Origin of the sequence: Thauera sp. 27 (assembly GCF_000310125.2) — a bacterium.
Lineage (GTDB): Bacteria > Pseudomonadota > Gammaproteobacteria > Burkholderiales > Rhodocyclaceae > Thauera > Thauera mechernichensis.
Genome location: NZ_AMXB01000016.1, coordinates 1 through 97195 on the forward strand (window position 1 = coordinate 1; position 97195 = coordinate 97195).

Here is a 97195-nt window from a genome sequence, read left to right on the forward strand (position 1 = left end):
CGCCGGTTGCCGCGCCGGTGCAGGCGGTGACGCCGCCGCCGGCCGCTCCCGCCGCCTCGGCCGCGGGTGCTGCAAGCCCGGCCGCGCGCAAGATCCTCGATGAGAAGGGCATCGCCGCCGGCGACGTCGCGGGCTCCGGCCGTGGCGGTCGCGTCACCAAGGAAGACGCCGTCGCCGCCCAGCCCAAGGCTGCCGCTGCTGCTGCCCCGGCGGTGATCGCCGCCGTCGGTGATCGCCCCGAAGAGCGTGTGCCGATGACGCGCCTGCGCGCCCGCATCGCCGAGCGCCTGATCCAGTCGAAGAACGAAAACGCCATCCTGACCACGTTCAACGAGGTCAACATGGCGCCGGTGATGGCGCTGCGCAAGCAATATGGCGACAAGTTCGAGAAGGCCCATGGCGTACGCCTGGGCTTCATGGGCTTCTTCGTCAAGGCCGCGGTGGCCGCGCTGAAGAAGTTCCCGATCCTGAACGCCTCGGTCGATGGCAGCGACATCGTCTACCACGGCTATATCGACATCGGCATCGCGGTCGGTTCGCCGCGCGGCCTGGTGGTGCCGATCCTGCGCAACGCCGAGTCCATGTCGATCGCCGAGATCGAGCTCAAGATCGCCGAGTTCGGCCAGAAGGCCAAGGACGGCAAGCTGTCGCTCGACGACCTGTCGGGTGGCACCTTCTCGATCTCCAACGGTGGCGTGTTCGGCTCGATGATGTCGACCCCGATCATCAACCCGCCGCAGTCGGCCATCCTCGGCATCCATGCCACCAAGGATCGCGCCGTGGTCGAGAACGGCCAGGTCGTCGTGCGTCCGATCAACTACCTGGCGATGTCCTACGACCACCGTATCATCGACGGTCGTGAGGCCGTGCTTGGCCTGGTGACGATGAAGGAAGCGCTGGAAGATCCGGCTCGCCTGATCCTCGACGTCTGATCACAACGCACAGGGGCGCGTCACGCCGCCAGGCTGCTTGCCTGTGCGGCGGGGCAGCGCCCCGTTTTCCTGAAGGGAGAGATGAATGTCCAAAGAATTCGACGTCCTCGTCATCGGCGGCGGTCCCGGCGGCTATGTGGCGGCCATTCGCGCTGCACAGCTCGGTTTCAAGACCGCGTGCTGCGAGTCCAACCCCTATGCGGATCCCAAGGGCGAGCCGCGCCTGGGCGGTACCTGCCTGAACGTGGGTTGCATCCCGTCCAAGGCGCTGCTGCACACCTCGCACCTGTTCGAGGAAGCGGGTCACAGCTTCGAGAGCCAGGGCATCAGCGTCGGCACGCCGAAGATTGACGTCGCCAAGATGATCGCGCGCAAGAGCGGCATCGTCGACCAGCTCACCGGCGGCATCAAGGGTCTGTTCAAGAAGAACAAGGTCACGCTGCTGAACGGTCACGGCGCTTTCGTCGGCAAGGGTGACGCCGGTTGGCACGTCAAGGTCGGCGAAGAGCTCGTCGTCGCCAAGCAGGTCATCGTCGCCACCGGTTCGGCGCCGCGCCACCTGCCCGGCATTCCGGTCGACAACAAGATCGTCTGCGACAACGTCGGCGCCCTCGACATCGACGCGGTGCCCAAGAAGCTCGCGGTGATCGGTGCCGGTGTGATCGGGCTCGAAATGGGTTCGGTGTGGCGCCGCGTGGGCGCGGATGTCACCGTGCTCGAAGCCATGCCCGATTTCCTTGCCGCTGCCGATCAGGATGTGGCCAAGGAGGCACTCAAGGTCTTCACCAAGCAAGGCCTCAAGATCAACCTCGGTGTTCAGATCGGCGAGGTGAAGGTCGGCAAGAAGGGCGTCACGATCGCCTACAAGGACAAGGACGGTGCAGAGCAGAAGCTCGAAGCCGACCGCCTGATCGTGTCGGTTGGCCGCGTCCCCAATACTGCCGGCCTCAACCCGGAAGCCGTCGGCCTCAAGATCACCGAGCGCGGCATGATCGAGGTCGATGACCACTGCCGGACGAATCTGCCCGGCGTGTGGGCGGTTGGCGATGTGGTGCGCGGTCCGATGCTGGCACACAAGGCAATGGAAGAGGCCGTGATGGTCGCCGAGCTGATGGCAGGCCAGGCGGGTCACTGCAACTTCGACACCGTGCCCTGGGTCATCTACACCAGCCCTGAGATTGCCTGGGTCGGCAAGACCGAGCAGCAGCTCAAGGCCGCTGGCGTGGCCTACAAGGTCGGCAAGATTCCCTTCCTGGCCAATGGTCGCGCGCTCGGCATGGGCGATCCCACCGGCTTCGTCAAGATGCTGGCCGATGCCAACACCGATCGTATCCTCGGCGTGCACATCATCGGCGCCAACGCGTCGGAGCTGATCTCCGAGGCCGTGGTAGCGATGGAGTTCGCCGGTTGCTCGGAAGACCTGGCGCGTATCTGCCATGCCCACCCGACACTGTCCGAGGTGGTGCACGAGGCCGCGCTGGCCTGCGACAAGCGGCCGCTGCACTTCTAAGCCGCGCCTGCGGTAACGGGGGGTGGGTGCGAGTCCTGCTCGCGCCCACCCCTTCTTGCGTTAACCTGCTGCCCCCAGCACAGCTGAACATCGACCCAAAATGCCTCATCGCATCCTGAACGTTCCCCAGCACGGGATGATCGACGCCTATGAAGCCCAGCTGAAGGCGCGTGGATTCCAGTCCGACCCGGCCCAGCGTGCTGCCGCCCAGCGCCTGCAAGGACTGTACACCGAACTCGTCGGCTTCAAGGCTGCCCGCCAGGGCAGCAGGATCAAGCAGTTCTTCAACAAGCCCCAGATGCCTCGCAGCGTATACTTCTGGGGGGGTGTCGGGCGTGGCAAGAGCTTTCTGATGGACTGCTTTTTCGATGCCGTGCCCTACAAGCGCAAGCGCCGGGTGCACTTCCATGCCTTCATGCAGGAAGTGCAGAACGACCTCAAGAATCACAATCACGAGCCCGACCCGCTGCAGAAGGTAGCGGACCGCATCGCGGGCGCAACCCGGCTGCTGTGCTTCGACGAGTTCCACGTATCGGATATCGCCGACGCGATGATCCTCGGTCGCCTGCTTGACGCCCTGTTTGCGCGCGGTGTCATCTTCGTCATGACCTCGAACTATCCGCCGGATGGCTTGTATCCCAACGGACTGATGCGCATCAATTTCCTGCCCACGATCGAGATGATCAAGCGCCGCTTCGATGTGGTCGAGGTCGACGACGGCACGGACTACCGCTTGCGCACGCTCGAGAAAATGGAGATCTACCTCGTGCCCCACGACGCTGCGGCAGAGGCCAAGATGGGAGAGGACTTCCGCCGTCTCGCGGCCAGCCCGGGCGAGGGCGGCGACATCGAGATCCTCGGACGCAGCTTAGCGGTCGTACGCCAGGCGCCAGGCGTGATCTGGTTTGATTTTGCGACCTTGTGCGGCGGACCACGGTCGCAGAACGACTACCTCGAAATTGCGCGCGAGCACCACACGCTGATCCTGTCCGCCGTACCGAAGATGCTCGTCGGCAATGCGTCCGAGGCGCGCCGCTTCACCTGGCTCATCGACGTGCTCTACGACCACCGCGTCAAGCTCATCATGAGCGCAGAGGTCGAGGCTTACGAGCTTTACACCGAAGGCCACAACGCACACGAGTTCGTACGCACCGTGAGCCGGCTCATGGAAATGCGCACCCGCGACTACCTGGCCGAAGCGCACCGCACTGAATGACAGTCCGTCGCGCCGGGGCCACGTAGGAACGGCGCAAGCCGCGAGCTTTTCGGTTGTTTCGCCTTCAACCCCTCGCGGCTTGCGCCACTCCCACGGCAGCCCCCAGTTGCGGCGGGGCCACGCAGGAGCGGCGCAAGCCGCGAGCTTTTCCGCTGGTCAGAGACCGATCACGCCGCCGTCGTTGCGGGTGATGATCACCGTGGCGCAGCGCGGACGCGGGCCCGACGGGTCGACCGTCGTGTAAGGCTGCGGACGATCGGGCCAGTTGCTGGTGAAGTTGCCCGGCGTCGAGCGGTCCCCGGGGTGCTGGTTGTTCACGAACATGGTCTTCCCATCAGGTGTCGTGATGACGCCAGTCACCTCCTGCTCCCTCGGCCCGACATAGAAGCGGCGGATCTCGCCCGTTGCCGGTTCGGCGGCCAGCATCTGGTTCTCACCGAATGGGCCCGAACCCTGCTGCGAGCCGCTCATGTCGGTCTGGATCCACAGGATACCGTTCGGGTCGATCCAAAGGCCGTCCGGGCTGGCATGGATGGCATCCTCGCCCAGCGGTTGAGTGGCGTCGCCGAGTTTGCCGCTGTCGGTCAGCGTGCCGGAAAGCACGAAGATATCCCACTCGAAACTCAGTGCCGCAGCGTCGTTGCCGGTTTCGCGCCAGCGCACGATATGGCCATAGGGGTTGGGCGCACGCGGGTTGGCCGCGTCGGCAACGGTACGGCTGCTGTTGTTGGTGAGCGTGAAGTACACCTCGCCGGTATGCGGGTGCACCGCGCCCCATTCCGGCCGGTCCATCGGTGTCGCGTCAACCGTGGCCGCGGCGAGGCGGGTGTTCAGCAGCACATCGCCCTGGTCGCTGAAGCTGACGCCCTTGGCCAGGCAGGCAGCCAGGAAGTCGGCGTTGTTGAAGTCGAGCGCGAGCCAGCGACCGCTGCCGTCGGCATCGAAGCGGGCCACGTAGAGCGTGCCGTCGTCCAGCATGCTGCCGTTGGCGGTGGCAGCCGAGTAGTTGGCGCGGGTCACGAACTTGTAGATGTACTCGTTCTGCGAGTCATCGCCCATGTAGAAGACGACGGGGCGGCCTTCGACCACCGGCGCATACACACAGCCCTCGTGCGCGAAGCGGCCGAGCGCGGTGCGCTTGATCGGGGTCGAGTCAGGGTCGAAGGGGTCGATCTCGACCACCCAGCCGAAGCCGTTGACCTCGTTGCGATAGTCCTCGCTGGCGGACGCGGCCTTGACGCTGACGTCGAAGCGCTCGTACTCGTCACCGGCCACGGTCTCCCAGCGGTAACGGCCGCTCGAGGTGGCAACGCCGTATCGGCTGTGTTCGCGCGGACGGCCGGTCTTGTTGACGAAGTAACCGGCCCAGTTCTCCTCGCAGGTGAGGTAGGTGTTCCAGGGCGTGTAGCCGTGGGCGCAGTTGTTGAGCGTGCCGCGCGTGCGGGTGCCATCCGGACTGTACTTGGTGCGCACCTTCTCGTGGCCGCGCACCGGACCACGGATAGCCATCGGGGTGGCGCCGGTGATGCGGCGGTTGTAGGCACCGCGTACGATTTCCCACTGGCCATGGGCGGTGCTGCGAATCTCCACCACCGCGACGCCGTGTGCGGCGATCTCCTTGCGAACCTCGTCGGGCACGGTGCGGATGCCGCCCACCGTCGTCGCGCCATTGGCATGCAGCACGGGCTGCACGATGTACTCGTGGTTCATCACCAGCAAGCCATGAGTCGAACTGCCGCCGATCGGGAAGAAGTGCATGCCGTCATGGCACATCCCCATCTGCTGTTCCTGCTCGGCGCCGGTGTTGGTGCCGTCGGGCTTGTACTCGGGGTAGGTGCCGCAGATCGGCGTGCCGAGCGGCAGGAAGGGCGTGGCCGTGTAGCCGGCGGGCACGGTCGTGGTGTCGGCACGCGTCACTGCGACAGCCTGGAAGCCAAGCTTGGGCTCGCTGAAGCCGGGTGCGGCGGGCGTCTCGACTGCCGGGGTGTCATTGTCGCTGTCCGACACGCAGGCCGTCAGCGTGGTCCCGAACAGGGTGGCGGTGGCCGCAGCCATGCTCCCCTTCATCAATTGCCGGCGCGACATGCGCACGGCAAGGACCTCGTTGAAATGGGGGGAGGGGCAGTCCTCGCGCAGCGGTTCGTCGAGGTAGGCCTTGGTCGGGGAATTGCTCATTGGTGTAAGGCTCCGTGGCCGTGGTTGAGAAACCGACAACTTAGGGGCTTAGCGATACAAAAAAATTATGAATTTCTTGCAGTTTGATTAAAGGCTCCCGTGCCGCCACTGAACTTGTAGCGTGCCGTCGGCCTGACGCTGCATCACGTCACCGGTCAGGGCGCCGAGTTGCTTGACTAGCTCGGGGTCGCCACCGATGCGGATGTCGCCACTGCTTCTGTGTGTGGCGTGCACCACCATGCTGGCGCTTGCCTGCAGCCGGTTGTCGCTTGGGCTGACCACGACGATCGATAAGGTGCGCTCTTCAAGTCCGAGCTGTAGCCCGAAGCGACCGAGCGATGGCCCTGGCAACACGCTGGTCGCAAGGGCGGACAGCTCCAGTGCCATCGCGCCCCTACACCTCATGCGCCAGTTGCATGCGCCTTCGCCTGCAGGCACTGAGGCACGTGCATGCCAACCGAGGCGGGCGGCAGGATGCGTGAGCGTGCGGATCAGTGGTGCGATATCGACCGGGTGGACCTGCCAGCGCAGTTCCAGGCCGCTCTGGCTGGCTGTGACGTTCAGTACTGGCTGGTCGTCGAACTCGACATCCAGTATCGGCCTCCCATGAATGAGCCCGAAGGGGGCAATCTGCCAAGCCACGGTCAGCCAGCGTATATGACCCTGCGGGGTGTGTTCGGCGAGTACGCCCCGGCCTCTCCAGAGCGTTCCCGAGCGCTCGAGCAGGCGGATGTGATGTCCGCTATGGGTAGCCAATGCGGTATCGATGAGCGCCGCCGGGGCCTGGGTGACGATGAAGGCAAGCAGGAGGAATGCCGCTAGGAGCCACTGGCGGGATGTTGGTTGGAGGCTGCTCGTCATCAACGTACGAGCGCTGTGGGGTCGAGACGGATCAGGAAGCGACCGTTGCCGGCATCGAAGTCGAGTTCGCTCACGCGCAAGCGGTGCCGGGAATGCAGTTCAGCCAGCCACGGCAGCAAGCGTTCCAGGGAGCTCGAACCGGAAACGATGACTGCTGCCTCCTCGACCCGGATGTCGGTGACGAGGCCGTGCGCCATGGCCGACGCTGCCAGTTCTGCGGGGCCGGCTGGTGATGTGGGTGATGGGCTGCGGCGCAGGTGGGCGAGTTCTGCTGCGTCTCGCTCCATCATCTGGACGCTGAGGATGAGGGCGGGAAGCTGGCGGTCGAGCCGCGTGCGTTCGGCGATCATCCAGTCGCCGATCATCCATGCCAGCGCACACGGCACGAAAAGGCAGGCGATGCGTAGCGCCCATCGTTCGCGTGGTGCGAGGTTGGCGAACTGCGTACTCAGGGCGGAGGCGAGGCGTTTCATCATGACGGGGCGTATGGGGGCGTATGGGGCGTATGGGGCGCGTTCGGAGGGCGGAGAAGCGGGAGACAGTAGCGGTCTCAAGGCTGCGGCTGGAGGTGGATGCGATGGCCCTCCAGCCTGGCGCTCAGACCACGGTGGGCGAGCGGCGCAGTAGCCGGCAGCGGAGACGCGAGCTCCGCCTCGAGCCGCGGCGTGCGGTAGGCCATCTGCAGTGGCAGGGAGCTGTTCGCCTCGATGAGCGCCTGGAGCAGGGCCAACAGGTCGCCCGCGCTGAGCAGGCCGTGATCGCGTCGTGCTTCATCGAGGGCTCGACGCAACTGTAGCTGCGGCGCAATCGCAGGCGTGGCCGGCAAGGCATCGGCGAAGATCGCACGCTCGCGGCCTTCCAGCTCAGCGACCGTGTTGCGGTCGACCGCGATGCCCACCGCAAGCGCGATACCGGCGATGAGGGTGGCGGTGCCGGCTAGAGCGGCCGGCAGGCGCAGGGCGCCCCATATGCCTGTGCCCGCAGATGCTGCGGGGGCGAACGGACCGTGCAGCAGGTTGGCGGCAAGCAGGCTTCGCCCCCACAGCCCATCCAGCGAGCATTGGCTGATCTCCATCGCGCACTGTCGCGACAGCAGTGTCATTTCGGCATCGGTGAGCGGCGTGGCGGTGGTGAAGACGAGTTCGGCCGGCTGCTGTGCCGGTTCGGCCGTGGTTGCCAGTGTCAGTGCGCAGGCCAGGGTGTCCCCGCGGGCAGGGGCGGCCGTGGTCGATGGTGTGTGCGGTGGCATGTCGACGGTGATCGCCCCGTCGGGACCCGCGCGCAGGCTGAGGCTGCCCGTTCCGGCATCGATCGCCTGCCAGCACGTGGTGGTCGCAGGCAGGCAGTCGACAAGGGCCACCGCGCGCCCGAGCGGACGGCGAAGGGCTTCGAACTGTGCGCAGATCTGGCGCAGGCGGGCGTGGGCAATCACCACCGCAAGCAGCCGCCGCCCCCCGGGCTGCTCCTCATCGGCGCGCTCGCTCGTGATCGTCACATGCTCATGGTCGATGTCACGCGCCAGACGTGCCTCGAGGGCGTAGCGAATCAGAGGCAGGCGGTCGCGTCGCTTGCTTGGCGGGACGCGGAGGGCGGCGAGCAGGCAGTCCGCGCCGTCGATGAGCGCGACGTGCTCGCCTGCGTTCGGCCAGTGCGACGGTGCGCTGCGGCCATGTTCGACGATGCGGCCGTCGCGGTCGAGCAGCGCCCACTCGCAGTCGGGTTGATCTGGCCAGCGTTCGGGGATGATGAGGGCGAGTCGGGTGTTCATTCGATGCGATACCAGATGATGTCCACGCTGGTCTGGCGACGGTCGAGCAAGGCTTGCAGGCGCGTGATGGCCTCACCGTAGCCGGCGTGGATGTGGGCAATGAAGAAGCGGCTGTGTACGTCGAGTGCGCTGGCTGCGGGCAGGTCGAGGCCCGGTCCCAGCAGCGCAGCGATATCGCCGCGGTTGCGGAACCAGGCGTGCGTGCGTGCAGCGACCATGGTCCGGGCCGCAGACAGGTCGAGCCCATCGATGGTGGCGGCAAGGACCTCGGCGCTCGCCATGTTGGCGTTGATCGGGGCTCGGGCCGGCAAGGTGGCGACATGCGGCGTGAGTTGCGCGATTGCCTCCGGCGTGAAGGCGGGGATCGCGATCAGCTCGCCGACCTCGGTGAGCTCGAAGGCCTGCTTGCCGGACTCGGTGCCGGTGGCCGGCTGCAGGTGCGCTTCGAGCGCGTCCGCGAGCAGTCGTGCGCGCACGGCGTCACCGAGCACGAGCGCGAACAGACGCTCGGCTTGCCTGCGTGCGCTGGTGTGCGCGGGATTGCCCGGATGCAGGGCGTTGAGGTCGAAGCGGCCGGACAGCTCGTTGATGCGGCCGCCAACCGTGCCTGCCTTGGGGTCGCGGTCGATGGGTGTGGGCGGGATCTCGATTGCCCACGGCTCGCCGGCGTGGTCGGCTGCACTGGTGCGGCGGTCGTCTGCAAGGACGTTGCGTGTCCAGTCCACGGCGGCGATCGCGAGTTGCCGCGACTGCGCCTGTTCGAAGCGGCCCTCGTGCACTTCGATGCCGAGGCTCAGATCGGCGAGCGCTGCCGCGGCGAGCACGGCCGCGAGGCCGACGGTCAGCAGGGCGAGCACGATCGCGGCACCGCGCTGGCGTGCGTGGCTTTTAGCGCAGCGCGAACACACGGCGAATCGTTCCCACATCCGACAGTTCCATTTCGAAGGCGATTGCAGCAGGTAGACCGGCGTCCTGTGGCTGCTCGGGCGGCCACGCTGCGACCCAGCGGTCACCATGCAGGAACCGCCAGTGCAGCGCGTTCACTCGGTCCAGAAGGCGCACGCGGCTGGGTTCCGCGGCTGCATCGGGACCGTCCCAGATCCACCACTCGAGGCGATCGCCCACGAGCAGCAAGGCGGCGTCCTGCACCGGCCCGCCATCGGCCGCAGGCGAGGCAAAGCGCAGCATCACCTGGGCCGGGCCGGTGCCGACCGCTTCGGGTTGCCGGCTGGGGGGCGGCCCGTGGGCTAGGCGGCCGGTGCCGGGCAACGCCTGTAGCAACTCTTCGTCCACGCGTGCGACGGCGGTCGTGATCGCACGCCAGCGCTCGAGTTCGGCACCGACATGCTGGCGCGTGGTGATCAGGCTGTCGGTCGCTCGCCAGGTGAGCAGGCCGAGCAGCGCGAAGAGCGCGAGCGCAATCATGAGTTCGATGAGGGTCATGCCGCGCGCGTGGTCAATGCGCAGGCTCATCGCGGCGGCCTCGCGACGTACCCGCTCATGCGTCCGAGCGGGCGTTTGTCGTCAGCCGCGCTCACCTCGACGTCGATACGGCGGAACAGGTTGTTCGGCGTCGCACTGATGCGTTCGGTCCACACATAGCTGCCGCCTGCCATGTCGACCCGACCCTGGCGTTGGCCGAGTGCGGGCCACTGACGGTGGGCGCGCATCTCCGCCAGCCGGTTCTGCGCCACCCAGCTTGCAACGGCGTGTTCGCGCAGGCCCGCCGCGGCATGGATCGTGCTCCCCAGCGCCCGTGTTGCAGAGAGCAGAGCGATCGCCACGATCGATAGCGCCACCAGCATCTCGAGCAAGGTGAAGCCCGCTGCGCGCCTGGCGTTCATCGTCCGGCTCCGGGATGCTCGAGGCGATGGAGCACGCTACCGGCGCGGCTGCCGTCCAGGACGTGCAGTACCCCTTCGTGCGCGAGCGCCAGCCGGTACTGTGGCGGTCTCGTACCAAACTCGATGCGGCGGTGAGCCGGCGAGGCGGTGGTGCCCGCCTGTCGGCTGCTCGTGGCCAGACTGTGCCAGGCCAAGGCTGCTGGCAGGCGCCTGGGCTGCAGGGCAGGATCCGCATCGATGCGCTGCCATTGGCCGTGCCGATCCAGGCTGGTGAAGCGGTAGCCGTCGGCCTGGAACTCGATTGCCAGGCGCTGGCCGCGGATGCTGGCACGGTAGGCGGCGGTCTCGAGCGCCTTGCGTAGCTGCTCTACAGCCACAGCCGGGTCGCGCTCACGGTCGGCAGTCACGGCGAGACTCATCGCCCCGGCCGCGATACCGAGCACGAGCAGGGTGACCAGGACTTCGACGAGCGAGAAGCCGCGGGCGGGGCGCATGGCCTGGTGGCTGGCAGGGAAGCGGGCGGTGCCGGACTGGGCCTGCGCTCAGGGCTGCCAGGAGCCGATGTCGGCATCGAAGCCGTCGCCGCCGCTGCGGCCGTCGGCACCATAGCTCATCACATCGACCTCGCCATTGATACCGGGGTTCAGATACTGGTACGGGTTGCCCCAGGGGTCGCGCGGCAGGCGCTCGACATAGACTTTCCAGTTGGGCGGCAGCGGGGCCAGCGTCGGCCTGCTCACCAGGGCCTCGAGGCCTTGCTGGGTCGTCGGGTAGCTGCGGTTGTCGAGTTTGTACAGTCTGAGCGCCTGCATCAGCGAAGCGATGTCCTGGCGGGCGGCGACCACGCGTGCTTCATCCGGACGGCTCATCACCCGTGGTACGACGAGCGCGGCGAGCACGCCGAGGATGACGATGACGATCATCACTTCGATGAGGGTGAAACCGCGCGCGCACGGCGCCTTGTGGAGCAGCAGTCTGGACATGTGGATTATCTCATCAGGGTGTTGATCTCGATGATCGGCTGCATGACGGCAAGCACGATCAGCAGTACGAAGGCGCCCATCAGCAACAGCAGGGCGGGTTCGAGCAGGCTGGTGAGGGTAGCGCTGCGGCTCTCGAGCTCGAGTTGCTGCAGGCGGGCGGCCTTGTCGAGCAGCGCTGCGATCTGCCCGGTTGCCTCGCCGTTGGCGACCATGTGCAGCAGCAGCGGTGGAAAGCTGCGGGTGGCCGCAAGGGCGCGCGACAAGGCCATGCCTTCGCGCACGCGCTCGGTAGCGCTCGTCACCGCCTCGCGCACCGGAAGACGTTGCACCACGCGGCCACCGGCATCGAGCGCGCGCAGCAAGGGCACGCCGCTGCCGACCAGGATGGACAGGGTGCTCGCGAAGCGGGTGGCGTCGAGGGTGCGCAGGTGGCGGCCAATCAAGGGCAGGCCAAGCAACAGCAGGTCGACCCGGCGCCGAAAGGCCGTGTCGCGCAGCGCCGCAACGAACGCAAGGCCGAGGGCGCTGGCAGCAATCAGCATCACCAGGCCCCACGCCTGGATGAACTCGGACAGCCCGATCGTGATGCGGGTGAGTGGCGGCAGGCTCTGCCTCGACTGGGCAAATACGCCCACCACTTGCGGCACCACCCAGACCATCAGTGCGACGACGATGACGAGCGCGACGCAGGCAACCAGGCATGGGTAGATCAGTGCCTGTTCGGTCTTGCGGCGAAGGATGTCGTTCTGCTCAAGATGGTCGGCCAGTTGCAGCATCACGCGTGCAAGCTCGCCCGATTGCTCGCCAGCCGCGACCGACGCCCGATACAGGGTGGGGAACTGGGCCGGGAAGCGCTCCAGCGCGGCGGCAAGGCTCAGCCCTCCGACGATTTCGCTACGCACTCCGGCGAGCACGCGGCGCAACGGCTCGGTGTCGGCCTGTTCGATCAGCGCCGCCAACGATTGCTCTACCGTCAGCCCGGAGGCAAGCAGGGTGGCCCACTGCCGGGACATCAGGGTAAGCACGCTCGCCGGCAGGCGCGCACGCAGGGCAGTGTTCGCGTGCTGGCGGCCGATGCCGCTGACCTCGAGCGGTGCGAGGCCACGTTCGCGCAGCGCGCTGCGGGCCGCGCGCGCGCTGTCGGCCTCGATCACGCCGCGTTGTTCGCGTCCGCCGGCGTCGAGCGCTCGGTACTGGAATGCCGCCATGGTGTTCGCCGCCTCAGTCGCGCATCACACGCTGAAGCTCTTCGAGCGTGGTCGTGCCGTTAGCGACGTGGCGCATGCCGTCGTCGTAGAGGCTGCGACTGCCCGTCGCGCGCGCGCGCTGACGCAGCTCGGCTTCCTGGCAGCCGTCGTGGATCAGGCGCGACAGCGTCTCATCCACCGCAATCAGCTCATGGATGCCGAGGCGCCCGGCGTAGCCGGTGTTGCCGCAACTCGGACAGCCGACCGCGCGCCAGCGGCCCTCGCTGCTTTCGGTATCAGCGGGTTGCCGGCATGCGGTACACAGCTTGCGCACCAGGCGCTGGGCAAGCACCCCGCGCAGGGTGGATGCGAGCAGGAAGGGCTCGACCCCCATGTCGATCAGGCGGGTGACGGCTGCCGCGCTGTCGTTGGTGTGCAGGGTTGCCAGTACGAGGTGTCCGGTCAGGCTGGCCTGGACGGCGATGCGGGCGGTCTCGAGATCGCGGATCTCGCCGATCATGATCACGTCCGGGTCCTGGCGCAGGATGGCTCGCAGTGCGCGCGCAAAGTCGAGATCGATGCGCGCATTGACCTGGATCTGACCGACGCCGGGGAGGTCGAACTCGACCGGATCCTCGACCGTGATGATGTTCATCCGGGTCGCGTCGAGCGTGCGCAGCGCGGCGTAGAGGGTGGTGCTCTTGCCTGAACCGGTGGGACCGGTGACGAGGATGATGCCGTGCGGTTGGGACAACAGAGCCTGGAACTGCCTTACGCTGTCCGGCGCCATGCCGAGGGCGTCGAGCCCGAGCTGCCCCGCGCTCTTGTCGAGCAGGCGCAGCACCAGGCGTTCACCGTGGCTGGTTGGCAGGGTGGAGACGCGCACGTCGATCTGGCGTCCGGCCAGGCGCAGGCTGATGCGGCCGTCCTGCGGGAGGCGTTTCTCGGCGATGTCGAGGTTGGCCATCACCTTGATGCGCGAAGCCATCGCGGCGTGCAGGGCGCGGTGGGGGCGGGCGATGTCCTGCAGCACGCCGTCGCGGCGCAGTCGTACCACGGAGGACTGCTCGTAGGGCTCGATGTGCACGTCCGAGGCACGGTCGCGTACCGCTTGGGCGAGCAGCGCGTTGATCATGCGGATGATGGGGGCGTCGTCCTGGCGCTCGAGGAGGTCCTCGACCGCGGGGAGCTCGGTCATGAGCTGGGCGAGGTCGATCTCCTGGCCGACGTCCGCAACCACCTCTGCCGCATTGCGCTCGCCATCTCCATAGGCCTGCGCCAGCGCAAGCTCGAATGCGCCCGGCGTAGCGGTCTCGATGCGTAGCGGGCGGCGCAGGAAGCGTCTGGCCTCGTTGACCGCGCCGAGTGCGGCACCACTGCGTACGAGCAGTTCGGCTTGCGCTTCGTCGCCGCCGCGCAACAGCACGCCTTGGCTGCGTGCGAACGCATAGGGCAGGGAGGGCTGGCTCATCGCGACACCTCGTCCGCAGGCGGGCGGATCAGCAACTCGGCAACCGGTACGATGCGGGCATCGACAATCGGCGGTAGTTCGGGGGCGGAGTCCTCGCCGCGCATCAGCTGCCTGGGCAGGGTGCTGGCGCGCTGCTGGCCGATCACATACTCATAGCGAGACTGGGTCATCTCGGCGTAGCTGTCGCGGTCGCGCAGGATCACCGGGCGCAGGAACACCACCAGATTGGTCTTGCTGCGCTTGCGCGTGTTGTAGCGAAACAGGCTGCCGGCGACCGGCAGGTCGCCGAGCATGGGCACCTTCTCCTCGCCGCCCGCATAGCTGTCTTCGACCAGGCCGCCGAGGGCGATGATGGCCCCGTCGTCTACCAGCACCATGGACTCGATCGAGCGCTTGGTGGTAACCGGGCCGGTTGCTGCATCGACGTTGCCGACGACCGCCGAGGCTTCCTGGTAGATCTGCAGGCGAATGGCGCCGCCTTCGGAGATCTGCGGCCGCACCTGCAGGGTCAGGCCGACATCGCGGCGCTCGATGGTCTGGAACGGGTTGGCCGGCGTGGTGCCGCCGCCGGTGTTGGTGTACTGGCCAGTGACGAAGGGCAGGTTGCGGCCGACGACGATCTTGGCCTCCTCGTTGTCGAGGGTGACGATGTTGGGCGTCGACAGGATGTTGGCGCGTACCTCGTTTTCCAGAAAGCGGGCCAGGACGCCCAGGCTCAGTACCTCGCCGATCCCCGGGATGTTGACTCGACCGCCACCGATCGCCAGGTTGAGCCCGTTCCCGGGCAGGCTCGGATTGCCGCTGGCGGTGCTGGCGATGAGCTGCAGCAGGTTGTTGCCGCCGTTGCCGAAGCTGCTTCCGCCGATGATGCCGGTTGCGCCCGAACCGCCACCGACCGAACCTGCCCCGACCCACTGCAGGCCGAACTCGGCCGCGCGCTCGGTGGAGATCTCGGCGATGAGGGCTTCGATATAGACCTGGGCGCGGCGGCGATCCAGTTGATCGATCACCTGGCGCAGGTTGCGGTAGATGGCGTCCGGTGCGGTGATGATGAGGGCGTTGTTGACTACGTCTGCCTGGACGCTCGCGTTCGGGTTCGCGCTGCCGCTGGCAAGCGGGATGTCGGTGCTCGGGCGTCCGCCGCCGTCGCCGCCGTCGGCTGCAGTGTTCGCGAAGCCGCGCGCTGTGGTGGCCGCTGCGGCCGGAGTCGCAGTGCCGCTCAGGGCGCTGTTGAGCGTCGCGGCAACATGGCGTGCTTCGGCGTTGCGCAGGTACACGACGTGGATGTTGCCGCCTGCGCCTGGGCGGTCGAGCGAAGCGACGAGCTGACGGATTGCAGTGAGCCGGCTGGGGTTGTCGGCACGTACGAGGAGGGCGTTGCTTCGGGGTTCGGCCATGACCTGGGGCGCCGTGGTGCCGGGTTGGCCAGCGCCGCCCTGCTCGGCCAGCAGGCGAGCGAGGACTGGGGCCAGGTCGGCGGCGGCGGCATGCTGGAGTTCGAGCACGGCGACGTCGGTCTGGCTGATGTCGATGGCGGCGATGACTGCCGCGATCTGCTCGATGTTGGATGCGTAGTCGGTGACGACCAGGGTGTTGTTCGACGGAAACGCGGTGACTGTGTTGTTCGGCGAGACAAGCGGTCTGACGACGCCGAGCATCTGTGTGGCCGACTCGAAGCGCAGGGCGAAGACCTGGGTCACCAGGCGGTCTCCGCGTGCGCTGACCTGGCGGGTGCCGACAGGTGCCGCATGCTGCTTGGCATCGGCCTCGGGAACGATCTTGACCACGCCTTCGCCTTCCACCGCGGTAAACCCCTGCAGGCGCAGCGCGGACAGCAGGATCTGGTAGCTGAGGGCACGCGGCACCGGGGTGTTGGTGACGATGTTGAGCTTGCCCTTGACGCGCGGATCGATGAGGAAGTTCTGCCCGGTGATCTCGCCCACGGCATGGATAACCGCGTCGATCTCGGCATTCTGGAAATTGAGCGAGATGGTCTCTTCACGCTGCTGGGCGCTGGCAGGCATGCTCAACGCGAGCAGAACGGCAACACAACTCGCACGCAGGCACATTGGCAGCAGGGGGAGGATCGACTCTCGGATCGCCTTGCAGATCGATGTTGTGAAGCGGGCTGAAGGCGAAGGTCGGGGAATTGAGGCGACCGGATTGGGCTCAGCGTTGATGCGCACTGCTAGGGGCATTTTCTTGGGCTGCAGATCGGGAAATGGAAGGGGGATGGGGCGGATGCTCGGACTGGTCAGGGGATTGCGCCGATGGGGTGACTGGCCGCGGACGTGGGGAGGGGGTTACTCCCCTTGTTCGGCGGTGAGGTGCTGGCGTGCAGCCAGATCAAGCCTCACCGAAGCACCCTCGCGCTCGAGGATGACGTGGTCGGGGTGGATGGACGCCAGTCGCCAGCCGTCGCTGCTGGTGCCTCCGGCCCCGATTGTCTTCACGCTGCCGTCAGCGGTCTTGAACAAGGCGAATCCACCTGCGTCGCCAAAGCCGGTGGCCAGGCCGTGGAGGGACAACGGCGGCCGGGCCGTGGCGCTGCTTGCGCTGCCAGGCCCGGGCTTGCCGCCGGTGCCGGCGATACGCAGGATGCCTTCGGCAGCGCTGACCGGATCGGTTTCATGGAACGCCAGCGCCGCAGCTTGCGGTGTCGCGTGGAAGGACCAGTACGCCGCAGCCGCCAGCCAGCTGGTGAAGCTCAGGGCCAGAATCCAGGCCAGCGGCGCAATCCACCGCATCGCCAGCATTGCGGCTCGCCTCTGTGCCTCCCCCCTCAATGACATGCTTACTCCGGCTGACCGTTACAAATTCGTTGCGGATGATGCATGGCTTGTGTGACGCGAGTGTTATCTGCCCCGGCGCAGTGCTTTGGAGGCCGGCTGTGGAACTGCCAGGGTCGCTGGCGGGTCTTTACGGGCCGGACATGAAGGAGTTCCGTTTTGGCACGTAAGCTCATTCCCTTGTTTGCCCTGATCGTCCTGCTTGCGCTCGCAGGCCTGTTCTCCGCAGCGACGCTGGCTGCCGCAGCCGCCCCCGTGGATCCGACTCAGCCGCCACATCAACGTCTGGCTGACCTGCTCGAGGATGACGCCACCCGCAGCGTGCTGATCGAACAGCTACGCAGCCTGGGCGAGGAGGGTGCCGCGCGTGCGCTTGAACCCGAGGCGCCCGTCGAGTCGATGGCGGGGCGCGTTGCCGCGCTGACGCAGAGCCTCGCGCAGGGAACGGTCAGCGAGTTCGGTGCCGCTCTGTCTGCGCTCGGTGAGGCGACCGGGCAGCTTGCCGATGCCCGGCTCGATTCCGTGCTGTGGCAGCTTGGCGAATTTGCCGTACTGGTCGTCGTCACCCTGGTCGTCTTCCGCGCGCTGGCGGCGGCCGCCGGCGGGTTGTTCGCCGCGCTCGATCGGCAGGCCGGCGCGGCCGATGGGCCGCGCGCACTGGTCTGGGGGCGACGGCTCCTGGCGACGGCCGGCGCAGGACTCATCGACCTGCTCACCATTGCATTCGCCTGGCTTGCCGGGTATGGCGTGGCGCTGTTCGTGATCGGCGAGTCCGGGGCGATACGCGTGCACGAGTCCCTGTTTCTGAACGCCTTTCTGATGGTCGAGGCCGTTCGGGCGGGGCTCCGTATCCTGTTGTCCCGGCATGGCGACACGTTGCGTGTGCTTCCCGTGACGGACGAAGAGGGCGCCTACTGGTACCTGTGGGCATCGCGCATGGTGTTCTTCGTCGGCTATGGCCTGATGCTGCTGGTCCCGGTGATCGGCCACTATCTCAGTCCAGCGCTAAGCCGTGCGGTGGCCATCGTGATCATGCTCTCCGCCCTCCTCAAGGCGGCCGTGATCGTGATGCAGAACCGACAGCGCGTGCGTGCTGCCATCGAGGCGCTGGCCGAGCGCATGCAGTCTTCCTTTGCTCGCATCAGCATCACGATCGGCGCGCGTACCTGGCACATCGTGGCCATTGCCTACCTGGGCGCAATCCTGGTCACCGCCATTCTCTATCCGCAGGATGCGCTGCCGTTCATGGTCGCTGCAACGGCGCAGACCGTGCTGGCAGTTGCCTTGGGCATCGGCCTGGCGGCATTGCTGACGCAGGTGATCCTGCGCCGGATCCGGCTCAGCGAGGCGCTGCAGCAGAAGTTTCCGTTGCTCGAAGCGCGTCTTAACGCCTATGTGCCGACGGTGTTGAAGATCGCCCGCTTCGCGATCCTCGCCGTGGTCGTGGCGGCAATCGTGGACGCGTGGACGCCATTCGACCTCGGCGCCTGGCTGGTCTCCGACGCCGGCACGCGTCTGCTCGGCAAGCTGGTGTCGATCGCGCTCATCGTGGCGCTCGCCTTGCTGCTGTGGCTCATCGTTGCGAGCTGGATCGAGTTCCGCCTGAACGCCGAGGCGGGCGGCGAGCCCAATGCCCGTGCGCGCACCCTGCTGACGATCTTCCGCAATGCGGTGGCGATCGCGCTGGTGGTAGTGACCACGATGTTGGTGCTGGCGGAGATCGGCCTCAACATCGCGCCGCTGCTCGCCGGCGCAGGCGTGCTCGGGCTTGCGATTGGCTTCGGCGCCCAGAAGCTGGTTCAGGACGTGATCACGGGCGTCTTCATCCAGCTCGAGCGCGCGATCAACGTTGGTGACGTGGTCACCGCCGCCGGGGTTACCGGCACGGTGGAGAAGATGACCATCCGCTCGCTGGGCATGCGTGATCTCTCCGGCACCTATCACCTGTTGCCGTTCTCATCGGTCACCACCGTGGCCAACTACAACCGCGACTTCGGCTACCACGTTGGCGAGTACGGCATCGGTTACCGCGAAGACAGCGACGAGGCCATCGTCCAGCTGCGCGCGGCCTTCGATGAACTGCGCCAGGACCCCGCTTTCGCAGGGTTGATCCTGAGCTCCGAGCTCGAGGTGCACGGGGTGACGGCGCTGGCCGACAGTTCGGTGAACATCCGCGTCCGCATCAAGACGGTGGCGGGTTCACAGTTCCCGGTTGGTCGCGCCTACAACCGCCTGGTCAAGCGTCACTTCGACGCTGCCGGCATCGAGATCCCATTCCCGCACATGACGCTCTACTTTGGCGAGGACAAGCAGGGCAAGGCGCCGCCTGCGCGCATCAGCATGCTGGGGGCGGGGCCCGCGCCGGGTGGGGTGGGGCGATCTGCCGGATAATGACAAACGGGTGCAGTCGCGAAGGCGGATAGGGCCGGCAAGCGCTATACTCGCGGGTCTGCCCAGAACCCGCCGTGCCCATGTCCGACCCGACCCCGCTTTTCGCCGACGATGGCCCGCTCGCAGCTGCGATTCCTGGCTTTCGAGCCCGTCCGCAGCAGATCGAGATGGCACGGAAGATCGCCGAGGCGCTGCGCGAGAGCCGTGTGCTGGTGGCCGAGGCCGGAACCGGTACCGGCAAGACCTTCGCCTATCTCGTACCGGCGCTGATGGCGGGCGGCAAGGTCCTCATCTCCACCGGCACCAAGACCCTTCAGGACCAGCTCTTCAACCGCGACCTGCCGACCGTGCGTGCCGCGCTCAAGGTCCCGGTGAGCATCGCGCTGCTAAAGGGCAGGGCGAACTACGTCTGCCACTACCACCTCGAGCGTAATGCGCGCGATGGCCGCTTCCTCACCGCGCAGGACGCCGCCGACCTGCGCGCAATCGGCCGTTTCGCCCAGGTCACGCAGACGGGCGACAAGGCCGAATGCACGGACGTGCGCGAAGACTCGCTGGCCTGGATCGCCGCAACCTCGACGCGTGACAATTGCCTCGGCCAGGACTGCCCGCACAAGGACGAGTGCTTCGTGATGCAGGCGCGGCGTAATGCGATGGACGCCGACGTCGTGGTGGTCAATCACCATCTGTTCTTCGCCGACGTGATGCTGCGCGACGAGGGCATGGGCGAGCTGCTGCCAGCCTGCAATGCCGTGATCTTCGACGAGGCTCACCAGTTGCCGGAGACCGCGAGCCTGTTCTTCGGCGACAGCGTGTCCACGGCCCAGGTGCTGGAGTTGGCGCGTGACACTCGCTCCGAAACGGTGGCCGCAGCGCGCGACTGCGTGGCGATGATCGACCAGACGCGCAACCTCGAGAAGGCCGCGCGCGACCTGCGCCTGGTGTTCGGTACCGAGACTGCGCGCATCTCGGCTGCGCAGGCGGCCGAGCGGGAGAACTTCGATGCCATGGTCGAGGCGCTGGAGAAGTCGCTGACCGAGTTCCAGACCGTGCTCGACACCCAGGCCGAGCGCTCCGAAGGGCTCGCAAACTGCCTGCGCCGCACCGAGGAGATGGCTGCGCGCCTGGCCAGCTGGCGCAGCCCCGAGGACAAGGACCTCATCCGCTGGGTCGAGGTGTTTGCCCAGTCGCTGGCGCTCAATGCCACTCCGCTGCATGTATCGGACGTCTTCAAGCGCCAGCTCGAGGGCCACCCGCGGGCGTGGATCTTCACCTCTGCGACGCTGGCGGTGGGCAAGGCGGACTTCGGCCACTACTGCCGCGAGATGGGCCTGGCCTGGATGGATCCGCCGCCGCTCACCGCGGTGTGGGGTAGCCCCTTCGATTATGCCGAGCAGGCCTTGCTGTATGCCCCCGCCGGCATGCCCGAACCGAACTCGTCCGAATACACCGAGCGTGTCGCCCAGGTGGCGCTGCCGCTGATCCGCGCCGCGCGAGGGCGTGCCTTCGTGCTGTGCACCTCGCTGCGCGCGATGCGCCGCATCCACGAGCTGATCCTCGACGGCCTGCAGCATAGTGGGGACGAGTTGCCGGTGCTGCTTCAGGGCGAGGGTTCGCGTACCGAACTGCTGGAGCGCTTCCGCCGTCTTGGCAACGCAGTGCTGGTGGCGAGCCAGAGCTTCTGGGAGGGCGTGGACGTGCCCGGCGATGCGCTGTCGCTGGTAGTGATCGACAAGCTTCCTTTCGCTCCGCCGGACGACCCTGTGCTGGCCGCGCGCGTCGAGCACATGCAGAAGCAGGGCTTGAGTCCCTTCGTGCATCATCAGTTGCCCAAGACCGTGATCAATATGAAGCAGGGCGCCGGGCGGCTCATCCGTACCGAGCGCGACCGTGGTGTGCTGTGCATCTGCGATCCGCGCATGATCGAGAAGTCCTATGGCAAGGTGGTGTGGCGCAGTCTGCCGCCGATGCGGCGCACGCGGGCCGAGACCGACGCGGTTGCCTTCCTGGCTTCGTTGCCGCCGCCTCGTGCCAGCGCACGCAGCCCCGCGCAGGGGAGCGGCTGAGAGCGGTCTGTTGTATCCTTCAAGGCTATCTCACGATGCCTGCGGGCAATGCTCCGATGAAAGTCTTCGGTTTTGGCGGTTGGTCGGGCTCAGGCAAGACGACGCTGGTGGAGAAGCTGATCCCCGAGTTCACCGCGCGTGGTCTGCGCGTGTCGGTCATCAAGCATGCACACCATGGTTTCGATCTGGACAAGCCGGGTAAGGACTCCTGGCGCCACCGCGAGGCCGGCGCCACACAGGTGCTGATGCTGTCCAACGACCGCTGGGTGCTGATGCATGAGCTGCGCGGCGCGCCTGAGCCCAGCCTGGAAGAGCAGCTGCGCTTGCTCGAGCCCTGCGATCTGGTGCTGATCGAAGGCTACAAGGCAGCGGCCGTGCCCAAGATCGAGATCCATCGGCCCGCCTTGGGCAAGCCGCCGCTGTGGCCGGATAATCTCCATGTGGTGGCGGTGGCGAGCGACCTTGCCATCGATTGCCCGCTGCCTCTGCTTCCGCTCAATGAACCGGCGCGGGTCGCCAGTTTCATTCTCGACCATCTGAAGATTCAATGAACGGCACCATGCTCTCTTTTGACGAAGCCTACGAAAAGCTGCTCGGGTTCGCGCGTCCGGTACGCGAGATCGAGCAGGTGGACACGATGTTCGCCGCCGGACGGGTGCTCGCGGTCGCCCAGTTCTCAACGATCGACCAGCCGCCGATGGACAACTCGGGGATGGATGGCTACGCGCTGCGTGCCGCCGACGTTCCCGTTGCCGGTACGCGCCTGCCGGTCAGTCAGCGCATTCCGGCGGGCAGTGTCGGCCACGAGCTTGCGCCGGGCACCGCGGCGCGCATATTCACTGGCGCCCCCTTGCCGCAAGGCGCAGATGCCGTGGTGATGCAGGAGTTGTGCGAGCACGATGGCGCCGAAGTCATCATCAACACCGTGCCACGTTCCGGCGAGGCGGTACGAAGGATGGGCGAGGACATCGCGCGCGGTGAACTGATCCTGCCCGCAGGCGAGAGGCTTACGCCGCAGGCCGTCGCGCTGGCGGCGTCGGTGGGCCTGGCTCAGCTGCCCGTGCTGAGGCGGGTGAAGGTGGCGATGTTCTCCACCGGCTCCGAGTTGGTGATGCCGGGCGAGCCTCTGCCGCCCGGGGGTATCTACAACTCCAATCGCTACATGCTGCGCAGCCTGCTTGTCGGCCTGGGGTGCGAGGTGGAGGATTTCGGCATCGTCCCCGACCGTCTCGATGCTACCCGCGAAGTCCTTCGCCGCGCCGCGCAGGGCCATGATCTCATCCTTACCAGCGGCGGGGTGTCGGTCGGCGAGGAGGACCATGTCAAGCCTGCGGTCGAGGCCGAGGGTAGTCTGGATATGTGGAAGATCGCGATGAAGCCGGGCAAGCCCTTGGCGTATGGCCATGTGGCAGGGGCTGCATTCATCGGCCTGCCAGGCAATCCGGTGTCGAGCTTCGTCACCTTCCTGATGATGGTGCGTCCCTTCCTGCTGGCCACGCAGGGCGTGCGCGAGGTGGCGCCGGCGGCGCTGGCCTTGCGTGCCGATTTCGATTGGCCGCGGCCCGATCGCCGACGCGAGTTCCTGCGTGCGCGCATGAATTCGCAGGGTGGGGTGGAGCTGTTCGACAACCAGGGTTCGGCGGCGCTCAACTCGACGGTATGGGCAAACGGGCTGGTGGATATTCCTGCGGCCACATCCGTCAGGCGCGGCGAGAGCGTCCGCTTTCTGCCCTACGGCGATCTGCTGCACTGAATGAGTACATTGACGGGACAGGACATGACGAGCAAGGTGAAGGTTCTTTATTTCGCCAGCCTGCGCGAAGCGGTTGGGACGCCTGGCGAGGAGTTGGCGTTGCCGGCCAATGTGGGTACCGTCGGTGCGCTGCGGGAGCATCTCGCTGCACGGGGCGACGCGTGGGGGGCGATGGCGGCAGGCCGTAACGTGCGCAGTGCGGTTAACCAGCGCATGGTTGGTGCCGACGCGCCGGTGGCGGCGGGGGACGAGGTCGCTTTCTTTCCGCCTGTGACCGGGGGCTGAGCATGGGGCGCTACAAAGTCTGCGTTCAGGAAGACGACTTCGACGTCGGCGCGGAGATTGCCGCGCTCAGTCAGGAGCGTGCCGATGTGGGGGCGGTCGCCAGCTTCGTCGGCCTGGTCCGTGACGTCAACGACGGTAGCGGCGTATCGGCGATGACGCTCGAGCACTATCCCGGGATGACCGAGCGTGCCCTCGAAGAGATCGTGATCGAGGCGCGTGCACGCTGGTCGGTACTGGATGCGTGCGTCATCCATCGCCATGGTCGACTCATGCCTGCGGAGCGCATCGTATTCGTCGGCGTAGCCAGCGCACATCGCGGCGATGCATTCGCCGCCTGCGAATTCATCATGGACTACCTGAAGACACGAGCTCCGTTCTGGAAACGTGAAGAGACCCCGGATGGCGGGCGCTGGGTGGATGCGCGCGAGGCGGACGATTCGGCGGCTGCGCGCTGGAGTGCCACGCCGGCCGACGATGTCTCGATAGACGACAGCTGGGACGAGATCGAGCAGCGTCGTTGAGCGTGCTGCAGCCCCGCAAGGCATAACGGCGCCCGAGGGCGCCGTTATGCCTGCCTGCGCGGGACTCCGGCGGGCAGCTTACTTGCGGCCCTTGCCGCCCTGCTGGGTGAAAGCCTGGAAGGCCTCCGTCGAGGCACGGGTCATCTGCTCGAAGGCCGCGCGCGTGGTGTCCATCGCCGTCTGCATGGCACCGAGGGCGTTCTGGTCGGCGATCGGCATGCCCTTGAACATCTTCTGCATGGCGTCGAACATGTCGGTGCTGCCGGTGCTCAACTGCTCACCGACGAGCTTGCCGAACTCGGCCTGAGTGCGTGCCGTGATCTCGGCGATTTCGCGCGCACATGCGAGCATCTGCTCGGTGGTGCTCTGCGCGTAGTGGGCGCGCAGCTCCATCATGCCCTTGGGGTCCTTGGTGCTCGACAGTGCCTTGGCATTCTCGACGCCTTCCTCGAACAGGCGCTTGGCTGCGCCGACCTGGATTTCCATGATGCGCTGGGAGTTCTCGATCGACATCTGCGCCAGACGCATGGCCGCTTCGAGATTCTTCTTCTGAAGTTCGTTGAACTGATCCTGTTTGGTAGCCATAAGCACTCTCCACTCCCGCCATGCGGCGCTGATTTATATGTCGTGAGGCGTCCCTCGGCACGATTGCAGATCGATATCCCTGTTCGGGTATGCAAGCTCGTGCTCCCTCGCCTCAGCCGCACAATAGCACAGCGCGGGTGTGCGTTAGCGGGCAATCGCCTGTTGCTGAGCCCGAATCAGGCAGTGCGCCGTGCATGCCGGGGTGTGTTTCTTGTTCTTCCTCAAGGCGACGGCCTTTGCGGCCAAATACGATTTCCAGGCTGCGAATCCGGCCGCAGGACAAGTCCGGTATCCCAACGATGGAAGACACCACGATGTTCCAGAACGACGTTCACCCCTTCGACGCGCGCGGCGTCGCCAAGCGCTTCCGCCATGCTGCCATCTTCGGTGCCCTCGAATCGCTCGAAGACGGCGAGGTGATGCGGTTTGTCAATGACCACGACCCGCTGCCGCTGCTTGGCCAGATCCAGCAGCGCTACGGCAACCAGGTGGGTATCACCTATGTCGCGCGTGACCCGGGCAATATCGTCATCGACTTCAAGATCCAGCTTGGTGCGCCGGCCAGCGCGGGTGCGCCTGCCGCTGCGGCGGCAGCCACAGGCGGCGGATGCGGCGGCGGCGGCGGACACGGCTGCTGCTCCGGCCACTAAGGCTTGCCGTACTTGCGATAGACGGCGCGTGCGTCGGCGGCCGCGCGCTCCGGCGTACAGATCGACGGATCGTCGTCGTGACCGCTGAAGAAGTCGTCCGCCTGGGCGGCCATCACCAGTTTGATGGCCGCCTTTTCGCTTTGCTCGTAGCGTTCGTAGAGCAGGGTAGCCACTTCGTCCAGGTGCTGTTCGTAGGTCATGGGCATGGGGAGGCTCCGTTTCAGCGCAGGGTCACGAACTCTTCGGCGCTGGTAGGGTGGATGGCAATGGTGTCGTCGAAATCACGCTTGCGGGCGCCCATCTTCACCGCCACGGCAAAACCCTGCAGCATTTCGTCGGCACCCTCGCCGATGACGTGGGCACCGACGATGCGCTCGTCTGCGCCGGCGCAGATCAACTTCATCGATGTTCTTGGTCTGTGCTCGGTCAGGGCGTGGTACATCCCGGTGAAGCGGGTGCCATAGACCTTTACCTGCTCATGGCATGCGCGCGCCTCCTCTTCGGTCAGGCCTACCGTGCCAATCGGGGGGTGGCTGAAGACGACGGTGGGTATGGTGTCGTAGTCGAGTTTACTGTCCTTCTGGCCGAGGAACAGGCGGGCGGCGAGTCTTCTCCCTGCCGCGATTGCGACCGGGGTGAGTTCCGCGCGACCGGTGATGTCGCCGATGGCGTAGATGCCGTCGACGTCCGTATTCTGGAACGCGTCGGTCGTGACCATGCCGCGTGCGTCTGCACTCAGGCCTGCCGCTTCGAGTCGAAGGCGGTCGGTATTCGCCCGGCGGCCGGTCGCCCACACCAGGGCGTCGACTTCGAGCACGCCGCCGCTATCGCAAGCAACGCGCAGGCTGCCGTCCGTCTGCCGTGTCACTGCCTCCACGCGAGTGCCGAAGCGCAGGTCTACGCCGTCTTCGCGCATCTGGGCGCCGAGTTCGTCGCGCAGCATGGCGTCGAAGGGGCGCAACAGATGCGGTCCGCGCACCAGCATGTGTACAGCGCTGCCAAGGGCGTTGAGGACGCCAGCCAACTCCACCGCGATGTAACCCGCACCGACCACCGCCACCCGACGCGGCTGGGTCTCGAGTGCAAAGAAACCGTCTGAGTCGATGCCGAACGCTGCGCCGGGAGTATCGGGGACCTCGGGTCGGCCGCCCGTGGCGATCACGATGTGAGGCGCGCTGAAGCGTTCTCCGTCGACCTCGATGGTGTGTGCATCGACAAATCGTGCAAAACCCCTAACGACATCCACGCCTGCCTTGTCGAGCATGCTGGCGTAGATACCGTTGAGGCGCAGCACATAGGCATCGCGCCGGGCCTTGAGCGTTGGCCAGTCAAAGTGGGTGGAGCCGACCGTGAAGCCATAGCCGGGTGCGTCGCGCATCGCCTGGGCGAGGTTTGCGGCGTACCACATGACCTTCTTCGGCACGCAGCCGACATTCACGCAGGTGCCGCCGAGACGCGCGGCCTCCACGACGAGGGCGCGGGCACCGTATTCCGCCGCGCGGCGGGCGCTGGCAACACCTCCGCTGCCGCCACCGATGGCGATGAAGTCATAGTTGCGCATGTGCGGGCTCCATTGTGTGCTGGGGCGGCGGTCATCGCCGCCGGGTAAGGAATGGGCGACATTTTCGCTGCTTGGCCCGCGTTTGTGGACTTGCCGGACGCGATATCGCTGCTTTGCCCAAGCTCGGGATGTAGATCTGTCTGGAGATATAAAAAGATAACTTTATATTCTTTTGAGATCTTTGACCGATCCGGTAAGGTGCGAGTCTTCATTTTGCACTGCACCACTCCGCCATGCTCATTCCTGACAGCGCGCATGCACTGATCGTCGGCATCGTCCTGATCGGGCTGTTCATCACTTTCGTGCGCGAATGGGTCAAGGCCGACGTTGCAGTGATCTGCGCCGTTGCCCTGCTTCTTGCGCTGGGACTGCTCACGCCTGCGAAGGTATTGAGCGTGTTCAGCAACAGCGCACCCATCACCATCATCTGCCTGTTCATCATCAGCGGGGCGCTCGGTCGTACGGGCTGTGTTGACAGGCTCGGGGAGTGGATCGGCAACGTGGCGGGACATAGCGAGCGCCGCCTGCTGCTCGCGATGCTGCTCGTCGGTGTAGCCGTGTCGCCCTTCATCAACAACACACCGGTTGTCATGGTCATGATTCCGGCAGTGATTGCGATGGCTGGGCGATTCTCGATTGCCCCCTCGCGTCTGCTCATTCCTCTGTCCTACGCAACGATCCTGGGCGGCCTTATCACCATGGTGGGGACCTCGACCAACATTCTGGTCGATGGTGTCGCTCGTGACATGGGGTTGGCGCCGTTTACGATGTTCGAGATCAGTGCGCCGGCGATAGTCATGGCACTGATCGGCTGCACGTTCATGCTGTTCTTTGCGCAGCGCTTCCTGCCGGCACGCGAGACACTCACCCAGCAGTTCTCGGGCAGCAGCGACCGTTTGTTCATGACCGAGCTTTTCGTACCCGAGAACTCGCGTCTGGCAGGTCGTACGCTGAAGGAAGCGCGTCTGTCGAATGGCGTGATCAAGGTTCTCAAGCTCTTCCGCGGCGAGGATGAGTGGTCTGCGCCGGCTCCCGATACACGTCTCGAGGTTGGCGACCGGCTGGTCGTGCATACCCGCAGCAGCGCAATGGTCGATCTGCGCAGCACCGATCTCGTCGGTTTGCGCGCGCAGACGCCGCCTGCGGCCGACCCTCAGGACCTGGAGACCCTGCGCAGACGCGATGTCGTGATCGTTGAGGCTCTGGTAGGACAGACCTCGCGTTACGTGCAACGTCCGATCCGCGACCTCGATCTGGCCGCTCGCTACGGCATCCATCTGATCGCCGTACATCGGCGCAATGCCTCCATCCCGGACGTGGGGGACGACTTCCAGCTCCAGTTCGGTGACGTGCTGCTGGTCGAGGGCACACCGACCCAGATCAAGCGCTTCTGCGATAACGGCGATCTGTTTGCCATCACCGATGGCAAGGTGTCGGCGACCCGAAGCACCAAGGCGCCGATCGCACTCGCGACCATTGCGGGGGTGATGCTGCTTGCCGCATTCAACGTGATGCCGATCGAGGGCCTGGCGATCATCGGGGCGGCGGTCGTGCTGATCACTGGCTGCATTCGTCCCGACGAGGCCTACAAGTCCGTCGAATGGCCCATCATCGTGCTCATTTTCGGCATGCTCGCAATCAGCATCGCGATGCGGGATTCGGGTCTGGCAGCGATGCTGGCGGGTAGCCTGGTGACGGTGGGAGAGGGCTTGTCGCCGTGGATGATGCTTGCGCTGGTGATCCTGATCACTTCGATCGCCACCGAGTTCATCAGCAACAATGCGGTGGCGGTCCTGTTCACGCCGGTCGTCATCGGCGTCGCCCAGCATCTGGGCGTTGATCCGCGCCCCTTCGTGGTCGGGGTGATGTTTGCCGCGAGTGCAAGCTTTGCCACGCCTATCGGCTACCAGACCAACACGCTCGTCTATAGCGCGGGCAACTATCGCTTCTCGGACTTCGCCCGCCTCGGCATCCCGATGAACCTCATCGTGTGGCTGACGGCAAGCCTGTTGATCCCGCTGTTCTGGCCACTGAACCCGCTCTGAACGGCAATTGCCGAGTACGTCGCGCTCAGAGGACGCGCTCGATCGCTTTCAGCACCTCGGGGGCGTCAGGTTTCACGCGGCTTGGAAAGGCAGCAACGACTCGACCGTTGCGGTCGATGACGTACTTGTGAAAGTTCCAAGTCGGTGCAGAGGACTGGCGGGCGATCTCGCGAAACAGCGGGTGGGCCGCCTCGCCCGTCACCGTGATCGGCGCATACATGTCGAATGTGACGCCGAAGTTCTGGAAGCACACTTCGGCCGTCTTGGCTTCGTCGTCTGCCTCCTGGCGAAAGTCGTCCGAAGGGAAGCCGGCAACTTTCAGGCCACGGTCCTTGTATGTCTGGTGCACCACCTCGAGTTCGCGGAACTGACGGGTGAAGCCGCAGTGGCTCGCGGTGTTCACCACCAGGACCGGCTGGCCTGCGTAACGCTCGGCCAGCCGCACCAGCTCGTCGGCGTGCAGACGCCTCAGTTCGTAACCGCTTCCCTGGCCAAAGATGGGCGCTACCGCAGGCGACTCGTCGGCGAGCGCTGGCGCGCACAGGATCGTCAAGGCAAACGGCAGCAAGCGCCGGCGAAAGGTGTCAAGCGGCATGGCATGGCCTCCGGTCGAATGAGCGAGTACGCGTGTTCGCGAGCGCTCGGTGTGGACCATAGACCGCGGTCGTCGCAGCCAGTTCGTCCGCTCAACGGATGCGAAAGCCGCCTACTGCTTGAGAAAGTTCGCGCGCGGCGCGGTCGAGGGAACCCACTTCGAGCGCCACCTTGCTGGCCGAGGCCTCGGTCTCGTCCGCAAGGTTGGCGACCGATACGACTGCGCCGGCAATACTGCGCGCGGCGGCACTGTGCTCGCCAAGATTGTTTGCGATCGACTCGAAGACCTGCTCGACGCGGCCCGCCTCCTCGGTGATGCGCGCGATCGAAGCGCCTGCCTCCGCGGCCAGAGCCGTACCTGTGCCTACTCGCTCCACTGCCGACTCGATGTTCGCCAGCGCCTGACCCTTGCTGGTCTGGATGTCATTGATCATCGCTACCACTTCTTCGGTCGCCGACGCCGTCCGTTCGGCCAGCTTGCGAACCTCGTCGGCAACCACGGCGAATCCGCGCCCCTGTTCACCAGCCCGTGCGGCCTCGATCGCGGCATTGAGCGCGAGCAAGTTGGTCTGGCCTGCGATGTCCTTGATCAGGCTGACGACTGCAGCGACGCGGTCCGACTGCTTGCCCAGTTCCTCGACACTATCGGCCGAACTTTGAATTGTGCTGGCAATGCTGGCGATCTCGTCAATCGCAGCCTTGACGATACCGGCACCTTTGCGGGCGGATGTACCCGAGTCTTTCGCAAGAGTACGCGCCTGTTCGGCATCGTCGGCGAGCGCGGCGAGGCCTGCTGTCAGGGTGTCCACCGAGGCCGAAATATCATTGGTTGCAGCACGTTGCTGTCGCATGCGCTGGGCGGCAACGTCGGAGTGGTGGTCCAGTGCTTGCGCGCTGCTTGCAACCGACCGTGCTTCCTGGTCGAAACGCTCGAGCATGCCGGCGAGCTTGGTGCGCATGTCCAGCACTGAGCGCAGCAGCTCCGAGTCTTCGCCGCGACTGGTGATACCGCCGCGCAGATCCCCCTCGCCAATGCGGGCGGCGAGTTGTCCGACACGTGCCGATACCACCGCTTCGCGCTCGAGGCGGATCGCCATGTAGATCAGCATGCCCGCCTGCACGACCACATAGGCCGCATGAGCGAGCACGCGCGTGATCGAGGGGCCGGCATCGAACACGTAGAAGCCCCAGTTGAGCGCCTGCAGGTAGTTGAAGGCCACGTGGTGGACGGCAATGAGTGCAGCGGCAAGCAGGATCGGCCGCCAGTCGCGGTAATAAAGCAGGAAGGCAAGCAGCACGAATATGCTGAAGTGCGCCTCGATCACGCCGCCGAACTGCTGGATCGTGAGCGCGGAGAACACCATGAACGCCGCTGCAATCGCCGATCGTGCGAGCAGTGAGCCAGGCCCAGTGGCCACCAGCGCAGCGGGCGCCAGTACGGCGGGCAGCCCCACTGCAATTGCGAGCAACCAGGTGCCGGTATGCGCGGCTATGCCGAGGGTGATCAGCAGATGCGCGCCCAGGAAGGCGAGCATCAGGCGATCTGCCGATGCGCGGAAAGGGCGCAGGACGTCGTTCGATTCTGGGTGGTCGGACATGAACGCCTCCGGGTTCTGGCCGATGCCTGCCTCAGCGTACGAGGCAGGCATCGGCGGGCGGTGCGCTGAGGGCGTGCCAGCCCAGCACAGCACCGCTGTAGGCGATCCACAGAATGAACACGAGCCAGCCCAAGTGGCGACCAAGCCTACCGCCCCGCGGCACTTGCGCACTGCGGGGTTGTTGGGAGTGGTCGGGGGAAAGGCTCTTATCTGCAATCGACATGGCAACTATGGACGGCATGCAAGCCAGAAACTTTAGCCCCTGCAAGCGAACGGCCTCACACGAGTTGTCAGCAGCACGGAGAAAAACGATTCGAAAAACCTGCGTTCAACTCGGGGTTCGCGGCGACTTACAGCAACGGTATGGCGTCCTTCTCGCCACGCTCGTACACGACGTTCGCCCGGCCGACCAGCAGGGGGTCGAGCGGGCCGACACGGTCGATCTCCTTGTTGGAGTAGGGCAGCTTGTGCAGTACGTAACGCAAGGCGTTCAGGCGTGCACGCTTCTTGCAATCGGATTTCACCACCGTCCAGGGAGAGTCGGCGGTGTCGGTGTAGAAGAACATCGCCTCCTTGGCCTTCGTATAGTCGTCCCACTTGTCGAGCGATGCGAGGTCGATCGGCGACAGTTTCCATTGCTTGAGCGGGTGCGATTCGCGCTCGCGGAAACGGCGGCGCTGCTCGTCGCGGCTGACCGAGAACCAGAACTTGATCAGGTGGATGCCGCTGCGCACGAGGTTGCGCTCGAACTCGGGTACCTGGCGCATGAACTCGTTGTATTCGTCGTTGGAGCAGAAGCCCATCACTCGTTCGACGCCGGCGCGGTTGTACCAGGAGCGGTCAAAGAGAACGATTTCGCCGGTCGAGGGCAGGTGCTGGATGTAGCGCTGGAAGTACCACTGTCCGCGCTCGGTCTCGCTCGGCTTCTCGAGTGCCACGACGTGTGCACCACGCGGATTGAGGTGCTCCATGAAACGCTTGATGGTGCCCCCCTTGCCCGCGGCGTCGCGGCCTTCGAACAGGATCACTACGCGTTGGCCGGTCTCCTTGACCCAGGCCTGCAGCTTCAGGAGTTCGACCTGCAGTCTGTACTTCTGCTTTTCGTAGGCCTTGCGCGACATCAGGTTACGGTACGGGTAGCCACCCTGGCGCCAGTCCTCGGCAAGTTCGTCATCGGGGTTGGCTGTGCCGGTCACGATCGGGCTGTCGGCCCGCATCAAGGCCCGGCGCAGCATGTGGACGTCGTCCGGTGAGGCACCGGCGAGGATGGACTCCAGTGCCTTGAGCGCCCGCTTCGGGTCCTGGCGCGACTCGGTCTGAAGAATCTCGGTGACAGCGACGATCTTGGACTCTTCGGCGGCCCCGATGGCCTGTTCGACTTCGAAAGTCTCGATGTCGGCAGGGGTCAGGGAGGGCGCGGTATCGCCTTGCTGCGAGCGCCGCGCGGCCTTCCTTGCTCTCGGTTTGGCGGGAGCGGGCGAGGGCGCGCTCGAGTCGGCTGCGTTCGGGGCACGGTTGTTCTTTTCGATGTCTGTCATATTCAATGTCCTCGCTGTCAACTGTGGAAATTGTAGCGCTGATGGATGGCTTGCAGCGCGCGAAAAGTCGCAATGGCAGCATGGTTTTATCTCCCGGCTGTAGAATCCGCCTTTTCTCGAATAGAAGGGCGCGCCGACGCGCCTCGTTCTGCCTTCCATGCCCCTGACGCCCCACGCTCGCTCCCTTCTCGACATGGCTTACCGTGTCGGTGCCCCCCGCTTTCACGAACTTGGTGAAGCCCAGGCACGTCACTCTTTCGAAAAGCTGCAGTTTGCATTCCGGCCGGAATCACCCGCTGTGGCCTCTACGGTGGATGTACCCATGCCACGGCCCGACGGTAGTGCCTTGCTGGCGCGGCTTTACCGCCCGCTGTCGAGCCACGCTGACGAGCCTTTGGCGCTGCTTATCTACTTTCATGGGGGTGGTTGGTGCGTTGGCGATGTCGCAAGCTACGACGTGCTGTGCCGGGAGCTTGCCAATCTCGCGCGCTGTGCCGTGCTTTCCGTCGACTATCGCCTTGCGCCCGAGCACCCATTCCCGGCTGCGATCAGGGATGCGCGCCTGGCCTTCGAGTGGGCGGTGGAAAATGCTTCTCTGCTTGCCATCGATCCCGCTCGGATTGCCCTCGGCGGTGATAGCGCAGGGGGCAACCTGTCGATCGTGACCGCCCTCGCACTGCGCGATGAACCTGCAAGGCCGAGCTGCCTGGCGCTGGTCTATCCGAGTACCGAGATCGTCAGCACGCGGCCATCACGAGAGCGTTACGCCGAGGGCTTCTTCCTCGATCGCGGGACACTGCAGTGGTTCTTCGAGCGTTACCTTCCGGACGGCAATACGGAGGATTGGCGTGTGTCGCCCATGCGGGCCGAGCGGCTTGCCGGCTTGCCGCCAACGCTCCTTGTCGGGGCGGAGTTCGATCCTCTGGTGGACGATTGCGTCGCCTTTGCGGAGCGGATGAAGGCCGAGGGCTGCACGGTGGACTACGTCGAGATGCCCGGCGTCATCCATGGTTTCCTGACGCTGGGCAAGGTCTTCCCCGAGTCGGCGCAAACACTCGTACTGCTTGCTCGCCACCTGCAAACCTGCCTCGCGCTGCCGCCGGCCTGAAGCGGCGCACGGCCCGGATCAGTCAACCGCACACCGCTGCGAGCATTTCCTGGCGGGTGTCGCGTGCCGTGACAAGGAGGGCGTCGAAAGCCTCCTTGCCGGCCTCACCCAGGCTGGCATCGAGCAGTTCCGGCCGGCGTTGCACGCCAAGCAGGCTCTCGAAGGGGTTGGGCGTCTCGGCTGCCAGTGTGGCAAAGAAGACGATGTCGCCCATGGCTGCGGGAGGCCACTCGGTGTGCGCCACCGGATCGGCTTCGCAGGCGTCGACGATGAGCGCGGGCATCTCGAAGGCGTCGAGCACTGCGCTGCGTACCGGGTCATCCCAGAGCGAGACGATCTCGGCGAAGCGCTTCATGTCGCCTTCGATCGCCGGATAGCGGGCCGCTCGGGCGAGCAGGTAGAACTGACCGACGTTGATCATCAGCCCGGCGAGCAGGGCCGTATCCGGCGTGTGGCGTCCGAGGTGGCGCGAGAACGCGAATGCCCAAGATGCGACGTCGATCGAGTGCATCCACAGTCCGCTCGCCACCAGCCGCATCTGGCGTGAGCGGTGGTCTCGGGCCAGCTGTTCGGCGGCGACCGCGTAGGCAAGGCAGCGCAGCGCCGACAGACCGATGCGCCCGATGGCGTCGCCCACGCTGTTGATCTCGCCGCGATATGGGTTGAGCGCTACCGTATTGGCCATGCGCAGCACCTTTGCCGCAAGCACCGGTTCGGCCCGGACCACTTCGGCAATGTCGGACAAGGAGCTGTCGGGGTCGTCCGCCATCTTCTTGATGCGCAGCGACAGGTCGAACACGGTCGGGAAGCTCAGCACACCGTCGCGCAGTTCTTCCTCGATCTGTTGTGCGAAGGCTTCGGTCTGAGATTCGAATTCTTCCATGGCGGCTAGGCTTCCTGCGGGTGGCGTTGCGACGTGCCTGGATTCAAGAGTGCGGCACTGGGCGCACCGCGGCTGCAAGTCTAACGCCGCTTGGCTTCGGCGTCGCGTGCAGTTGCTGCTCAGCGCGGGAGTCGCATGCGCGCCGGTGTGCGTGCCGTGGCGTCATGGCTGGCTCAGAACCGCACGCCCGTTTTCCAGCGCCTCCACCTGGGCGAGCGTCGACACCGGCACGCCCTCCGCCTCGATTGCGCCGTGGCCCTGCTTGAACCGCTTTTCGACGATGAAGCTTGCGCACAAGACCTCGGCTCCCGCTTCGCGCGCCATCTCGATGAGCGCGACTGCGGTGCGTCCGTTGGACAGGAAGTCGTCGACGATGACGACGCGATCACCCGGCACGATGTAGCGCTGCGAGAGCACCAGCTTGGTTTCGCCGCCCTTGGTCGGCGACGGGATGATGCGCGCGATTGCGGGCGACTCGACCTGCGGGGCGTATTTCTTGGCATAGACCAGCGGTACCCCGAGGGCCTGAGCAACGACAAGGCCGGGGGCGATGCCGCTCGCTTCCGCAGTCAGGATGACGCTGGGCTCGAAGCGGCCGACACGGCGTGCCAGTTCCCGGCCCATCTCGGTGATGAAAGCAGGCTCGATGCGGTGGTTGAGGAAGTGGTCGATCTTCAGGATCTGGTCACCGATCACGGTCGCCTCGGCTTCGATGCGGCGGACCAGAGGCCCATAGGGGGCGGTGAGCGAAGGGGTGTTGAGCGCGGCGGCGTTATTCATACTGCGGATTCCGGTGGTGGGCACCCGGGGGCGAGTGCGGATGCGCCGCATTCTAGCGCAGCCCTCGTCCGGTAGAATCGCGTCTTTCAACCGCGACGGTGGGGCGCCTTGGCTCGTCCTGCAGCGCATTCGACACATGCCGATGAACGACGAAGACTACATGCGTGCGGCGCTCGAGGAAGCGCGCCGCGCGGGGGCCTGCGACGAGGTGCCGGTGGGGGCGGTGGTGGTACTCGACGGCCAGATTGTGGGCCGGGGCTTCAACCAGCCCATCGGCCGCCACGATCCGACCGCGCACGCCGAAGTGATGGCCTTGCGCGATGCCGCCGCGCGTCTGGGCAACTATCGCCTGCCGGGGTGCGAGCTCTATGTGACCCTGGAGCCGTGCGCCATGTGCAGCGGCGCGATCATGCACGCGCGCATCGCCCGCGTCGTGTTCGGGGCGCGGGATCCGAAGACGGGTGTCGCAGGCAGTGTGATGGATCTCTTTGCCGAGTCGCGGCTCAACCATCATGCGCGCGTCGAGGGCGGCGTGCTTGCCGACGAGTGCGGGCGCATGCTGTCGAGCTTTTTTGCCGCGCGGCGCGGCAAGACGCAGGTGGCTTGAGTGCGTATCGAGATCGATCTTGGCTCACAGACGCTCGCCCTTTTTGGGGCGGACGACGCCTGCATCCGGCGCTACAGCGTGTCGACGGCGGCCAGGGGGGCAGGGGAATTGAACGGCAGCCTGTGCACACCGCGCGGGCGCCATCGCATACGCGCCCGGATCGGAGCCGGTGCGCCGGAGGGCGCAGTGTTCCGCGGACGCCGGCCCACCGGGGAGCGCTGGAGCCGCGACTTCGCCGCGGCTCATCCCGGACGCGACTGGGTCCTGACGCGCATCCTTTGGCTGTGTGGCGAGGAGTCCGGGCGCAATCGCGGCGGTGATGTCGACTCGATGCGGCGTTTCATCTACATCCACGGCACTGGCGACGACCAGCCCATGGGGGTCCCGCGTTCGCATGGCTGCATCCGCATGCGCAACCGCGACCTGATCGAACTCTTCGAGCTGGTCGCCGCAGGCACGATTGTGGATATCCACGCATGAGCATGGCCGTCCTGCCCACCGTTTGCGTCCTCGAATGGGCACAGGTGCAAGCCCTGGTTACGCCGCTGCGCACGGCAGTGTTCGTCGAGGAGCAGGGCGTACCGGTCGAGATCGAGCGCGACGTCTTCGACGCGGTGAGCTGGCATGCGCTGGCGCGCTCCGGCGCCGGCGAAGTGATCGGTACCGGGCGTCTGCTGCCCGACGGCCACATCGGTCGCATGGCCGTGGCTTGCCGCTGGCGAGGCAAGGGTGTGGGCGGACTGGTGCTGGCGGCCTTGGTCCAGGAGGCGGTCCGGTTGAACATGGGCGAGGTGGTACTCAACGCGCAGGTGCATGCCGAGGCCTTTTATCTGCGCCATGGCTTCGTCGCCGAGGGCTGCGTGTTCGAGGAGGCCGGCATTCCCCATCGCGTGATGCGTCGACGCCTCGATCAAGGAAGTCGCAGCTGACGCTGTTCAGGTCGTCGGCTGGGTGGCGAAGCGGTGGGTGACGGCGCTGGCCTGTTCGCCATGCGCGTCCCAGGTCCATTCATCGAAGCGGATACGGCCATCGTCGTGCTGCACTACGACGCTCGTGCACCGTGTGCCATAGCCCGGCGCGCGAATGAAGGCGGGCGACAGCCAGCGCTCCCATTCGAGGCTGACGCCGGTGGCCGGCAGGTGCGGGTCGGCCGCCGGTCGAGGGTCGCGCATCAGGGCCAGCAGTCCCTGGCACAGGGCGTGCTCATCGAGCGCGTCCACGCGGCCTTCTGCCTGCCCCGCGCCGAGCAGCTCGGCAAGGCCGGCACGGGTCTTGAGCAGCTTGGGCCACGGGCTGTCGAGCAGGTGGTTCGACAGCCCATAGATGCCGGGCTCGAGTGCCCGAACGGTGCCGTTGGTGCTCTCGAGAACGGCCAGCGTGCTGCCGTCGCCGACGAGGAGATTGAAGCCGGCATAGCGCGAGCACTCGGCCCCCAAACCCTGCAGGACCCGCGTCGCAGGTAGCTCGGCCTCGAGCGCCTCGCGCACCAGCACACCACGCGAGGGCGCACCTTCCACGTGCCGGCTGGGGTCACGGTAGTTGGTGAGTGCGGCGAAGCGTCCGCTGCGGCTCAGCCCCATCCAGGTGCCACCGGCTTCGAGGTCACGGCCCGCGAGCAGGTCAGGCGCGTCGGCCCACCAATGGGCGGGGGAGGACGGCCGCGAGAGGTACTCGTCGCGGTTGGCGGCGACCACGAGCGGGTAGCGTGGATGAGCGCGCCACGCGAAAACGATCAGGCACATCGGATACGGCGGTGTGCGCTCAGCCCAGGGCGTAGGGCAAGGGCAGCAGTTCGAGCGTCGCCCCTTCGCCAGCGCCCAGGCGCAATTGCCCCGCCTCAGCGCTGCTGGACTGGATTACCGCCAACGCTTCGATGCCACCATCTGCGGTCGGCGCCACATTGACCACCTTGCCCGCGGACTGCTCGCCGAAGTCGGGGGCGTGGATGTCCATCCCCGCGACGACCTCGATGCCGGGGGCTGCGGCAACGCGGTACATCCGTTTCTTGAGCTTGCCGAGGTACTGCGTACGCGCGACGATCTCCTGACCAGGGTAGCAGCCCTTGTGGAAGCTCACGCCGCCGATCAACTCGTAGTTGAGCATCTGGGCGACGAATTCTTCCTGCGTCGGCGCGGTAACCAGCGGCAGGCCTGCGCGGATCATGCTGAGCTGCCAGGCCGCAGTGCCCGCCTTGACGGCACCGCCGGCGACGAGGGCGTCGAACACCCCGGCCGCATCGTCCGCAGCCACTGCCAGGAGGTAGCGCTCGGCGTCGATGCGCACGCAGCGCACGCCGTCGGCCGTGAGGGTCTGACGCATGTCGGCCGCCGGCATCTCGATGCCCGCCCCCAGCAATACCGCCGCCGCGTTCTTGCCGCACACGCCGATCAGGGCGAGTGTGTCGCTGGCGTTGGCAAGCTTGACCTTGCTGCGCAGTACGTACATCGACAGCTTCTTGAGGAAGGCGGGCAGGATGTCCGCCGACAGGACGAGGCCATGGCCTTCGTCTTCCGCCCACATCAGGAAACTCGCGATCATCCGGCCCTTGGGCGAGTTGAAGCTGTTCCAGGCGGCGCCGTCGGCAGGGAGCTTGTTGACGTCGTTCGAAACCAGGTTGTGCAGGAAGGCCGCCGAATCCGGCCCCACGGAGCGGATGATGCCCAGATGAAGCAGAGGCACCACGACGGTCGATTCGCTTGCGGCGCGGGCTTCGTCGGTCGCGTCGGCAAAGCGAACGGAGGGCAGCGGGGCGGCGGTAGTTTGGGTCTCGGCCAGGGTGGCACCCAGGCGGGAGAGGTGTTCGGTCCAGACGGTCATGGGGCGGTCAGCGGTAGCAAGGGGGTTGGCAGTAGCAAGGCGGGTTGGCGGTAGCGCACGACCTCGCTCGGAGGTGCTTGCGCGATGAAGTATTATAGGCGCCCGCCGCAAGTCGGTCGCCCCTGCGCCCGACATGGCTTTTTCCGTCGATGCTGTGCTGATGCGTTCCCTTGTGCGCTTCGTTGTATACCTCTTGATTGTGTCCATGCTCGGCGCGATGTTGCTCGTCGGTGCGGGGTGGTGGTACGCGCACGCACCGCTGACGCTGGCGTCCGAAAAGGTCGAATTCACCGTGCCGCGTGGGGCTGGCATGCGCCATGCCGCCGGTGTGATCGAGGATGCGGGCGTGGGTGTCGATGCCCGCTTCCTCACCCTGCTCGCACGTATCGGCGACAAGGCGCACACGATCAAGGCCGGCAGTTACGAAGTGCGCACCGGAGTGACCCCCTGGCAGCTGATCGAGAAGCTGGCGAGCGGGGATGTGACACAGGGCGAACTGCTGCTGGTGGAAGGCTGGACCTTCCGCCAGGTGCGCCAGGCGCTCGAGAGCAATCCTGACCTCGAGCAGGACACGAGTGGCTTGTCGGACGCGGAGCTCTTGCAGCGAATCGGTGCCAGCGAGACACACCCCGAGGGCCTGTTCTTCCCCGACACATACCGGTTCGACAAGCGCTCGAGCGCGCTCGCGGTGCTCAAGCGCGCCTACGACGCCATGCAGCTGCGCCTGGCCGCAACGTGGGAAGCGCGCGACCCGGCGATGCCGCTGGCTTCGCCTTACGAAGCCCTCATCCTGGCCTCGATCATAGAAAAGGAGACCGGCCGTGCGGAGGACCGTGGACTGGTGGCATCGGTATTCGCCAACCGCCTGCGCGTGGGCATGCGGCTGCAGACCGACCCCACGGTGATCTATGGTCTGGGGCCGGAGTTCGATGGGCGCTTGCGCCGTGTCCATCTCGACACCGATCACCCCTGGAACACCTACACGCGCGCCGGTCTGCCGCCGACGCCGATTGCGATGCCGGGCGAAGCGGCGCTGCGTGCGGCCTTGAAGCCGGAGAACAGCGAGTTCTTCTATTTCGTCGCACGTGGGGATGGCAGCAGCGAGTTCTCGCGTACCCTGGCCGAGCACAACCGGGCGGTCAATCGTTTCATCCGCAATGGGGGGGGGCGATGAGTGCAATGCCGCCGCGCCTGCCCGAACCGATCATATCTGCCTCTCCCGCGACGGCCATGGAACGTCTTTCTCACGAGGCCGCAGGGCGCGGCCGCTTCATCACTTTCGAAGGTATCGACGGCGCAGGCAAGAGCACCCAGATCGACGCGGTCGTCAGCTTGCTGCGTGCGCAAGGCAGGGTCGTGGAGCAATCTCGTGAACCCGGCGGTACTGCGCTGGGCGAGCGTTTGCGCGAACTGCTGCTGCATGAGGCCATGCACCTCGAGACAGAGGCGATGCTGATGTTCGCAGCACGTCGCGAACACCTCGCCGCACGGATCGAGCCCGCGCTCGCTGCCGGGCACTGGGTTGTCTGCGACCGCTTCTCCGATGCCACCTTCGCCTATCAGGTTGGCGGGCGGGGGCTCGCACGCGACAAGTTCGAAGCACTCGAGGCCTGGGTTCATCCGGGACTCCAACCTGACCTGACCCTGCTCTTCGATCTTCCACCGGAGATCGCTGCTGCGCGTGTCGCTGCCACTGGTGCCGCGCCCGATCGCTTCGAGCGCGAGCAACGTGACTTCTTCGAGCGTGTACGTGCCGCTTATCTCGAGCGTGCCCGACTGGACCCGGCGCGTTTCTGCATCGTCGACGCCACGCGTTCTCCTGCATCCATCCGCGCCGACATCGAGGACGTCGTGCGCGACCGACTGCAGCCATGATCCATTCCTGGTTGCAGCCCACCTGGACACGACTCGTTGAGCTTGGCGATCGCCTGCCTCACGCCTTGCTGCTGGTTGGTCCGCCTGGCCTGGGCAAGCGCGAGCTTGCCGATGCGCTCGCCGCTCGTCTGCTGTGTGATTCTCCGGCTGACGATGGCCACGCCTGCGGACGCTGTGAGCCTTGCGTCTGGCGGCTGGCCGACAACCATCCCGACCTGCATCGGGTGGTCCCCGCGGCAGCGGCAGAGGCCGCTGCCGCCGAGCGCGGCGAGGGCGAGGGCGGCGATGCCGCTGGCGGGCGCGAGGGGGGCGGCAAGGCGGCGTCGGCGCAGATCGTCATCGAGCAGATCCGGGACCTGCAAGCGGCCTTGAGTGTCACCGGACACCATGGTGCACGCCGTGTTGTCGTACTCGATCCGGCAGAGGCGATGAACCCCTTTACCGCCAACGCCTTGCTCAAGCTGCTCGAGGAGCCGCCAGCGGGCTGCGTGTTCCTGCTCGTATCCTCGGCGTCACGCCGGCTGCTGCCGACGATTCGCAGTCGGTGCCAGCAGTGGCTGTTTGCGCGTCCGGAAGAGCACGCGCTCGCGCACTGGAAAACGCGTACGGACCCCGATGTGCTTGCGCTGCTCGCCCTCGGCGGCGGAATGCCGCTGGCGGCCGAACGCCTCGCGCGTGCGGGCGGTGGGGCCCTGCTTGCACGTTTCGTACGTGATCTGGCCGGCTTGCAGGCCTCCGACGCACTCAAGCTGGCCGCCCAGTGGGAGAGTTGGCTGAAATCGCGCGAGGCCTTGGCCGCTGGTTTCGGCTTGCCAGAACTGTGCGACTGGATGCAGCGCTGGGTCAGTGACCTGGCCAGCGTACGACTAGGTGGCCGTGTACGCTTCTTTCCCGCCCAGCAGGCTGTCCTCTCCACCCTCGCCAGCCGTTGCAGCGTGGCGGCGGCGAGCGCCTGTTACAATGAAATGGCGCAGATTCGCAGGGTGTCGCGGCACCCCTTGAGCTTGCGCCTGGTACTGGAGGATCTGCTGATGCGTTACGTTCGCGCCACTGCTGGAGTTCGTGGATGAGTGATGCGTCTCGAACGACACCGACGCGGCCGAGCGTGCTGTCGCTCAACATCAACAGCAAGTCGGCGCTGTACGCGGCCTATATGCCGTTTCTCGTCAATGGCGGCATCTTTCTGCCTACGCCCAAGAACTACAAGCTGGGCGATGAGGTCTTCCTGCTGCTGCAGTTGATCGACGACCCCACCCGTCACCCGGTGGCCGGCAATGTTGCCTGGATCACCCCTCATGGTGCGCAAGGGGGCAAGACGCAGGGGATCGGGGTGCACTTTTCGGCCGACGAGTCGAGCAAGGTGCTGCGCGGCCGTATCGAGCAGATCCTTGCCGGCCATCTGGGCTCGAGCCGGCCTACGCATACCCTCTGAACCCTGGGCGCTTGCTGCATGCCAGTGCCTCGTACCGGCTCTCGATGCCGACCCATTACACCAACCCGGTCCAATGTTCGTAGATTCTCACTGCCATATCGACTTCCCCGACCTTGCCGCGCGAGAGGACGAGGTGCTTGCCAACATGGCGGCCAATCGGGTCGGCACAGCGCTTTGCATCAGTGTCACGCTCGAAGCCTTTCCCCGCGTGCTCGGGCTGGCCGAACGCCACGCCCAGCTTTGGGCATCGGTCGGCGTCCATCCCGACAACGATGGTTGCGAAGAGCCTGACGTGGCCCGCCTGCTCGCGTTGGCAGACCATCCCAAGGTGGTGGCCATCGGCGAAACCGGGCTCGACTACTACTGGCAGAAGGACGAGCCGGAGTGGCAGCGCGAGCGTTTTCGTACGCACATCCGTGCCGCGCGCCACTGCGGCAAACCGCTGATCATCCATACGCGCAGTGCTGCCGAGGACACGCTCAGGTTGATGCGCGACGAGGGCGCAGGTGAGGCGGGCGGCGTGATGCACTGCTTCACCGAGAGCTGGGAGGTTGCTGAAGCCGCGCTCGAGTTGGGCTTCCACATTTCCTTTTCGGGCATCGTCACCTTCCGCAACGCCAAGGCGCTCAAGGAGGTAGCGTGCCGGGTACCGCTCGAGCGCCTGCTCATCGAAACCGATGCGCCCTATCTTGCTCCGGTTCCGCATCGTGGCAAGATCAACGAACCCGCCTGGGTCGTGCACGTGGCCGAGGAGATCGCTCGCCTGCGTGACGAACCGCTCGAGCATATTGCGCGCGCGACCACCGACAACTTCTTTCGCCTATTCCGCCATGTCACCAGACCAGCCTGACGTCCGTGTCGCGGACACCTCCGCCGCAACGCTGCGCCGCTTCCTCCTTGTTGGGCTGTTGGCCACTGCGAGCCTGATTTCGGCGCCCGCATTTGCCAACAGCTATGAGGCCGCGCTCAGTTCCGCGCGCCTGGGTGACACCCGCCAACTCGTCGGTTTGCTCAATCGTGGCATCGATCCTAATACCGTCGATGCCAATGGCAATACCTTGCTGATCCTGGCCGCACGCGAGGGCCAACTCGCAACCGTTGAGGCGCTGCTGCGTTACCGGGTGCGTATCGATTACCGCAATCTGGCAGGCGATTCAGCGCTGATGCTTGCCGTCCTGCATGGCCATGCGCAGGTGGTCGAAGCGCTGATCAATGCGAGCGCAACACTGGACCACGAGGGTTGGGCACCGGTGCATTACGCCGCGTTCGAGGGCCGGGATGCAATCCTCGACAGGCTCCTCGTCGCCGGAGTCGATGTAAATGCGCGTGCGCCCAACCAGGCAACGGCGCTGATGCTGGCGGCGCGCAATGGCCATGTGGGGGTCGTACGGCGCTTGCTGTCGCTGCCCCAGATCGAGCTCAATGCGCTCAACGAGGCAGGCCTGTCAGCCGATGCATGGGCTGCACAGAACGGGAACACCGATATCGCCGAACTGATCGCTGCCGAGCGCAAGCGCAGGGGATTGGCTGCGCCGGCCATACGGCTGACGATCGACTAGTTGGTAACCGACGGTCGATTCTGTCGGGGACTCAGGAAGCAAGACGGCCGGTATTACCGGCCGTCTTGCTTATGTCCGGGCGTTTTCCATGGCAGGAGCGGATACGCATTCAGCGGGAAATTATGCATTGCACAATTCATTTGACAACGCCAGAGAGACTCATATAATCATCGCCATGTTGCAGCGCAACATGGCGGCCCGGGAACTTGGTCGCACGTGCAGTTGGACGAATCCTCTCACCACCCGTTTTCAAGGATGTTAAAGATGACCAAGATCACCACCCCCGAGCAGCTCCTCGCCGTCAACAAGGCTCAACTCGAGACCCTGCTGTCGCTCGCCAACAGCGCCCTGGCCCGTGCCGAGCGCCTGACCGAGCTCAACCTCAACACCACCCGCTCGGTGCTCGAGGACGGCGTTGCCATCACCCGCAAGCTCGCCGAGGCGAAAACCCCGCAGGAGCTTGCCAGTCTGCAGGCCGAACTCACCCAGCCGATGCTCGACAAGGCCGTCGCTTACGCACGCAACGTTCAGGAACTGGCTGCCGAAGGCCAGCAGGAGACCGCCAAGCTGGTCGAGTCTCAGGTAGCCGAGCTCAACAGCGCGTTCAGCACCGCGCTCGAGCAAGCGGCCAAGACGGCGCCGGCTGGCTCGGAAGCCTTCTTCGCCGCCGTCAAGTCGGCGATGGATACCGCCAATGGCCTGTATGAGAACGTCAGCAGCGCCGCCAAGCTTGCCGAGGCCAAGCTGGCCGCTGCCACCGAGCAGGCCGTCGAGGCAGTGACCGCGAGTGTCAAGAGCGCGACGCCCAAGAAGCGCGCCTAAGCTACCGTACAGGGCAGCCATGCTGCCCTCTGCGCTGGACAGGAAAGGGACCGTGCGGCCGTGAGCCGGACGGTCCCTTTTTGCGTCGTCGTGCCCGCGCTTAGCTGGACAGACGGGACTTCATTGCCTCCGACGGCAACATACCGAAGGTGGATCTGTAGAGTTCCGAGAATCGGCCGAGGTGGGTGAATCCATACTCGAGTGCAACTGCAGTGACGTTGGGCGCCTTGCTCGCGGGATTGGTCAGGGTCGCGTGCACATGCTCGAGTTTTTTCTGGCGGATGAACTGCTTTGGCGTCGTCTTCGCGTTCTTCTCGAACAACAGATAGAGCGAGCGCAGGCTCAGGCGGGAAAAGTGGGAGAGCTGCTCGGCGCTGATGTCCTGCTTGATGTTGTCGTTGATGTACTGCACGAGACGCTCGAAACACGGCGCATGCTCGCAGGGCTCCTCGAGCCCCAGGTTGTGTTCGAGCATGGTCATGAGCTTGGTCGTGACCACGCGGTTGTAATGCTGGAGCATCTGGGGGGTCGTCAACGCAGACTCGGCTTCTTCGCAGATGAGCTGGAGGAGAACGATGAGGCTCTCGAGCTCCTGGAAGCGGTAAGGCACCTGCTTGAAGGTGATGCGTTCGCGCGAGCGGGTCCAGCGATGCTCTGCACAAGCGTCACCGAGCATCGTCGCGGGCAACTTGACGATGAATTTCTCACAGTCCTCGGAGTAGGTGATGTCGAGCGGGTCGTCCGGGTTCAGCAGCAGGAAATGCCCGGCCGACAGGTCAAGCGTGGTGTGGGGCAGGGTGTAGCGACAGTAGCCGCGCAGAATGAACTGGAGGTGGTAGATGTCGGCCAGCCCCTCGGAGATCACGCGCGCACGGGCGCCGTAGCTCAGTCGGCACAGGTCGAGTCCACCGGCCTTGCGATGCGAAAGTGACGCGCTGCCCTGACTGCGCGAACTCAGGCTCAGGCTATGAGACCCCACGTTCGCGCGCACGTAGTCCGACACCTCGAAAGGATTGGCACCATTGAAGATGCTGCTTTTGGCGTTCAGGAAGGCCAGGGGCATGATCAGACCCCGGCGCGTAGAACAGGCGATCGGTCCGATGCGGCCCCCGCAGTTGCAGGCAAGGCCAGGGTAGTCTCTCGTGCGCGCATCATCTCTCTCCCGGTGGGGCTATCTCCCGTCGCCCAGTTCTGCGCTGTGCGTCGAGAATTTTTGGAATCTCGAGTTTATTCTCGATAAGAAATTTTGTCTATGGCCGCATAGTCTGAGCGAACGGTTGCTGGCGTGTAAACGTGGCAAGGCCGCAGCGCAATGATGCGCTGCGGCCTTGCCAGGGACGTGGCCGAGGGTGATCAGCCCTGGTCGCCACCTCCGACCGGGATGACGGTGCCGGTGATGTAGGCCGAGTCGTCGGAGGCGAGGAACAGGATCGGATCGGCCTGCTCGTCCAGCGTACCGTAGCGCTTCATCAGGCTGCTGTCGATCGACTGGCTGTAGATCTGCTTGTACCAGCGCTTCTCCTCCTCGCTCTGCTTTTCCGCGTTACGCGGTACCAGACGCGGCGGAGCCTCGGTGGCACCGGGGGCGGTCGCATTGACGCGGATACCGCGCTCTGCGGTCTCGAAGGCCAGGCAGGCGGTAAGTGCATTTACGCCACCCTTGGCCGCCCCATAGGGGACGCGGTTGACGCCGCGGGTGGCGATTGATGACACATTCACGATCGAACCCTTGCCCTTGTCCAGCATGTGGGGCAGGGCTGCGCGGCAGCACCACAGGGTGGGGAACAGCGAGCGTCGCACCTCGGCCTCGATCTGATCCTCCTGATAGTGCTCGAAGGGCTTGGTCCAGATCGTGCCGCCGACGTTGTTGATCAGGATGTCGATGCAGCCGAACTTCTCCACCGCGGCATCCATGACCCGCTTGCACTCGGAGAACTGCTCGAGGTCGGCCGTGAGGCTCAGCACCTCCACCTTCGTTGACAGTTCCTTGGCCACCTCATGCACGATCTCCGAGCGGTCGACCAGCACCAGGGTGCCCTTTTCCTTGGCCATCTTCTCGGCGACCCGCTTGCCGATGCCTTGTGCGGCACCGGTGATCACGGCCACTTTCTTCTTGAAACGGTTTGCCATTGTCGCTCCTGACGGGATGGGCAGCGCTCAGACGCTGGCGGCGAACTTCTCGTAGTGGAAGCTGTTCGGCTCGACCTTGCGTTCGCGCAGGTCATGGGCCACAGCCTCGACCATCGGCGGGGGGCCGCACAGGTAGATGTCGACATTGCCGTGGTCAAGGTGGGCCGGCTCGATGTGGGCGGTGACGTAGCCCTTCTTCGGCCAGCTGCTGTCATCGGCGACGACGCACACGTCGTAGCTGAAGTTGGGCAGCGCGGCCTTGAAGGCATCCAGGCGCTCGAGCTCGACCACGTCGGCGTCGGTGTTGACGCCGTAAATGAGGTGGATCGGGTGGGCGCTGCCACCGCCGGTGACGAGCTTGTCGAGCATGGCGAGGAAGGGCGCGAGGCCGGTGCCGCCGGCGAGCATCAGCACCGGGCGTGCGACGTCGCGCAGGTAGAAGCTGCCGATCGGGCCGGCGAGCTTGATGGTGTCGCCAGCCTTGGCGGTGCCGGTGAGGTAGCCGCTCATCAGGCCGTTGGGTACGTTGCGGATGAGGAAGCTGACCTTGCTCTCGGCAGGCATCGAGCTAAAGGAGTAGGCGCGCGTCTGCTCGGTGCCGGGCACGGTGAGGTTGGCGTACTGGCCGGGCAGGAAAGCGAGCTTGGCGATGCCTTCACCCTGGAGCACCAGGGAGAGCGTGCTCGGCGACAGCTGGCGCACTTCGGCCACGGTGGCGGTGAGGGTAGCGTGCTTGATCTTGCACACCTCGGACGAGGCGGGCACGTTCACCACGCAGTCGCTCTTGGGGTGCATCTGGCAGGTGAGGACGTAGCCGAGCCTGGCCTCTTCTTCGCTCATCGCGTCGTCGATGTAAAAGCCGAGCTCGTACTGGCCGGATTCGGCCTTGCACTTGCACGCGCCACAGGCGCCGTCACGGCAGTCGATTGGGACGTTGACGCCCTGGCGGTAAGCGGCGTCGGCCACCGTCTCGGTGGCGTTGCAGTCGATGAAGCGGGTGACGCCGTCCTCGAAGTTCAGCGCGATCTTGAATGTCATGGTTGTCTCTCCGGGATGGGGCAGGGTCGCCGCTGTCTGCGCACGCTGGCGCCCCGCCCTCGTTATCAGACGTGGTACACGTCGATGACGTGACGGATGTAGTCGGTCTTCAGAACGACCTTCTTGAACTTGATCACCGGGTTGGCGCCCGATACGTCGAGGGTGTAGAAGCTCGTGCCGCAGAAGTGGTCGGTGTGGTTGTAGCGCACGCTCATGGTGTGCCAGTTGAAGCGCAGCTTGACCGTGTTGCCGTCCTGCGCCAGCACCTCGATGTTGCTGATGTGGTGATTGGTGCGGGTGTCGGGGATGGTCGCGCTCGAACGCTCGGTGCGGATGCGGAATACGCGGTCTTCCAGGCCGGCACGGCGGCCGTACCAGATCAGCGAGATTTCGGACTGGGGGTCTTCGGTCAACTCGCCGTCGTCATCCCAGGCGGGCATCCAGAAGGTGCAGTTCTCGTCGTACATCGCCAGCCAGCTGTCCCAGTCGCGATCGTCCAGGTAACGGGCTTCGCGGTACAGGAAGGCACACAGGTCTTGGTAGCTCAGGCTCATTTTCTCGTCTCCGCTCAGGCTTGTGCTTGTTCGGCCGCTAGGGCCTTCTTCATCTGCTCCAGCCAGTAAGTGTGCTGCGCCACGTACAGGCCTTCGTCCTCGGTCTTGACGCCCGACAGGATGGGCTTGAGGCCGATCTTGTCGGCTTCCTCGTCCGGGCCTTCTACCCAGTGCTCGGCGCCGCGCGCCATGTCGTTCCACTCAAGGGCGCGGCCCATGAAGCCTTCCTGGCAGGCGCGGAACTCCTCGAGGTCGTCCGGGGTGGCCATGCCCGAGGCGTTGAAGAAGTCCTCGTACTGGCGGATGCGGCGAGCGCGCGCCTCGGCCGACTCGCCCTTGGGCGCGATGCAGTAGATGGTGACTTCGGTGCGATTGACGTCGAGCGGGCGGAACACGCGGATCTGCGAGCTGAACTGGTCCATCAGGTACACGTTCGGGTACAGGCACAGGTTGCGCGAGTTGCCGATCATCCAGTCGGCCTTGGCCTCACCGAACTCGGCGACCAGGCGGTCGCGCTGTTCCATCAGCGGACGGTCCTCGGGGTTGTCCCAGCGCGTCCACAACAGCAGGTGGCCGTTCTCGAAGGAGTATGAACCGCCGCCCTTCTTGGCCCAGCCGCCGGCGCTCATCGCCTTGATGTCGTCACCGGCGTCGCGGCTTTTACGCTGCGCCTGGGTGGCGGCGTAGTTCCAGTGCGTGGCGGTGACGTGGTAGCCGTCGGCGCCGTTCTCGGCCTGCAGCTTCCAGTTGCCCTCGTACACATAGGTGGACGAGCCGCGTAGCACCTCAAGACCTTCGGGCGACTGGTCGACGATCATGTCGATGATCGCCTTCGATTCGCCGAGGAAGGCTTCCAGCGGCTGCACGTCGGCATTCAGGCTGCCGAAAAGGAAACCGCGATAGGACTCGAAGCGGGCGATCTTCTTGAGGTCGTGAGAGCCCTCACAGTTGAAGCTCTCCGGATAGCCGGTCTCGGTCGGGTCCTTGATCTTGAGCAGCTTGCCCGAGTTGTTGAAGGTCCAGCCGTGGAAGGGGCAGGTGTAGGTCGCCTTGTTGCCGTGCTTGAAGCGCGCGAGTGTGGCGCCGCGGTGGGCGCAGGCGTTGATGAAGCAGTTGAGCTGGTTGTCCTTGTTGCGGGTGATGAACACCGGCTGGCGGCCAATCTTCGTCGTGTAGTAATCGTTGATCTTCGGCAGTTGGCTCTCGTGTGCGAGATAGACCCAGTTGCCTTCGAAGATGTGCTTCATCTCCAGCTCGAACAGTTCGCGGCTGGTGAACATTTCACGCTTGCAGCGGAACAGGCCTTGAGCCTTGTCCTTCTGGATCAGTGCGTCCAGGTATTCCATTGTGATCATCGCCGAGGTCTCCGATGGTGTTAGTACGGAGTCCGCATCGTAGGTAGGGCGGCGGCGGCGAAATATCCAGTTTCTGCACGATCGCTATCCACTCCCTGCATACGCCGTTGCGTGCACAAAGCGGATAAGCATCGTGCAGAAACTGGATATTGCCGTTCCCCGGCACCGCCTAATCTGCGCTCCACACGAAGCCCGGGCGCCATCGCAAAGCGTTTGCCGGCCAGGACCCGGTGCTGCGTGAATGGCGAGGCCGTCGCGGTGCCCGAGCACGCGGAAGGCCTCCCGCCCCCTGACCACAAGGAGAGAGGAAATGGCGACAAGTGGTGTGATGCGTCCCGGACATATCCAGCTGCGTGTGCTGGACCTGGATGAGAGTGTCAATTTTTACCGGAACGTGCTCGGACTGGTCGAGACGGGCCGTGACGCCGCTGGCCGCGTCTACTTCAAGGCCTGGGACGAGCGTGATCACAACAGCGTGGTCCTGCGCGAAGCCGAGCAGGCAGGCATGGACCTGATGGGTTTCAAGGTCAAGGACAGGGCCACCCTCGAACAGCTCGACAAGGATCTCCAGGCCTACGGCGTGCAGACTGAGCGCATCCCGGCTGGCGAACTGCTGGAGACTGGCGAGCGCGTGCGTTTCACCATTCCGACGGGTCACGTCATGGAGCTTTACGCCGACAAGACCGACGTGGGCAACGGCCAGCCCTACACCAACCCTGATCCGTGGATTCCGGCCGCAGAGCACGGCATCGCGCCGCATCGCTTCGATCACTGCCTGCTCTACGGTCCGAACCTAGAGGACAACCTCAAGCTGTTCACCGAGGTGCTGGGCTTCCACCTCGTCGAGCGCGTGCTGCTCGAGGACGGCAAGTCGCTGCTGGCGACCTTCATTTCCTGTTCGCACAAGGCGCACGACCTCGCTTTCGTCGCCCACCCGGAGCCAGGCAAGCTACACCACCTGTCCTTCCTGCTTGGCAGCTGGGAGCAGGTGCTGCGTGCGGCCGACATCATGTCGATGAACCGTGTATCGATCGATATTGGCCCGACCCGCCACGGCATCACCCGTGGTACCACGATCTACGCCTTCGACCCCTCCGGCAACCGGTTCGAGACCTTCTGCGGCGGCTACGAGACCTACCCTGACCATGCCCCGATCACCTGGACCTTCGACGAGGTCGGCGCGGGCATCTTCTATCACGACCGCAAGCTCAACGAGCGCTTCCTCACCGTCGTGACCTGAGCCTGACCCAAATTCGAAACTGCTCCAAAGGAAGAGACAAATGGACAAGCACTATAAAATCGTTTGCAACCTGGTCCTTGGTGCCGCGCTCGTGACGACCGGCATGGGGTCGGCGCTGGCGCAGGACAAGGTCAAGGTCGGCCTGATGCTGCCCTACACCGGCACCTTCGCGGCACTCGGCAACAACATCACCAATGGCTTCAAGCAGTACGTCGAGGAGAACGGTGGCAAGCTCGCCGGCCGCGAGGTGCAGTACGTTGTTGTGGACGACGAATCCAACCCGGCGCGTGCCACCGAGATCGCCCGTCGCCTGGTGACCCGCGACAAGGTCGACGTGCTGATCGGTTCGGTGCACTCGGGCGTGGCGCTTGCCGCCGCGCGCGTCGCCGCCAACACCAAGACGCTGATGATCGTGCCCAACGCCGGCGCCAACGAGATCACGGGTGCGCAGTGCTCGCCCTATGTGTTCCGTTCGTCCTTTTCGGCCTGGCAGCCGTCCTACGCAATGGGTGAGGCGCTCGCCAAGCGCGGCGTCAAGAACGTCGTCACCCTGGCATGGAAGTACTCCTTCGGCACCGAGTCGGTCGAAGGCTTCACCGAGGGCTTCACCAAGGGTGGCGGCAAGATCGTCAAGGACATGAGCCTGCCCTTCCCGAACGTGGAGTTCCAGCCCTTCCTCACCGAGATCGCCGCGCTCAAGCCCGACGCCGTGTTTGTCTTCTTCGCCGGCGCTGGCGCCGCCAAGTTCGTGAGCGATTACGCTGCAGCAGGCCTCAAGGGCAGCATCCCGCTTTATGGCCCGGGTTTCCTGAGCGAGGATGTTGCGGCCATGGGAGGCGCCGGCGAGGGGCTGCAGACCACGCTGCACTACGCCGACGGCCTCAATACTGAGCGTGACAACGCCTTCCGTACCGCATACGCCGCTGCCTACAAGGCGCAGCCGGACGTCTATGCGGTGCAGGGCTACGATGCGGCGCAGATGTACCACGCCGGTCTCAAGGCTGCCAATGGCGACCCCGCCAAGCTCGACGCCGTGATCGACGGCATCCGCGCAGCCACCATCGACAGCCCGCGCGGCAGCTTCACCCTGTCCAAGGCCCACAACCCGGTGCAGGACATCTACCTGCGCGAGGTCAAGGACGGCAAGAACGCCGTCGTCGAGGTCGTCTCCGCCGGGCTCGAGGACCCTGCCCGCGGCTGCAGCATGTAAGCGTCCCGCTTCCCTTCCCAACTCAACGCATACGTCGTCCCGGCAGGCTTGCGCCTGCCGGGCGGGGGATAGTCATGGATTTTGCGAGCTTCCTGATTCAGGTGCTGAACTCGCTGCAGTACGGCTTGCTGCTTTTTCTGGTGGCAAGCGGGCTGACGCTGGTCTTCGGCATCATGGGCATCATCAACCTGGCGCACGGCAGTTTCTACATGATCGGCGCCTACCTGGCCTTCGTGCTTACGAGTGCGACCGGCAGCCTGGTGCTGGCTATTGCGCTCGGCATTCCGCTGGCACTGATCTTCGGTGCCCTCCTGGAGTGGGCACTGTTTTCCCACCTCTACAAGCGCGACCACCTCGAGCAGGTGCTGCTTACCTACGGCCTCATCCTGATCTTCGAGCAGCTGCGCAGCCTGCTGGTGGGCGATGACGTGCATGGCGTGGCCATCCCGGCCTTCCTCGACGCATCGATCCAGCTCACCGAGGTGATGAGCTATCCGGTGTATCGCCTGGCCATCTCGGTCGTCTGCATCGTGCTCGCGGTGGCGCTCTACTACGTCATTCAGCGTACCCGCCTGGGCATGATGATCCGCGCCGGCAACGACGACCGCAGCATGGTCGAGGCGCTGGGCATCAACATCAACATGATCTATCGCGTGGTGTTCGCGCTCGGGGTGGCCCTGGCTGCGCTCGCCGGCATGCTCGCCGCACCGATCTCCTCGGTGTTCCCGAACATGGGCAGCCATGTGCTGATCATCTCCTTCGTGATCGTCGTCATCGGTGGCATCGGGTCGGTGTGGGGCGCGCTCGTTGCTGCGCTGATCGTCGGCTTCGCCGACACCTTCGGCAAGGTTCTGCTGCCCGAGATCTCCGGAATGATCGTGTACCTGGTCATGGCCGTGGTCCTGCTGTGGCGCCCCGAAGGCATCCTGAAGAAGGGCTGAGATCATGAACGTCAATGCTTCCCTCATCTTCAAGCTCATCGCGGTCGCCGCGATTGCCTGTGTGCCCATGTCGGGCGAGTCGTTCTACGTCGAACTGGTTGCGAAGATGCTGCTCATGGCGATCTTCGCCATGAGCCTGGACCTGCTGGTGGGCTTCACCGGCCTGGTGAGCTTCGGCCATGCGGCCTACTTCGGCATCGCCGCCTACTCGGTGGCCCTGTTTACCGCCAAATTCGGTCAGATGAGCCTGTGGGTGATGCTGCCCGCGGCCATCCTGCTGTCGGCTGCAGCTGCGCTCGTGATCGGCATCTTCGTGATCCGTACCAAGGGCATCTACTTCATCATGGTCACGCTCGCCTTCGCCCAGATGGCGTACTTCGTGTTCCATGACACGCCCCTGGGCGGTGGCTCGGACGGCGTCTATGTGGACGCACGGCCGACCGCGGCGATCGGCAGCTGGGTCCCCTTCGACCTGGATAACGAGCTGCACATGTTCTATTTCGTGCTCGTCATGATGCTGCTGGTGTACCTGTTTCTTCATCGCGTGCTGCAGTCGCCCTTCGGTCGCGTGCTCATGGGCATCAGGAGCAACGAGCACCGCATGCAGTCGCTGGGTTACTTCACCTTCGGCTACAAGCTGGCCGCATTCACCCTGGCGGGCGCGCTGGGCGGGGTCGCCGGCTTCCTTTATGCGGTCCTGTTCGGCTTCGTCACCCCCGAACTGCTGTCGTGGCACGAGTCGGGCAACGTGCTGCTGATGGTGATCCTGGGCGGCATGGGCAACCTTGCGGGTGCGGTACTGGGCGCCTTCGCCTTCGAGGCCATGCGCGAGTTCTTTGCCGATATCACCAAGTACTGGCAGTTGCTGATGGGTGGCGTCATCGTGGCCCTGGTGCTCTTTCTGCCGGGTGGGCTGACCGCAATTCCGGGCCGCATCAAGCGCGCCCTGCAGGGAGGTGGCGCAAAATGAGCCAGACCAGCAAGAACGAAGTGGTGCTCGAGGCGCGCAAGCTCACGCGTCGCTTCGGCGGCCTGGTGGCCAACCAGGACATCGACGTCACCCTCGAGCGCGGCATGATCCACGTGCTGCTCGGCCCCAACGGGGCAGGCAAGTCGACCTGCATCAACATGCTGTCGGGCGACCTGCCGCCCTCCGAAGGCGAGATCCGCTACCTGGGCAAGGACATCACCCGGCTCAGCGCGGCGCAGCGCTCGCAGGAAGGCATCGGGCGCAGCTACCAGCGTACCAATATCTTCCCTCAGTTCACCGTGCTCGAAAACGTGCGCCTTGCCGCGCAGTCGCGCCGCCAGCAGCCGTGGCGCATCTTCAGCAAGGCCATGGAGCAGCAGTGGGCGCTGGAGAAGGCGCGCGCCTGCATCGAGGAGGCCGGCCTCGGCAGGCGCGTAGACTGGGTGTCGGGCGTGCTCAGCCACGGCGAACAGCGCCAGCTCGAGATCGCCATGGTGCTTGCCACCGACGCCCAGGTGCTGCTGCTCGACGAGCCGCTCGCCGGCATGGGCTCGGAAGAGTCCGCGAGCATGGTCGCGGTGCTCAAGCGCCTGCGCCAGACGCGCGGCATCCTGCTCGTCGAGCACGACATGGACGCCGTGTTCGCAGTTGCCGACAGGATCACGGTGATGGTCAATGGCCAGTTGCTGGAGTGCGGTCCGCCCGCACAGATCAAGGCCAGCGTGGCCGTCCAGCAGGCCTATCTGGGTACGGAGGACAGCTTCCATGTCTAACATGCTGCTCGAAGCCAAGGAAGTTCATACCTATTACGGTGCCAGCCACATCCTGCACGGCATCGACTTCAGTATCCGCGAAGGCGAGGGCATCGCGCTCATGGGTCGCAACGGCATGGGCAAGTCGACGCTGATCAAGAGCATGCTCGGCATCGTCAGGCCCAGGCATGGCCGGGTGCTGGTGCGTGGTGACGACTACAGCCGCGCGCGCACCTTCCAGACTGCGCAGCAGGGCATCGCCTACGTGCCCGAAGGCCGTGGCATCTTCAAGAGCCTGACCGTGCGCGAGAACCTGCTGATGTCGGCGCGTGCCGGCATCGACGGTCGCCGCGAATGGACCTTCGACCGCGTCATGGAGACCTTCCCGCGCCTGGGCGAGCGCATCAACAACGGTGGCTGGCAGCTGTCGGGGGGCGAGCAGCAGATGCTCACCATCGGCCGCGCGCTGATGACCAACCCCGACCTGCTGATCCTCGACGAGGCCACCGAGGGCCTGGCGCCGCTGATCGCCATGGAGATCTGGCGCATCGTCAAGGAGATCCGCAGGACCGGGATCGCCACCGTGATCGTGGACAAGAACCACGGCGCAGTCACCAGCATCTGCGACCGCGCGATGATCCTGGTGAAGGGGCAGGTGGTGTTCGACGGCACCAGCGACGAGATCCGCGCCCAGCCCGAACTGATCCAGAAGCACCTCGGCGTCTGAGCCGGACGCGCCACAGCAGGAGAGATACGCCATGACCATCAAGTCACTCGACATCATCCACGACGAGCACCGCGCGCTCGCCGCCATGCTCAGCGGTCTGCGATCGATCGCCTCTGGCATCGAAGCCGGGCGCCTGAAGCCAGACTACGACCTGCTCGAGTCGATGATCGAGTACATCGACAAGGTGCCGGAGAAGGTGCACCACCCGAAAGAGGACCAGTACCTCTTCGCCAAGCTGCGCCAGCGCTGCGCCGAGGCACTGCCGGTGATCGAGCGTCTGGAGACCGAGCATCGCCAGGGCGACGCGCGCATGGCCACCTTGCGCGACGCGCTCGCCAGCTATCGCCAGCAGGGCGAGGCCGGCTTCCAGGGCTACCACGAGGCGCTCAAGACCTACATCGAGCAGGAATGGAAGCACATGAACACCGAAGAGCGCGAGGTGTTCCCCCTTGCCAAGGCGCATCTGACCGCGGAGGATTGGGCCGAGATCGACGCCGCCTTCCTCAGTAACCAGAACCCCTGGGAAGGTGCAGCCGGCGAATACCGGGCGTTGTTCTCGAAGATCGTCAACATCGCGCCCGCACCCGTCGGACTCGGCGGCTGAGCCCCCGCGGGCGGCGCCAACTCTGGAGCATCATGGGCATGACCGAACACGCAGGATTCGACTGGGACGACCGTTACTTGCTGGGCTACAACGCGATGGATGACACCCATCGCGAGTTCGTCAGCCTGGTCGATGCCTTGCTGACCGTCGAGGATGCGCAGCTCGCGGCTGCGCTCGACGCCTTTGCAGCCCATGCCGAGGCCCACTTCGAGCAAGAGAACCGTTGGATGGACGTCGATGGTTTCCCGGCGCGCGACTGCCATGTCGATGAGCACGCCAAGGTGCTCGCTTCGGTACGCGAAGTGCAGCAATTGCTCGCTGAGGGCAAGGTCGAGGTAGTCCGTGAGCTCGCGGTCGCGCTCAAGGACTGGTTCCCGGGGCATGCCGATTACATGGATTCTGCGCTCGCGCTGTGGATGGTGAAGCGCTCGCACGGCGGTGCGCCGCTGGTCTTCCGACGCGAGAGCGCAAAGAGCAGCTGAGCACTTCATACAGTCATCTCCCTCCCCGGAATCACGTTTTTGTCGTGGTTGCTTCCGGCGTCCCCGCCTGGTGGGGCGTCGGGAGGATTTCGGGTTTGGCCCGCCTCGGCGGGCCATTTTTTGGTCGGGCTGCAGCCGGCCCAGACTACCCGCATCCGCGAGATCCGCTCGGCCTACTTCCATCCCGAGCGTCCGCCGGCGGTGACCCTGCTCGGCATCGAGCGTCTCGCCTTCGAAGGTCTGGTGGTCGAGGTGGATGTCGTCGCCGCGCGCTGAAAGCGCACTCCCGGCCCCGGTCTTGCCGCGCCAGCGAGTGTGGGCATGGCCTGGAGCCGCCCATCCTGAGGAGGACGCCAGCCATGTTTCCGTGCTGGGTGCGCGGGTCGTCGGCTTCGTTGTCTCGTGGCTGATGGAGCGGCAGGACTTCGTGGCGCTGGCCAAGTGAGTGGGGCTGCTGCACTTTCACCGGCCTGTGGCGCTGATGCGCCCTAAAACGCTCACCCTGACGCTTGACGCCCTCCTAACCGCCTTCTAGAATGCGGCCTCTTTGCATGGGGGCGGTTAGCTCAGCGGTAGAGCACTGCCTTCACACGGCAGGGGTCACTGGTTCGATCCCAGTACCGCCCACCACGACTGCGGTCGTGGCCCCCGGCAAGACCGATCACGCAGCGATCGGGCGGTTAGCTCAGCGGTAGAGCACTGCCTTCACACGGCAGGGGTCACTGGTTCGATCCCAGTACCGCCCACCAGCACACCACGACAAAGCCGGCGCCCTTCGCGCCGGCTTTGTCGTTCACCGCCCTGCATCGATCGCATGCGCCAGCGAGGGGCTTCCTGCCGGCGCAGGGCGCGCCATCGCGAGTGGAGCCGCAGGACCGGGCGGGGGTATGCTTCGCAACGCTCGCATTTTTCTGCCTCCCACTTCTTCGCCTGCGGAGCACCACGCGCATGCCAACCCCTCATCCTGCGGTCGCCTACCGCATTTGCCCGTCAAACCCCGGCGCCCATCTGTTTGCGGTGAGCTGCATAGTGGCCGACCCCGACCCGAGCGGGCAGGTGTTCCGCCTGCCGGCGTGGATTCCGGGCAGCTACATGATCCGCGACTTCGCGCGCAATATCGTGCGTCTGCGTGCCGAGAGCGCCGGGCGACCGTGCGCGGTCGAGAAGCTCGACAAGCACAGCTGGCGCGTGTCGCGCCCGGTCGCCGGTGAGCCGTTGGTGCTGCACTACGAGGTCTATGCCTGGGATCTGTCGGTACGTTCCGCCCATCTCGACCGTACGCATGGTTTCTTCAATGGCACCAGCGTGTTCCTCGCCGTCGAGGGGCGTACCGACATGCCCTGCGCAGTCACCATCGAGCGCCCGGAAGGCGCCGAATTCGCCGACTGGCGGGTGATCACCAGCCTGCCGCCGGCAGATGGACGCCCGGGCGGAGAGGGCAGCGGCCGCTTCGGGCGCTACCTTGCCGCCGACTACGACGAACTCATCGACCACCCGGTGGAAATGGGTTGCTTCAGCCTGGCCCGCTTCGAGGCCGGGGGTGTCGCCCACGACATTGCGCTGACCGGACGCCACGACTGCGACCTCGAACGCCTGTGCGCCGACCTGGCACGCATCTGCACCTGGCAGATCGATCTGTTCGGTCGCCCGGCGCCAGTGGATTACTACGCCTTCCTGACCATGGTGGTCGGAGATGGCTACGGTGGCCTCGAACATCGTGCCTCGACGGCGCTTCTGTGCGCGCGCGAGGATCTGCCCTGGAAAGGGATGCAGGGCCTGCCCGATGGCTACAAGTCCTTTCTCGGCCTGTGCAGTCACGAGTACTTCCACACCTGGAACGTCAAACGCATCAAGCCCGCCGCCTTTGCCCCCTATGATCTGTCGCGCGAGAACCACACCAGGCTGCTGTGGGCGTTCGAAGGCTTCACGTCCTACTACGACGACCTTGCGCTCGTGCGCAGCGGCGTGATCGATCCGGAGGACTACCTCGGTTTGCTGGGCAAGACGGTGTCGAACGTGATGCGCGGCAGCGGTCGGCTCAAGCAGAGCGTGGCCGAATCATCATTCGATGCGTGGACCAAGTACTACCGCCAGGACGAGAACGCGCCCAACGCCATCGTCAGCTACTACACCAAGGGCGCCCTGATCGCGCTCGCGCTTGATCTGCAGCTGCGCGCCGGCAGTGCGGGCGAACGCAGCCTGGACGATGTGATGCGCCGCCTGTGGGTCGAGCATGGCCAGACCGGTATCGGCGTCGCCGAGGACGGTATTTACCAGGCGGTGCGCGAGGTGGGCGGTGCCGGCCTGGGTGCGCGCCTGGCGCGCTGGCTTGAGCATACGGTCGAGGGTACGGAGGATCTGGCGCTGCAACGCCTGCTCAAGGGGTTCGGGGTGGACCTGGACGCAGAGGCCAGCATCCAGGCCCCCAGCCTGGGCATCAAGCTGGCCGCGGGTGAGGGCGAGGTGCGCGTCGCCAATGTGTTCGATGGCGGCGCGGCCCAGCGTGCCGGCCTGTCGGCGGGCGACGTGCTGATCGCGCTCGATGGTCTCAGGCTGAGCCCCAAGGGCCTGGAGGCGCAACTCAAGCGCAGGCAGGTGGGCGATCGGGTGGAGCTGCACGCCTTCCGTCGTGATGAGCTGATGCGCTTCAGCGTGGAGCTCGACCCGCCGGCAGTTGACAGGTACGTGCTCAGGTTCGCACCGCGCAGTGGCGAGCGCGCACGGCGCTTGCGCAAGGGCTGGCTGGGGCGCTGAGCGCGGCCGACTGGGGGCTGGCGCCGCGGGTGCTCAGCGCCCGGGGTCGAGTTCGCGATGGCGGCGCAGCACGCTGCGCAGCAGCAGGCCGAACAGGACGGAAGCCAGGACCGTCGCCGCCACGCTGGCTTCCCAGAACCCGGCTACCGAGGGCTGCTCGGTGCGTGCGCCGACGTGGTAGGTCAGCCAGTAGCCGCCTGCCAGGCCGATGCCCCAGAAGCACACGGTGTGCAGCAGCATCGGCAGAAGGGTGATCTTGAAGCCGCGCAGTGCGTGGGCGGCGACGGTCTGAATGGCATCGCTGAGCTGGTAGATGCAGATGTAGAAGATGAGCCCGAGCGCAACCGCTCGAACCGCCGGATCGCTGGTGGAGAGGGCAATCACCGGCCCGCGCACCAGCCACAGCGCAATACCGATGGTGACGGCAAATGCGCAGGTGAGCCACAGGCTGACTCTCACCGTGGCACGTGCGCGCGCCCAGTCGCGCGCACCGGCTGCCTGGCCCACCAGCACCAGGGTGGCGATCGACATCGCCAGCGGAAGCATATAGACGAGGGCGGCGAGGTTGGCGACGACGCGGTGGCCCGCCACTGCATCGGCGCCGATGCGGGCGACGAAGAGCGCGATCAGGGTGAATGAGGTGATCTCGATGAAGGTCGACAGCCCCATCGGTACGCCCAGCCTGAGCAGGCTGCCGATTGCGCGTGCACGTGGCGGTTGCCAGCGCTCGAAGATGCGGTAGCGCCGGTAAACCGGCGTTCGCCACAGGTAGGCGAGTGCGCAGGCGAAGCCGAGCCAGCTTACGAGTGCGGTCGAGATGCCGCAGCCCAGGGCGCCGAGTGCGGGCAGTGGCCCGAGGCCATGGGTGAGGAACCACGCCAGCGGGATGTGCGTGCTGGTGGCGATGAAGCTGATCGCCATCAGCACACGTGGCCGGCCGAGGGCGTTGATGAAGGCGTAGAAGGTGCGGTGCAGCAGCACCGCAGGCAGTCCGAAGGCGGTAGCCAGCATGTAGCTGCTCGCCGTGGCGGCAACGTCCGCAGGTACGCCCACGCGCGCGAGCAATGCCTCGGGGTGGGCGAGCAGCAAGGTTCCGGGTACGGCCAGCATCAGGGCCAGCCAGAAGCCCTGGTGCAGGGCGGGGCCGATCTCGTCATGACGGTCGGCGCCGACATGGTGTGCGACCGTGGGCGCCACCGATTGCAGGATGCCGACCAGCAGCATCACCACCGAGATGTATAGCCCGCTACCGACTGCGACGGCGGCCAGGTCCTTGGTGCTGTAGTGGCCGGCGATGAGGGTGTCGGCCACCATCATGCTCATCGACAGCAGTTGCGCGACCAGCACGGGCCAGGCGTGGTGCAGCAGCTGTCTGCCGATGGCGAGCGCCCCCGGTACGCTCGGGGCAACCGGCGAAGGCTGCGCCGAAGGGGCTTTGGATGTGGCGCCGGCTACGGTCAATCTTCGGACGCCGCGTTGGGGATCAGGCGCGGACGCCAGTAGCGCCAGGCGAGAAACGCGAACAAGGCGCCCATGATCAGCCAGAAACCGACGCCTTGCCAGAATGCGATCGGATCGGTGGCGAGCAGGTAGTCGCGTGGTGGGCGGACGAAGTGGATGCGGCCACGCAGCACGGCCTGGATGGCCATCGCCGCTGCAGTGGCGGCGGGAGCGAACCACACGAACAACCCGGCGCCGACGATGAAGCGGTCGAGTGCGGGCGAGGGATGGCGACGCGGCTGGTAGACGCTATCGACGCCGAACCAGACGGCAAGCAGGAAGCCGATGGCGGCAGCGAGCGGTCCGAGGGCCATGGCAGCGCCGAGCAGGGTGGTCGCAGCCATGAAGGTGGGCCCTTCGAGTGTGGCGATTTCGGGCCACAAGCGATCGAGCTCGGAAAAGATCAGCCACGATGCGGGCAGAGCGACCAGGCAAAGGAGCAGGCAGAACAGCGCACGTCTGCGGCTGCGATCGCCTGCCAGCACAGCATCCTGCGCATGATCGGTGGCTCGTGAAGAGGAGGGGGCGGTCGGGGTAGGGCTCGGCTGTTGGGGCTGGGGCATCGTCGGTTGTCGGTTTGTGCTTGCAGGATCCTGGATTGCAGTCGGAAGCACAGAAGATACTGGGTGGAGGGTAAAAAGGGGGAGGGGGCAAAGTGTACTACGCCCGTCCCCGCCACTTGCTATCTCCTGCATGACATCGCCCGTTGTCGCGTTGCTCAGGCGAAATAACCATGCAGGAACCAGCGCCCGGGCGGGTCGAGCGCCTGGAAAATCCAGCACAGGGCTTGGCCCGTGTTGTTTGCGAGGTAGTAGTCGCGGTGCACCGGATGGTCGTCCCACCAGCCGCACTCGATGCGCTCGGCCTCGCTCAGCAGGACGTAGTCTGCGCGCTCGATGGGCTTTGGCTCCGGCAGCAGCCACAGCGGACGGACGTGCAGCCCCTTGTGTTCGCGTGCGAGGGGGGTCGCGTGTGCGCTGCAGGTGTGTTGTGCGGGACTGCCGGCGCAGCTTGCATCGCCCTGGCGCCAGGCCGACTCCGGACGGTGGTCGGGCTGGGAGGCAAGCAGGTGGACGCTGGACTGGCCGAGACGGGCGCGCAGGCGGTCGAGCAGCAGGACGGCCTGCTCGCGCAGGGTGCCGACGTCATCGAACAGCACGCCTGTGCGCGCAATGGCGGCCAGCGGACGATCGGCAATCAGCCTGAGGGCGCCGACGTCCGCCTCGAGTACCAGGCGGGCCAGTTGCTCACGCAGGATCGTCAGCAGGCCAGCGGTATCCCTGCAGGGCTGGCCGAGCACCAGTTCGAGCCTGCTGTGGGGGCGATGTGCATGCTCGAGGATCAGCTGGCAATGGTCGATGGCGGCGTGTCGCGCCTGCAGCCAGCCTTCCAGGCTGGCAAGCAGTCGGCGGGCGGCGAACAGCAAGGCCTCGCTGTGATGGGTGGGTGCCGGCAACTCGAGACCGTGGCTGAACGTATCTGCCGCTTCGAACCAGGGACGCGGGTCGGGCATCTCGCCGCGTGCGCGCGCCAGACAGTGGCGCACTGCCTGGGCGCCGCGGCGCGCCAGCCCGGCTGCAGGCAGGTCGCGGGCCTCGCCGAGGCTGTGCAGGCCAAGGCCGGCGAGCAGGGCCCGGGTGTCGGCGTCGCAAGCGGCTTCGTCCTCGAGAACGGACAGTGGCAGCTGGTCGATGGCCTGCAGCCAGTCCTCACCAGCGGGGCGCCCGCAGCGGGCGAACCAGCGTGCGGCCAGGGGGGTGGGGGCAAGGCCGATGCGTGCATGAAAGCCGAGTGCGGCGAGGCCGCTGGCAACCTGGGTGGTGATGTCATGAGCGCTGCCGAACAAGCGCAGGCAGCTGGCGATCTCGAGCAGTACCGCATCCGGAGAGGACAGGCTTACGCGTGGGGTGAAACGTCCTGCCCAGCTTGCGATCTCGTTCAGCGCCTCGGCTTCGCGTCGTGGCACGCGTGCATGCAGGCGGAGCTCGGGCAACAGTGCGCTTGCGCTTGTTGCGTGCTGCCCGGGACGGATGCCGGCTGCCTGCGCGGATGCGCTGGCGGCGATCAGCGGCGCGCCAGGCTTGTCGGCGGTGATGGCGATGGCCGGTACGTCGCGCAGGCCACGGGTGAAGACCTGGAGCGGCAGGTCGGGCAGCAGGATGGCGAGCCAGAGCATGGCGAAAGGCGGAGCCCGTCAGCGGATCGGCAGCAGGAGCGGGCGTGCCAAGGGCGGGCCGCGACGCTTGAGGATATCGACCCGGAGCTGGCCGGCCGCGGGTGTCAGGCACAGGCGCAGCGCCGCAGGCGAGGACTGGCGGGCGGCAGCGAGGGGACGGAACAGGAACAATGGTGTGGCGCCTGCCTCGGCCGCCAGTTGCAGTCGGCGCAGCGCCGTGTTGTCCGGCATGTGCAGCCAGGCGAGCACGGCTGCACAGCTGCCGGAGGCTGCTGCCTGGCGTGCAGCCCATACGGCATCTCTGGCTTGAGGCGGGCGAACCAGCAACAGCCGCGAGAGGGCGACGCCAGCGTCGGCGAGGGCGGGTGCATAGGGTAGCAAGGGCGGGGAGACCAGGGTGATCCAGCGCTCGGCAGGGGCGCCGCCGAGCAGCGGCAGCAGCAGGGATAACTCGCCCACGCCGGGCTGGTCGAGCAGCAGTTCGATCAGCGCGCCAGCCGGCCAGCCACCCCCGGGCAGTTCACGATCGAGCGCGGCGAAACCGCTCGGATGGCAGGTGTCTGCATGGTCGGCAATCCGGCTGGCCTGCCAGACGCTGCCGGCGGGCAGGGCGTCGAGTACGGCCGCCAGCGGCGCAGCAGAGGGGGCGTGGCGCAGGGATGCAGCCATTGGGAGCGATGCGGGCAGGACGGCACGATGAGACTAAAGCCGCTGGGTGACGGGGGCTCAGTGATCCTTGCGGATCAGGCCGACCATGACCCCTTCGATGACGAGTTCGTCGCGCCGGGTGTCCACCACGATGGGTGTGTAATCCGGGTTGGCGGGCAGCAACTCGACCACTGCGCCCTTGCGCTGCAGGGTCTTGACGGTGACGTCATCCTCGACGCGGGCAACGACGATCTGTCCGTTGCGGGCCTCGCTGCTGCGGTGAACGGCGATCAGGTCGCCGTCGAGGATGCCGGCATCACGCATGCTCATGCCACGCACCCTCAGCAGGTAGTCGGCCTTGGGCGAGAACAGGGAGGCGTCGAGCTGATAGCGGGCCTCGACATGCTCGGCGGCAAGGATGGGGCTGCCTGCAGCCACTCGTCCGACCAGTGGCAGGCCGAGTGCTTCGGCCAGGCGGATGCCGCGGGCGCGACCTTCCTCGAGCAGGATTGCGCCTTTGGCGGCCAGTGCGCGCAGGTGGGTTTCGGCCGCGTTGGGCGAGCGAAAGCCGAACGCGGTGCAGACTTCGGCGCGGGTGGGCGGGCGGCCTTCGGACTCGACGGTGCTGCGGATGAAGTCGAGGATTTCCTGCTGGCGTGCGGTAAGGGTTTCGTTGCGGGCAGACATGTCGGCCTCCATGAGCTGGCTGTAATTTTAAACAGTTGTGTGCCAATGGCAAGCATCACGGTCAACCGTGCGCCGACCCGCATCAATCCTGCGGTGTGCGATGTGCGCTCAGGGCACGAGCACGGCTGCGCCCTGAAGCTCGCCACGCCTGAGCCGTTCGAGCGCCAGGTTGGCATCTTCGAGTGCAAAACGGGTGATCTCGGTACGGACAGGTACGCGCGGGGCAAGCGCCAGGAAGGCGTCGCCATCGCTGCGGGTGAGGTTGGCTACCGACACGATGCGGCGCTCGCCCCACAGGATGTCGTAGGGAAAGGACGGAATGTCGCTCATGTGGATGCCCGCGCACACCACCGTGCCGCCCTTGGCCAGCGCACGCAGGGCGGCGGGTACGAGCTCGCCCGCAGGGGCAAAGATCAGCGCTGCATCGAGAGGGTGGGGCGGCTTGTCGGTAGCGCTACCGGCCCATGTCGCGCCGAGATGGTGCGCGAAGGCCTGGCTGGCGGTGTCGCCGACGCGCGTGAAGGCATACACCTCGCGGCCCTGCCAGCGTGCCACCTGGGCGATGATGTGGGCGGCTGCACCGAAGCCGTACAACCCAATGCGCTGCGCTGCGCCGGCCAGGCCCAGCGCGCGGTAACCGATCAGGCCCGCGCACAGCAGCGGCGCGGCTTCGGCGGCATCGAGCGCATCGTCCAGCGCAAAGCAGTAGCGGGCGTCGGCCACGGTGTATTCGGCATAGCCGCCCTGGATCTGATAGCCGGTGAAACGCGCTTCGTCGCACAGGTTCTCGCGTGCGCTGGTGCAGAAATCGCACCGGCCGCAAGTCCAACCCAGCCAGGGGACGCCGATGCGCTGGCCGGGTGCCAAGCCGCTCACCCCCGTGCCGAGGGCGGCGACTCGTCCGACGATCTCGTGTCCGGGGATCATCGGCAGCAGCGGGTCGGGTAGTTCTCCGTCGACCAGGTGCAGGTCGGTGCGGCAGACTCCGCAGGCTTCGACCCGCAGCAGAACCTGCCCGTGTCCAGGTCGGGGCAGAGCGAGCGCCCGAGCGCGCAGAGGTTCGCCACTGCGCTCGAGCACCATGGCCCGCATGGTTGCGGGCAAGGCGACGAGAGGGCGTGGCGGTGGAGCCTCGGGGGCTGGGTTCTCGGGGTATGTGAATTCGGGCATGGGCCCCCTCTGTAGCCGTGCGGCAGATGATCGATTGCCGGCCCCGCGCCCATGCAATGATGCGCTGCGTCTTGAGCCCGGGCCGGATCTGGGCTATTGCTTCTCCATGGTGTCGGCAGGCGGCACCCCGAAGCGCGACAACAAGCCAGGGAGGAGCTCTCAGTGCTGAACCAATCGCAAGTCAACCTCCACGCCGGTAGTGCTGGCCGGGTGTCTCGGCTAGAATCCCCTCCACATCAGGGAGAACACATGCTGCAGAGCGGAGACATCGCCCCCGCGTTTTCACTGCCGGATGCCGACATGGAAATTTTCGACCTCGCGTCGCAGGTCGGCAAGCAGAATGTGGTGCTCTATTTCTATCCCCGTGACAACACGCCGGGTTGCACGCTCCAGGCCGCCGATTTCAGCGACCATGAGGACGAGTTTGCCCGCTACGACTGCATCGTGGTGGGCGTGAGCCCCGACGATTGTCTGACGCATGCCGAGTTCCGCGACAAGGAAGGCCTGTCGATTCGCCTGTTGTCGGATACGGACACCGAGGCTTGCCGGCTCTACAAGGTCTGGCAGGAGCGGGAAGTCGACGGAGTCAGGAAGATGGGTGTGCGGCGGTCGACCTTCATCATCGACAAGGCAGGCAGGGTCCGCCACGCACTCTACGATGTGATGCCTCGCGGCCATGCCGCCGCGGTTTTTGAATTGGTCAAGGAACTGGAATCCCGCAATGCAAAATGAGATCGTCAAGAACAGCGTCGTGACGCTGCAGTACACCGTGCGCGACCCGGACGGCGCCGTCATCGACGATGGCCAGCACCCGCTGGTCTATCTGCATGGCGGCTACGACGGCATCTTCCCGGTGCTCGAAGAGGCCCTGCACGGCAAGAAGGTTGGCGAAAAGCTGCAGGTCAAACTGCAGCCGGAAGACGCTTTCGGCGACTACGACGAAGAGCTGATCCTGGTCGAGGATGCCAAGCTGTTCCCCGATAACATCGAGATCGGCATGAGCTTCGAGCGTGTGTCCGAGGATGGCGAGGAGGACCTCGTCTATCGCATCACCGACATCGCCGACGGCAAGGTGGTGGTCGATGGCAACCATCCGCTCGCTGGGGTTGCACTCGTGTTCGACGTCACGGTGGCCGAAGTCCGCGCCGCAAGCGCGGAGGAGATCAGCCACGGTCACGTGCATGGGGCCGGTGGTCATCACCACTGAGGATCGTGATCAGAGGGCCGCATCAGCGGCCCTTGTTTCGTGAACTGTCCGTAAGGTCTGCATGAGCCTTTCCGTATCCAGCGCCGCCGTCGCAGGCGCGTGCGCCAGCCACGGCGCGCCCCTGCTCGAGGTGACGGACCTGCGCGTGGCGATCGCGCGCGGCGACGACGAGATCCGCCCCGTCGATGGGGTGAGCTTTTCTATCCGCCAGGGTCAGACTTTCGCCCTGCTGGGCGAGTCGGGTTGCGGCAAGTCGATGACCGCACTGGCGCTGGCGCGCCTGTTGCCGGACACCGGGCAGATCTGCGGCGGCAGCGTACATCTCGCAGGCGAGGACGTGCTGGCCTTGCCCGAGGCCGCGATGCGGCGAGTGCGCGGCGGGCGCATCGGCATGATCTTCCAGGAACCGTCGACGAGCCTCAACCCGGTGATGACCGTCGGCGCACAGATCATGGAGGCGCTCGCCCGTCACTGCCCGCCGGGTGTGGTTTTGGCGGACGAGGCTTGCGGCCTGCTCGAGGCAGTCGGCATCCCTGATCCTGCACGCCGCCTCCGCGATTTCCCCTTCCAGTTTTCGGGCGGCATGAAGCAGCGCGTGATGATCGCCATCGCGCTTGCCGGCCGGCCTCAGCTGCTGATTGCCGACGAGCCGACGACGGCGCTGGATGTCACCATCCAGGCCCAGGTGCTCGATCTGCTGGTCGCGATCCAGCGTGCGCGCGGCATGGGCATGCTGCTCATCACTCATGACCTGGGTGTGGTCGCACGCGTGGCCCACACGGTGGGGGTGATGTACGCGGGCGAGATTGTCGAGACCGGCGCGCGCACGGACTTCTTTGCTGCGCCGCTGCATCCGTATTCGCGCAAGTTGTTTGCCGCCTTGCCGGGCGCCGACCGCCGCGGGGCCGCACTGGAGGCGCCCGAGGGCAGCGTGCCCGGGCTGGACAGGGTGTTCCAGGGCTGCCGCTTCGCCGAGCGTTGCCCGATGGCCTTCGATCGCTGCGACGAGGAGGCGCCGGGTTGGCACAGGCTCGGCGAGCAGGCGGTGCGCTGCCACCTGTACGAGGACGTCAGCGTGCCGCGGCCGTTCGTGCCCGCACAGGCGTTGACCGCGGTCGCCGAGGGCGCGCGCAGCCGGCAGCCGGTGCTGGAGATTCGCGATCTCTCGGTCCATTTCCCCGTGCGCAAGGGGGTGCTCAAGCGCAAGGTCGCCGAACTGAAGGCCGTCGATGGTCTGAGCTTGCGCCTGTATGCCGGCCGTACGCTTGCCCTCGTCGGCGAGTCTGGCTGCGGCAAGACGACCGTCGGCAAGGCCGCCCTGCGGCTGGTCGAGGCCACAGCCGGCGAGTTCCTGCTCGATGGCGAGAACATTACCGCCTTGCCGGAGCAGGCCTTGCACCCTTTGCGCCGCGCAGTGCAGATGGTATTCCAGGACCCCTTTGCCTCTCTCAATCCGCGCATGCGGGTCGGTGACATCATCGAGGAAGGCATGAATGCGCTCGCGCTCGGTGGCGACCCGCGCCAGCGCCGGAAACAGGTGGATGGCCTGCTCGAACGCGTTGGCCTGGATCCCGACATGCGCTGGCGCTACCCGCACGAGTTTTCCGGCGGCCAGCGCCAGCGCATTGCGGTGGCACGTGCGCTGGCGGTGGCGCCCAGGGTGCTGATCTGCGATGAGCCGACCAGCGCGCTCGATGTATCGGTGCAGGCACAGTTGCTGAACCTGATGCGTGAGCTGCAGCGTGAGCACGGCCTGGCCTATCTTTTCATCACTCATAACCTGGCGGTGGTGGAGTACCTCGCCGACGAGGTGGCGGTGATGTACCTCGGTCGTATCGTCGAGGAGGGACCGGTCGAACGCGTGCTGTCGGCGCCCACCCATCCTTACACCCGCAGCCTGATGGCCGCGGTTCCACGCATCGATGCCGAAAGCGTGGAAGACAGCGGCGCTGACACTGCAACGGCAGCGCTCGACCTGCCATCCCCGCTTGCGCCGCCGGCAGGCTGTCATTTCCACCCGCGCTGCGCACATGCCACCGATGTCTGCCGGCTGAGCTATCCCCAGGTGACCGAGATGTCGCAGGGCCACCGCGTGCGCTGCCACTGGCCCCGCTTCGGCGCCTGATCAGCGCGTGCGGCTGCCGGAGCGGGGGGTGGTGCTGGCGCGCGGACGGTTCGGAGTGGACTTGAGTTGTGGCTGACCTGCACCGGCAGGTTTGAGCTTCAAGCCCTGGCGGCTGGGGGCGGCATTGGCAAAAGGCAGCAGCGCGCTGACCTCGAGTGCGCCCTCGGGCTCCACCCCGTCGGGTACGAGAAGGGCATGACCCGGACGTGGGGTGGCACCGGCGGCAAGGCCGTTGAGGCGTCGCAGCTGGGCTGGCGTGAGGCCATGCTGGCGTGCGAGCGCATCGATCGACTCCCCCGCGCGCACGGTGTGCATGCGCCAGCCCTTGCCGCTGCGTTCGAGTTCGGCCAGGCCTTCCTCTAGGCGTTCTGCACGGTCGGTGGGGACGATGAAGGTCTGCCCCGGCGTGGTGATCGCCGGGCGATTGAAACCGGGGTTCAGGGCCAGGAACTCGTCCAGTGGCATGTCGGAGAGGCGGGCGGCGGTAGCCAGGTCCACACCGACGGGGGCGTCGACGGTGACGAAGTGGAGCTCGTTGGCAACGTAAGGCAGCTCGAAATGGAACAGCTCGGGCTCGTTGACGATGTTCTTGATCGCCTGCAGCTTCGGGATGTAGTTGCGCGTTTCCTCAGGCATGCGCAGGTGGGTGTACTCGAGGGGAAGACCGTCTTCGGCGTTGCGCTTGAGTGCGCGTTGTACAGAGCCTTCCCCCCAGTTGTACGAGGCCAGGGCGAGGTGCCAGTCGCCGTGCATCTCGTAGATGCGTTGAAGGTAGTCGAGCGCGGCGTTGGTCGATGCGATCACGTCGCGGCGCTCATCGACCCATTGATCCTGGGTGAGGTTGAAGTAACGCCCCGTGGATGGAATGAACTGCCACAGGCCGGAGGCGTGGGCCGATGAGTAGGCCATCGGGTTGAAGCTGCTCTCGACCATAGGCAGCAGGGCGATCTCGGTCGGCATGCCGCGGCGCTCGAGCTCGTCGACGATGTAGTACAGATAGCGCCCGCCGCGGCCGAAGACCTGCTTGAGAAAGCCCGGTCGGTTCAGGTAGAAGGCTTGCTGGTCCATCACCCGAGGGCTGTCCAGGTCCGGCATGCCGAAGCCGCGCCTGATCCTGTCCCAGATGTCATTGGCGTCGCGGGTGAGGTCGAGCGTCAGCACGCGCTCGACCACGATCTCGTCCTCGATCTGAGCCTCAGCTTCGTCCTGGGCGGCGGGAATGGCCTGAACCGGCGCATCCGTGGGCGGGTGCTGCTGTGCCAGGGGGGCTTGGCAGAAGGCCGCAAGCACGGTGGCCATCAGGATGCGGCGGGTTTGCGCGCCGGGGGCTGCAGGGCACAGGCGAGGGGAACGGGGCATGGGCGTGGCCTGCGGCTCAGAAATTGTCCTTCCATGCCCGCAGTGCCGCCAGGCAGGCGGTGCTGTCCACCGGCCGTTGCCCGCTCTGCGCAGTCACGGCATCGATGACCCCGGCGATATGAGGGCGCAGGAAGGGGTTGATGTCGCGCTCGAGGCCGATGGTCGATGGCAGCGTGGGTTCGCCACGCGCCCTGAGCGTCTCGCAGCGTTGCTGGTAGGCGTCCCTGGCTGGGTTGGAAGGCTCTGCCGCACGCGCAAAGGCGAGGTTGGACAAAGTGTATTCGTGCGTGCAATAGACACGAGTGTCTGCGGGGAGGGCGGCAAAGCGGGCCAGCGCTTCGGCAAGCTGCGCCGGCGAACCTTCGAACAGCCGGCCACAGCCCGCTGAGAACAGCGTATCGCCACAGAACAGCAGCCCGGGCGAGGCCTGATCGGCCAGGAATGCGATGTGTCCGGCCGTGTGGGCCGGGACCTCCATGACGCGCAGGCGGATGCCCGGCTGTGCAAGGCGGACAATGTCGCCTTCGCTTACCGGATGGCTCACGCCGTCGATCGCCTCGTTCGCCGGACCATACGTCGGTACCGGCCAACGGCTGAGCAATGCGGCCAGGCCTCCGATGTGATCGGGGTGGTGGTGGGTGATCAGGATCGCGGACAGCGATAGCTGCAGTCGCTCGAGCGCCTCCACGACCGGCTGGGCATCGCCAGGGTCGACCACTACGGCGTGCCGTTCGTCGTGCAACAACCAGATGTAGTTATCGCGAAAGGCTGGAAGAGGGATAATGTTCATCCCTCTACAGGCCTGAAAGCCTTGTCGTTGTGCGGGCATTGTCTAAGAAACCCCAGTCGTGTCTAAAACTCGCTTGCCGTGCTTGTTGACCACTGCATGTGCCAGCTCTCTAAGCATCGGTTCACCCCACACATTCATCGCGAAATTTACCGCCGCGCAGACGATACGGCAGTTGTCCCGGTGATACCCTTTTGCAGGGTCTATACGATCTACGCTCGGTGCGTAAGGCCTCCGATTGTTGATCTTGTTGAGTCGAAACGGCAACCCGGTCACCGCACAACACCAGCCGTTTTGGTCAGCTAGCGCTTCCACATCTTCAGAGGTAATAGTCACCTCTTTCCAACGGAGAGCGCCTCTCTTCCCCTTGGACGCTAGGCCTGCTGCGAGGGTACGCAAGTGCCGGCGTAGGTCACCCTCGTAGGCGGGGTCTTTAAAAAGTGCGGCGAGTTCGACACCTCTTTGCGAGGCGAGGGCACGGTCGCTCCCGAGGTAGTGCCAACGGTTTTTTCGGACGAAGTAAAACGCCCCGTGCTTTTCATACACACAGGGTGGGAGATCGGCATTAACTTTTCGCGGTCGCATCTCTCTTCCTCCGGAACGCAGGCCCTTCGGCCTCGGTAATTCGGCGGTCGCGCAGGTAGCGTTCGGTCATCTTTCGATCAGTGTGACCCAGCAGCTTTTGGGGATCAACACCCTGGGCCTCAGCCTCTGTGCCAGCCATGGCTCGAAGGTCATGGATGACAACGTCGGGGATGCCGGCCGCCTCGCGCGCCTTCTTGTAGGCCTTCCACACGCCGGAGTAGCCAGGTGGGCGCTTGCCGAACAGGAAGAGCCCAGGCACGTTGCCGTGTAGTGCGAGCGCTCTTTCGACGGCAGCCCGTAGGTCTGCGTTCCAGCGAATCAGCACCCGTGCCTTGGTCTTTTCCTGGGCTACATACAAACCTTCCTCACGCAGGTCGCCGCGGGCGATCTTGAGCACGTCGGAGATTCGCTGTCCGGTCAGATAGCATAGGTCCATTATCGCGGCGAGCTTTCGGGACGCCTGGGCCTTGATGCGCTCGAACTCCTCCGGCTCGACGCGACGGTCGCGCTTGGGCTGGCGCACGGTGGGCACACCGACGCACGGGTTGCGCTCGACCAGCCGATCCTCGAGCGCCTCGTGGAACAGCATGCGAAGGACCGAAATGGTCCGGTTGCACACGGTGGCGTGATCAATCAGGTGCCGCCTCAGCGCAACGACATCGGCCGAGGTCACTTGCTCAGGTGCGAACTCTGCGAAGACCTTTTGAAGGTAGCGGGCGGCCTCGGTGTATTTGCGGACGGTGGCCGGTGCCTTGCCGGCGACGATGCGCGGAAGTAGCGTCTCGATCATCTCGGGCATGCCACCGCGCTTCTGCTCGTGGAGGCGAGCGTATTCTTGCATTGCTGCTGAGAACTCGGCGCCCAGCCGCACCCACTTACCCCTCTTTACGTACCAGTAGGCGCCGTGTTTAAGATAAACACAGCTGGGGAGCTCGCGATTTTTCTTTCGTGGGCGCATGGAGATCCGCTTCGAGGACAACCGGCGTCCCGTCCGGGCGGACCCGGAACGGGATCTTGAGGTGCTGGAGGATACGCCGCTGCGCCGACGGGCGCACGCGGCCGGTGAGCTCCTCCAGCTGGGCGGCGCTGAGAATCATGCTGGACTCTCCGTGAGTCCCGCCTTCTCGATTTCGATCTTGATGCAGGTCTCGTCCAGGTAGGCGCGGGCCTCGCGCAGGGTGAGCGAGCCGGCGAGTGTGCGTAGCACAACCGAGCACGAGCGGACGTCGTCGATGTCCTGCTGGGTGATCTCGTCATCGAGCTCGAGCAGCCGCGCAAAGCGGGTGATCGGCTCGGTGTTGATGGTCCATCCCTTGCGCAGCGCCGCGACCTCATGGAAATCAGCAATGCCGCGGATTGCCTGGGCGCTGTTGTGCCAGTCGTTCGTCCCGGGGTCGTAGAGGACCGGCTCGCCGCCGGAATACTCGGCGGTGCCGTCGAGCTCGAGCTTGGCGAGGATGCGATCGAGCGGCGCCCACACGCCGTGGATGTTCCACGGCAGCAGGCGCAAGGGGAGATCACCGCGCTTGCGCGCGGCGCGAGGAGCGCGAGGAGAACGCCGCATCGCTTTTTCGAACTTGCGACGATCGGCGCGCGAGAGTGATACGGGGCTGTCGTTCATGGTTACACCCGATTCCCATCGATCCGCATGACCGCGCCGTCGCTGTGCCAGGCGCACGGGTCATGCATTGGTTTGGGGCCCGTCGGGTGCCGGCAGTGATCGTTCTGCTCGACGATCGGGCCGCAATGCACCGCCGAGCGCTGCAGATGCCCGCAGGCGGCACACGCGGGCGGGGCGGTGTGGTGCTGGATCACGACGGCCTCCATTCCGCGCCGCGCACCGCCTTGCCGACGGGCACGAGCGCGAATACTTCTCCGCGCCCGCTGCCGTTACGCGCGGCGGCCAGGGCTGCGGCTTGGGCGGACTCGGCCCGGCTGAAGGTGCGCAGCGGACGCTTGGGTGCACGCACCAGGTAGCCGGCTGCGGTGTAGCGATCGTCCCCCGACAGGAGCGAGGCACCGCGCATCGCTTCGCGCTGCAGCTCGTCGATCTGCTCCTGCAGTGCCTGGCGCGCGGTGCGCTCTGCGCCGAGCTGATTGCGCAAATCCACGACCACGCCAGCCTGCTTGAACAGCTCGGCGTCCTGCATGTTGATCTTGTGCTGTAGGTCGGCAACTTCTTCGTCCTTCAGGTCGATGGCGTCAAGGATAGGACCGCAACCACCCGTACCTGAATCAACGTCGAGACGATCGCCGATTGCGCCGAGCGCCGAACATGCCGCGGAAAGCGAGTCTGTTCGAGCCTGAAGGTCGGCGAGCGCCATCTGATACGCGCCGGTCAGCGCGGCCGCGGCTGATTGCAGATCTGCGCCATCGTCGAGGTCCTTAAGGCCCTCCAAGCCAGACCCGCGCAGCACGTGCGCGACCCTGGCGAGGCGGTCGGAAAGCTCGCGGTTTGCGAGGGCTAGCAGCGAGGCGTCGGCGGGCGGCATCTCGTCCGCCGCCTCCGGATTGACGTTCTGGGGGACGGTTTCAGGGGAGGCGGGCGGCAGGCGGGTGTAGCCGTAGGGTCCGCCCGTTGAATGGCGCATGCACTGGCCAGCCTTAACCATGGCCCACAGGGCGCTTTCGATCAGTGCTTTGGCGCAGCCCGTGGCAGTGGCGATCGCGCGAGCGTCGATCGGCTCGGCGCCGTAGAGCGGCAGCACGCGGTAGATCTGCGCGGCGCGTGTTCCATGGCGGACGCCCGGCGGGAGCATGACCTCGCTGATGGTCGCCGGCGCGGGGGGCGGCTCGGGCTCATAGTCATCTGCGGCGACGGCGAGCGGAACAGCAAGCCAGTACACGAGCTCCTTCTTCTTGCCGCGCTGCTCGCACTCGACCTGGCCGTCGGTGCGCATAGCGTTGAGCTCCTTGATGACCATCGAAGGGGTATCGCCCTTGCCGATGGCCTTGGCGATCCCGGCGGCCGTGTCTTCACCGGCTGCGAGGTAATCGGCAATCAGGGTACGCAAGGGGGTGTTGTCGCGGGCGTTCACGATGCGGACTCCTCGGCAGCACCCGGGCGAAGGGCTTCAACCTGCTTTGCTGCCTGCGCCTTGGTGCCGTAGGCGATGCGCAGGAGCATTTGCACCGGGCGCGGGATGTTGCGGCCGGACTCGTAGCGGCTGCCTGCGGACTGGCCGATGCCGACGACTGACCAGAACCTTGACTGATTCAGGCCGGTTTTCTGGCGCATGGCGAGGGCTGCTTCGCCGGTGACGGGGGCGAACTTCGGGGGTTTGGTGGTCATGCTGCCTCCAGGGCTTGCTGGTTGGTGTGGGTCGCAATCAGGGTGCCGCGCTCGATCCAGTGGCTTGCGATGTGCGTCGGCAGGGCCTGGGCGGGCGGTGCGGCCTTCAGCGTGGCGAGAACGATCGCCGTATCGATCTGCCCGGCCTCGGCAACGTCGGAGAGCCAGAACAGCGCATCCTCGCGACCGGTCGCGTCGAGCACGTCCAGGCGGTCCAGAACGACGAGCCGCAGGCCGGAAAGCTGGGCGATGGTCACGGCGAGGAGGGCATCGGCGCGCCAGCGCTCGGACTCGGAAAGAAGCCCGTATAGCCGGCTGCCGACGGTGATGACCATGTCGGCCCCGATGCGCGGCGGCTGCCACTGCGCGAGCGCGGCATGCTCGGCCAGGCGCGCGTTCAGCGGATCGAGCGCTTCGGCGATCATTTCGGCCTGAATTCCGTTCGGGCTGAGTGCGTCGGCAATCGCCGACCACTGCTGCACGTCGGCGTGATGCTCAGCCGCGCTGGCGATCTGCTTTGCGCGGCGCTCGGCAGCGCCGGCGGCCTCCAGATACTTCTGGGCGTCGGCCTGCCAGTCCGTGTGGCGCCGGCGGGCATCGGCCAAGCGCGTTTCGATGTCCAAGATCTTCGGCGCCTCGAGCGGCGCAGCTTTCTCGAGCTCGGCGAGTTCTGCGCCTGCAGCTTCAGCCGCGGCGAGATCCCGGCGGGCGTTCGCGGCGCCGGACTCGGCAACCTGCTGCGCGTGGCGCAGCTCGGCCAGGCGCGCTGTGTCGGCGGGCTCGGCGTTCGGGTCTCCGTGCAGCTTGCGGTACTCGACGAGGTGGGCGCGAGCGCGGTTGGTGAGGTTCGCGTCGATTCCGGCCTCGTCCGCGACCTCGACGAATTCGGCGAGGGTCCCAGCCAGACCGCGCGCAAGGTAACTGCCCGGGGCCTTCGGGTCCTCGCTGCCGGCGAGCTGCGCCTTGCAGTGAGTGACATTCTCCTCGGCGGTGGCCAGCCGGCCCTTGATGCGCTCGACCATGCCAGCCTGATCGCGCAGACGTTCGATGCGTGCCGCTCGTTGTTGAGCGGCCTCACGCGTGGCGCGCGCGGCGCCAAGCTCTTGGTGCAATGCGGCGATATGCTCGCCCAGCGCTTTCACCCGGGCCTGCGCATTCTCAGCCAGGGCTGATGGGTTCCCAGAGACAGGTGTAGCGAGCGGGGGCTCCCAGGCCTCGGCTTTCTTGTCGCCGTAGGTTTCGCCGGTGATGGCCTTCCAAAGAATACGGCTTTCCTTGGCCTTGTCTTTCGCATACTCGAATGCGGCGTTAAAACCCATTTCGCACCTCAGTCTTGTTGGCGTTCACTTTCCAGCGGCCCTTTCTTTGACGGTCGTCCACGTTGTCTTGGTTGGTGCCGAGAAAGAGATGAGCCGGATTCACGCACGGGGGGTTATCGCAACGATGGAGAACGTGGAGTCCGTCAGGTATTGGTCCCACATGCAATTCGTAGGAAGCCCGATGGGCTCCGGTCATCGAGGCGTTGTGCCAGAAGATCCCGTATCCCTTACGGTTGCGTTCCGCAGTCCATTCCCAGCACCCGGTCTGAGTATTGGCTCGGTATTTCTCGCTGAAGCGATCCATCTCAGTTTTCGTCCTTCCGGAGCCGAGCGGATCGCCGTGGAGTCGCAGCCGTCTGTAATGGCCTATGCAGTAGCCGGTAGCGCGAGCGGTTTTGTCGCATCCATCAACGGCGCACGGACCGCCGGCAGGAATCGTCACGCGCCGCAGGTCGGTATCGCCGTTCCGTAAATTTCGCAGGTAGTGTTTTCTGCAAAGCCCGTTGGCCTTCACGGGGAGGTCGCAGCCTGCGGCAGAGCAAGTGGCGTTCGCTGGAAGCTTTGCCGGGCGGCGAGGCGACGTGTCCCCGCCTCGAGCGTGTTCGTAGTGGTGCGGCTTGCAGTAGCGCTTTGAATACAGCGCGCGTTTGCAGCCCTCAATTTCGCACGCGCCCATGTCAGCAGGTTCCACGAAGCAGCGGTGTGACCTCTTCGATCTTGTCTGGGTCGCAGCCGCGCTTTAACAGCCTTTCTGCGATGGCCTTGTGGCTGGTTTCGATGCCCAGCAAGCTGAAAAGCATCGTGCGCCGGTCCGCCTCGGCGAGCTGCGCGAAGCGGGCAGGATCCAGGACGAAAGGCAATGCGGGATGAGGCTCCCGACCGGCCGCATGATCGGTGATCTTGCCAGCCTTGGAGATGGTGACTTCGAAGTCGCGCTCGTCGGTTTGCACGAACACCCGGGCGTTCGTCGCCCCTTCGCTGATGAGCGCCGCGGCTTCGCCCTTCTTCGAGATGCGGCACAGGTCGGCGGTGAGGGCCAGGCTGATGGCGTCCTTAATAGATGATTTTCCCGCGCCGTTCATGCCCGCAACGAGTTGTACCGGCGCGTCAAGCTGCAGATCAACGGCTCTTGCACCAAGGAAGTTGCTTACGTGGACACTATGAATTTTCACAGTCGGCTCCTGTCGATGTGCTTCCACACGTCGCCGCGAGCGATCATGAGGACAAGCGTTTTTGATACGCCAAACTCAGCGCCCAGCTTCCGGCTTGAATCGCCTGCGCGGTGCCGCCGAATGATTGACGCGACTTGTTCTTCGGTTAGTCGGTGATTTCCGTTTGCGGAACCTGGACGTCCGCCTCCGTCGCACCGTCCGCGCCCCTTGTTCCACATGTCGCGCATGTTCGCGAAGTGGTCGCCAAGAAACAGGTGTTCAGGGCGAACGCATGCGGGGTTGTCGCAGCGATGAAGAACGTGCATTCCTTCCGGAATGGGGCCAACGTTGATTTCGTAGGAAGCGCGGTGCGCCTTCATGTGACCGCCGTATTTCCCACCCCGGGCCAGCTGTCCATATCCGCGACGATCTCGGCAGCCAATCCACAGCCAGCAGTCGCTGTCCGACTTCCTGACCTTGCTCCAGAAGCGCCGTTCGAGCGTCTTCATGCTGCCCTCCGTTCGGTTTTGCCTTTGTGGGACGGGCAGCGCCGCGCAATCACATCGAGGCAGGCGCGAGCGATTCCGGTGAGTAACTCGGTGGGCAGAAGCGCGCCGGGGTCCCGCAGGATCTCCGGGGCGCGGCTCCAGGGGATCACGGTGGCGTCGTCGGGGACAGGTTGGACGATGGGCGTCTCGCCGTTGAAGGTGACGAGGAAGCGACCGAGCCGAAGCGCTTCTTCGTCCTGGTCGAGAAGCTGATTCATTGCCACGATCTGTGCATGGCCGGCGAGCGCCGAGGTCATGGCGAAGCAGCGCAGGGCGTGGGCCTTGCTCACCATGTCGCCAGCGGTGGCCGAGTAGGCGCCGGTTTTTCGGATCGCCGGCAGAACTTCCGACGTGACCCACTTGGCGAACTTGCGTGCCTCGGGCTTGCGGCTGCGGAGCACCAGGGCGTACAGGCCGGACTCGGAGATGATGGTCAGCTTCTGCTCGCCGCCAAGGGTGTCACCGCTGGTTACACCCTTTTCATCGTCGTCCAGGTGGTCGCCGACGGCTTTCCGGCTGTTGGCATAGCCAAGGGTGTCGCAAACGTCCTTGGCGACAAACCACGGCTCGCCGTCTTTCAGGACGACGCGGACCTGATGGGATTGGAAGTCGAAAACTGCAGGCGCGGACGCGCCGAGGGCGATGGTGGTCATGTTGGTACGCTCCGGTTCATTGAGAACCGCCTCCCGACGCCAATCGGGGTGGGCGGAACTGAACGGGTTGGCGTACCGGCGGAGCACCGGCGAGCCCGAGGGCTCCCCGTCCAGCCCGCCCATAAAGGACGCACCAGACGCAAAAAAGCCGCTCTGCAGAACGCTGTCGCGGCTCATCGCCGCTCCGGACGGGACGCCAATCCCGGTCGCCGGTTGTTTGCCAGCGACAGGCGAAGCATAGGCCCCATGCGCAGGGAAGGTCAAGATGCGGGCCTTCATGCTGCGAGTACCTCACGAGTGCCGTCCGCCCGCATCGCGGAGACGAGGCCATCGGCCTCCATCTGCTCGATGAGGCGGGCGGCGCGGTTGTAGCCAATGCGCAGGTGGCGCTGGACCAGGGAGATGGAAGGGCGACCCTGTTCGAGCACGACGCGCTTGGCGTCGTGGTAGAGCGGGTCCAGGTCGTTGCCGATGCCGAGGGCCTCGCCATCGACACCAGTGAACGTCACGGTGCCGGCTGCCAATACGTTGTCGATGGCTGGGTTCGCCTGATCGACCAGATCCGGGGCGTCCTTTCTCGCCAGCCCGCCGAGCTCGCCGACCAGAGCCTCCAGCGCGCCCTCGATTTCGGCTGCAGCAAGCGTGAAGTCGGCGTCGAACTTGGCAATGGCGTCGTCGGCTTCGTCCTGACCCGCTGTCACGATGTCGAGCAGCAAGATCCGCTTGAGCTCAAGCCGGTTGGTCACGATGAAGCTGACGCGATCATTGAAGGTCAGTCCGAGCAGCGTTGGCGAGCGGCCAATCGTGAGCTGGTACTGAACGTCTTCGCCGGACAGGTCCCAGTTCGAGTAGCGCACGACGCCCTCATCCTCGGCGACAGACACCAGTTCGCAGTCCGAGTCGATGCTGAAGCGCTCGGGCGCCTCCTGGTCTGCCAGCCAGCGGAGCATCGCCCGGGCGGGGTTCACCTCGGTGTGGAGCTGCGCAACGGGCAGGGTGTCAATCGCGCGCCGCATGTCTTCGAGGACGTCTTCTGCTCGTTTGGCGCTCGTGGCCTCAACGATCAACCATCCGCGCTCCTTGTTGATCCATGCGAGCGCGCGGCGCTTCTTTGTGAATGCCAGCGGGAGCAGTTCGGCGATCACTTGCTCCTTGATCTCCTTGATCTGCTTGCGCCCGAGCTTGTAGCCCTGGTGCTGCTCGATCTCGTCGCGCTTCGCCTCGACGTACTCGTTGACGACGGAGGCGGGCAGGAGCTTCTCTTCGTGCTGGTGGCAGAACAGATAACGACCGGCAATGGCCTCGCACAGCGCTGCGTCGTCGCGAGGCGGCACGAAACCGGCGTGCGCGGTATCCAGCGGGCCGCAGCGCTGGAAGGTGCGCCGAGACAGCAACTCTGCAGTTTCATGGGCGAGATGCGGCCAGCCGTGCGGGAGCGGGTAGGCAACGATGTTTCGGATCATGGGTCAGCCCTCGTCGTCCGCGATGCGCTCAAGGTGCGAGCGCTGCGCGGCGCTGATGTACATGCGCTTGCCGTACTGCTGAAAGCGCGCCTTCATGTCGGCGACGAATTCCTCTTCCCAGTCGTTGGCGGCGTTGCTTTCCGCGTCGTCGAGCAGGGACTCGAAATCGTCTTCGGTGTAGTGGTCTTGAACGGTTTCACCCATGACCTTCTCGTGTGTTGGGTGGGGCTCGGCCGACCTGTAGATCGGACAGGGGAGGGTGGCCGGCTTCGCCCCGTTGATCGGTTACTCGAGGCTCAAACCACCCTGGCCGCGACCTCGGCGGGCGGGCTGCGCCTGAGGTGCGGGGCTCTCGCTCTCCTCGCGCGCCTGCGACAGGTTGGCGATCGCTGCCTCGATCTGCTGCCGTTGCTGTTCGGGGAGAGAGCGGGCGATGTCGCGTGCGAGATCGAAGTCGCCGGCGCGCACCGCGGCGTGAGCGTCGGCGAAGCCTGGGGCGCCGTCGTCCTGTTGCTGAGTGGCGGCCGACTCGCGGATCTCGCCCGTTTCGCGATCGACGTAGGCTGGGGTCTCCGTCTTGGTCTGCGGCGGCGGCACGGTGACCGGCTTCTGCTCGGTGAGAGCGGGCGCCGGCGCTGCGGCCTCGCGCATCGCATCGAGCGTGACCGGGCTGCTGTCCGCCATCGCATATCCGCCACCGGCTTGCAGTTCCATATCGATGACGTCGGCAGACTCTTCGGCTGACGGGAGGCCCATCAACAGTTCAGGCGCGTAGAGCTTTCCGAAGAAGGCAGCGGCGCGGTACCGAAGCATCACCTCATCCATCGTCTGCCACTTGCTGCCGTTCTTCGTGTACCAACCTTCGGCAACGGCCATCCCGATGCTCACCGGCGGCGAGAAGAGCTTCTCTTCGGTGCCCTTCTCGATGACCCAGGCAATGCACTGCTTGTCGTGGATCTTGACCTTCTGGGTTTGTGCCTCTTTCCTGCGCGTCGCATCGTTCCATTGGTACGTCGTGTACTCGACGGTCTTTTCGCCCAGATCCTGGATGCTGAAACGCAAGGGAGAGAATCGCCCGCAGTTGTTGATCTGCGCGATGATCCACTGCGAGGACCACGACGGCCGGCCCTCGACCAGATAGAGGTTCTGCATGACCATCAAAGGGTCGGCATTCATGCGCGACGCCATGTTCAGCGCGATGACGCAGTTCGAGAGCGCGTTCGGGTTCTCCGTGCGGCTGATCTCGTTGCCCTTGTAGTCGGTCTTCACAACAACAGCCCGGTACTGCGCCGGCACCAGCGTGGAGGAGCACAGCAGCTTGGCTTGGCGCTGCATTAGCTCGAAAGACTGCAGAGAGCCGAAGCCGGGCGCCACGGCTGGCATTGAGGCCTCTTGCGGCGAACGAAGGGCATCGAGGCTGGTGGCGCGTGTTGCGGCGGGAGCGTTCATGTTCTGTGACCTCCAGGTCAATCGTGAAATGGGCAGGTCGCATGGCGCGGGCAGTACTTGTCCGAGCACAGAAGCGACTTGGGGTTGGGATAGAAGCGGCCGGTCTTGAACATCTCGGCCGCGAACTCGATGAGGCCCGGGTGTTCGTCGGTACCGACCATCACGCGCTTGCCGTTGCGGATCGTTCCTGTCGCGATCTCGGGCGTGCCCTTGGTCTTGAGTCCGATGATCTCGGCGTCGTCGGTGATGGGTTGGCCCGTCGTGTGCTCGTACAGGAGCTCATAGGTGCCGATCTGGGGGCCGTGGCCCTTGGTGACCGCCGCACCTTTCTGGACGGCAGCGGAGCCGCTCTTGAGGTCAGCGATCCCGACTGCGTCGCCATGTCGGCGGATCCGGGCGCGGTCCATGGTCCCGGTCAAGCGCACGATGACGCCGCCGCCGCAGTCGATATCGAGCGGCTTGGTCTCCATCTCCACAGCGACGAAGTCGTAGCGCGGGGAAACGTCGGTGCAGTACTTCGAGACGAGCGCCAGGCCGACGCGCTCGGCTTCGGGCATGGTCAGGTCATCGCGTGCAGGATCGAACTCGTTCTCGGGGTCGCGCAGCTTGTCGACCATCGCGCCGGCGGCGTCGTCGGCGGTGAGGCCTGCACCATCGAGGCGCGACTGGTCGAACACCGCGGTACCGGCGTGGATCGCCGTCCCGAGGGCTGCGCGCAGGCCGACCACGTTTCGAAGCTTCAAGAGGTGGATGCCCTCCCACCGGTAGGCGCAGTCGAAGAGCCCTGCCCAGGACGACGCGCGGACGGTGAGAGACGGGAGCGTATCCGGAGCGTTCATGGCTGCACCTCGGCGATAACGGCGTGCGGCTCTTCGCACTCGATCCCGTACTGACGGGCTACCTGTGCAACCGCGATCGCTGCTTCCGCATCGGCCTTGGCGATCAGCATCTCGGTGTGCGCGTCGTGCGCCTCAAGCACGCCGTATCCAGCGAAAATCAGGGCGACTCCAAGCCAGGCAGGCCAACGCGGGGCGGGTTTCTTGTTGGGGTTCATGTTTTCTTCCTGGTAACGGTTGATTCCTACACATCGCGCCACCAGCAGCCCGGCGGCGAGCCACATCACTGCAAGCAGCGCGGCGCCCATCACGCGGCCATCCTGTCGGCGACGGCCTCTGCTTCGGCTTGCATGCGTTCCTGCTCGAGCTGTTCGCGCGCCCTCTCGCGGCACCGGGCCTGCAGATACCCATCAACCCGGCCGATGAGCATTGCGCCCAGGTCTGCGGGGCCGGCGGCAAACGCGGCGCCCAGTTCGCCCAGCTCGGCTTCGTCCATCGCGGCGAGCACGTCGCCGATGGCTTCCTCGACGATGTTGCCGGGGATGGGGTGGCCGATCTCACGCGCCCAGATTTCGGCTGCGGCGGCCTCGATCGCCTCGTCCTCGGTAAGCGAGGCGTCCAACTCGGCGTAGTGGGCGCTGAGCGTGCGGCGCTCGTAGGCCTGTTCGAGTGCTGTGTTCATGTGCGTCTCCATTCGAATGACCTGCAGAGAAGAAGGGCCGGGCGCGGTCTTCGCGGAGTCGCCCGGCAATCCAGCCGCGTCTGGCGCTTCTCTCAGGGGAGGTGATCGGTGTTTTTCAGTCCTGCGCCCGCACGAACTCACCGGCATCGTTGACGCGGTAATTGACGTGCGGCTCGATGTCGTTTTCTCCAACATATGCGACAGCGATTCGGTAGCGGGTGCCGTCGTAGTAGGTCAGGGCAATTGCTCCGCCATCTCCTGCCCGCGCGGTTGCGCCGAGGCCGGCTGACACGCAGACGCTGCCGTCGCCCGAGGCGGCGAGCTTGCTGCGGTAGCCCGAGGCGGCGAGCTGGCTGCGGTAGCCCGAGGCGGCGAGCTGGCTGTAGTTGCCCGAGGCGGCGAGCTGGCTGCCGTCGCCCGAGGCGGCGAGCTTGCTGTCGTTGCCCGAGGCGGCGAGCTTGCTGTCGTTGCCCGAGGCGGCGAGCTTGCTGTCGTTGCCCGAGGCGGCGAGCTGGCTGCCGTCGCCCGAGGCGGCGAGCTGGCTGTAGTTGCCCGAGGCGGCGAGCTGGCTGCCGTTGCCCGAGGCGGCGAGCTGGCTGCCGTCGCCCGAGGCGGCGAGCTGGCTGTAGTTGCCCGAGGCGGCGAGCTTGCTGTCGTTGCCCGAGGCGGCGAGCTTGCTGCCGTCGCCCGAGGCGGCGAGCTTGCTGCGGTAGCCCGAGGCTGCCGCGTCAGGCTTCAGCGCAAAAGCGGCCTTGCACAGCCCCATCAGGTACGAGACGCCGTCGCTAATGATCTGCGGGAGGGCGATCTCCGCGCTGATCGTGATGCGTGCAGCCGCGATTTTCGAGTCGTCACTGTGAAGACTCGCTGCGCCACTCAAGTCCACCACCGCATAACGGCTATCGAGCGGGTAGTAGTTCCACACGTCGAGCGGGTTTTCGCATGCGTGGAAGCCGCTTTTGCAGGCAGCGACCTCGCCGTCGTGCTCGTAGGTCTTGCCGACCTCGAACTGGAAGCCGCGGCATTGCAGATTCTGGTCGAACGCCTTGTAGGCGCGGATCGGTGCTGCTGCGGCGGTGGTTTCTGCCGGCGCCGGGGTGGCGTCGTGCTGTTCGGCTTGCGTCATCGTGGGACCCCTGTCGTGGTAGTGCGTTGGGATGGATAGTAGGCGTCGCCTAACTTCATGTCAATAGGCGTCGCCTAACTTTTATGCCACAATCCCTCTACTCGCTCATCCGGGCGGGATCAACTCATAGGAGAGTTCACATGAAGCGCAACGAATGGGCCTTCGACTATGCCGTGTCGGACCTGGCAGCGGCCGCAGTCAAGAAGCGCGCGCATCACGAAGCCCGGCTGGCGTGGTGGGAAGAGAAGAAGGCGGAGGTGATCGAGGAGGTGCGCGCGAGCGGCCTGGAAATCAGCGAGGACATCGCCGCGCTGTACGCGAACACGGCGGCGCTCGGCGGTGCGCGCGTCGTGGTCAAGGACGACTATCAGCGCAAGCTCTCCGAGTGCCACACGAAGATCAAGCAGCACGGCGAGAAAGCCCGCGAGTACGCCGGATGGGAGGCGGTACTGACGTCGAGGCCGGCAACCGAGCGGCGCGAGCTGCAGGCTGATGATTGGCTGTTCTTCTTCGGGGGATGAGGAGATGGACTGCAACGAAATCATGAAAATGGCGCGTGCAGCCGGCATCGAGAATTGGTGGGACAAGGCGAACGCGGATCAGCTCTCATACGAGGCTGCGCTTAAACGCTTTGCAGCCCTCGTTTCCGCAGCAGAACGTGCGGAGTCGAGCATTCCGGATGACGTTTGGCGCGACGCCACGCGTTACCGCTTCGTTCGCGTTGCGGACGGGGTGAGGATCAGCCACGAGGCCGCGCGCGACCCTGCGGCCTACGACGAGGCGATTGACCGCGCCATGCGCGAGCGAGGTTGCGGGGGCTTGCCAAAGCCAAAGGGGATCGGCTCAGACCCCACGCAGGCCGTGCTTGCAGCAGGGGCAGCTAGCCCGGAGGGGGTCGGTCTGTCACGCAGGATTGAAGATACTCAGGCAGTAACTTTCGCAGCGAGATACATGCGCGCCAGGCTCATTCGTGGTCGGGAGGCTGCGGTGCCCGAGAGCTTGCTGACCGAGGCGATGACGCAGGCGTTTGCGCGGGTGTTCGACGTACACAATCAGGCGGGGACGTTCGGGCCTGCGCTTCGTGCGGCGCTCGCTGCTGCCGGGCGCGCACCGATGCAGCAGGACTCGGACCTCGATTCCGGTCCGACGCCCGGCGACTTGCTCGCGTGGGGCTCGCAGGCCGTGCTTGATGTGGCTGCGGAGCGCCGCCGGCAGCTCGAGGCCGAGGGCTGGACGCCGGAGCACGATGACCAGCACAGCGCCGGGCAGCTTGCGGGGGCGGCGGCGTGCTATGCGCGCCACGTAAATTCGCGGGGATGGGTTATCGATACGCCATTCGACAACTACACGACCGACTCGGCGCCAATAGAGTGGCCGTGGGACGACTCGTGGTGGAAACCGACCACTCCGCGCCGCGACCTGGTGAAGGCGGGCGCCCTGATCCTCGCCGAGATTGAGCGGCTGGATCGGCTGGTCGCCAAGAAGCAGGAGGGCGGGTGATGGTGCGCGTTCAGATGGCAGACGCGCGCCGTCGTTGTTCCAGCATGGCCGGCAGCGTGAAGACGTACATCAGGAACAGTTCGGTGAAGTCGCGCAGGTTGCGAGCGAACTCGACCGTTACCGGGTCGGTGTCATGCGCGGCGGTATTGCCGTCGAACCGGATGGCGTGCGCCCACTCGGCCAGGCTCTTGGTGATTTCGTGGCGGGTGGCAAGCAGGTCGATGCGGTGGGCGAGCGTGCCGGTCATGTCCGGCCAGCGGGTCTTGAGCGCAACTTCGAGCGTCTTGCGAAAGACCATTGCGGCGGCGTCGCCGTTTTTGTGGTCGCGAATCAGTGTGTCTGCACCCTGGATGAACAGCGCTTCAACCTGCGCGGGCAGGTGTTCTGGCGCGCGCGCGATGGGCGGCTTGGGGATGATCTCGATGCTCATGCCCGGCTCGGGGCGAATGACTTTGGGCCAGTCGCGCTGGAAACCCCGCTTCTTTGCGTCGTTGAAGATGACGTGCGCGATGGATGCCCGCTCGCAGCTTGGGCAGGCGCAGAACAGATCGAATTCGTTGGGCGAGTCCTTGACGGGACGGGTTGTCGCCACCGTGAACACAACATCCTTGATGCAGTGAGGGCATAGCCCCAGGAGAGCAGACATGGCAATTGGACCCTATTCCGAAACGATCAACCGCATTCTGGACCATGGCGCCGATGGCGTCATGGCATTGTTGATGCAGGCCTATCGAAACGCGGGCAGAAAGGATGAGTTTGTTGCGGCGCTAGCGTTTGAATTGCTGTTGCGCATCCGATCCGCCCAGGACGCAGCGCCGAAGCGGGGTGAAGAGTGAACATCCTGACCCGAGACCGGCGCCGCCAGCTCGAGCGCGAGAACGCGAAGCGCCTGGCGGTGCTCACCGAAGTGCCGCGGGCGCGGTGGCCGGATGCCGGCCAACAGTCGGGTCGCGTGCGCGTCTGGGTGTCGCGCGACTACCTGGTGCAGGAGTTCGCCGTCGCCGACTCGCTGGTGAATGCGCGGCTAAGCATCTGCCGGACGAGCCACAATGGCGAGCGCTGGAATGACGGCATCTCGTGGGACGAGCTGATGCGGATCAAGCGCGAGATCGGCTACGGCGCGCGAGATGCGGTCGAGATCTACCCGGCGGATGCGGATGTGGTGAACGTGGCGAACATGCGGCACCTGTGGCTGGTGGCCGGCGAGCTGTCGTTCAAGTGGAAGAGGCGGTGAGGGGGCGAGTCAGGGCGCACGGTCGATTTCCTTGTGTGTCCCGATCTTGCGCAGTACGGCACAGTCCCCCTCGAGCGCGAAGCTCAGCTTGTGAGAGTGGTTGCGCGTGACGTGGATTGTCCAGTAGTCCGCCGTCTGCTTTTCCAGCCTGTACTTCTTGGGGTGGGGGTCGGCAACGAGATCCTTCACTGCCTGCCTTGCCGCCTCCTGGATCTCGGGCGGGAGCTTTCGGAGCATCTCGCCAAACGCGGTCGTGGCACGAATGCGCTTGATGGGATGCAGTCTGGTCATCGGCCCAAGAGGTCGTCGAACAGCGCGTCTACGTCGGCGGCGGCGTAGATGGGCCCTTTGGGCTGCGGGGCTGCGTCGATGTCGTGCTCGCCGATGTTCCAGCGCAGGGCGTCGATGGCGTTGTGGAGGTCCGCGGCTTGTGCGATCGCCTCAGTGTATGCAGCCTCAATGCCGTCGTCTTCGGTGAGGCGGCGGTCGTCGCGCCCGGCTTGACGCTTGTCGATCAGGATCTCGTACAGCGCCTTGACTTCGCGCTGCGCGTTTTCGAGCGCATCTTGAATGGCGTCGTCCGGGTCGATGGGGCAGGCGGTGGCCCCCAGGTCTGCGTTGGCCGACTCGGCGAACTCAGCATCGGCACGCAGCATGCCTGTCAGCCTGTTGAGCCAAGCCAGTGTGATTTCGATGTCGCGGAGAAGGTCGAGCGAGCGCGCAGCGCCTGCGGTTACGCTGGCGCTGAAGGCCTGCAGCTCGCGGCGCTCTCGGGTAAGCGTGGTCAACGTTTGCTCCTCATGTGCAAAAAGCCGCTTCGGTTGGCGGCTTTTATTCGACAGCCCGACTCTATCACCGTTCCGGCAATCCGGCTGTGGATAAGCTATTGCATCTGGCTATCAGGAGGCTATTGCGATGACGTGCTCGGCAGCCTCGGGTTCGCTAACGGCTGGCAGTACGTCGGTGCCATCCTGTCTCGCCTCTTGCTGCAGCCCGGGGTTGCGATCGTGTCGGAGGCGCACTGGGTGGCGCGCCTGCGCTAAAAGAAAACCCGCCATGGGGGCGGGCGTCCATCATTCAGCCGCGGCGTCCTGCCCTTGTGGTGGGGCTAGGCTGATCAGCGGGATCATCGTTACCGGCAGCCCCATTCGCAGCAGCGTGTTGTGGCAGTACTCTCGCCAGTACGGCCATGTGTGAAGCAACACGTTGTTGCTGGCCCAGTGATGCAGCGTTTCCGCATCGGGGAGGGCGTCGCCGCTAAGGTTGTAGACAGCGGCGATTTCTGCCGTGATTGAGGCGAGTCGGTGTGTCTCGATCTCGTCTTCCTCGTGTTGGGAGCCGTCTTCCTTCGGTCGCACGTACACGAACTGAAACCGTGAAATGAACTGGCACCAGTGCAACGTCTGCTCTGCACCGTCTTCCGCTTGAAGCTGCGTCGTGTTGCAGCTGCACTTGCAGTCTGCATTTCTGAACAAGGGTAGCATCCTAATGCCGGGCAGATTCGGATGGAAGCCCTCGTTCATCTCCATCGCCCCCCCCCGCAGGTAGATCGACTGCAGTGAGAGCATTGGCGTGGGGCCTTCGGTCTTAGCCACGGGCGGCCTCTCTCGGACCTTGATCAATACGTTGCCAGCCCGGAAGCGTTGGGTTAACGGGCCCGGCCGCAGTCAGCGGTTTCACGATGGCGATGTGGTTGCCGTTGATCGCTTTCCATTCACCGTTGCTATGCACCTTGCGCAGGCCGCGAAACTGCGCAAGATCTTCTTCGCGCGAAACGACCTCAAGCCGCTCGCGGCGGAGGTTGACCGCATCCATGATGCCTTCGCTGAAGGGCACGAAGGCCACCTTCAGGTGCACGTCGAAGGCTTCGGAAAGCTTGCGCAGTGTTTTCACCGTCCAGGCGTCGTAGTCGACGTTCTCGAGCGTGCTGATGCGTTCCTGCTTCATTCCCGCGAGTTGGGCCAGCGCTTCCTGAGACAGCCCGCGCTGCTCACGCAGCGCCTTGATCTGAGCGGCGATCACGACGTTGCCGTGATCCTGCATGTAGCCGTGGGCAAACTCCTTGTCGGCAAAATCGTCGACGAGTCGATCAGCGAATGTGCTCATGTTCTTTCCTCCTGTTTGCAGGGTCGGCCTTGACCGCCTGCCTTATGTCGCCCGCGAGCGCATCTGCTTGACGCGGTACGAGCTTGCCGCCGACCTCCTTGGCGCCAAGCAATAGCGTGAACTCTTCGCTCATGTCGATCGGCCCCCTGCACAGCACGGGGCGCAACTGGACATTGCCGCGCACGCGCAACTTCAGGATTCCCGGGGTGTCGGTTCCGGTCAGTACTTCCGGAAGAAGCGCCAGCCCAAGTTGGTGCAACTTGTCCAGCCTGTTGGCCAGCTTGGCTCGATCCCGCGTCTGTAGGTCTCGCGTCCATGCAGCGATCTCGTTCTCACCGTGGGCGTTCACATGGTCATACAGAGCGAAGGGCATCGTATAATAAAATTGTTATAACGTGTGAACTCGTCGATACCGTACCCTAGATTGCCGAGATGTCGAGCAGGGTGCGCACGCGCTTCTGTTGGTCGGTGCTGTCGTCGTAGAACACCGTCTCCGAATACACGATGTGGCAAGGCTTGCCGAAAAACGTGGTGACCTTGGCTTCCAGTTCCTTCGGCGCAATGCCGGTGACCAGGGCGGCGCCCGACAGTGGGCGTATAGCTAGCTTCTGTACCGCATGCAGGAAGGCGCCGAGGTGCATGGCACTGGCGCGGTGGCCAGAATATTCAAAGTAGCCGACCGCTCTCGGGCATCGGTTCTATGCGTTCGACGTACATCAGGCGAGGGTGGCCGTCGCGGTCAGTCTCGTACTTTCCCGTCACCCGGAATGGGCGGCCCAACATGATTCTGGCTTGCTCGGTATGCAGCGCCGGCAGCACGCAACGCACCACGCCTTCGGGCGTTCGAAGGTGAAACCGCGTCTTGTCGAGATCGGCCTCGCGCACTTCGCCTTGTAGCGCGCCCTCGCGCAAACGCCCGGGCAAAGGATGGCGTAACGCTTCCTGCAAGACGACGCGCTCGCGTTGCGACAGGGTGGCGCTGCCGTACTCGCGCGACGAGATGCCCAGCGTGTGGATGCCGCGCTTTCCGGTGGGGGCGAAGGCTAGCAGCGACAAGAGCGCGACGTCGCGCTGCGCCGGGTCGGGCTCCGCTTCGTGCAAGCCGGGGCGCAGCGTTTCGTCGTCGATGAAGCGCGCGAGCATGGGCAGGCGCGCCGCGGTGTCGGCCAAGCGCTCGCCCAACTGGCCATCTGCGGGCAGCAGTGGGGAGTCGGGCAGCATCAGCTTGAGTCCGATCCATATGCTGCCCGGCGCGACGCCGGAGAGACGCAGATCCGCCTCGCGCGAAATGCGCTTGCCGTCGACGCCCATCAGGTCGAGGGTGGATCTGATTAGGGCGCGCATGTTCTTGTTGGCCGTCCCGGTTAGCCAATTGAACGCGGACAGCCATGGTAGCGCGTGCTCGGCCCCCGGCCCCTCGGCGTGCAATACGAGGTCCGAATTCTCCACGACCTGGAATAGCGGGTAGGACTCGCGCGCGATCTTGTCGAGCTGATCAATAACCCCGCCGACCAACTCTGCCGGATCGACAGCCACCCCGTGCTCTTTGGCGAGCAGACCAATGCCGACGCTGTGCTCGAGGAACACGCGCATTGCGTCTTTTGGGGATCCGTCCCAGAGTGGGCGGCGGTCGGTCATGGAACGATCCTGAGAATGCCTTTCGGGTGGGTGCGGGCGAGTTGCAATTCGGCCGCTGCTTTGTCGCCGACGTACTGGAAGAATGCTGCCAGGTCGTTCGGGAGGGCAGGGTGGCGAGGCCATACGTCGACATGATAGTTCGCTTTCAGCGCTGCGCGCTCGATCTGACAGCGCAACATGAAGATTACGGCCTGCTCGAGGGGGGCATGCGGGGCCAGATCGAACACGGCGTCGATGTCTTCCGGGTCTGGCTTGCGCCGCACGAAGCTGCCGTCAACGAGCACGGCCCCCTGCAGGTTCTGCGGTATCCACCATTCGGCCAGCAGTCGCTGCAGCCCGTTCAGCAGTTCTGCGCGCCGCGGCGTCCAGCAGAAGCGCCTCTCGATCTCCGCTGGTGAGGCGTCGTGGATGCCGGGAGGCAACAGTCCGTGTTCGTCGTGGTCAGGGATCATGGGCGAGGGCCAAGGATTCTCAGAATGGCGTCGGCGACGGCGCGGCCTGTGGCTTCGTCGGGCGTGGTCACATACTCCGCCATCAACTCGGCGATCGCGCGCTTGACTGCTTCCGGTTGCGTGGAGATCTCGGCACGCAAGCGCTCCAGCAAGTCTGCGACAGTTGGTTGCGCCGCAGCTGGCGATTGTGCTTCGCCGTCGTCCGCCTTGCTATTAGACGAAGGTAATAGAGCGACACCGCTCTTGTCATGAGCGTGATCGGCGTCACGGTCGTCGGTAAGCCCCGCTGGCCACTCGGACTTCGTCATCCCCCAGTGATCAGGTCCCGCAACATCAGAGAAGTAACGCCATAGCTCAGGCAGTTTGTCTTTTGCGACAGAGCCCTTCTTGACCCAGTCAGCCAGTGATGGCGGCTTCATCCCAAAATGACGCGCGATCTCGGCCTTCGTCTTCGCAGCCCCGGAGTCGAGCTTCAACTGGATCGCGCGCGCAATGGCTGCGCCGAATTCTTTACCTTTAAGCATGGCCTAATGGATCACGCTTGCGAGAGATTAGGCAATTCCTCTTGTCAAAGATTAGGCGCCGCCTTACCATGAGCCCATGGATACCAAAACACCCATCCAACGAGCCTGTGATCACTTTGGATCGATTTCCGCGCTGGCGCGAGCAATCGGCGTTTCTGTTCCGACGGTCCATCAGTGGATAACAGGGGTGCGCCCAATCCCGAGCGAGCGGTGTTCTCAGGTTGAGATCGCGACGGGGCGGGCGGTGATCTGCGAAGAGTTGCGGCCAGATCTTGTCGAGCACTGGGCGTGCCTGCGCCGCAGCGCTCCGCCTGCCACCCAGTCCAGCCAGGAGGCGGCGTGATGCCGATCGACCGACCTGCAGTGGAGCAGGGCGTCAAGCTGGCGTATTGGGTGATGCGGGCTGGTGTAGCCGCCGCTCTAGCTCCGCAATCTGCCCGCGTATTCCCGCGAGCACGCGATGCAGCTGATCGTCTGAAAGAGAAGTGGCGTAGAGCCCGTGTGCGTCGTGCTGCTCGGCAACGCCTTTCAGACAGGCAAGCACTCGATGCTCGTCCCCGACAGCCGCGAGGGCAGCCGTGATGCTCAGGCTTTGCAGCTGCAGCAGAACCTCGATTTTTGCTGCCCTCTCTTCGATTGCCGCGACGCGTTCTTCCAAGTTCATGGCTTCTCCTGTGCGGATGGTGGTTGCGTGAGACCTTCCATTCTATCCGCATTGGGGAAGCCGCTCTTAACCCCCCTGGAGCACCGCTAGTGTCTCTGCTCAATCCCTTCACCTGGTTCGCCAGGAAGCCTGTCGGTGAGGTCGCCGCCGGGGACGATCCGCAGTTCTCGCGCCGCGCGGCCGACTCGTCAGGCGTCGCGATGGACGATGGTTTCTCGCTCCGAATGCCCGCAGAGCTCAAGACGCTCGGTCTGCGCCGTGCGCGGGCATTGGGCTTCTCAACAATGGGCGAGTACGCACGGTTCCTGATCACGGTCGACTGCATGGATGAGGACGATGTCGACATCCTGCCGTCGCGGCTTCGTGAGTTGGTAATGCAAAAGGGTAGGGGCGGGAATGTGGCGCGATGACTTCACCCTCCCGCTGCTGCCCAACGAGCAGATCGTCGATAACTTCGCCGGCGGTGGTGGCACCAGCAGTGGCCTCGAGGCTGCGTTCGGGCGCCCGGTCGATGTCGCGATCAACCACGATCCGGCTGCGCTGGCGATGCACCGCGCCAACCATCCGAACACGCGCCATCTGTGCGAGAGCGTGTGGAACGTGGATCCGCGCGAGATCAAGGGCCCGGTTGGGCTGGTGTGGCTGTCGCCGGACTGCAAGCACTTCTCGAAGGCGAAGGGCGGCACCCCCGTCGAGAAAAGGATCCGCGGCCTTGCCTGGGTGGCGCTGCGCTGGGCTTCGATCAAGCAGCCCCGCGTGATCGCGCTCGAGAACGTCGAAGAGTTCGTCACCTGGGGGCCCGTGGTGCGTCATGAAGACGGCGGCCACAGGCCTTGCCCGCGGCGCAAGGGGCGCGAGTTCAATGCGTTCGTGAATGCGCTGCGCCGGCAGGGCTACGCGGTGGAGTGGCGCGAGCTGCGGGCATGCGACTACGGCGCGCCGACCATCCGCAAGCGCTTCTTCCTGATCGCGCGGCGGGACAAGCTGCCGATCCGCTGGCCGGAGCCGACGCACGGCGACCCGAGCAGCCGCGACGTGCTTTCGGGTCGTCTGCTGCCGTGGCGTACGGCCGCCGAGTGCATCGACTGGTCGCTGCCGTGCCCGAGCATCTTCCTGAGCAAGGAGGAGGGGCGGGCGCTTGGTGTGCGCCGGCCGCTGGCCGATGCCACGCTGCGCCGTGTGGCGAAGGGCGTGATGCGCTATGTCGTCGATGCGGCGGAGCCGTTCATCGTAAAGCCGAACCACACCGCCCCGGGCTATGACTGCTTTCGCGGTCAGGGGCTATTTGAGCCGCTGCAAACCGTAAGTGCGCAAGGTCTCCACTTCGGCGAAGTGCGCGCCTTCCTGGTGAAGTACTACGGCAGCGACCAGGATCCGCGCCTGCTCGATCCGCTGCACACCGTCACGACCCGCGACCGCTTCGCGCTGGTCACCGTCGCCGGCGAGCAGTACGCCATCGCCGACATCGGCCTGCGGATGCTCTCACCGCGCGAGTTGTTCCGAGCGCAGGGCTTCGGTGACGACTACATCATCGATCGCGGCATCGACGAAGACGGCCGGGAGATCCGGCTCACGAAGACCGAGCAGGTCCGCATGTGCGGCAACAGCGTTTGCCCGCCGGTTGCCCGCGCTCTGGTCGAGGCGAACTTCCAGCATGAGAAGGCGTGGAGGGTCGCATGAACTACTACAACCGAATCCATTACGACCCTTCAACCGGAGCTTTCACGTGGGCCGTTTCTGCTCCAGGCATCACCGTTGGCAAGCCTGCCGGCACCGTGAGCGTCTACGGATACCGTGTGATCCGACTTGCCAGAAAGTCCATCCGAGCCTGCCGTTTGGCGTGGTTCCTGTCCCATGGCTCATGGCCTGAAGGAGAGATCGACCACATCAACGGCGACCGCCTCGATGATCGTCTGGAGAACCTTCGCGTCGTGGATCGTGCGGGGAACTCGCAGAACAAGGGCAGCGCGCAGGCCAACAATCGCAGCTGCGGGCTGCTCGGCGTCACATGGAACAAGCAACACCAGCGCTGGCAGTCAAAGATCATGGCGAACAAGATGCGCCACCACGTTGGCTATTTCGACTCCCCGGAGGAAGCGCACGCCGCCTATATGGCCGCTAAAGCTCGACTCCATATCGGAGGGCGCAGCCATTAACTACTACGAGCACCACCTCGGCGACTACGCCAAGGACACGGGCCACCTTTCCATGCTCGAGCACGGCGCGTATCGCATTCTGCTCGACCGCTATTACTCCACGGAAGCAGGCATTCCCGCGGCGCAGGCATATCGCCTTGCTAGGGCTCGCTCGGAAGAGGAGCGCCAAGCCGTTGATGTCGTGCTGGAGGAGTTCTTCGAGCGAGTGGACGGGGTGTGGATCAATCGCCGTGCCGAGGAGGAGATTGCAGGCGCTCAAGCTCGGATCGAGACCGCCAGGCAGAACGGCAAGAAAGGCGGACGCCCTCCGAAGAACCCGACAGGTTCCGAAACCGAAACCCAGAAGAAACCCGGTGGGTTTTCTGTGGGTTCCGAAACCGAAACCCAGAAGAAAGCTCACCAAGCACCAAGCACCAATCACCATCTACCAGGTGAACCAAAAGCGAGCGAATCACTGAGCGTCAGTAGCGCGCCCGAGGTGCCGATCGCGCTCGCTTCTGCAGACCCTTCCCCTGAAGTCGAGCCCACCGAGGCCGGCGCGATCTGCCGCCGCATGCGGGACAACGACATCCAGGGCGTGAATCCGTCTCATCCGAAGCTACTTGCCCTTCTGCAGGCCGGGGTCACTTCCGACGAGCTGTGCGCCATTGCCGCAGAACCGAACGCGCGAGGCAAGGGCATGGCCTGGGTGCTTGCTGCCGCAGAGGGGCGTCGCCGCGATGCGGCCAAGGTGCGACCGCTGCCGAGAGCATCCCCGACGTTGGCAGACCGTAATCGACAAGCGGCCGATGAGGCCAAGCGACTGATCTTCGGCGAGGGTTGAACCCATGCAGCAACACGAATTCGATGCGTTCTCCGACATGCTCCAGGCGGTGGCCGAGTACTGCGGCAAGCCGCTGTCGCCGGGCGTGATCGCGATCTACTGGCAGGGGCTGAAGGACCTCGACCTGCCGGCTGTGCGGCATGCGCTGAATGCCCACGTGCAGAACCCGGACACAGGCCAGTTCATGCCGAAAATCGCGGACATCCGCCGCATGCTCGGCGGCACAACGCAGGACTCCGCACTGCGCGCCTGGGCAAAGATCGACAAGGCCGTGCGCCACGTCGGCACCTACGCCAGCGTGGCGTTCGACGATGCGCTGATCCATCGCGTGCTGCACGACATGGGCGGCTGGGTTGGCCTCGGCACGAAGACCGAGGAAGAGTGGCCGTTCGTGGCCAAGGAGTTCGAGAACCGCTATCGCGGCTACGCCATGCGCAACGAGAGACCCGAGTATCCGCCGGTGCTGACGGGCATCGCCGAGGCGGAAAACGTGCGGCGCGGCCTGCGCTCCGATCCGCCGCGGCTGATCGGCGACGCCACCAAGGCCGAGGCGGTGATGCAGAGCGGCACGCGCCGGCCGCTGATCGGGTTCGCCACGGCATCCGTCGCAGCGGTCGAGGCTACGCAGCCGCTTCGCGTAATCGACAGCAGGAGCGCGGCATGAGCGCGGCGCAGCAAGCCGGCGCCCTGGCCGGGCACATGAAGCAAGTTGGCGACGGCGTAGCCTGGGCGAAGACCCCGCCGGCCCGCGGCGCTCGTGGCTCGCTGTGGGAAAGCCGCATCATCGAGCTCGCCGAGTCCGGCGACCAGCGTTTCCTGCAGATCCTCGCCGAGCACGTCGCGCTGGGTGTGATCCGCTCCGAGCGCGCAAGGCAGGCGCTCGAGGCAGCAGGCTATGACGCTATTGCTGCCTGAACGCGAACGGGGTGAGTCATGGGGCATGAATTTCAAGCATCGCTGTTTGGTGCGCCAGTTGCTGCGGTTTCGGGCGCAGGGGAATCGGGCTGCAGTCGAGGCGATGAAGCGAAGCAGCGGGTACTCGGTACTGCTTCCGGATGCGAACGCACAGTGGGCAAAGGGAAATCGCGGGGAGAGGGGGGATTGGCGGTAGTGGTGCGACACAAGGTTTCTACAAAGGCAGCCGGCGGCCTTCTGGCACTTGGCAGGCTGAAGGCCGGGCAGCAGAACAAGACAGAGGCTGCATACGAGGCCACGCTAAGAGCTCGCGAGGCGGCCGGAGAGATCGTGTGGTATCGATTCGAGGGGTTAAAGCTGAGGCTGGCCGACAGCACGTTCTACACGCCGGACTACGCCGTCATGTTGGCGTCTGGTCAGATCGAGTGCCACGAGGTCAAGGGCCGATGGATGGACGACGCGAGGGCCAAGATCAAGATCGCCGCCGAGATGTACCCGTTCCGCTTCCTGGCTGTGTTCGCAAAGGCGAAGAAGGATGGGGGCGGCTGGGATGTGGAGGTGTTCGAGTGAAGGAGCAGGACGACGCTCGAGTGATCGAGTACACGCGGCTGGCGAAGGTGTTTCCGATGGAAGGTGATGACGCACTGGATTCGCCTGGCGCAGTGATTGAGATCTGGGAAGTGACAGCATGAACGTGACGACGGAAACCGTGCTCGATGCCATCCGAGCCTACGAGGGCGAGATCAAAGACGCTGAAGGGGTGAGCGTCTTCACCACGACCGACATCGCGGCGGCGATGGGATGTGACGAGTACCCGGTACGCGCGGCGTGCTCCTGGCTGCGGCGGTTCCGCCTGATCGAGGCAGTGGAGGGCACAGCCTGCATGCGTCGCACGCGCCGGACTGGTGAGCGCTACACGGCGTGCTTCTACCGGCTCAAGCCGCAGGCGCGGCCGGCGGACTTCGATGCGCTCTACCAGGTGTTCGGGCTGGGGACGAGGTGATGGGTCGAAAAGGACTCACGCCCAAGCAGTCGCGCTTCGTCAAGGAATACCTTATCGACCTGAACGCGACTCAGGCTGCGATTCGAGCTGGGTACAGTTCGCACCGCGCGAATGCGATCGGGTATGAAAACCTGACAAAACCAGATGTTGCCGCTGCGGTGCAGCGGGAAATGAAGGCGAGGGCAGAGCGTACCGAGATCACGCAGGACATGGTGTTGCGCGAGCTGGCGAAGATCGGGTTCGCAGACATCCGCAGGGCTGTGACTTGGGGAGAGACAGAACTGCGCGTGGCAGATGGCGAGGACGGTACCGCCGTGCCGCATCACGGCCTGGCGCTCAAGGCGTCGGACGAGATTGACGACGATACGGCTGCAGCGTAACCGGTCACTGAGCGGCGTTCTTTGCCCGCCCGCGCCCACGCGGAACAATCCCTCCCACATTCATCAGGGAGGAG

116 protein-coding genes and 2 tRNA genes are annotated in these 97195 nt (G+C 65.3%); 54 read left to right on the forward strand and 64 right to left on the reverse strand.

The window, feature by feature from the left end:
* The 3 genes from odhB to zapE form a co-directional block, all read left to right on the forward strand.
* Positions 1–932 (forward strand): 2-oxoglutarate dehydrogenase complex dihydrolipoyllysine-residue succinyltransferase (odhB, locus tag B447_RS10300; RefSeq protein WP_002939466.1); only part of this gene is annotated, 932 nt, incomplete at its 5' end.
* A gap of 85 nt (positions 933–1017) precedes the next feature.
* Positions 1018–2442, forward strand: coding sequence for a dihydrolipoyl dehydrogenase (gene lpdA / locus B447_RS10305; RefSeq protein ID WP_002929731.1), 1425 nt, complete (start codon positions 1018–1020; stop codon positions 2440–2442).
* A gap of 100 nt (positions 2443–2542) precedes the next feature.
* Positions 2543–3658 carry a cell division protein ZapE gene (gene zapE / locus B447_RS10310; RefSeq protein ID WP_002929733.1) on the forward strand — a complete coding sequence of 372 codons (1116 nt, stop codon included), beginning with the start codon at positions 2543–2545 and terminating at the stop codon, positions 3656–3658.
* A 156-nt stretch (positions 3659–3814) separates the two neighbouring features.
* Here the strand turns inward: zapE and B447_RS10315 are convergent, their stop codons facing one another.
* From B447_RS10315 to B447_RS10380, 13 genes are all read right to left on the reverse strand, one after another.
* Positions 3815–5833 (reverse strand): PhoX family protein, encoded by a 2019-nt coding sequence (locus tag B447_RS10315; protein ID WP_002939473.1) that lies wholly within the window; start codon positions 5831–5833, stop codon positions 3815–3817.
* 87 nt (positions 5834–5920) lie between these two features.
* The gene (gene gspN / locus B447_RS22870) at positions 5921–6694 is read right to left on the reverse strand and encodes a type II secretion system protein N (protein WP_232431608.1); all 774 of its coding nucleotides are present in this window, start codon (positions 6692–6694) and stop codon (positions 5921–5923) included.
* Positions 6694–7170: a type II secretion system protein GspM gene (gene gspM / locus B447_RS10330; protein ID WP_002939487.1), complete on the reverse strand. Its 477-nt coding sequence runs from the start codon at positions 7168–7170 to the stop codon at positions 6694–6696. The genes gspN and gspM overlap by 1 nt, the downstream gene beginning before the upstream one ends.
* Before the next feature lie 74 nt (positions 7171–7244).
* On the reverse strand, positions 7245–8462 hold the full coding sequence (gene gspL / locus B447_RS10335) for a type II secretion system protein GspL (RefSeq protein ID WP_002939491.1): 1218 nt from the start codon (positions 8460–8462) through the stop codon (positions 7245–7247).
* Positions 8459–9388, reverse strand: a complete 930-nt coding sequence (gene gspK / locus B447_RS10340; protein ID WP_002939493.1) for a type II secretion system minor pseudopilin GspK — start codon at positions 9386–9388, stop codon at positions 8459–8461. The genes gspL and gspK overlap by 4 nt, the downstream gene beginning before the upstream one ends.
* Complete coding sequence (gspJ, locus tag B447_RS10345; protein ID WP_002939495.1) at positions 9351–9935, reverse strand: type II secretion system minor pseudopilin GspJ; 585 nt, start codon at positions 9933–9935, stop codon at positions 9351–9353. Before gspJ ends, gspK begins: the two co-directional genes overlap by 38 nt.
* Complete coding sequence (gene gspI / locus B447_RS10350) at positions 9932–10306, reverse strand: type II secretion system minor pseudopilin GspI (protein ID WP_002929749.1); 375 nt, start codon at positions 10304–10306, stop codon at positions 9932–9934. Before gspI ends, gspJ begins: the two co-directional genes overlap by 4 nt.
* The gene (locus B447_RS10355) at positions 10303–10800 is read right to left on the reverse strand and encodes a prepilin-type N-terminal cleavage/methylation domain-containing protein (protein WP_002939500.1); all 498 of its coding nucleotides are present in this window, start codon (positions 10798–10800) and stop codon (positions 10303–10305) included. The genes gspI and B447_RS10355 overlap by 4 nt, the downstream gene beginning before the upstream one ends.
* Positions 10801–10848: 48 nt before the next feature.
* A complete protein-coding gene (gene gspG, locus B447_RS10360) occupies positions 10849–11289 on the reverse strand; it encodes a type II secretion system major pseudopilin GspG (RefSeq protein WP_002929754.1) in 441 nt (146 codons plus the stop codon).
* A 5-nt stretch (positions 11290–11294) separates the two neighbouring features.
* On the reverse strand, positions 11295–12497 hold the full coding sequence (gene gspF, locus B447_RS10365) for a type II secretion system inner membrane protein GspF (RefSeq protein WP_002939501.1): 1203 nt from the start codon (positions 12495–12497) through the stop codon (positions 11295–11297).
* A gap of 13 nt (positions 12498–12510) precedes the next feature.
* Complete coding sequence (gene gspE, locus B447_RS10370; RefSeq protein ID WP_002939502.1) at positions 12511–13947, reverse strand: type II secretion system ATPase GspE; 1437 nt, start codon at positions 13945–13947, stop codon at positions 12511–12513.
* Entirely contained in the window at positions 13944–15971 is a 2028-nt protein-coding gene (gene gspD, locus B447_RS10375) for a type II secretion system secretin GspD (protein WP_002939506.1), read from the reverse strand. Before gspD ends, gspE begins: the two co-directional genes overlap by 4 nt.
* Before the next feature lie 279 nt (positions 15972–16250).
* Positions 16251–16703, reverse strand: a complete 453-nt coding sequence (locus tag B447_RS10380) for a type II secretion system protein N (RefSeq protein WP_002939507.1) — start codon at positions 16701–16703, stop codon at positions 16251–16253.
* A 192-nt stretch (positions 16704–16895) separates the two neighbouring features.
* Between B447_RS10380 and B447_RS10385 the strand changes: the two genes are divergently transcribed.
* The 6 genes from B447_RS10385 to moaE all read left to right on the forward strand — a co-directional run bounded on the left by B447_RS10385 (position 16896) and on the right by moaE (position 23752).
* A complete protein-coding gene (locus B447_RS10385; protein ID WP_002939510.1) occupies positions 16896–19127 on the forward strand; it encodes a mechanosensitive ion channel domain-containing protein in 2232 nt (743 codons plus the stop codon).
* Positions 19128–19207: 80 nt separating this feature from the next.
* The gene (locus B447_RS10390) at positions 19208–21193 is read left to right on the forward strand and encodes an ATP-dependent DNA helicase (RefSeq protein ID WP_002939513.1); all 1986 of its coding nucleotides are present in this window, start codon (positions 19208–19210) and stop codon (positions 21191–21193) included.
* Between the two features lie 35 nt (positions 21194–21228).
* Positions 21229–21744 carry a molybdopterin-guanine dinucleotide biosynthesis protein B gene (gene mobB, locus B447_RS10395; protein WP_002939516.1) on the forward strand — a complete coding sequence of 172 codons (516 nt, stop codon included), beginning with the start codon at positions 21229–21231 and terminating at the stop codon, positions 21742–21744.
* Positions 21741–22946: a molybdopterin molybdotransferase MoeA gene (locus B447_RS10400; protein WP_002939518.1), complete on the forward strand. Its 1206-nt coding sequence runs from the start codon at positions 21741–21743 to the stop codon at positions 22944–22946. Before mobB ends, B447_RS10400 begins: the two co-directional genes overlap by 4 nt.
* A gap of 24 nt (positions 22947–22970) precedes the next feature.
* Positions 22971–23231: a molybdopterin converting factor subunit 1 gene (gene moaD, locus B447_RS10405; protein ID WP_002929772.1), complete on the forward strand. Its 261-nt coding sequence runs from the start codon at positions 22971–22973 to the stop codon at positions 23229–23231.
* A 2-nt stretch (positions 23232–23233) separates the two neighbouring features.
* Entirely contained in the window at positions 23234–23752 is a 519-nt protein-coding gene (moaE, locus tag B447_RS10410; RefSeq protein WP_002939523.1) for a molybdopterin synthase catalytic subunit MoaE, read from the forward strand.
* Positions 23753–23830: 78 nt separating this feature from the next.
* On the opposite strand, the gene B447_RS10415 is transcribed toward moaE, so the two are convergent.
* Positions 23831–24337, reverse strand: coding sequence for a phasin family protein (locus B447_RS10415; RefSeq protein WP_002929777.1), 507 nt, complete (start codon positions 24335–24337; stop codon positions 23831–23833).
* 299 nt (positions 24338–24636) lie between these two features.
* On the opposite strand from B447_RS10415, the gene B447_RS10420 reads away from it, so the two are divergent.
* Entirely contained in the window at positions 24637–24987 is a 351-nt protein-coding gene (locus tag B447_RS10420; RefSeq protein ID WP_002929783.1) for a DUF2249 domain-containing protein, read from the forward strand.
* On the opposite strand, the gene B447_RS10425 is transcribed toward B447_RS10420, so the two are convergent.
* Both B447_RS10425 and gorA read right to left on the reverse strand, forming a co-directional pair.
* Complete coding sequence (locus tag B447_RS10425) at positions 24984–25193, reverse strand: hypothetical protein (RefSeq protein WP_002929785.1); 210 nt, start codon at positions 25191–25193, stop codon at positions 24984–24986. The genes B447_RS10420 and B447_RS10425 overlap by 4 nt on opposite strands.
* A gap of 14 nt (positions 25194–25207) precedes the next feature.
* Positions 25208–26548 (reverse strand): glutathione-disulfide reductase, encoded by a 1341-nt coding sequence (gene gorA / locus B447_RS10430; RefSeq protein WP_002939526.1) that lies wholly within the window; start codon positions 26546–26548, stop codon positions 25208–25210.
* Positions 26549–26781: 233 nt separating this feature from the next.
* Between gorA and B447_RS10435 the strand changes: the two genes are divergently transcribed.
* Positions 26782–28593 (forward strand): SLC13 family permease, encoded by a 1812-nt coding sequence (locus tag B447_RS10435; RefSeq protein WP_002939528.1) that lies wholly within the window; start codon positions 26782–26784, stop codon positions 28591–28593.
* Positions 28594–28618: 25 nt separating this feature from the next.
* Here B447_RS10435 and B447_RS10440 read toward each other — a convergent pair whose 3' ends face one another.
* The 3 genes from B447_RS10440 to ppk2 form a co-directional block, all read right to left on the reverse strand.
* On the reverse strand, positions 28619–29188 hold the full coding sequence (locus tag B447_RS10440) for a glutathione peroxidase (protein WP_002939529.1): 570 nt from the start codon (positions 29186–29188) through the stop codon (positions 28619–28621).
* A gap of 91 nt (positions 29189–29279) precedes the next feature.
* Positions 29280–30785: a methyl-accepting chemotaxis protein gene (locus B447_RS10445; protein ID WP_002939530.1), complete on the reverse strand. Its 1506-nt coding sequence runs from the start codon at positions 30783–30785 to the stop codon at positions 29280–29282.
* Positions 30786–31135: 350 nt separating this feature from the next.
* Positions 31136–32323 carry a polyphosphate kinase 2 gene (gene ppk2, locus B447_RS10450; protein ID WP_002939531.1) on the reverse strand — a complete coding sequence of 396 codons (1188 nt, stop codon included), beginning with the start codon at positions 32321–32323 and terminating at the stop codon, positions 31136–31138.
* A 322-nt stretch (positions 32324–32645) separates the two neighbouring features.
* On the opposite strand from ppk2, the gene B447_RS10455 reads away from it, so the two are divergent.
* Positions 32646–33431, forward strand: a complete 786-nt coding sequence (locus tag B447_RS10455; RefSeq protein ID WP_002939532.1) for an alpha/beta hydrolase — start codon at positions 32646–32648, stop codon at positions 33429–33431.
* Positions 33432–33453: 22 nt separating this feature from the next.
* On the opposite strand, the gene B447_RS10460 is transcribed toward B447_RS10455, so the two are convergent.
* Complete coding sequence (locus B447_RS10460) at positions 33454–34314, reverse strand: HDOD domain-containing protein (protein ID WP_002929803.1); 861 nt, start codon at positions 34312–34314, stop codon at positions 33454–33456.
* Between the two features lie 162 nt (positions 34315–34476).
* A complete protein-coding gene (gene xpt / locus B447_RS10465; RefSeq protein WP_002929804.1) occupies positions 34477–35094 on the reverse strand; it encodes a xanthine phosphoribosyltransferase in 618 nt (205 codons plus the stop codon).
* Positions 35095–35236: 142 nt separating this feature from the next.
* Between xpt and tadA the strand changes: the two genes are divergently transcribed.
* The 3 genes from tadA to B447_RS10480 are packed head-to-tail and all read left to right on the forward strand — an operon-like array spanning position 35237 to position 36630.
* Entirely contained in the window at positions 35237–35701 is a 465-nt protein-coding gene (gene tadA, locus B447_RS10470) for a tRNA adenosine(34) deaminase TadA (RefSeq protein WP_198291777.1), read from the forward strand.
* Entirely contained in the window at positions 35702–36181 is a 480-nt protein-coding gene (locus B447_RS10475) for a L,D-transpeptidase (RefSeq protein ID WP_002939533.1), read from the forward strand.
* Positions 36178–36630, forward strand: coding sequence for a GNAT family N-acetyltransferase (locus B447_RS10480; protein ID WP_002939534.1), 453 nt, complete (start codon positions 36178–36180; stop codon positions 36628–36630). Before B447_RS10475 ends, B447_RS10480 begins: the two co-directional genes overlap by 4 nt.
* 6 nt (positions 36631–36636) lie before the next feature.
* Here the strand turns inward: B447_RS10480 and B447_RS10485 are convergent, their stop codons facing one another.
* Together B447_RS10485 and ygfZ are read right to left on the reverse strand one after the other, a co-directional pair.
* Positions 36637–37443 (reverse strand): NRDE family protein, encoded by an 807-nt coding sequence (locus tag B447_RS10485; RefSeq protein WP_002939539.1) that lies wholly within the window; start codon positions 37441–37443, stop codon positions 36637–36639.
* 19 nt (positions 37444–37462) lie between these two features.
* Positions 37463–38518, reverse strand: a complete 1056-nt coding sequence (ygfZ, locus tag B447_RS10490) for a CAF17-like 4Fe-4S cluster assembly/insertion protein YgfZ (RefSeq protein ID WP_002939546.1) — start codon at positions 38516–38518, stop codon at positions 37463–37465.
* Between the two features lie 133 nt (positions 38519–38651).
* On the opposite strand from ygfZ, the gene mltG reads away from it, so the two are divergent.
* The 7 genes from mltG to B447_RS10525 all read left to right on the forward strand — a co-directional run bounded on the left by mltG (position 38652) and on the right by B447_RS10525 (position 44206).
* Positions 38652–39692 (forward strand): endolytic transglycosylase MltG, encoded by a 1041-nt coding sequence (gene mltG / locus B447_RS10495; RefSeq protein ID WP_002939548.1) that lies wholly within the window; start codon positions 38652–38654, stop codon positions 39690–39692.
* 56 nt (positions 39693–39748) lie between these two features.
* Positions 39749–40393: a dTMP kinase gene (gene tmk, locus B447_RS10500; protein ID WP_198291778.1), complete on the forward strand. Its 645-nt coding sequence runs from the start codon at positions 39749–39751 to the stop codon at positions 40391–40393.
* The gene (holB, locus tag B447_RS10505) at positions 40390–41463 is read left to right on the forward strand and encodes a DNA polymerase III subunit delta' (RefSeq protein ID WP_002939553.1); all 1074 of its coding nucleotides are present in this window, start codon (positions 40390–40392) and stop codon (positions 41461–41463) included. Before tmk ends, holB begins: the two co-directional genes overlap by 4 nt.
* Complete coding sequence (locus B447_RS10510) at positions 41460–41825, forward strand: PilZ domain-containing protein (protein ID WP_002939554.1); 366 nt, start codon at positions 41460–41462, stop codon at positions 41823–41825. The genes holB and B447_RS10510 overlap by 4 nt, the downstream gene beginning before the upstream one ends.
* Positions 41826–41898: 73 nt before the next feature.
* Positions 41899–42675, forward strand: coding sequence for a TatD family hydrolase (locus B447_RS10515; protein WP_002939572.1), 777 nt, complete (start codon positions 41899–41901; stop codon positions 42673–42675).
* A complete protein-coding gene (locus B447_RS10520) occupies positions 42656–43384 on the forward strand; it encodes an ankyrin repeat domain-containing protein (protein ID WP_002939575.1) in 729 nt (242 codons plus the stop codon). The genes B447_RS10515 and B447_RS10520 overlap by 20 nt, the downstream gene beginning before the upstream one ends.
* A 264-nt stretch (positions 43385–43648) precedes the next feature.
* Positions 43649–44206 carry a phasin family protein gene (locus B447_RS10525; RefSeq protein WP_002929828.1) on the forward strand — a complete coding sequence of 186 codons (558 nt, stop codon included), beginning with the start codon at positions 43649–43651 and terminating at the stop codon, positions 44204–44206.
* Between the two features lie 100 nt (positions 44207–44306).
* Here B447_RS10525 and B447_RS10530 read toward each other — a convergent pair whose 3' ends face one another.
* The 5 genes from B447_RS10530 to benA form a co-directional block, all read right to left on the reverse strand.
* Positions 44307–45269, reverse strand: coding sequence for an AraC family transcriptional regulator (locus tag B447_RS10530; protein WP_002939578.1), 963 nt, complete (start codon positions 45267–45269; stop codon positions 44307–44309).
* Positions 45270–45559: 290 nt separating this feature from the next.
* Positions 45560–46336: a 1,6-dihydroxycyclohexa-2,4-diene-1-carboxylate dehydrogenase gene (locus B447_RS10535; RefSeq protein ID WP_002939580.1), complete on the reverse strand. Its 777-nt coding sequence runs from the start codon at positions 46334–46336 to the stop codon at positions 45560–45562.
* 27 nt (positions 46337–46363) lie between these two features.
* On the reverse strand, positions 46364–47374 hold the full coding sequence (gene benC / locus B447_RS10540; RefSeq protein WP_002939582.1) for a benzoate 1,2-dioxygenase electron transfer component BenC: 1011 nt from the start codon (positions 47372–47374) through the stop codon (positions 46364–46366).
* A 65-nt stretch (positions 47375–47439) separates the two neighbouring features.
* Entirely contained in the window at positions 47440–47928 is a 489-nt protein-coding gene (gene benB / locus B447_RS10545) for a benzoate 1,2-dioxygenase small subunit (RefSeq protein ID WP_002929839.1), read from the reverse strand.
* A 14-nt stretch (positions 47929–47942) separates the two neighbouring features.
* Positions 47943–49283 carry a benzoate 1,2-dioxygenase large subunit gene (gene benA, locus B447_RS10550; RefSeq protein WP_002939586.1) on the reverse strand — a complete coding sequence of 447 codons (1341 nt, stop codon included), beginning with the start codon at positions 49281–49283 and terminating at the stop codon, positions 47943–47945.
* Between the two features lie 310 nt (positions 49284–49593).
* Here benA and B447_RS10555 point away from each other — a divergent pair, with 310 nt between their 5' ends.
* The 13 genes from B447_RS10555 (at position 49594) to B447_RS10615 (ending at position 58963) form a co-directional block, all read left to right on the forward strand.
* A complete protein-coding gene (locus tag B447_RS10555; RefSeq protein ID WP_002939590.1) occupies positions 49594–50523 on the forward strand; it encodes a catechol 2,3-dioxygenase in 930 nt (309 codons plus the stop codon).
* 40 nt (positions 50524–50563) lie between these two features.
* Positions 50564–51733, forward strand: a complete 1170-nt coding sequence (locus B447_RS10560; RefSeq protein ID WP_002939594.1) for an ABC transporter substrate-binding protein — start codon at positions 50564–50566, stop codon at positions 51731–51733.
* Between the two features lie 74 nt (positions 51734–51807).
* Entirely contained in the window at positions 51808–52674 is an 867-nt protein-coding gene (locus B447_RS10565; RefSeq protein ID WP_002929847.1) for a branched-chain amino acid ABC transporter permease, read from the forward strand.
* A gap of 4 nt (positions 52675–52678) precedes the next feature.
* The gene (locus B447_RS10570; RefSeq protein WP_002939596.1) at positions 52679–53644 is read left to right on the forward strand and encodes a branched-chain amino acid ABC transporter permease; all 966 of its coding nucleotides are present in this window, start codon (positions 52679–52681) and stop codon (positions 53642–53644) included.
* Positions 53641–54417, forward strand: coding sequence for an ABC transporter ATP-binding protein (locus tag B447_RS10575; protein ID WP_002939598.1), 777 nt, complete (start codon positions 53641–53643; stop codon positions 54415–54417). The genes B447_RS10570 and B447_RS10575 overlap by 4 nt, the downstream gene beginning before the upstream one ends.
* Entirely contained in the window at positions 54410–55123 is a 714-nt protein-coding gene (locus tag B447_RS10580; RefSeq protein WP_002939599.1) for an ABC transporter ATP-binding protein, read from the forward strand. The genes B447_RS10575 and B447_RS10580 overlap by 8 nt, the downstream gene beginning before the upstream one ends.
* 31 nt (positions 55124–55154) lie before the next feature.
* The gene (locus tag B447_RS10585) at positions 55155–55727 is read left to right on the forward strand and encodes a hemerythrin domain-containing protein (protein WP_002939601.1); all 573 of its coding nucleotides are present in this window, start codon (positions 55155–55157) and stop codon (positions 55725–55727) included.
* Between the two features lie 38 nt (positions 55728–55765).
* Complete coding sequence (locus B447_RS10590) at positions 55766–56209, forward strand: bacteriohemerythrin (RefSeq protein ID WP_002929859.1); 444 nt, start codon at positions 55766–55768, stop codon at positions 56207–56209.
* Between the two features lie 120 nt (positions 56210–56329).
* The gene (locus B447_RS22540) at positions 56330–56485 is read left to right on the forward strand and encodes a hypothetical protein (RefSeq protein WP_002939606.1); all 156 of its coding nucleotides are present in this window, start codon (positions 56330–56332) and stop codon (positions 56483–56485) included.
* A gap of 22 nt (positions 56486–56507) precedes the next feature.
* Positions 56508–56654 carry a hypothetical protein gene (locus B447_RS10600; RefSeq protein WP_157384661.1) on the forward strand — a complete coding sequence of 49 codons (147 nt, stop codon included), beginning with the start codon at positions 56508–56510 and terminating at the stop codon, positions 56652–56654.
* 110 nt (positions 56655–56764) lie between these two features.
* Positions 56765–56839: transfer RNA gene (locus tag B447_RS10605), tRNA-Val, on the forward strand.
* A 44-nt stretch (positions 56840–56883) separates the two neighbouring features.
* Positions 56884–56958 (forward strand) — tRNA-Val (locus B447_RS10610).
* A 199-nt stretch (positions 56959–57157) separates the two neighbouring features.
* Positions 57158–58963, forward strand: coding sequence for a M61 family metallopeptidase (locus B447_RS10615; protein ID WP_051018807.1), 1806 nt, complete (start codon positions 57158–57160; stop codon positions 58961–58963).
* A 33-nt stretch (positions 58964–58996) separates the two neighbouring features.
* Here the strand turns inward: B447_RS10615 and B447_RS10620 are convergent, their stop codons facing one another.
* From B447_RS10620 to B447_RS10645, 6 genes are all read right to left on the reverse strand, one after another.
* Positions 58997–60424: an MATE family efflux transporter gene (locus B447_RS10620; RefSeq protein WP_002939619.1), complete on the reverse strand. Its 1428-nt coding sequence runs from the start codon at positions 60422–60424 to the stop codon at positions 58997–58999.
* Positions 60421–61026, reverse strand: a complete 606-nt coding sequence (locus B447_RS10625) for a hypothetical protein (RefSeq protein ID WP_232431610.1) — start codon at positions 61024–61026, stop codon at positions 60421–60423. The genes B447_RS10620 and B447_RS10625 overlap by 4 nt, the downstream gene beginning before the upstream one ends.
* Positions 61027–61181: 155 nt before the next feature.
* Positions 61182–62639 carry a Y-family DNA polymerase gene (locus B447_RS10630; protein WP_002939622.1) on the reverse strand — a complete coding sequence of 486 codons (1458 nt, stop codon included), beginning with the start codon at positions 62637–62639 and terminating at the stop codon, positions 61182–61184.
* Positions 62640–62657: 18 nt separating this feature from the next.
* Positions 62658–63308, reverse strand: a complete 651-nt coding sequence (gene imuA / locus B447_RS10635; RefSeq protein ID WP_002939623.1) for a translesion DNA synthesis-associated protein ImuA — start codon at positions 63306–63308, stop codon at positions 62658–62660.
* A gap of 57 nt (positions 63309–63365) precedes the next feature.
* A complete protein-coding gene (gene lexA / locus B447_RS10640) occupies positions 63366–63974 on the reverse strand; it encodes a transcriptional repressor LexA (protein ID WP_198291779.1) in 609 nt (202 codons plus the stop codon).
* Positions 63975–64082: 108 nt separating this feature from the next.
* The gene (locus tag B447_RS10645) at positions 64083–65144 is read right to left on the reverse strand and encodes a zinc-dependent alcohol dehydrogenase family protein (protein WP_232431611.1); all 1062 of its coding nucleotides are present in this window, start codon (positions 65142–65144) and stop codon (positions 64083–64085) included.
* 249 nt (positions 65145–65393) lie between these two features.
* On the opposite strand from B447_RS10645, the gene B447_RS10650 reads away from it, so the two are divergent.
* The 3 genes from B447_RS10650 (at position 65394) to B447_RS10660 (ending at position 68476) form a co-directional block, all read left to right on the forward strand.
* Positions 65394–65876, forward strand: coding sequence for a peroxiredoxin (locus B447_RS10650; protein WP_002929883.1), 483 nt, complete (start codon positions 65394–65396; stop codon positions 65874–65876).
* Positions 65866–66351 (forward strand): FKBP-type peptidyl-prolyl cis-trans isomerase, encoded by a 486-nt coding sequence (locus B447_RS10655; protein ID WP_002929884.1) that lies wholly within the window; start codon positions 65866–65868, stop codon positions 66349–66351. Before B447_RS10650 ends, B447_RS10655 begins: the two co-directional genes overlap by 11 nt.
* A 61-nt stretch (positions 66352–66412) precedes the next feature.
* Positions 66413–68476 (forward strand): ABC transporter ATP-binding protein, encoded by a 2064-nt coding sequence (locus B447_RS10660; RefSeq protein ID WP_002939624.1) that lies wholly within the window; start codon positions 66413–66415, stop codon positions 68474–68476.
* On the opposite strand, the gene B447_RS10665 is transcribed toward B447_RS10660, so the two are convergent.
* The 19 genes from B447_RS10665 to B447_RS10755 form a co-directional block, all read right to left on the reverse strand.
* The gene (locus tag B447_RS10665) at positions 68477–69775 is read right to left on the reverse strand and encodes a transglycosylase SLT domain-containing protein (protein WP_002939631.1); all 1299 of its coding nucleotides are present in this window, start codon (positions 69773–69775) and stop codon (positions 68477–68479) included. It lies immediately after the preceding gene.
* A 76-nt stretch (positions 69776–69851) separates the two neighbouring features.
* Positions 69852–70625, reverse strand: a complete 774-nt coding sequence (gloB, locus tag B447_RS10670; RefSeq protein WP_002939635.1) for a hydroxyacylglutathione hydrolase — start codon at positions 70623–70625, stop codon at positions 69852–69854.
* Between the two features lie 562 nt (positions 70626–71187).
* Positions 71188–72006 carry a tyrosine-type recombinase/integrase gene (locus B447_RS10675; RefSeq protein ID WP_157384662.1) on the reverse strand — a complete coding sequence of 273 codons (819 nt, stop codon included), beginning with the start codon at positions 72004–72006 and terminating at the stop codon, positions 71188–71190.
* Positions 72007–72115: 109 nt separating this feature from the next.
* A complete protein-coding gene (locus B447_RS21805; RefSeq protein ID WP_002939640.1) occupies positions 72116–72304 on the reverse strand; it encodes a DUF4224 domain-containing protein in 189 nt (62 codons plus the stop codon).
* Positions 72301–72828, reverse strand: a complete 528-nt coding sequence (locus tag B447_RS10680) for a hypothetical protein (RefSeq protein WP_002939642.1) — start codon at positions 72826–72828, stop codon at positions 72301–72303. Before B447_RS10680 ends, B447_RS21805 begins: the two co-directional genes overlap by 4 nt.
* A 190-nt stretch (positions 72829–73018) precedes the next feature.
* Complete coding sequence (locus tag B447_RS10690) at positions 73019–74245, reverse strand: hypothetical protein (protein WP_002939644.1); 1227 nt, start codon at positions 74243–74245, stop codon at positions 73019–73021.
* On the reverse strand, positions 74242–74499 hold the full coding sequence (locus tag B447_RS10695) for a helix-turn-helix domain-containing protein (protein WP_002939646.1): 258 nt from the start codon (positions 74497–74499) through the stop codon (positions 74242–74244). The genes B447_RS10690 and B447_RS10695 overlap by 4 nt, the downstream gene beginning before the upstream one ends.
* A complete protein-coding gene (locus B447_RS10700) occupies positions 74496–75818 on the reverse strand; it encodes a hypothetical protein (protein ID WP_002939649.1) in 1323 nt (440 codons plus the stop codon). Before B447_RS10700 ends, B447_RS10695 begins: the two co-directional genes overlap by 4 nt.
* Positions 75808–76494, reverse strand: a complete 687-nt coding sequence (locus tag B447_RS23040) for an HNH endonuclease signature motif containing protein (RefSeq protein ID WP_083491437.1) — start codon at positions 76492–76494, stop codon at positions 75808–75810. Before B447_RS23040 ends, B447_RS10700 begins: the two co-directional genes overlap by 11 nt.
* 1 nt (position 76495) lies before the next feature.
* Positions 76496–76990, reverse strand: coding sequence for an AAA family ATPase (locus tag B447_RS10710; protein WP_157384663.1), 495 nt, complete (start codon positions 76988–76990; stop codon positions 76496–76498).
* Positions 76987–77478 (reverse strand): HNH endonuclease, encoded by a 492-nt coding sequence (locus tag B447_RS22165; RefSeq protein ID WP_002939653.1) that lies wholly within the window; start codon positions 77476–77478, stop codon positions 76987–76989. The genes B447_RS10710 and B447_RS22165 overlap by 4 nt, the downstream gene beginning before the upstream one ends.
* Positions 77475–78449, reverse strand: a complete 975-nt coding sequence (locus tag B447_RS21810) for a BRO-N domain-containing protein (RefSeq protein WP_198291780.1) — start codon at positions 78447–78449, stop codon at positions 77475–77477. Before B447_RS21810 ends, B447_RS22165 begins: the two co-directional genes overlap by 4 nt.
* Positions 78446–79633, reverse strand: a complete 1188-nt coding sequence (rdgC, locus tag B447_RS10725) for a recombination-associated protein RdgC (RefSeq protein WP_002939656.1) — start codon at positions 79631–79633, stop codon at positions 78446–78448. Before rdgC ends, B447_RS21810 begins: the two co-directional genes overlap by 4 nt.
* A 3-nt stretch (positions 79634–79636) precedes the next feature.
* Positions 79637–79837, reverse strand: coding sequence for a hypothetical protein (locus B447_RS10730; RefSeq protein ID WP_002939657.1), 201 nt, complete (start codon positions 79835–79837; stop codon positions 79637–79639).
* A gap of 81 nt (positions 79838–79918) precedes the next feature.
* Complete coding sequence (locus B447_RS21815; protein WP_002939659.1) at positions 79919–81082, reverse strand: hypothetical protein; 1164 nt, start codon at positions 81080–81082, stop codon at positions 79919–79921.
* Between the two features lie 17 nt (positions 81083–81099).
* Positions 81100–81921: a RecB family exonuclease gene (locus tag B447_RS10740; protein WP_037982676.1), complete on the reverse strand. Its 822-nt coding sequence runs from the start codon at positions 81919–81921 to the stop codon at positions 81100–81102.
* Positions 81918–82226: a hypothetical protein gene (locus tag B447_RS10745; protein WP_002939674.1), complete on the reverse strand. Its 309-nt coding sequence runs from the start codon at positions 82224–82226 to the stop codon at positions 81918–81920. Before B447_RS10745 ends, B447_RS10740 begins: the two co-directional genes overlap by 4 nt.
* Positions 82226–82600 (reverse strand): hypothetical protein, encoded by a 375-nt coding sequence (locus tag B447_RS10750; protein WP_002939676.1) that lies wholly within the window; start codon positions 82598–82600, stop codon positions 82226–82228. The genes B447_RS10745 and B447_RS10750 overlap by 1 nt, the downstream gene beginning before the upstream one ends.
* Before the next feature lie 115 nt (positions 82601–82715).
* Positions 82716–83726 (reverse strand): DUF7666 domain-containing protein, encoded by a 1011-nt coding sequence (locus B447_RS10755; RefSeq protein WP_002939679.1) that lies wholly within the window; start codon positions 83724–83726, stop codon positions 82716–82718.
* Positions 83727–83866: 140 nt separating this feature from the next.
* On the opposite strand from B447_RS10755, the gene B447_RS10760 reads away from it, so the two are divergent.
* Positions 83867–84247: a hypothetical protein gene (locus tag B447_RS10760; RefSeq protein WP_002939683.1), complete on the forward strand. Its 381-nt coding sequence runs from the start codon at positions 83867–83869 to the stop codon at positions 84245–84247.
* A gap of 4 nt (positions 84248–84251) precedes the next feature.
* Positions 84252–85226 carry a hypothetical protein gene (locus B447_RS22170; protein WP_083491439.1) on the forward strand — a complete coding sequence of 325 codons (975 nt, stop codon included), beginning with the start codon at positions 84252–84254 and terminating at the stop codon, positions 85224–85226.
* 10 nt (positions 85227–85236) lie between these two features.
* On the opposite strand, the gene B447_RS21820 is transcribed toward B447_RS22170, so the two are convergent.
* A complete protein-coding gene (locus tag B447_RS21820; RefSeq protein ID WP_083491440.1) occupies positions 85237–85872 on the reverse strand; it encodes a DUF4145 domain-containing protein in 636 nt (211 codons plus the stop codon).
* On the opposite strand from B447_RS21820, the gene B447_RS10775 reads away from it, so the two are divergent.
* On the forward strand, positions 85871–86062 hold the full coding sequence (locus tag B447_RS10775; protein WP_002939692.1) for a hypothetical protein: 192 nt from the start codon (positions 85871–85873) through the stop codon (positions 86060–86062). The two genes, B447_RS21820 and B447_RS10775, sit on opposite strands and share 2 nt — an antisense overlap.
* On the forward strand, positions 86059–86460 hold the full coding sequence (locus tag B447_RS10780) for a DUF7694 domain-containing protein (protein WP_002939695.1): 402 nt from the start codon (positions 86059–86061) through the stop codon (positions 86458–86460). The genes B447_RS10775 and B447_RS10780 overlap by 4 nt, the downstream gene beginning before the upstream one ends.
* A gap of 9 nt (positions 86461–86469) precedes the next feature.
* Here the strand turns inward: B447_RS10780 and B447_RS10785 are convergent, their stop codons facing one another.
* Both B447_RS10785 and B447_RS10790 read right to left on the reverse strand, forming a co-directional pair.
* A complete protein-coding gene (locus B447_RS10785; protein WP_002939698.1) occupies positions 86470–86751 on the reverse strand; it encodes a type II toxin-antitoxin system RelE family toxin in 282 nt (93 codons plus the stop codon).
* Entirely contained in the window at positions 86748–87248 is a 501-nt protein-coding gene (locus B447_RS10790; protein ID WP_002939701.1) for a hypothetical protein, read from the reverse strand. The genes B447_RS10785 and B447_RS10790 overlap by 4 nt, the downstream gene beginning before the upstream one ends.
* A 132-nt stretch (positions 87249–87380) precedes the next feature.
* On the opposite strand from B447_RS10790, the gene B447_RS22970 reads away from it, so the two are divergent.
* Entirely contained in the window at positions 87381–87503 is a 123-nt protein-coding gene (locus B447_RS22970; protein ID WP_269745244.1) for a hypothetical protein, read from the forward strand.
* A gap of 30 nt (positions 87504–87533) precedes the next feature.
* On the opposite strand, the gene B447_RS21825 is transcribed toward B447_RS22970, so the two are convergent.
* The 7 genes from B447_RS21825 to B447_RS22975 are packed head-to-tail and all read right to left on the reverse strand — an operon-like array spanning position 87534 to position 91180.
* Entirely contained in the window at positions 87534–88055 is a 522-nt protein-coding gene (locus B447_RS21825) for a hypothetical protein (RefSeq protein ID WP_157384664.1), read from the reverse strand.
* Positions 88048–88566, reverse strand: a complete 519-nt coding sequence (locus B447_RS10800; RefSeq protein ID WP_002939710.1) for a helix-turn-helix transcriptional regulator — start codon at positions 88564–88566, stop codon at positions 88048–88050. The genes B447_RS21825 and B447_RS10800 overlap by 8 nt, the downstream gene beginning before the upstream one ends.
* Positions 88550–88939 carry a hypothetical protein gene (locus tag B447_RS10805; protein WP_002939718.1) on the reverse strand — a complete coding sequence of 130 codons (390 nt, stop codon included), beginning with the start codon at positions 88937–88939 and terminating at the stop codon, positions 88550–88552. Before B447_RS10805 ends, B447_RS10800 begins: the two co-directional genes overlap by 17 nt.
* A gap of 46 nt (positions 88940–88985) precedes the next feature.
* Positions 88986–89207 (reverse strand): hypothetical protein, encoded by a 222-nt coding sequence (locus B447_RS10810; RefSeq protein ID WP_002939720.1) that lies wholly within the window; start codon positions 89205–89207, stop codon positions 88986–88988.
* Between the two features lie 25 nt (positions 89208–89232).
* Positions 89233–90204: a hypothetical protein gene (locus tag B447_RS10815; RefSeq protein WP_037982678.1), complete on the reverse strand. Its 972-nt coding sequence runs from the start codon at positions 90202–90204 to the stop codon at positions 89233–89235.
* Positions 90201–90656: a DUF6932 family protein gene (locus B447_RS21830; protein WP_002939723.1), complete on the reverse strand. Its 456-nt coding sequence runs from the start codon at positions 90654–90656 to the stop codon at positions 90201–90203. Before B447_RS21830 ends, B447_RS10815 begins: the two co-directional genes overlap by 4 nt.
* Positions 90653–91180: a hypothetical protein gene (locus B447_RS22975; protein WP_002939725.1), complete on the reverse strand. Its 528-nt coding sequence runs from the start codon at positions 91178–91180 to the stop codon at positions 90653–90655. Before B447_RS22975 ends, B447_RS21830 begins: the two co-directional genes overlap by 4 nt.
* 76 nt (positions 91181–91256) lie before the next feature.
* Between B447_RS22975 and B447_RS23045 the strand changes: the two genes are divergently transcribed.
* Positions 91257–91523: a transcriptional regulator gene (locus tag B447_RS23045; protein ID WP_002939727.1), complete on the forward strand. Its 267-nt coding sequence runs from the start codon at positions 91257–91259 to the stop codon at positions 91521–91523.
* Positions 91524–91556: 33 nt separating this feature from the next.
* Here the strand turns inward: B447_RS23045 and B447_RS10830 are convergent, their stop codons facing one another.
* Entirely contained in the window at positions 91557–91844 is a 288-nt protein-coding gene (locus B447_RS10830) for a hypothetical protein (protein ID WP_002939729.1), read from the reverse strand.
* A gap of 89 nt (positions 91845–91933) precedes the next feature.
* Here B447_RS10830 and B447_RS10835 point away from each other — a divergent pair, with 89 nt between their 5' ends.
* From B447_RS10835 to B447_RS10875, 10 genes are all read left to right on the forward strand, one after another.
* Positions 91934–92254 carry a hypothetical protein gene (locus B447_RS10835; protein ID WP_002939730.1) on the forward strand — a complete coding sequence of 107 codons (321 nt, stop codon included), beginning with the start codon at positions 91934–91936 and terminating at the stop codon, positions 92252–92254.
* Complete coding sequence (locus B447_RS10840; RefSeq protein ID WP_002939732.1) at positions 92241–93524, forward strand: DNA cytosine methyltransferase; 1284 nt, start codon at positions 92241–92243, stop codon at positions 93522–93524. Before B447_RS10835 ends, B447_RS10840 begins: the two co-directional genes overlap by 14 nt.
* Positions 93521–94000: an HNH endonuclease signature motif containing protein gene (locus B447_RS10845; RefSeq protein WP_002939734.1), complete on the forward strand. Its 480-nt coding sequence runs from the start codon at positions 93521–93523 to the stop codon at positions 93998–94000. Before B447_RS10840 ends, B447_RS10845 begins: the two co-directional genes overlap by 4 nt.
* A 52-nt stretch (positions 94001–94052) precedes the next feature.
* Complete coding sequence (locus tag B447_RS21840; protein ID WP_002939736.1) at positions 94053–94823, forward strand: YdaU family protein; 771 nt, start codon at positions 94053–94055, stop codon at positions 94821–94823.
* Positions 94824–94860: 37 nt separating this feature from the next.
* Complete coding sequence (locus tag B447_RS10855) at positions 94861–95487, forward strand: DUF6475 domain-containing protein (protein WP_198291782.1); 627 nt, start codon at positions 94861–94863, stop codon at positions 95485–95487.
* Positions 95484–95738 carry a hypothetical protein gene (locus B447_RS10860; protein ID WP_002939740.1) on the forward strand — a complete coding sequence of 85 codons (255 nt, stop codon included), beginning with the start codon at positions 95484–95486 and terminating at the stop codon, positions 95736–95738. The genes B447_RS10855 and B447_RS10860 overlap by 4 nt, the downstream gene beginning before the upstream one ends.
* A 195-nt stretch (positions 95739–95933) precedes the next feature.
* On the forward strand, positions 95934–96308 hold the full coding sequence (locus tag B447_RS10865) for a DUF1064 domain-containing protein (RefSeq protein ID WP_443080981.1): 375 nt from the start codon (positions 95934–95936) through the stop codon (positions 96306–96308).
* Entirely contained in the window at positions 96305–96430 is a 126-nt protein-coding gene (locus tag B447_RS22980) for a hypothetical protein (RefSeq protein WP_269745245.1), read from the forward strand. The genes B447_RS10865 and B447_RS22980 overlap by 4 nt, the downstream gene beginning before the upstream one ends.
* On the forward strand, positions 96427–96741 hold the full coding sequence (locus B447_RS10870; RefSeq protein WP_002939746.1) for a hypothetical protein: 315 nt from the start codon (positions 96427–96429) through the stop codon (positions 96739–96741). Before B447_RS22980 ends, B447_RS10870 begins: the two co-directional genes overlap by 4 nt.
* A complete protein-coding gene (locus B447_RS10875; protein WP_002939747.1) occupies positions 96741–97121 on the forward strand; it encodes a terminase small subunit in 381 nt (126 codons plus the stop codon). Before B447_RS10870 ends, B447_RS10875 begins: the two co-directional genes overlap by 1 nt.
* Positions 97122–97195 lie beyond the last annotated feature (74 nt).

Bases quoted from the DNA above. Each gene is read 5' to 3' on its own strand.
- lpdA (WP_002929731.1), top strand. From the start codon at position 1,018: ATGTCCAAAGAATTCGACGTCCTCGTCATCGGCGGCGGTCCCGGCGGC.
- zapE (WP_002929733.1), top strand. From the start codon at position 2,543: ATGCCTCATCGCATCCTGAACGTTCCCCAGCACGGGATGATCGACGCC.
- B447_RS10315 (WP_002939473.1), bottom strand. From the start codon at position 5,833: ATGAGCAATTCCCCGACCAAGGCCTACCTCGACGAACCGCTGCGCGAG.
- gspN (WP_232431608.1), bottom strand. From the start codon at position 6,694: ATGACGAGCAGCCTCCAACCAACATCCCGCCAGTGGCTCCTAGCGGCA.
- gspM (WP_002939487.1), bottom strand. From the start codon at position 7,170: ATGATGAAACGCCTCGCCTCCGCCCTGAGTACGCAGTTCGCCAACCTC.
- gspL (WP_002939491.1), bottom strand. From the start codon at position 8,462: ATGAACACCCGACTCGCCCTCATCATCCCCGAACGCTGGCCAGATCAA.
- gspK (WP_002939493.1), bottom strand. From the start codon at position 9,388: ATGTGGGAACGATTCGCCGTGTGTTCGCGCTGCGCTAAAAGCCACGCA.
- gspJ (WP_002939495.1), bottom strand. From the start codon at position 9,935: ATGAGCCTGCGCATTGACCACGCGCGCGGCATGACCCTCATCGAACTC.
- gspI (WP_002929749.1), bottom strand. From the start codon at position 10,306: ATGAACGCCAGGCGCGCAGCGGGCTTCACCTTGCTCGAGATGCTGGTG.
- B447_RS10355 (WP_002939500.1), bottom strand. From the start codon at position 10,800: ATGCGCCCCGCCCGCGGCTTCTCGCTCGTCGAAGTCCTGGTCACCCTG.
- gspG (WP_002929754.1), bottom strand. From the start codon at position 11,289: ATGTCCAGACTGCTGCTCCACAAGGCGCCGTGCGCGCGCGGTTTCACC.
- gspF (WP_002939501.1), bottom strand. From the start codon at position 12,497: ATGGCGGCATTCCAGTACCGAGCGCTCGACGCCGGCGGACGCGAACAA.
- gspE (WP_002939502.1), bottom strand. From the start codon at position 13,947: ATGAGCCAGCCCTCCCTGCCCTATGCGTTCGCACGCAGCCAAGGCGTG.
- gspD (WP_002939506.1), bottom strand. From the start codon at position 15,971: ATGCCTGCCAGCGCCCAGCAGCGTGAAGAGACCATCTCGCTCAATTTC.
- B447_RS10380 (WP_002939507.1), bottom strand. From the start codon at position 16,703: ATGCTGGCGATGCGGTGGATTGCGCCGCTGGCCTGGATTCTGGCCCTG.
- B447_RS10390 (WP_002939513.1), top strand. From the start codon at position 19,208: ATGTCCGACCCGACCCCGCTTTTCGCCGACGATGGCCCGCTCGCAGCT.
- mobB (WP_002939516.1), top strand. From the start codon at position 21,229: ATGCCTGCGGGCAATGCTCCGATGAAAGTCTTCGGTTTTGGCGGTTGG.
- B447_RS10400 (WP_002939518.1), top strand. From the start codon at position 21,741: ATGAACGGCACCATGCTCTCTTTTGACGAAGCCTACGAAAAGCTGCTC.
- moaD (WP_002929772.1), top strand. From the start codon at position 22,971: ATGACGAGCAAGGTGAAGGTTCTTTATTTCGCCAGCCTGCGCGAAGCG.
- moaE (WP_002939523.1), top strand. From the start codon at position 23,234: ATGGGGCGCTACAAAGTCTGCGTTCAGGAAGACGACTTCGACGTCGGC.
- B447_RS10415 (WP_002929777.1), bottom strand. From the start codon at position 24,337: ATGGCTACCAAACAGGATCAGTTCAACGAACTTCAGAAGAAGAATCTC.
- B447_RS10420 (WP_002929783.1), top strand. From the start codon at position 24,637: ATGGAAGACACCACGATGTTCCAGAACGACGTTCACCCCTTCGACGCG.
- B447_RS10425 (WP_002929785.1), bottom strand. From the start codon at position 25,193: ATGCCCATGACCTACGAACAGCACCTGGACGAAGTGGCTACCCTGCTC.
- gorA (WP_002939526.1), bottom strand. From the start codon at position 26,548: ATGCGCAACTATGACTTCATCGCCATCGGTGGCGGCAGCGGAGGTGTT.
- B447_RS10435 (WP_002939528.1), top strand. From the start codon at position 26,782: ATGCTCATTCCTGACAGCGCGCATGCACTGATCGTCGGCATCGTCCTG.
- B447_RS10440 (WP_002939529.1), bottom strand. From the start codon at position 29,188: ATGCCGCTTGACACCTTTCGCCGGCGCTTGCTGCCGTTTGCCTTGACG.
- B447_RS10445 (WP_002939530.1), bottom strand. From the start codon at position 30,785: ATGTCCGACCACCCAGAATCGAACGACGTCCTGCGCCCTTTCCGCGCA.
- ppk2 (WP_002939531.1), bottom strand. From the start codon at position 32,323: ATGACAGACATCGAAAAGAACAACCGTGCCCCGAACGCAGCCGACTCG.
- B447_RS10455 (WP_002939532.1), top strand. From the start codon at position 32,646: ATGCCACGGCCCGACGGTAGTGCCTTGCTGGCGCGGCTTTACCGCCCG.
- B447_RS10460 (WP_002929803.1), bottom strand. From the start codon at position 34,314: ATGGAAGAATTCGAATCTCAGACCGAAGCCTTCGCACAACAGATCGAG.
- xpt (WP_002929804.1), bottom strand. From the start codon at position 35,094: ATGAATAACGCCGCCGCGCTCAACACCCCTTCGCTCACCGCCCCCTAT.
- tadA (WP_198291777.1), top strand. From the start codon at position 35,237: ATGAACGACGAAGACTACATGCGTGCGGCGCTCGAGGAAGCGCGCCGC.
- B447_RS10480 (WP_002939534.1), top strand. From the start codon at position 36,178: ATGAGCATGGCCGTCCTGCCCACCGTTTGCGTCCTCGAATGGGCACAG.
- B447_RS10485 (WP_002939539.1), bottom strand. From the start codon at position 37,443: ATGTGCCTGATCGTTTTCGCGTGGCGCGCTCATCCACGCTACCCGCTC.
- ygfZ (WP_002939546.1), bottom strand. From the start codon at position 38,518: ATGACCGTCTGGACCGAACACCTCTCCCGCCTGGGTGCCACCCTGGCC.
- mltG (WP_002939548.1), top strand. From the start codon at position 38,652: ATGGCTTTTTCCGTCGATGCTGTGCTGATGCGTTCCCTTGTGCGCTTC.
- tmk (WP_198291778.1), top strand. From the start codon at position 39,749: ATGGAACGTCTTTCTCACGAGGCCGCAGGGCGCGGCCGCTTCATCACT.
- holB (WP_002939553.1), top strand. From the start codon at position 40,390: ATGATCCATTCCTGGTTGCAGCCCACCTGGACACGACTCGTTGAGCTT.
- B447_RS10510 (WP_002939554.1), top strand. From the start codon at position 41,460: ATGAGTGATGCGTCTCGAACGACACCGACGCGGCCGAGCGTGCTGTCG.
- B447_RS10515 (WP_002939572.1), top strand. From the start codon at position 41,899: ATGTTCGTAGATTCTCACTGCCATATCGACTTCCCCGACCTTGCCGCG.
- B447_RS10520 (WP_002939575.1), top strand. From the start codon at position 42,656: ATGTCACCAGACCAGCCTGACGTCCGTGTCGCGGACACCTCCGCCGCA.
- B447_RS10525 (WP_002929828.1), top strand. From the start codon at position 43,649: ATGACCAAGATCACCACCCCCGAGCAGCTCCTCGCCGTCAACAAGGCT.
- B447_RS10530 (WP_002939578.1), bottom strand. From the start codon at position 45,269: ATGCCCCTGGCCTTCCTGAACGCCAAAAGCAGCATCTTCAATGGTGCC.
- B447_RS10535 (WP_002939580.1), bottom strand. From the start codon at position 46,336: ATGGCAAACCGTTTCAAGAAGAAAGTGGCCGTGATCACCGGTGCCGCA.
- benC (WP_002939582.1), bottom strand. From the start codon at position 47,374: ATGACATTCAAGATCGCGCTGAACTTCGAGGACGGCGTCACCCGCTTC.
- benB (WP_002929839.1), bottom strand. From the start codon at position 47,928: ATGAGCCTGAGCTACCAAGACCTGTGTGCCTTCCTGTACCGCGAAGCC.
- benA (WP_002939586.1), bottom strand. From the start codon at position 49,283: ATGATCACAATGGAATACCTGGACGCACTGATCCAGAAGGACAAGGCT.
- B447_RS10555 (WP_002939590.1), top strand. From the start codon at position 49,594: ATGGCGACAAGTGGTGTGATGCGTCCCGGACATATCCAGCTGCGTGTG.
- B447_RS10560 (WP_002939594.1), top strand. From the start codon at position 50,564: ATGGACAAGCACTATAAAATCGTTTGCAACCTGGTCCTTGGTGCCGCG.
- B447_RS10565 (WP_002929847.1), top strand. From the start codon at position 51,808: ATGGATTTTGCGAGCTTCCTGATTCAGGTGCTGAACTCGCTGCAGTAC.
- B447_RS10570 (WP_002939596.1), top strand. From the start codon at position 52,679: ATGAACGTCAATGCTTCCCTCATCTTCAAGCTCATCGCGGTCGCCGCG.
- B447_RS10575 (WP_002939598.1), top strand. From the start codon at position 53,641: ATGAGCCAGACCAGCAAGAACGAAGTGGTGCTCGAGGCGCGCAAGCTC.
- B447_RS10580 (WP_002939599.1), top strand. From the start codon at position 54,410: ATGTCTAACATGCTGCTCGAAGCCAAGGAAGTTCATACCTATTACGGT.
- B447_RS10585 (WP_002939601.1), top strand. From the start codon at position 55,155: ATGACCATCAAGTCACTCGACATCATCCACGACGAGCACCGCGCGCTC.
- B447_RS10590 (WP_002929859.1), top strand. From the start codon at position 55,766: ATGACCGAACACGCAGGATTCGACTGGGACGACCGTTACTTGCTGGGC.
- B447_RS10615 (WP_051018807.1), top strand. From the start codon at position 57,158: ATGCCAACCCCTCATCCTGCGGTCGCCTACCGCATTTGCCCGTCAAAC.
- B447_RS10625 (WP_232431610.1), bottom strand. From the start codon at position 61,026: ATGCCCCAGCCCCAACAGCCGAGCCCTACCCCGACCGCCCCCTCCTCT.
- B447_RS10630 (WP_002939622.1), bottom strand. From the start codon at position 62,639: ATGCTCTGGCTCGCCATCCTGCTGCCCGACCTGCCGCTCCAGGTCTTC.
- imuA (WP_002939623.1), bottom strand. From the start codon at position 63,308: ATGGCTGCATCCCTGCGCCACGCCCCCTCTGCTGCGCCGCTGGCGGCC.
- lexA (WP_198291779.1), bottom strand. From the start codon at position 63,974: ATGTCTGCCCGCAACGAAACCCTTACCGCACGCCAGCAGGAAATCCTC.
- B447_RS10645 (WP_232431611.1), bottom strand. From the start codon at position 65,144: ATGCCCGAATTCACATACCCCGAGAACCCAGCCCCCGAGGCTCCACCG.
- B447_RS10650 (WP_002929883.1), top strand. From the start codon at position 65,394: ATGCTGCAGAGCGGAGACATCGCCCCCGCGTTTTCACTGCCGGATGCC.
- B447_RS10655 (WP_002929884.1), top strand. From the start codon at position 65,866: ATGCAAAATGAGATCGTCAAGAACAGCGTCGTGACGCTGCAGTACACC.
- B447_RS10660 (WP_002939624.1), top strand. From the start codon at position 66,413: ATGAGCCTTTCCGTATCCAGCGCCGCCGTCGCAGGCGCGTGCGCCAGC.
- B447_RS10665 (WP_002939631.1), bottom strand. From the start codon at position 69,775: ATGGCCACCGTGCTTGCGGCCTTCTGCCAAGCCCCCCTGGCACAGCAG.
- gloB (WP_002939635.1), bottom strand. From the start codon at position 70,625: ATGAACATTATCCCTCTTCCAGCCTTTCGCGATAACTACATCTGGTTG.
- B447_RS10675 (WP_157384662.1), bottom strand. From the start codon at position 72,006: ATGCCCGAGATGATCGAGACGCTACTTCCGCGCATCGTCGCCGGCAAG.
- B447_RS21805 (WP_002939640.1), bottom strand. From the start codon at position 72,304: ATGATTCTCAGCGCCGCCCAGCTGGAGGAGCTCACCGGCCGCGTGCGC.
- B447_RS10680 (WP_002939642.1), bottom strand. From the start codon at position 72,828: ATGAACGACAGCCCCGTATCACTCTCGCGCGCCGATCGTCGCAAGTTC.
- B447_RS10695 (WP_002939646.1), bottom strand. From the start codon at position 74,499: ATGACCACCAAACCCCCGAAGTTCGCCCCCGTCACCGGCGAAGCAGCC.
- B447_RS10700 (WP_002939649.1), bottom strand. From the start codon at position 75,818: ATGGGTTTTAACGCCGCATTCGAGTATGCGAAAGACAAGGCCAAGGAA.
- B447_RS23040 (WP_083491437.1), bottom strand. From the start codon at position 76,494: ATGGGCGCGTGCGAAATTGAGGGCTGCAAACGCGCGCTGTATTCAAAG.
- B447_RS22165 (WP_002939653.1), bottom strand. From the start codon at position 77,478: ATGAAGACGCTCGAACGGCGCTTCTGGAGCAAGGTCAGGAAGTCGGAC.
- B447_RS21810 (WP_198291780.1), bottom strand. From the start codon at position 78,449: ATGAAGGCCCGCATCTTGACCTTCCCTGCGCATGGGGCCTATGCTTCG.
- rdgC (WP_002939656.1), bottom strand. From the start codon at position 79,633: ATGATCCGAAACATCGTTGCCTACCCGCTCCCGCACGGCTGGCCGCAT.
- B447_RS10730 (WP_002939657.1), bottom strand. From the start codon at position 79,837: ATGGGTGAAACCGTTCAAGACCACTACACCGAAGACGATTTCGAGTCC.
- B447_RS21815 (WP_002939659.1), bottom strand. From the start codon at position 81,082: ATGAACGCTCCCGCCGCAACACGCGCCACCAGCCTCGATGCCCTTCGT.
- B447_RS10740 (WP_037982676.1), bottom strand. From the start codon at position 81,921: ATGAACGCTCCGGATACGCTCCCGTCTCTCACCGTCCGCGCGTCGTCC.
- B447_RS10745 (WP_002939674.1), bottom strand. From the start codon at position 82,226: ATGGGCGCCGCGCTGCTTGCAGTGATGTGGCTCGCCGCCGGGCTGCTG.
- B447_RS10750 (WP_002939676.1), bottom strand. From the start codon at position 82,600: ATGAACACAGCACTCGAACAGGCCTACGAGCGCCGCACGCTCAGCGCC.
- B447_RS10755 (WP_002939679.1), bottom strand. From the start codon at position 83,726: ATGACGCAAGCCGAACAGCACGACGCCACCCCGGCGCCGGCAGAAACC.
- B447_RS10760 (WP_002939683.1), top strand. From the start codon at position 83,867: ATGAAGCGCAACGAATGGGCCTTCGACTATGCCGTGTCGGACCTGGCA.
- B447_RS22170 (WP_083491439.1), top strand. From the start codon at position 84,252: ATGGACTGCAACGAAATCATGAAAATGGCGCGTGCAGCCGGCATCGAG.
- B447_RS10775 (WP_002939692.1), top strand. From the start codon at position 85,871: ATGGCAATTGGACCCTATTCCGAAACGATCAACCGCATTCTGGACCAT.
- B447_RS21820 (WP_083491440.1), bottom strand. From the start codon at position 85,872: ATGTCTGCTCTCCTGGGGCTATGCCCTCACTGCATCAAGGATGTTGTG.
- B447_RS10785 (WP_002939698.1), bottom strand. From the start codon at position 86,751: ATGACCAGACTGCATCCCATCAAGCGCATTCGTGCCACGACCGCGTTT.
- B447_RS10800 (WP_002939710.1), bottom strand. From the start codon at position 88,566: ATGAGCACATTCGCTGATCGACTCGTCGACGATTTTGCCGACAAGGAG.
- B447_RS10805 (WP_002939718.1), bottom strand. From the start codon at position 88,939: ATGCCCTTCGCTCTGTATGACCATGTGAACGCCCACGGTGAGAACGAG.
- B447_RS10810 (WP_002939720.1), bottom strand. From the start codon at position 89,207: ATGCACCTCGGCGCCTTCCTGCATGCGGTACAGAAGCTAGCTATACGC.
- B447_RS10815 (WP_037982678.1), bottom strand. From the start codon at position 90,204: ATGACCGACCGCCGCCCACTCTGGGACGGATCCCCAAAAGACGCAATG.
- B447_RS21830 (WP_002939723.1), bottom strand. From the start codon at position 90,656: ATGATCCCTGACCACGACGAACACGGACTGTTGCCTCCCGGCATCCAC.
- B447_RS22975 (WP_002939725.1), bottom strand. From the start codon at position 91,180: ATGCTTAAAGGTAAAGAATTCGGCGCAGCCATTGCGCGCGCGATCCAG.
- B447_RS23045 (WP_002939727.1), top strand. From the start codon at position 91,257: ATGGATACCAAAACACCCATCCAACGAGCCTGTGATCACTTTGGATCG.
- B447_RS10830 (WP_002939729.1), bottom strand. From the start codon at position 91,844: ATGAACTTGGAAGAACGCGTCGCGGCAATCGAAGAGAGGGCAGCAAAA.
- B447_RS10840 (WP_002939732.1), top strand. From the start codon at position 92,241: ATGTGGCGCGATGACTTCACCCTCCCGCTGCTGCCCAACGAGCAGATC.
- B447_RS10845 (WP_002939734.1), top strand. From the start codon at position 93,521: ATGAACTACTACAACCGAATCCATTACGACCCTTCAACCGGAGCTTTC.
- B447_RS21840 (WP_002939736.1), top strand. From the start codon at position 94,053: ATGCTCGAGCACGGCGCGTATCGCATTCTGCTCGACCGCTATTACTCC.
- B447_RS10855 (WP_198291782.1), top strand. From the start codon at position 94,861: ATGCTCCAGGCGGTGGCCGAGTACTGCGGCAAGCCGCTGTCGCCGGGC.
- B447_RS10860 (WP_002939740.1), top strand. From the start codon at position 95,484: ATGAGCGCGGCGCAGCAAGCCGGCGCCCTGGCCGGGCACATGAAGCAA.
- B447_RS10870 (WP_002939746.1), top strand. From the start codon at position 96,427: ATGAACGTGACGACGGAAACCGTGCTCGATGCCATCCGAGCCTACGAG.
- B447_RS10875 (WP_002939747.1), top strand. From the start codon at position 96,741: ATGGGTCGAAAAGGACTCACGCCCAAGCAGTCGCGCTTCGTCAAGGAA.